We start from the raw sequence: 115343 nt of genomic DNA, 5'->3' as shown, positions 1-115343 counted from the left end.
CATCAACCTAATCGGTCAAGAGGGCGGCTATCCCATCGTTACTCTATCGGGCCTTTACGATGCCGGGAACGACGCTTCAGCGCTAGAAGATGCAGGGTAACGAAGATGTATGAACTTGAGATTGAGGAAACATTTGAAATAGAAGCTGTTGATGAAGCACTGATCCATTACGCTATTGAAACAGCGCAACGGATGTTACAGAGAGATGGTCTAACCTCCTCGCAAGAACAGGGATTGAAAACGGCAATAGCGGCACTAGAACGCCTGCCCTACGTCACCCGAGATGTAAATGTGGCATTCGGCGCCGTGATCGATCTTGAACTGAATAACGAAGTAAAGGGCGGTTTTCGATACCTGCTCTTCTATGTTACGAGTGAGGCCTTTGGAATTACCAGAGGTGGAATGGCTGATTACGGTTTTGGCATGGACACCTTTATCTCCGATGGCTATGACGTCTACCTTTGCAGAGCACCTGGTCGGTTTTATCCGGCACACGGAGCGCGTGACAACATCCTAAATCGCTTGGAAGACATAGGCAGGGTTGAGGTCGATGATCAGTCGATATACAGCGAGTAGGCATGGTAAATGTTTCGCTTTACCATGGTAACTACATCGGAAATCAGACTTTCGCCGGTGAAATGCGTTTTTCGGTAATGTAAAGGCACGAACGTGCAGAATTTGAGAGATTCCAATGCCGGAAAACGCATCAAGCCTTCAATTTTTCGCTTACTTTGCCGAAAAACGCATTACTCATTCAGTTTTTCTCTCGCTTTGCCGAATAACGCAGGCACAATCGTCTGACGAATGCCGGAAACCGCATTTCCGCTCCAATTTTGACTACGGATTGCCGAAAAACGCACACTAGCGTTGATGACAGAGGGCTAGATTCCCGAAAAACGCAGTTGTTGACCCCTCTATATGCTTTATCTGGCCGAAAGCTGCGATTTTCTAGCATTTAGTGAGAATGGCAAGCTTCAACCGTATTTGAAATGCGAGGCACACGTAGGGAATTATTCTAGCTTCAGGAGAGGTTTGCTCAGGAGGAGTATATTTTGGCGAGAGACAGTCTCTCCACGAAAGTTGTAGATGATCTAGCATCCCCTTGATGCTATAGCCGGCGCATACACTGCTGGCGAAGAAGGTAGTGTTCACTCCATTAGCGGGTCAATTTTCAGTGCAAATCAACATCCCTAAGAAGACCGGTGTGATGTTCGGCTCGCTGGACACCACCACCGGTGGTAACGCGCTCAAGTTCTACCAGGTTCCTGAAAGACAACCCCGCGGTGGCGAACGAGAGCGCCCTTGCCATTGAAGAGGAGGCACCCGGCTGGTTCGCCCTCGCCGAGGCCACCTACCAGCGCAAGTTCGGCGCACTCCCCCCCCCGAAGATATCAGGGCAAAAGCCAAACGCAGCTGCTTTATGCAGTACCGTGGATTTGGGCTGGACCACTACCAGCTATTGTTGGAGTGAGTGTGGTATTGCCGTTGCCGGGTTACGTGCTCCTTCGGTATGTCCATCTTCAAGGTCGCATAAAGGCGGTGCGGGGAATATGAACTTACTGTGTAGTTCTTGTATGCATGTCATTGAAGGACAGCGAAGTTGTATGGCAATAGACTTCGCCAGGATGAATTTCGGCCGAAGGAAAGTTCGATTGATTCGGCGCATCACTGTATCCCTGGGCCTCGAGACAAATCGCTCCGTACCTTGCAAACGGCTCTCCAAGCGTACCTGAAGAATAGACATGTAAGGTCGGCTGAGTTGTGTGAAGCAGCATGCGCAAGTCGCCAGAGGGAGACTCGAGCACGGCGGCGAGTTGCCTTCTCGGGTCGCTCCTGTGCGCCAGCACAAAGGAGTGATCGAGGCCGCCAGTGACTCCTGAGCTGGAGAGAGCCTGTATTGAGTCACTTATTCTTTTCCGCTGCGTAAAGTCGAATGGTGTGCCCGTGACTGACGCGAAATCACCTGTGGGCGCCAGGCTTGCCTTGATCGGAAGGTATTGATCGCCGTACACCTGAAGAAAGTGGTCCCCTATGGGTTGTGAAGCGGTTCCTAAATTGAAATAGGCGTGATTCGTCATATTGACCACTGTAGCGGCGCGAGTTGTCGCCCGGAAAGTGATATCTATCTGGTTTGGCGATGGAATGGAATACTCAACAGTTGCCGAGACCTCCCCGGGAAAGCCCTGCTCGCCATCGGCCGACAGATAAGCAAAACGAACGTGTTTTTCCCCCACGGAACTCACCTGCCAGTTTTTGGCTGACCACCCGCTGCTACCACCGTGGAGTGAATGGCCGTTGCTGACCTCGTTTATCTTGACCTGATGCCGCTCGCCCCCGATGGTCAAAACTCCGTTGCTGATGCGCCCGGCGAACCGGCCGATGCTTGCTCCCATATAGTAGGGGTCCGACAGGTAATCATCGGGATTCTCGTAGCCTAGTACGACATTCCGCCGGCTCGAGCCGACCGGTACTTCCAGGGAAACTAACGTCGCCCCGAGAGGTAAAACTGTAGCGCTAACACCGCCAGGGCAGGCAATGCGAATTGTTGGCAATGGGGAGGAGGGCATAGGGTGGTTGCCGGTTCAAGACAGTGTTAAGGCTGCCAACTCGCTGGCGGGGACATAGTCAAAGATGAAGTGAATCCGGTCATCATCCCCTTTGTTCATGACGCTGTGCTGAAGCTGGTTGTTTATCTCGTAGGCCCGGCCCACCTCAAACTTATACGGACGGCCATCGATGGTGAACCGGACCCGCGAATTAGTGCGGATCGGCACATGAATGCGATGACCGACGTGGAATGACGGGTGCGCATCGCGATGGGGCGTGATGACCGCGCCGCTTACCAGCCGCGCTGCCATCGCACGAATGACCTTGCCGCCAGGGCTGTAGTGCCCATGCAAAATATCGTCAATGACAGGGAGAGCCGCACGATGCAATAGCGCCCACGCTGACTCCTGTACGACTTTCGCGACAGGCCAGTGCTCGGTCTCGGCAAACAGCATCACCAGCGACTTGGTGTTGTAGTGGACGTCATACTGGGTCTGGCGGTGGCGATTTTCCTCCCAGTCTTCGTCGCTGGCCGAGTCGATGACGTGTTTCAATGGCAGGTGGTCGACCTCACCCAGATCTCGCACGGCCACATCAATGTTCAATTGCTTGAATCTCCGGCAACCTTTGTGCGCGAAACGTTAATGGGGAGGTCAATGTAACTGGCGTATTGGCCGCCAAGCAGCAGGCGGTTGCGGGCCGATATATAGCGAGTCTCATCGTAATTGTTGCCACCGGTGTTCAAATTCCGCTCCAGCCGCGGGTAGTTGGAACTGCTCACTTCTACGCGGATACGGTGTCCGGCCTTGAACGTATTCGCGGTGGTATGCAGGTCTATGTCGGCGACGTAGATGTCACCCGGGGTCATCATTTCAGCCTCCCGGAGGCTGTTGCGATAACGCATTCTGAGTGCCCCTTCCTGGATATTGTAAGCCGTGCCATCGGGATGTACGTCAACGAGCTTGACAGTAAAGTCAGTGTCCCTGGCCGATGAACTCACATACAGCCTCGCGAAAATCCGGCCGACCATTTCAATGTCTGATTCGAGAACCTCTGAAGTATATACCAGCACATCACGGCGCTGCTCAATGCCTCTCTGGTCGTAGCCGCCCGCTTCCGTGTCCGTCCCTGTGCAGCAGGTGTGGCCACCCAGTGATGGCACCGGATTTCCCGGGTCGTAGGTGAAGCTATCCTCCATTGACCTGATGCCTTGCGTCGTCGAAAGGACCCCGTCGCCCCGCAACGAGTTTGCGCCATTGACACTGCTGAAATACCAGCGTTCTGGCTGCACACCGGCGGGGGGCCATTGATTGGTAGACCTCCACTCGTTGTCGCCCATCTGGTAGTAGTGAATGCGGTTGCGCTCCAGTACACCGTTCTTCTCGCCCTTCATCCAATAGTTGTACCAGTCTATCTGGAGTTCGTGATGGGGGTAGCGGGCATCCCCCACCGGCCTTTCACCAACGGTGGTGTTTTCCGAGACTTCGTTGAAACTGCAATGGGTCCCTGGACCGATAACAAGATACTGGTGTTCGCGCGCTGCCTCGGTGCGCCCATTGGCACTGAACTGGGCGAACATCTCAAGTGTCTCGGTCGCGCCGTAGTCGTACCAGGAATCCATGAACAAGGCGGGAATGCTGAATTCGTCATCCGCCTGTACCAGGTCCAGGCCGCGGTAGTAGTCGCCGTCTGGTGCTGATTTGCGCCAGGTTTCAAAATCGGTGGGTGGGACGCCGGCCCGCTGCAGCACGTCGATGGTTGGCAGGCTCTGCAGTTCTTCCAGGTAGCGGGCGAAATCTACCGTAGGAGTCATCTCGATCTTGCCGCCGAACTCACGGAAAAACTCGCCGCGATCAACACCCTCGGGCGGCTGGGTGTAGACCTTGGAGCCACTGCCGGCAAACCAACCGGCGGTCTGGCCCAGTTCAAACACGCCGCCGCTCCATGCCTGCCAGGCGCGTCCCGGGGAGTAGTAGCCCGAGGCAGGCCACATGGGTACGGCAGTGACCAGTGCAGGGTGATTGGTGGCGGCCAGTACAACCTGGGACTCGCCCTGGTAGCTGCAGCCAGCCAGCGCCACCTTGCCGTTGGACCAGTCCTGCCGGGTAATCCAGTCAAGAGTGTCGACACCGTCTTCGCGTCGGCCCACGCCCACGTTGTAATCTCCGCCGGATTCATAGCGCCCCCGGATGTCCTGGATGGCCAATGCATATCCCTGGCTGACCAGTTCGATCCAGGCCGGGTCCCAGCCGAACACCTGGCGCTTGTTGTATACCGTGCGCACCAGAATAAGTGGTAGCTTGCCGTCGTACTCTTTCGGGAAGTAGAAGTCGGTGGACAACTCCACACCGTCGCGCATGGGGATCATCACGCTGCTGTTGTAGACGTAATCGAGCTCTTCCGCCTGCGTGCCAACGGATACGAAGAGCACGGCAAGTGCGAGTTGAGCACTCAGTAACAGCGGTGCCAACTTGAGCATGGGTGAATCTCCTGGGGGTTGTTTGGGGGCCCGAGCCTACTGCGCCAGTGCGGCGCAGGGCAAATGAGCGATTCTTCACTACTGGTGAATAAAGTTGTTGTATAAACCGATCATACACTGGCTTTTGGCAAGCAATCGCCTGTTCTCGGCTTGTCATGGTTGAGTTATTTGCAACCATGGCATAGTTATTCTCAGCTGCGGGGTGGGGCCATTCGGGGGAGCATTGGTTTACGATAGGACTCACGGCCTGGAGGCTGCCCGCCTCCCTGCCCAATTATAATTATCTGAATAAAGGCTTTGCTGCTATGAAGAGATCTCCTGGACGTTTCAGACTGCACCCCCTGACACGCGCCATTGCACTGGCAACCGCTACCGCACCGGTTGTTGCGCCCGCCATCGCCCAGGACCAGGGCGGACCTGTTCTGGAAGAAGTTATCGTCACTGCAACCAAGCGGGAAGTGAACATGCAGGACCTCGCCCAGAGTGTTCAGGCGTTCAACACCGAGCAAATTTCCAAACTGGGCCTGGACAACATGTCTGACCTGCTGCGAGCCATTCCCAGCATGTCCACGGTGACCACCTCGCCCGGTCGCAACGAGGTCGTGTTCCGCGGCATCAGCACCGGTAGCGGTGAGTGGCGGACTGATTCTGGGTCCGCCGTTTACCTCGGTGATGTGCCGATGACCTCTGCCACCCAGGCGGTAGACCCCCGCAATGTCGATATCGAGCGCGTGGAGGCACTGCCCGGCCCACAAGGTACCCTGTTTGGCTCCAGTTCCCAGTCCGGCGCACTGCGCATCATCCCCAATCGGCCAGATTTCTCCGGCACTTACGGTGCCGTCGATGTGGGTGGTACCTACATGGAGGAGGGCGATCCCGGCCACAAACTTGAGGGCTGGGTGAACCTGCCGATCATTGAAGACCGGCTGGCAGTGCGCGCCGCGGCCTTCGATGTGAAAACCGGCGGTTTTATCGACAATATCTATGGCACCAATATTTTCAGCGATGACGACAACGCTGATGTGGTCGAAGACGATTTTAATGAATGGACCCAGAGTGGTGTGCGGATTTCTGCGTTGTGGTCGGTTACAGAAGGCTGGGATGCTGAGCTAATGCTGATGCAGCAGAGCCAGAAATCCGAGGGTGACTGGAAGTCTGACCCCAATGCCGAAGGCGTGGGCGAGCTGGAAATCGTGCGCTTCCATAAAGATGAGCGGGAAGACGATTGGTGGATCACTTCGTTGACGGTTACAGGTGATGTTGGCTTTGCTGAATTCAAATCCATCACCAGCTACCTGGATCGCGAAATTACCTACGAGTTTGACGGTAATATCGACGGCCAGATTCGCGCTCAATCTGTACGCACCCCTGGTGAGTATATTTACTACAACGTTTGGTACGACACGGGTTTTCACCCCGAGACTGCAGTGAACGACCAGACGGCCGAGCGCTTCACCCAGGAGTTCCGCCTGGCCTCATACGGCGATTCTCGACTGCAATGGATGCTGGGTGCATTCTACGAGAAGACCGACGACGCCTGGGAGTACGCGTTTGCCCGAGTGGAAAACCTCAGGGACACGCCGTTTGGCCAGTACTGGGATTTGGGTAACTACATTCCCGACACCGACGACTGGTACGCTGAGGACTACAAGGCGACAACCGAGCAAATCGCGGTGTTCGGTGAAATGAATTACCAGTTCACCGATAACCTGTCTGCCACGGTGGGTGCACGCTGGTTTGAGTATGATCGCGATAGGGAAGAGTTCAAGAGCTGGCCCGAGGGAAATCCCTATGACACCGATATCTACGAAGGCACAGATGACGACACCCTGTTCAAGTTCGCGGTGAATTATGATCTGTCCGACGACAAGATGGTTTATTTACTCTACAGCGAAGGCTTCAGGCTGGGTGGCCATAACTCCATCAAGAATCCCTCGTCGCGCCTGCCGGATACCTATGATCCCGACAAGCTCACCAACTACGAGGCGGGCCTGAAGAGCGAGTGGCTGGACAACAGCCTGCAGTGGAATATTTCCGGCTACCTCATGGAGTGGTCCGATATCCAGCGCGGTATCACCGACCCGGATGACTGGACGGCCAACGGCACGGTCAATATGGGCGATGCCGATATCATGGGCATTGAAACCACCTTGGCGTACCAGATCACAAACAACCTGCGGGTGGATGCCTCCTACGCCTGGAGCGATTCTGAGTTGCAGGATGACTACTGGGCCAGCGACACCTTCGATCTCTCTGACCCCGGGCAGGACTGGCAACTGGGTGCAGACGGCCAGGAGCTCGCGATTGCACCGCCCTCCAAATGGTGGATAGGCCTAGAATACAACATGCCCGCGCTGATCGGGGGCATGGATGGCTGGGTCCGCTATGACCACAGCTGGCGCGACGAGATGTACCACGACTGGTGGAACGCCATGAATGCCGAGACCGGCTATGGTGGGCGCAAGCTGCTGGACGAAGCAGATGAGGGCAGCCTGCAACTCGGCCTGGTGGCCGAGGGCAATTGGGCGGTGACCCTGAGCGTCTGGAACATCTGGGATGACCGCAACGCCCAGTGGATCGACTCCGGCTACGATGGACGCTTCGGCCCCAACGGCACCTGGTCCGACGTGGGGCGCTATGTGAATATGCCCGGTTACAACCGGCCGCGGGAGTTCGAGCTGACCTTCCGCAAGGACTTCTCGTTCTAGTTTCTCTCCTTTACCCCGGGGCCGTAGCGCGGCCCCGGGGCGCCATTCCGGCAATCATTTCCGAGGTATGACGTGACTACATCCGGGCGTATTTTCCGCTGTGTCGGTTGCCTGTCGCTGCTATTTTCAGTGCTGGCATCGCGCGCGGGCGAAGCAACACTGCACATCAATATCCAGCAAACGCATCAACATATCGAGGCGTTCGGCGCTTCCGACGCCTGGGCCATCGACCCGGCGGTGAAGCAGTGGCTGGCCAATGGCGAGGGCGAGTCGGTGGTCGCGCTGGCCGACCTGCTGTTCTCGATTGAACGCGGCATCGGCCTGTCTGCCTGGCGTTTCAATATTGGCGCTGGCAGCGCTGAACAGGGCGAGGCGAGCCGTATCCCAGATCCCTATCGCCGGGCCGAGCTGCTTGTTGCAGCGCCCGGCAAACCCGTGGACGGCCGCAAGCAGGCGGGCCAGGTGCGTATGCTTAAGGAAGCGCGCGACCGTGGTGTTGGGACTTTCGTGGCGTTCAACAACAGCCCGCCCCACTGGGCAACCAAGAATGGCCTGACCCATCCGGCAGAGGGTGAGGGTATTGGGTCGACCAATCTCGACCCCGCTCGCGTCGATGACTTCAGTCGCTTCCTGGTGCAGGTGTTGCAGTACCTGCGGGGCCCCGAGGTCGGTGTGCCGGTGAATTACGTCAGCCCGGCGAACGAACCCACCTGGCACTGGCAGGACCAGACCCAGGAGGGCAATCGCTACAACAACGATGACCTGGCGGCGCTGTACCGCTCACTGCACCGTGCGCTTGAGGCAGCGGGCCTGGGGCACGCCGTGGAGATTGACGGGGTCGAGGCCCCCGAATACCGGGTGGCCCTGGCCGATGATTTACACAAGGACCTGTTTGGTGAGCGCTATTCCGGCGGTATGAGCAAAACGCCCCACGGGGATTTCAAAAACTACTTTGATGTCTTCCTGGGCGACCCGGAAATGCAGACAGTGCTGGGCAACAAGATTTCCCTACACGGTTATTTTTCCGAGAACAGTGCGCAGCGCCTTGGGCCCCTGCGCGACGCCATGGCCAAAAACCTGGCGCGAATTTCCCCCGCACCCAGCGTCTGGATGAGCGAGTACTGTGTGCTCGGCGGTCCCGGGGACGTGCGCGATTTCGATGGCCATGGCTTCGACGTCAACGACTACCACTACGCCGAACATGTGGCCCGGATTATCCACCGCGACCTCACTCGCCTCGATGTCAGCGCCTGGTTCTGGTGGTTGGCACTGACGCCTTACGACTATAAAGACGGGCTGATCAAGATCGATGCCGATCTCGCCCCCGAATCCATGCAGGCCTCCAAGGTTTTCTGGGTGTTGGGCCAATACAGTCGCTTTATCCGGCCGGGCTACCAGCGCATCGGCCTGCCCGGGTTTGATGATCTCCACGGGTTGATGGCTTCGGCCTATCGCAGCCCGGCGCAGGACCGCCTGGTGGTTGTCGTGGTCAATGCCGGTGAAGAAGCCGCCACACTCAGCCTTGGCTACCACGGCCTGCCCAATTCCCAGGTGGCGATGCGGCCGCAGCCTTATAAAACCGACGCCAAAACAGATCTGGGCTTTTCGCCGGGCCTGGTCGACGACGCGGGTAAGGTGACCTTTCCCGGGCACAGTGTGGTCAGCCTGGTGATTGATCTTGATACGGAAGCACGTTGATGAAAAAAGCAGTAGAAGCCTTGCGCTCGGCGCCCGCCGTAGACTGGCAGAACCCCGGTTGCGTCGGGATCAACCGGCTGCCGGCGCACTGTGGCCTGGCCTCCTGGCCCAGTGAAGCAGCGGCCAGGACAGGGCAGTCCAGCGACCGGGTGCGGTCGCTAGATGGCGAGTGGCGGTTCAGCTACTTCCCGCGCCCCGAGGCGGTGCCTGAAAGCTGGCTGCGGGAAGACCTGGCGGGCGCAGATACCATTTCCGTGCCGGGAAACTGGCAGATGCAAGGCTATGACAAACCCATTTACACCAACGTGAAATATCCCTTTCCGGTGGAGCCACCCGTGGTGCCTGCCGATAACCCTACCGGCTGTTACTCGCTGGCCTTCGATATGGCGGACGACTGGCTGCAGTCTGGCCAGACCCGCGTGGTGTTTGAGGGGGTCAACAGCGCCTTCTATGTAATCTGTAACGGCGTTTTTGTTGGTTACTCCCAGGACAGCCGTTTGCCGGCAGAATTTGACCTGTCCGCGTTCTTGGTCAGTGGTGAAAATCGCATCGCGGTGATGGTGCTGCGCTGGTCCGACGGCAGTTACCTTGAAGACCAGGATATGTGGTGGTTAAGCGGTATCTTCCGCTCGGTGCAACTTTTGCACAAGCCGGTGAGTCATATCGCTGATTTCCGGGTAACCCCGCACCACTGCCTGAAACCGCAGGCACAGCTCGATATTCGCGCGCAGGTGACGGCACCGGAGGGTCTTTCCCTGGCGGCCAGGTTGTACTTTGGCGGCGAACTGGTGGCCCAACAGAGCCAGCCGCTGGCAGCCGGCGCAGCTGGCCGGTTGCAACACATAGCGCTGACGGTGGACAGTCCGAAACTCTGGAGTGCGGAATGCCCGCAACTCTACCGCCTGACACTCGCGCTGATCGATGCGCAGGGCCAGGTGATCGAGGCAGAGGCCTGCAGTGTTGGCATGCGTGAAGTGGCCTTTGTAGATGGCCTGGTCTGCCTCAATGGTGAACCACTGCTGATTCGTGGCGTGAACAAACACGAGCACGATCCGGCCACGGGGCACGCGGAATCACTGGAGCAGGTTGAGCGCCACCTGAAGTTGATGAAACAAAACAACTTCAACGCGGTGCGCTGCTCCCACTACCCGCACCAGCGCGGTTTCTACGACCTCTGCGATCGTCTGGGCCTGTATGTGGTCGATGAGGCGAACATCGAGACCCATGGCATGGAGCCGATGAACGCCCTGGCCATGGATCCGGCCTGGAGCCACGCTTTCATGGAGCGCATGCAGCGCATGGTGGCCCGCGACTTCAATCACCCCAGTGTCATCATCTGGTCGCTGGGGAACGAATCGGGTTACGGTTCGGCGCACGACAAAATGTACCAGTGGACGCGCACAGCCGACCCCTCTCGGCCCGTTCAGTACGAGGGCGGCGGCGCAAACACACCGGTGACGGATATCATTTGCCCCATGTACGCGCGGGTGGACGAAGACTTTTGTTACACGCCGGATTCCGAGCCTGTACCGTCGCTGCTGACCTGGATATCGCGCGAGGGTGAAGATCGCCCGGTGATTCTATGCGAGTACTCCCATGCCATGGGCAATTCACTGGGTAACTTTGGCGACTACTGGGATGCGTTTCGCCGCGAGCCGCGACTGCAGGGCGGCTTTATCTGGGACTGGGTGGACCAGGGCCTGGATAAGTACACCGACGACGGACGCCACTATTGGGCCTATGGCGGTGACTTTGGCGATGCCATCAACGATCGCCAGTTTTGTATTAATGGCCTGGTGTTTCCCGACCTGACCCCACACCCGGCGCTGGAAGAGGCGCGCTACCTGCAGCAACCACTGCAGTTTGCATTGGTGTCTGACCAGCCCTTGACGGTGAGCGTCAGTAGCGAGCACCTGTTCCGCAGCACTGACAATGAACGGCTGTTCTGGCAGGTGGTGGCTGATGGTGCTTTGGTGGCGCAGGGTGAAACAGAACTGCGGCTTGCCCCTGGCGCTACCGAGCTGTTTGTACTGGCCGACGAACTACCCGATGCGGAGGAACAGTTGCTGCTGAACCTGCGTGTGGAGCAACCCGAGGCGACTGCCTGGTCTGAGGCGAATCATCTCGTCGCGCGCCAGCAAGTTGTACTGCGCGAGGCGCAAGCGGTGACCGCGAAGCCGCTGTTTGCCCAGGCATTCTGGGAGCATGACGAACACTGGGAAATCGTCGCCGGGGCCAGCCACTGGCAGGTCAGCAAACACACCGGTTCTGTAACCAGTTGGACCATCCGCGGCGAAGAACAACTCGCGGCACCCCTGGCAGACAACTTTGTCAGGGCGCCCCTGGATAACGACATCGGTGTGAGTGAGATTGATCGCCCCGACCCCAACGCCTGGCAGGTCCGCTGGGATAAGGCCGGCCTGTGGGACCTAGAGCACCTGTGCACCGATGTGCGGGTTGAGCCCGAACAGGGATTGGTGACCAGTGAGCATCAATACTGTTATGAAGGCAATCTTGCCGTGAGCACGATTTGGCGCATGCAATTTACCGAGGCGGGCGAACTGCAGTTGGACCAGGAAACGATTATCGAGGATTCGATGCCGCCCATGCCTAGGGTCGGCATCGTGCTGAACCTGGCGGCGGACCCCAGCAGCGCGCTCAAGACGGTCGCCTGGAAAGGCCTGGGCCCACATGAAAACTACCCCGACCGCCTGCGTGCGGCCGAACTGGGGCACTGGGAGTTGCCTGTTGCCCAGATGCACACGGACTATATCTTCCCCAGTGACAATGGCCTTCGCAGTGGCACCCAGGAACTGGACCTGGGAGGGCTCATCGCGCACGGAGATTTCTATTTCAGTGTCTCGCCCTACGGCCAGCGCCAGTTGCGCGCGGCCACCCATACCAGCGACCTTGTTCCCGGCGATTCGTTTTTCATCTACCTGGATGGTTATCATATGGGAGTAGGCGGCGACGACTCCTGGACACCCAGTGTCAAGCCGGCGTACCGCCTGAACGAGAAGCACTACCGCTGGAACATCACACTAACAGGCATAACAAAGTGACCCAGACCGCAATAGACAGTCCTATCCGCGACGACAAGGTGGAATTGAGCACCAAGATTTCCTACGGACTCGGTGCGCTGGGCAAGGACTTTGCCTGTTCAATCATCTACATTTTCCTGATGTATTACTACACCGACGTGGCCGGGTTGTCGGCGGCCTTTGTCGGCACGCTGTTCCTGGTGGCCCGCCTGGTGGATGCGGTGACCGACCCGATGATGGGGCTGGTGGTGGATAACACCCGCAGCCGGTTCGGCAAGTTTCGGCCGTGGATACTGATCGGCACCCTGGTGAACTCCTTCGCCCTGATTGCGGTGTTCAGCACGCATATGCTGACGGGCCCTTGGCTCTACGTGTACGCGGCGGTCACCTACATTCTCTGGGGGGTGACATACACCATCATGGATATTCCCTACTGGTCAATGGTGCCCGCACTATCCAGTCGCCGCCCCGAGCGCGAGCGTCTGGTAGTGTGGCCGCGAATTTTTGCCAGCATCGCCTGGATGTTGATGGGGGGCTACGGCCTCTGGGCAGTCGGTATTCTCGGGGATGGCAATGAAGGCGAGGGCTTTTTTTACCTCTCCCTGGCCATCGTGGTGTCGTTCTTTGCCAGCGCCTTGATCACGTTTTTCATGGTGAAGGAAAAGTTCAGCACGTCCCAGCAGGCGGCCAAGTTCACCTTCTCCGACGTGAAGAACATTATTCTCAGCAATGATCAACTGAAGGTGTTGATCGGTGTTGTGCTGACGTTCAATATCGCTATCCAACTGATCGGCGGATTCGCCATCTACTACTACACCTATGCAGTGGGTCGTGAAGATTTGTTCCCCACGTTTGCGCTGGCTTCCGGGGCAGCGGAAATTGCCGGGGTCTTTGTGTTTCCCTGGTTGTGCCGCGTCCTGCCGCGCCGCAAGATGTGGCTGATCGCCTGTGCCTTTCCAATGCTGTGTTCTGTGGTGTTGTTTTTCACCGGCGTGTTCTCACCTGAAAGCGCGCTGCTGGCAGCCATCGCCGGCGGGGTCCTCAAGTTTGGCGGTGGCCTGTCCAACGGCCTCTCCACGGTTATGCTCGCAGATGTCGTTGACTACGGGGAGTACCGCACCGGCCAGCGTTCAGAGAGCATTATCTTCTCTGTCCAGACCATGCTGGTGAAATTTGCGGGCGCCCTGTCAGGTTTCTTCATCGGTATCGGTCTCTCGGTGGTTGGCTATACTCCCAATATCGAGCAATCGGAAGAGACCAAACTCGGCCTGCGCTTTATGATGATTGGTACACCGTTTATTTTGGTGATCCTGAGTGCTCTGATCTACCGCAGCTGGTATAAGCTGCACGATCAGTTCCAGGATCGGGTGATCGAGCACATCACCACCCAGAAGGGCCAGCCCGCCCAGGGCTGAATCATCTTCAGTAGCAAGAGACAGCAATGACAACACTAATCGCCAGTTCCGTCGTACGTGGCACCCAGCAGGGCGACAGTCACGGTGGGGTTTACCTCGTCGATTTGAAGGCGCAGGAAGTTGAGCAGGTGCTCGACTGGAACACCATGGATATCAACTGGCATGGGCGGGGTGCCGATCGCGGTTTGCGCGGCATCGCGTTCGCGGGCGACACGGTGTTCATTGCCGCCAGTGATGAGTTGATGGCTTTTGATCGCCACTTCAAGCTGCTTGGCGCGTGGCGTAACCCGTTCCTGAAACACTGTCACGAGATCAGCGTGCACCAGAGGCAGGTGTTCCTCACATCTACCGGGTATGACTGCATTCTCGCATTCGACATCGAGCAGCAGCAATTCCACTGGGCCCTGCATGTCGAAGACACGGGCTATCGCTACGAAGGTAAGATCTTCGACCCCCGCGGTGATGAGGGCCCGTTGCAGTTGAACAAGTTGCACATTAACAGCGTGGTCGCCAACGACGATGGGATGTACATTGCCGGTGTGAAGAGTGGCGGCCTCATCCATTTCAATGGCAAGAAGGTCAATCTCAGTGCCAGCCTGCCGGCAGGCACCCACAACGCCCAGCCCTATGGCAAGGGCGTTTTGTTTAACGACACCCAAGCTGATTGTGTGCGATTTGCCAGTCGCGATCCGCAGGAGGACCGCGCCTTTAAAGTGCCGGTGCCGGCCGCGGAAAACATGACCGGGAAGGGGCTGGATGACAGCCGGGTTGCCCGGCCCGGTTTTGGTCGCGGTCTGTGCGTGCTCGGCAATGGATTGCTGGCAGCCGGTTCCTCACCCTCGACCATTTCTGTACACGACCTCAAGTCGGGAAAGACCATATTGAGCGTCATGCTCTCCACGGATGTGCGCAATGCGATCCATGGCCTGGAAGTCTGGCCCTTTTAGGTTTAGCCGGCTGCTGCTCTCACTGAGGGCGGCAAGTCATCAATGACATCGCCGAGTACTTCCTGCCATTCTCCCAGGTGTTTTTCATACTTTTGCCAGAGGCCCAGCGCGCTGGTGTAAATGGGCTGGCGCACCTGCTCTGAGCTTGCCGTTTTGACTGCGCGCTCCGTCTCGTAGTAGCGCAGGCAGTTGTCCTCAAAGGGCAGTTCGCAGTAGTCGAGAATTTTCCGGACCTGTTGTTCCAGGTCTGTCACAGTGTCTTCGTAGTGCACATCCAGCACGCGCCCCGGCAGTACCTCGTGCCAGTGATCCATGATGTCCACGTAAGTGTGATAGAACTCGGCAAGTTCGAACGTGTCGTAGGTGAAATGCTGACCTTTGGCAAACAACTGCTTGTAAACGCCCAGGCAGCTGTCCAGAGGGTGCCGTCGGGTATTGATGATTTTTGCGTTGGGCAAGGTCATTGCGATCCAGCCCACGTGAATAAAGTTGTTCGGCATCTTGTCGATAAAGAACGGCGCGCCCTCAACCCGGTGGCGCTGAACCTGCTGCAGGTATTCCTTGCCGTAGGCTGCAAAGTCACGGGGCGTGAAACTGTTTACCGTACTGGGATAGACCAGGCCATCGTGGCGGTATTTTCCGGTGCCGGTCGCGATGGCTGCGAGGTTTGGCAGCTCTGCGGTGCCCTCCACCTGGCTGTGGGATGCGAGAATCTGCTCAATCAGGGTTGAGCCGGAGCGGGGCATACCGACAATGAAAATGGGTGCTGCATCAGGGTGGCCCCAGTCGCGAGATTCCGCCATCCGTTCTGCGGTGAATACGTCGCGCAGTTTCTGCAGGTGCATCTCGTTCTCCACCGGGTCGTAGTCCACCCGGGTGCGCTGCAACTGGTTGCCTTTGTGGTAGTGATGCCAGGCCTTGTCATAGTTGCGCTCGTCCTCGTAAGCCTTGCCCAGCGCGAAATGGAAATTTACCTGTCCCTGTTCAGACACTTCGCCACCGGCCAGTTGCGTTTCCATGGCGTCCACTTCTTCCGGTTCAAAGTGGAAGATCTTGAGATTGGCCATACTCCAGTAGCTCTCGCCCAGGCTGGGTTTGATGCGCACAGATTCCCGGTATGCCGCCAGTGCTTCCTCCTGCTTGCCAATTGTCTTGAGCATGTGAGCCAGTGCCATATGGACAGAAGCAACGTCCGGATTTAGACGTATGGATTCGCGATAGGCTGTCGCGGCGGCTTCCACCTCGCCGAGGTGAGCACGTGCACGGCCAAGCCCGGACCAGGCCTCGTCGTTGTCCGGCTTGAGTTCTACCCAGCGCTCGTAGATTTCCGCGGCTTCTTCGCTTTTGCCGTTCTCGATAAGAATGCGGCCGAGGTTGCCCAGCGCCTGGTGAAAGTCGGGTGCGATGGCAATGGCCCGGCGCAACAGGGCTTCGGCATCGTCGATGTATTTGCCTTCGGCGTGGTACACCATAGCCAGAAAGCGCATGGCGTCGACATTGTCAGGGTTGCTGCGCAGTGCTTTTTTCAACACGGTTTGCGCTTCGGCCATTCTGCCGGCGCGCCAGTGTTCCGCGCCTGTGGCCACCATTGCGGCCTCGGAATCGTGATCCAGGTAGCCTTCCATCGCCTCATCGATTTCATCGTGGCGCCCGGTGGCCTGCAGCGCCTGGGCGAGTTTCTTGTGCGCGCTGCTCAGCTGTGGGTCAAGTTGGACCGCCCGCTTGAGCGCTTCAATAGCGCCATTGTGGTCGCCGCTCATCCCGCGGATATTGCCCAGGTCTTCGTAAAGCGGTGCGAAATCCGGCGCCAGTTTAATCGCCATTTGCAGCGGCTCCAGAGCAGCGCCGATTGATCCGCTGTGCACCAGGGTGCGCGCGAGCAACTGCAGGTGTGGCACTGAGCCCGGGTGGTCTCTCAGGTAGTTGCGACAGAGCAATTCTGCCGCCTGCAGGTCGCCCTGGCGAAGCGCCCCGACGACGGTGGCGATGGATTGTTGCTGCTTTTGTGTGGCGGTTTGCATGGTGGGCGCATCTCTAGTTTTTTGTGCAATCGCAGTGACGTGACATCGCTGATTCGTTGTTGTTGCGATCGAGAAATAAAGTGTCATGGAACAGCGCAAAAATTGCAATTTTTACCGTGTTTTTTGCTGCGGAGTCGCGACAGGCGCCTCGCGGAGACGTAGAATATCGCCTCGGTTCTGGAGTAGCAATCTGAGAGGAGTCTATGGCCAGTTTCAACCGCGAAGATAACCCCCATCGCAGGCGAAATCCTCTCACGGGAGACTGGGTATTGGTGTCGCCCCACCGGGCCAAGCGCCCCTGGCAGGGTCAGCTTGAAGACGCCGACGAAAGCGCGCTGCCCGCGCACGATCCATCCTGTTATCTCTGCGCGGGAAATACCCGTGTAAACGGTGAAGTGAACCCCGATTATCGTGGCCCGTGGGTGTTCGACAACGACTTTGCCGCGCTCAAGGACGAAGGTCACAAGCACCGCGAAGACGACCCCCTGATAGCGATGGAAGCGGTGTCCGGGACCAGTCGCGTGATCTGTTTTTCCGAGCGGCACGACCTGACGTTGCCTGAACTGCCGGTGGCTTCGGTGAGAGCGATCGTGGACACCTGGTGTGAGCAATGGCAATCGCTGTCGGAGCGCTTCAAGTGGGTGCAAGTCTTTGAAAACAAGGGAGCAATCAATGGTTGCTCCAATCCGCATCCCCACGGCCAGATCTGGGCCAGTGACTTTTTGCCTACCCTGGCAGCCAGGGAAGACGAGCAGCAGGCAGGGTACTTCCGCGACCACGGCGCAGCGATGTTGCTGGATTATGCCCTGCGTGAACGGTCCGAAGGCGAGCGTGTGGTCAGTGCCAATGACCAGTGGTTGGCTGTGGTGCCCTGGTGGGCGAGTTGGCCGTTTGAGACGCTGTTATTGCCGCTCAAGCCGCTGCGCCACTTCGGTGAGCTCGACGCCGGTGGGCGCGACGCGCTCGCAGAAATTCTGCGCGACCTGACTACCCGGTACGACAATCTGTTCAATTGCTCCTTCCCCTACAGTATGGGATGGCACGGGGCACCGGCGGGCAGTGAGGCCGATCACTGGCAGCTGCACGCTCATTTCTACCCGCCTTTGCTGCGCTCAGCCACGGTAAAGAAATTCATGGTGGGCTACGAAATGCTCGCTGAGGTGCAGCGCGACCTGACCCCGGAGCAAGCGGCCCGGCGCCTGCGCGAATTGCCCTCAATACACTACAAGAGCAAATAATCATGCGTAAAGAACTACAGCTGGCCTTTGAGCATGCCTATGGCGCCGCGCCCGCGGCGGTCGTTCGGGCACCCGGCCGGGTCAATATCATCGGCGAGCACACAGATTACAACCAGGGCTTTGTCCTGCCCTGTGCCATCGCTTATGAAACCCTGGTCGCTGTGCGGCCCCGTGAAGATCGCGTCATCAATGTGGTGGCCCTGGACTGGGACGCCCAGACAGACCGATTTGACCTCGACAGCAAGGTGGCTTCGCACCCGACCCAGCAGTGGAGCAATTATGTGCGCGGTGTTGCCGTGGAATTGCTCAAGCGCGGCTACGACCTGCGTGGCTGCGACCTCGCTATCACTGGCAATGTGCCTCAGGGTGCCGGCCTGAGCTCATCAGCCGCGCTCGAAGTGGGGCTGGCAAAAGCGCTGTTGCTGGCCAGTGGGCTGGACGCGTCCCCGCTGGCGCTGGCCAAGGTCGGGCAGGCGGCGGAGAACGACTTTGTCGGCTGCGCCTGCGGGATTATGGACCAGTTAATCAGTGCTGCCGGTATTGCGGGGCAGGCACTGGCGATCGATTGCCAGGACCTGTCCATGATCCCTGTCAGCCTGCCGGGCACGCTCAGCCTGTTGATGATTAATTCCAACGTCAAACGCGGCCTGGTCGACAGCGAGTACAACACCCGGCGCCAACAGTGTGAGGCAGTGGCAGCGCACTTCGGGGCCAGCAGCCTGCGGCATGTTTCGCTGGAACAGCTGGCCGCAGCGGCAGGTGAGCTCGACCCGGTTGCGGCCAATCGCGCGCAGCATGTGCTGGAGGAAAACCAGCGGGTGCTCGATTCGGTCACCGCACTGGAGCAGGGCAACCTGCCGCGCCTTGGCGAACTGATGGCGGCGAGTCACGCCTCCATGCGCGACCTGTTTGCAATCACAACTCCAGAGATCGACCTGTTGGTGGAGATTCTGGCGGGCGTCGCGGGCGAGCAGGGCGGCGCGCGCATGACGGGCGGCGGCTTCGGTGGCTGTGTCGTAGCGCTGCTGCCGGAGCACCTGGTGGCGCCGGCTATTGCTGCGGTAGCTGGGCGCTACCAGGCGGAGACCGGCTTGCAAGAGACTGTCTACACCAGCCAGCCCTGCCAGGGAGTCTCGGTCCTGCTATAGGGCTGATATCCGCCCTGCCGTTCCCGGTCGCTCGGCCGGGAAGGTTATGCCATACCTGCGCTTGGGCTCGGCCGGTTCGAATGATCAGTGTTCAAGCGGCCTTTTTCGAATATACATAAGATAATCTCATGTGTCGTGCAAAATTCCTCGTTTGCCGCCATGGCCTGCCCACGCGTACTCTCCTGACAGGTGGTAACACACCTTTGCATAACTATAAACATCGGAGAAAAACATGGCGCGCAAGACCAACCCTTGCCCTAGCACATCCGCTCCATTCAAACGCCGCTATCTATCGCAGAGTGTTGGTCAGATTGCGCGAGCGGGCCTTATAGCTGCAGTTGCGGGAGTACCTGTAGCCCAGGCACAGGATTCAATGCAACTGGAAGAGGTTGTTGTGACCGCTACCAAGCGGGCAGCAAGTCTCCAGGACGTTCCCATCAGCATTCAGGCCCTGGGCCAGGACCAGTTGGACGACCTGAATATCACCAATTTCCAGGACTACGTGATGCAGTTGCCCTCTGTGTCGTTTACCCAGCGTCGGCCAGGCCAGGCCAACCTGTTCATGCGTGGAATATCTGACGGCGGCAATAGTAACCAATCGTTGCAGGGGCCGTCCGTAGCGGTATACCTGAATGAGCAGCCGGTGACAGCCATTGGTTTCAACCTGGACGTTCACGTCTACGACGTCGAGCGCATCGAAGTACTCATGGGGCCCCAGGGTACCCTCTACGGGGCTGCCTCACAGGCAGGAAACTTGCGAATCATAACCAACAAGCCCAGCACTGATGGATTCGAAGCGGGCTTTGACCTGTCGGCGGAAACCATATCTGACGGCGACAACGGCTACATGGCCGAAGGTTTTGTGAACATGCCCCTTGGCGATTCAGCGGCCTTGCGCCTGACCGCCTGGTGGGATGACGATGGAGGCTATATCGACGCTGTACCCGATACCATCACTTATCCACTGAGCGGCATCACCCGCAATAATGACGGTTATGTGAAAGACGATTTCAATACGTCTGAGAAGCGGGGGCTGCGCGCAGCTTTGATGGTCGACCTGAACGACAGCTGGACCGCCACTGCCAGCGCAATGTACCAGGAGCTGGAGTCGGAAGGCGTGTGGGACCACGATCCCACCGAGTTCGACGACTTTGAAGTTGACCGCTTTTTCGAAGACAGCCAGGAAGACGAATGGGCGCAATTCGCCCTGACCGTTGAAGGTGATCTGGGCTTCGCGGACCTAACCTACGCCGGTTCATACCTCGACCGGGACTTCGACACCTACAACGATTACTCACACTATTCCATAGACGGCTTTGTTGAGCCTTACTACACCTGTTATGTGTCTTACTTTGGGCCCTGTGTCGATCCAAGTATTCAGTACTCCAACCATTCGGAAATGACCTTCCAGACCCACGAACTGCGGCTGGCCTCCCAGGGTGAGCGAGTCGAATGGATAGTGGGCACCTTCTACTCCGAGCAGGAGACCGCCTTCGACAGTCGTTGGTCTGTGCCAACTATTAACCCCGGTGCGGCGGTGGAGGACGATCTTTATTTTCAGACTGACCAGATACGCGAGGACAGCGAAGTCTCTGTTTTCGGTGAGTTGACCTACCGTTTTACTGATGCGCTGGCCGGCACAGTGGGCTATCGCTACTTTGACGGCGAAACCACCCTGGAAGGCTTTGTTGGTACGGTTTTCTGGCCAAATTGCTGCTTCGGCTTCTCACCCACCCGTCCGCCCGATAATGTTGACAGTAAGGCAAGCTATGACGATGGCACCATGAAGGTGAACCTGACCTATGATATCTCTGACGATGTCATGGTGTACGGCACCTACGCAGAGGGCTATCGCCCGGGTGGCGCAAACCGCTCTCCCGGTGTTGGCGAAACCTATGACCCGGATTTCCTCGATAGCTATGAACTGGGCTTCAAGAGCACCCTGATGGACGGGCGCCTGCGCCTCAACGGTGCGGTCTACTTCATGGACTGGGATGATATCCAGCTCGGTTTCTTCAACCCGGACATCTCCCTGCTGGGCCTCGTCGACAATGTCGGTACCGCTGAGAGTAAGGGCTTTGAGTTCGACACGACCTTCCTGGCGACTGAGAATATCGAGCTGTCCCTGGCCTACGCCTACAACCAGGCAGAGCTGACCGAGGACTACTACGCGAATGACAGTTCAGCTGTACCGGATGCAGAAGACGGCCAGGACCTGCCGTTCACGCCCGACAACAAGTACACGGCAACTGCTCGTTACACCTTCGACATGTTCCAGATGCCGTCCGCCCTGCAGGTGAACTACGCCTACACGGACGAGATGTACAACGACCTGTTCCTCTCCAATCGCGAGAAGATGGATGACTACGGCCTGCTGAGCGCAAGCCTGCGCGTCGAAGGTGATGGTTGGCATGCGACGCTGTACGGTGAGAACCTCACCGACGAGGTGGCCGAGCTGTACATCAATAGTGTCGATATCCAGCGCCTGGTGACGGTAAACAAGCCGCGCACCTTTGGCGTGAGTTTTGGTATGCGCTTCGATTAAGTGTGTTTGCGGTGTAGTACCTCCTGCCGCCGCCCGTAAGGTCGGCGGCTTTTTTTTTGATCCCTCTGGCCCTAGACTGGATTAACCTGATTGATAGTGAGTCACCTGTGAATTCCCCAAGCACCAGTACCCAGCTGCCGACGCCTCTGCTACATGCGGCCAGGCATATCGCTGCGGGCGAGTTTGCCAAGGCCGAGGCTCTACTTCGGCCGTTTGTGCACGATAACCCCGCCGATGTGAACGGTATCCGCATGCTTGGCGAGGTGGGCATGGCGTTGGGCGCATTGCGCGACGCTGACCGATTGCTGGCCCGGGCGGTCGAGCTGGCACCAGATTACGATGCAGCCCGATATGCCTGGGCGAATGCGCTGTACAAGCGGCATCGCTACGCCGATGCGCTGGCACAGTTGGACTTGTTACTGGCCAAAGAGCCGGACAATGCGGCCTGGTTGACGCTGAAAGCAGCCAACCTGGTGGAGATTAATGAGCACGCGGATGCGTTGCCGATTTTTGAGCGTATTCTCCAGATGCATCCGGATCATCGCCAGGCCCATTTGAGCTACGGTCACGCCCTGCGCGCCGTCGGCAGGGTAGAGGGCTGCGTCACCGCCTACGAAAAATGTATTGCTCTGGACAGCGGTGCCGGCGAGGCCTACTGGAGCCTGGCTAACCTCAAAACCTACCGTTTCAGCGACGAGCAGATCGCCCATATCGAAGGCCTGTTGCAGAACAAGAAGTGTCCCTTCCGCGACTACTATCACTTGCTGTTTTCCCTGGGCAAGGCGCGGGAGGACCGCAAGGAGTACCGCGAGGCTATGGCCGCCTACGTCAAGGGCAACCAGGTTCGGGGCCGCAACGTGCCCTGGGACGGCCGCGCCTTTCACGAGGAGTGCCAGCGCCTGCGCAGCTTCTTTAGTGAACAACTGTTTGCCCAGCGCGAGGGGCAGGGCTGCCAGGCGCGCGACCCGATTTTCGTCGTGGGTCTGCCGCGGGCCGGCTCCACCCTGATCGAACAGATTCTGGCGAGCCACTCCCAGGTTGAGGGGACCGCGGAATTGGCCGATATGATGGCGCTGGCGCGCAAAATCGCGGGCAAGCAGCGTCGTGACGACAAATCCCAGTACCCCGAGGCGCTGGGTGCCATGGATGCCGAGCAGCTGGCATCAATGGGGCAGGGGTATCTGGACAGCACGGCGGTGCAGCGAGTCACCGACGCGCCGTATTTCATCGACAAGATGCCCAACAATTTCGTTCACGTGGGCCTGATTCACCTGATCCTGCCCAATGCACGAATCATCGATGCCCGTCGCCACCCCATGGACTGTTGTTTCAGTGGGTTCAAGCAGCTGTTTGCCTCGGGCCAGGGATTTACCTATGGCCAACAGCGCATCGGCCAATATTACCGCGAGTACGTCGAGTTGATGGACCTCTGGGACGCGGTGCTGCCCGGGCGCGTGCATCGCGTGCAGTACGAAGAGATGGTGGCGGATACGGAAGGCCAGGTGCGGCGCCTGCTGGATTACTGCGGCCTGCCGTTTGAGGAAGCCTGCCTGAATTTCCACGACAATACACGCACCGTGCGTACAGCCAGCTCAGAGCAGGTGCGCCAGCCGATCAATCGCAGCGGCATGGACAGGTGGCGTCCCTTCGAGCAGTGGTTGGATCCCCTCAAGGAGTCACTGGGGCCGGTGTTAGAGCGCTATCCCCTCGACAGCTGAGGCAGGTTGGGGTCGTTCTGCACCTCAGTTATCAGCCAGGTGCTGAGCGCTTCCAATTTCGCCGTGTGGCGCTTTTCACTGCGGTAGGCCAGGTACCAGCGATTGGTATTGGGCAGGCGTTGGTCGGGGAAAAGTTCTATCAGGTCGCCGGATTCCAGCTCGCCTTCCAGATAGGGTTGCTGGCCCAGGGCAATGCCTATGCCCTGTACCGCACTGGACAGGGCGACGTCATAGCTCTCCAGTTGTAGCCCAGAATCCGGCGACACACCGCTGACCTCATTGCCTTCCAGCCATACGTACCAGTCGCCGCCCGAGGGGTAGACCTGCAGTAATGGGTGGTTGGCCAAATCTTCCGGTTGCTCGATGGGGCCATTCTTTTCCAGGTAGCCCGGACTGCATACGGGAAACAACTCGCAGTCGAACAGGAATTCATAGTGCAGGTTGCTGTCAGTGGGTTGGCCCACCATGATCGCCGCATCGATATCCTCCTGGGCGAAATTGACGTCCGCCTGGGAAGTGTGCAGCCGCACCTGGATATTCGGGTGTGCCTCCTGGAAGCGCGGCAATCGCGGTAGCAGCCAGCGCATAGTGAAGGTCGAATACACGTGCAGGGTGAGCACGGACATCGACGTTTCCTCCAGCAGCATCTGGGTGCCCTCCCAAATGCTGTCGAAGGCATTGCGCAAAATGGGGTAGAGCATGTTGCCCTTGCGGGTTAGCTCCACCGCCCGGGTCTTGCGGGTGAACAGGCTGGTGGAGAGATAGTCCTCCAGGGCCTTGACCTGGTGGCTCACCGCCGATTGGGAGACCGCCAGCTCTTCTGCAGCATCCTTGAAGCTCTGGTGCCGGGCCGCGGCCTCAAAGGCGCGTAAGGCGTTCAGCGGGGGAAGTTTGCGTCGTTGCTGGAATCCTGTCACAACACTCTCGAGTTAGAATTTTTCTGGTGTACATGTGTCGGGTTAGCTTACATGATAGCTACTAGATAGAAAATGGTGAGTATTTTTCATGTGTGCATGGATTAAAATCATTTGCGCCCTGACCGGGTGACTGCCAGCATTGGCGTCAATAAAGATGGGCCGTCAGGCCGCTGGCCGAGGAAAATAATGAGTGAACATCGAGTTGCCCTGGTAACTGCCGGGGCATCGGGTATTGGCCGAGCGATTGCCGAGCGCTTGTTGGCAGATGGTATCAGCGTGCATATCTGTGACATCAACGAGACAGCACTGCATGCCTGCACTAACGAGTTGGTCGGCATCACTGGCAGTTGCTGCGACGTTTCCGACGCCACCCAGGTAGAGGGTCTGTTTGCTGAGATGGCGACGCATTACGACCGACTGGATATCCTGATTAACAACGCCGGTATCGCCGGGCCCACCGCTTCTGTGGAAGATATTGCGCCCGAGGATTGGGATCGCACCATTGCAGTAGACCTGAACAGTGCATTTTACGTCACGCGTCTGGCGGCGCCGCTCTTAAAGAAGAGCGGGGGCAGTATCGTCAACATGGCGTCCAACGCCGCACTGTTTGGCTTCCCCCTGCGCTCTCCCTACACGGCTGCAAAGTGGGCGATCATTGGTCTGACCAAGACCTGGGCGATGGAACTCGGTCCTGACGGGGTCAACGTGAATGCGTTGTGCCCGGGCAGTGTTAACGGGCCGCGGATAGAAAACGTGATTAATAAGGACGCCAAGGAGCGAGGTGTCAGTCCGAATGAAATACGCGACGTCTACCAGCGCCAAAGTTCCATGCGCCTGTTTGTAGATGCAGAGGATATCGCGGAGACCGTGCGCTTCCTCTGTTCCCCCGCCGGTCACAGTATTTCCGGCCAGGCACTGGGCATCGACGGCCATACAGAAGGCCTGTCCAACTGGCTGGGTTAAAGCGATTCAAGGAGTTATGACAATGAAAGCAGCCTGGTTCGAAACCTTTGGCTCTGCGCAGGACGCTCTTGTCCTGGGCGAACAACCCACACCCGTCGCGGGTCCGGGCGAAGTCCTGGTGCGCCTGCACGCCACGGGCGTGAATCCCTCGGATGTAAAAAAGCGCGCCGGTGCCTTTCCCAACCTGCTCGATGATGGCCTGGTGATTCCCCACAGTGATGGCGCCGGTGTGATTGAGGCCGTGGGCGAGGGGGTGGCCCCGGGGCGCGTTGGTGAGCGAGTTTTCGTTTACCAGGCACAGTATGGCCGCCGACTGGGCACGGCTGCCGAGTATGTGGCACTGGACGAGGCGCTCGCGCCCCGCTTGCCCGACGAAGCGTCCTTCGACGTTGGCGCCTGTGTCGGCATCCCCATGATGACAGCGCATCGCTGTGTGTTCGCCGATGGTGATGTCGCCGGCCAGACTGTCCTGGTGACTGGAGGTGCAGGCCGTGTCGGTTACTACGCTATTCAGTGGGCAGCCCAGGCCGGTGCGAAAGTAATCGCGACCGCCAGTAATGCCGCGGACGAGGCCCTCTGTCGTGACATGGGTGCCAGCGAAGTCGTCAACCACCGCAGTGAGAGCTGGGGCGATCAGGTGGTGGCTGCGAACGGCGGTGACAAGATTGATCGGGTGGTCGAGGTTGAGTTTGGCGTCAACCTGCCGGAGGTCCTCAAGTGTGTGCGTATTGGTGCCACTATTGCCACCTATTCTTCTACCGTGGTGCCGGAGCCCAGCCTGCCGTTTCGCGACATGATGTTTATGGATCTCACTGTCCGCATGGTCATCGTCTATGCCATGCCCGAACAGGCGAAGCAGGACGCGATTCGCGATACCTGCCACGCCCTGGAAAATGGCCGACTGCAGCATCGCATTGCCTACAGCCTGCCGTTCAATGAAATGGCGCGTTCCCACGAGCTGATTGAGCAGGGCGGTTTCGGTGGCTGCGTTGTCGTGCGGATCGACGACTGACATGACACGCGCCCTGCTGGCACTGGCGCTTCTTATTGGACTTGTGCTGCCAGGGTTCGCCGCGGAAAAACCGACCCTGGTGTTGGGTGATACGAGGTTCAAGGGCCTCGCTGTCATGAAGGGTGAAGTCGAGGCGTTTCTCGGCATCCCCTTCGCCCGACCGCCGGTGGGTGCCCTGCGCTGGGAGCCGCCCCAGGCACCCGATTACAGCGCCGGTGTTCACCAGGCGACAAGCTTCGCGCCTGCCTGCTACCAGGGCGATCACATTACGTCTTGGTACCGGGACGTCGTCGCGGGCTTCGGTGGCGACCCCCAGATCGTGGTCGCCCCGCGGGTCAGTGAGGACTGCCTGTACCTCAATATCTGGCGACCAGCGGACGCTGAGAGCGGCAAACTTCCGGTGATCGTCTACGTTCACGGCGGTAGTAATCAGGGCGGCTGGTCCTATGAGCCAAACTATCACGGCCACCAACTGGCAAGCCGTGGCGCCGTTGTCGTCTCTGTCGCTTATCGCCTTGGCCCCTTTGGTTTCTTCGCGCACCCGGAACTGGGCAGCTCTAACTTTGCGATGCAGGATATCGCCGCGGCGCTGGCCTGGGTTCAGCAATGGATCGCAGCTGCGGGCGGCGACCCAGGCAGGGTGACGGTTGTGGGTGAGTCGGCGGGGGCTTCCAATATCTCCTTGCTGCTCGCCATGCCCGGTGCCGATGGTCTGTATCACCGGCTCGTCCACCAGAGCGCCGGCTGGGTGATTCGCGAGATGCCGACGCTGGCGATGGCCCAGGCGCAGGGGCTTGCGCTAGAGGAAGCGGTCGGTGCCCAGAACCTGCAAGAGCTGCGTGAACTGCCTGCAGCGCAACTCGACCAGGCTGCGAAAGCCGTCTATGCCGACTCCGGTTTTGACCCCGTGGCGGGCGATGACGTGTTGCCGGTGGCTCTGTCCGGGCGTATTGCCCTGGGGCAACTGCCGGCTGTAGACCTGCTGATTGGCAGCAATGCGGATGAATGGAAAATCTATCTCACCCCGGATGATACTCTGGATGGTTGGCTGGAAGAGAACCTGCCCGCAGACCTGCATGCACAAGCCGCGACGGTGCTCGCTGCGCTAGGCGATGAACGGCGCGCCCTCGATGCGGCCATCACCGGGCAAATGTATGTCTGCCCGTCTATGGATCTCGCTGCTGCGATTGATGCTGCCGGCGGCCGCAGCTGGATGTATTATTTTTCCCGGGTCAGGCCGGGCGACAAGGCGGCCGGCATGGGCGCGTATCACGGTGCGGAGCTGCCTTACGTGTTCGATACGCACGACAGCTGGCTGCCCACCGATGTCGGCGACCGTACGCTGACTGCGGCTATGATCGAGTACTGGTTGAGCTTCGCCCACAGCGGCGATCCGGCCAGCAAGGGGCTGCCCGTGTGGCCGGCCTTTACGCCGGAGCAGAATTTGGTGATGCAACTGGATACGCACTTGCAGTTGCTTGAACACCCCAGCGCACCGCTCTGCGCGCTGCTAGAACAACAATAACGTCGCCCGGGGGGCGCATGAACAACACCGCAAACAATAATCTCGACCGCCCGGCGTTTGTCGCGACGGTTCTCACTATCGCTGTCCTGGTGGTGCCCATGTGGTTGGCGCCGGAGCAGGCGGGCCAAGTGGTGCGCCATGCCTACGACACCATTACCGCCAACCTCGGCTTTCTCTACCAGTGGTATGGCATCGCTGTACTGGGTTTTCTCCTGTACCTCGCGTTCAGCCGCTATGGCCATGTGCGTCTCGGTCCCGAGGAAAGCCGCCCTGAATTCAGCACGCTCAGTTGGGTGGCAATGTTGTTTTCGGCGGGTATTGGGGCGGGGCTGCTCTACTGGGCCGTCATCGAGTGGGGCTACTACATTGACTCCCCGCCCTTTGGCCTGGAACCACGCAGCCCTGAAGCGGTGGAGTGGGCCGCCAGCTATGGCTTGTTTCACTGGGGTGTGAATGCCTGGGCTTTTTACTGCCTACCGGCTCTGGCCATTGCCTACCCCTTCTATGTGCGCAAGGTGCCTTACCTGCGCCTGAGCACTGGCTGCATGCATTACCTGCCCGGTGGCGTGACCAGCAGGCGTGGGCGGGTAATCGACTTTCTTTATATGGTGAACCTCATCGGAGGCACCGGCACCTCATTGGGTTTGTCTTCGCCGATGATTGCGGCAAGTTTCGCAGAGCTTGCCGGCGTAACCCACGATTTCGCACTGGAGGTCATGATTGTAATCTTCTGCATTGGCATATTCGGTACCAGCGCCTACCTCGGTCTGGAAAAAGGATTCAAGAAGCTCGCGGACCTGAATCTCTGGCTGGCCCTTACCCTTTTGTTCTTTGTCCTCGCCGTTGGCCCGAGCCTGTTTATTCTCAAGATGGGCACCAATGGCGTGGGCCTGGTGTTTGATAATCTGTTCCGCCTGCTCACCTGGACTGATCCAGTCAGTAACACCCGCTTTGTGGAAGACTGGACGATTTTTTACTGGGCCTGGTGGGTTGCCTATGGGCCGTTTGTCGGCATTTTCGTGACCCGCATATCCTATGGGCGCACCATACGTGAAGTGATCGGTGGTATGTTGCTGTTCGGTAGTCTTGGGGCCTGGCTGTTCTTTATTGTGTTTGGGAACTACGCCATGCATCTGGAACTGAGCGAACTATTGCCCGTAACCACTATCGTCAGTGAACAGAGCGCCGCAACTGCAATCACGGCAGTATTCAGTAGCCTGCCCCTGGGTACACTGGCGGTGGCTGCATTTTTTGTCGTGGCGGTGGTGTTCCTCGCGACGACCTATGACTCGGCGTCTTTTACCCTGGCATCGGTATCTACCAAAGAGCTTCACGCTGGCGAGAACCCCGCGCGCTGGTTGCGCGTATTCTGGGCCTGCAGCCTGGGGATTCTGCCGATTACCCTGATGTTCGTCGACGGAGGCATCAAGGTGGTGCTATCCACGACGATTGTGGTGTCGGTGCCCCTGTTGTTCGTGGGCTACATGATGGCCAGGTCGCTGATCGTTCAGCTCAAGGAAGACCACCCAGGCTGAATTTCCGTGAGTAAACCCTGGCCGACGTTTGCGTAAGCTATACCGGTCAGCACCTGTAGGTCGGCCGGGTCCAGTAGCTGAGCAACCGGAATGGCGGGATGCTCAATCATTTGCGCTGCAAGGACTGCGGCGATTGCTGTCGGGTCGCAGGTGGCAAGCACGATGGCCGCGGGGCCGCTGTGTTCACACAGACATTCCAGCAGTGCCCCCGGGGCTGCGGTACTGCCGCGTGGGCTCGGCAACACCAATACCTTACCTGTCACTTTGGCGCCGTGCTGCGGGTGCTGCCGGTCGATGATTTCACCGCTTGCCGGGTCCAGCCCACCCCAGAAGCTCAGCCCCTCGGATAACAACAGCAATTCACCGCTCGCTGCTCTGTCGACCAGCATGCGCACTGGCACGGTTACAGCCATGGGAATGATCCAGCTCGCGTCAGCCTGCCGCTGGCAGCGGTTGCGAGACAGTCCTCAAGTTCACCCAGCAGCGTGGTAACACCCAAATTGCCGGCGCCGTAGTATGCCCATTTGGCGGAGTCGGTGAGGACTGGACCGTCCGGGAGTGGTACGGCGCGGCCGTAGTAGCTGCAAGTGTCCACCAACAGCTGCACACCGCGCGCCGCCAGTTCTCCATCAAGCAGTTCGTTGCGCAGTGCGTCCCGGTTGTAGCGAGAAGTCGTGACATAGATGGGAATGCGGGGCCGAATATTTGTGCCGATCATGTGCTCTGCCAGGTTTCGCAGTTGGGTAAGCGAATAGTGAGGTGTGCCCAGGCAGATGGCGGATACCGCCTGCCCGGGAATGCCACGGTAGGGAGCGGCTGTCTCCGTTAAGGCGCCAATAGTCAGCTGAGTTCCAGGCAGGTTTTGGATGCGGTACTGGTGTGCTTCGGGGGTTACGCCCTCGAAGTGGAAGAGTGAAACTGCGCCGGAGCTCGCCGCTGCAGCTCCCAGCCCTCTAAGCAGGTCTTCTCCGGGTGTTCGGTCGCAGCCGCTAAGAATTGGGACCTCGGTGCCGCAGTGATAGCCCAGCCAAAGTCCGATCAGTTCTCCTGTGAGGGGGAAGTCCCAGCTGCCACTGGGGAGCAAGCTACAGTCCACGTGGCAGGTAGGTTCGCGCTGACTGTCCAGGTACAACCCGCTCTCGGGAATGCGCCCCGTCAAAGCTGCACAGAGATCAAGATACTGCACGGTTTTGTTGCTGCGCGCCCCGAGCACAGAATTTGCAAACACGACGGCATTGGATTCAGCCCAGGCTACAACACTTCCCAGGCTGGGCCGGTGGGGCAGGTGATAGGGAGCGCATGTCAGCTGCGGTTCGCAGCCCATTGCCGTGTATAACTCGACCACGCCCCTCGCAGCTGCGCGGTCAGCTTCCGGGCTCGGGGATTTCCTTTCCAGGCAGGCGGAACTGGCATTCAGAGTCGTGGGAACCCTGACTCTGGCATTGGCTTTCACCAGCTGTTGCAGGAACTTCACATCTGCTACGCCACTGTAGTACGAACCGACTAAGTGGCAGTGCTCGACGTCGATCAATCTGTGTGCCCCGAGGGCCTGGCCGATGCCAACCAGAAAACGCATGGCCTTTGCGATGGCGGAACCCTCTGCGCCATTGAGACAGGCGCGATCGAATGCGGATAGTGAAAGTTGTTCAGCGTTGTACTCGGCAGGCATGGGATTGTTTTTCACAACATTGATGCGCTCCAGTGTAGCAACGCAGCTATGTCCTCATAGCATGGCCACTCCAGATGTTGGCTGATCTTTATTCAGCTACACTTCAGTCTTTGTCATCTGTATCAGCGTGAGTGCCTGCGTCTGCTTCAGGAGCTTATCCGGGAGGTCCCGTTCATCGAAGACTGCGGCTAACTACATGGCCTCCATTGTGAGCGCTCCGGGTTAGGTGTCCGCCCGGACATCCGCTTCGTCGGCATGGCGAAAGATTTCCGACAATCTTGTCGGTAGAGAGGATCCCAATTTCTACGAGTAAGTGCCTCAGTGACGTGGTGGCAGGCTGTAGACCAACTTGAATGCGTGTGGGTATCGCGCGTTGGACGATAAGAGACTAGCCGGTGCTGAAGCCAGTGGCATAACTCGTGGGTGATTGTTGCTTTCTCATCCATTTCCAGGGTTTTATGGCGCTGATTGAGAATAATCAGGTTGCCCACCGGGTCATAATGTCCGGGATACCTGGCATAGCCTGTAATTAAAGATCCAAGGAAGACAACCTGGGGAATCTCGGGTGTGCCGTTTATAAGATCCAGGTTGCTGCTTAGCGCAGATTGCCAGATAAGTGACGCTAGCTTGTTCGTCCAGTCCTGTAGTGGGTGGCGGTATTGGGTTTCTGGCAACATTCTGATTGGTGTTGACGGTATGTTATATTCAACATACCACAAAAGGTGATACCCATCGCAAGCCTATTTGTACGATTCGATTAGATTTTTGATTTTCTAAGGAGTCCGACTTCGCTCGAACGCTGGTTGTTCGTAGTGACTGTAATCTATGTTCTCGGGTACCCAGGAAGTTGCTTGCTCCGATTGTCGTTCCTTGATGGTCTTTCCAAAGATATCGTAGTGCACCTTTTCCATTAGAGATTGAAGCTGATCCTTTGAGGCAAGACCGAGAAACGAACCAGCCTGGATGAATCCTTCAAGACGATGACGTTCTGCCGGAGAAGCCTTGTGGCCGTCCCTAGAAGCACGGAACATCCTTGCGAGGCGAGTTTCCACTTCTTTAAGATAATCTTCGCTACTTCTCATCTTACTTCCTCTTCTGTATTGGGGGACATCCATCGTTCTGCCCGGTAGTCAGGTCGGGAAAGCAAGAGCTACCATTGCTCAATATTTCGCCACCTGTGCCAAAGGCGATGAAAGAGCGCAGCCCCTCCCTGGATTACGGTCTCCGGAGGACGGCCAAGGGTAATCCTGCCATGAATCACGCCCAGTGCGGCATTTCGTTTACCTACTGTTAGATAGCGTAGTTCCGGAATAGCGACCAACCATTCCTGTCCTGGGCGTATACAGGAACTATTTGCACTCAGTAGTACACTGGCGGCGATCCGAGCTTCATGGTCGCAGTTGTCTAGAGCGAGGTCGAGAAGGGCCTTTATAGATTTCTGATAGCGCACTTCAAGGGCGCTTTCTTGATCAAGGGGCTTCATTATCATTTGTTGTTCCCGCTTCCGGCAGGTACGGGAAAAGCGGTGCAAGCACCGCTAAAAGTGATCAATTTCTGAGTCTTCATCGATCCCGCCCTCCACGTTTTCGCCCCGGGCAATTTCAATGCCCAGAAATGCGCCCAATGAAATCAAGGCACACCGGAACGAGTCTTTGAGGATGGCCGGGCTGAGCCAGAAGCGCAGCCAGGTCTCAGTGAGCGTGGTGCCCCTCGCCCTGGGGGTGAGTGACCGGTGGATCCGCAGGATGCCGCGCACGTAGTAGGCTAGCCAGCACAAGCCGAAGCCTGCGGGAATGAGTTCCAGTTCTTCCATTATTCGTCTCCCCAGAAGTGAGGTGGGATTTTGGTGTGCAATTCAGTTCGGAACGCATCGGTACAAGCAGCCAGGTCCAGGCTTTCGAGACAGAGCTCATTCTCCTGCAGGTACGCCTTGAGCCAGCGCATTGTTGCCTTGAGATTGTCCCCACAGCATTCTCCGTGTAGATAGGGGCCGATCTGATGCTGATCGGGGGCTACACGCCCCGCCGAGCAGAGGTGCCGGGCATTGTGGCGACACAGTCTTTCGTGCCGTTTCCTGGCTTCCTCGACCAATTCGTCGAGGGTGAGGGGGCGGTCATAGATCGTCTTCATGAGTCTTCTCCTTGTTGGTCATCTTGACGTTGGTTGCCCGTTTTCTGGGCGAGTAGAGCCTCGAATGCCGACCCATCCCGTCGGGTCAGATCTGGGGCGTACTTTGCATATTTCTGGAGGGTCACGTGCGGGTCTGCGTGTCCCATCATTTCGGACACCCAGAGCACATTCTCACCGGCCGCCAGCCACAAGGTCGCGGCGGTATGGCGTGTCTGGTAGAGCCTGCGGTAGGGGAGGTCTAGCAGCCGTAATAAAGGCTTCCAGACTCGATTCGATACGTTGTTGATCTGGAGTTGCTTGCCCTCGCCATTGCAGAACACCCACTCCCTGTCTCCGGTGCGCTTGTGTTGCTCTTTCAGGGCATCGAATACCGGTTGGGACATGGGGATATCCCTGGTGGAGCTGTCGGTCTTGGTGTCGGTCATCTCACCGGCTACTAGACTTTCACGAACCATGATCTCCCGACGATCGAAATCCACGTACTTCCACTTCAATCCGTGGCACTCTCCAGTACGCATTGCCGTGTAGAAACGGGTGGTCAGGTAGGGCCTGAAATCGTCGCGAACATGAGTGAGAATTCTCAGGACTTCATCCAAGGTGAACGGGTCGACTTTGGTCTTCGGCACCTTAAGCGACTTGATGTTCTTGTAGGGAGACTCGAACTCGAAGCGATCCGCAGCCTCGCTGAGCGCAAGGCGCAGCGGTACGAGAATCGTATTGATTCGTGCAGGAGAGAGGCCTGTACTGCCGTCGTTGCGCGGTATCTTGGCCAAGTTGGCTCTGAATGCCAGGATGTCAGCACGGGTGATGTGGCTGACTGGCTGTGCCCCGAAGGCCGGCAGGACGTGCTTGTCCAGCGAGCTGCGCAAAGTTATCCGGTAGGAGTGCTTCCAGCCGATCTCGTTCTCGGAGAACCAGAGCTCGGAGAAGTCGGAGAAGGTGGGGGTGTCTGACTGGAACTGTACCCGCCGTTCATCGTGGTCTCTAAACTGTGCGACACGGTCTGAATTGGCAAAGTAGGCGGCATAGTCAAATGTTCCGAGTAGAATCTCGGCCTCCACCCGTTCCAAAATTGCTTGCAGTCGCTTCCGGTTCGCAGGCTTGTCGCTGAGTTTGGTGTACTCGCGACAGCGCACCCCTCTATAGCGGAAATCCATGAAGAGGAGGCCTCGGCGTTCACGTATTGATCCCATGACCGCCCCCTTACTGAATGCCAGCCATCAAGGCGGTCGTGGTAGTGGGGCGCGCCATATCCTTCTCTATGCGCTCCCATACATAGAGAATCTTGCGACCACCGAATGGGCGGATGTAGTGGATGCCTTCGAGGAGTACAGAGTCCTTCAGGCGATTACGGATGGTCCTGGCGTCATACTTGATACGGTCGGAAAGCTCATCAGTGGTGAGATAGGTAAAAGTGTCCATAATTCGCTCCTAGCGATCGGGTGATCGGTAGAGCCCCATGCCCTGTTGATCACCTTATGGACCTAACATGTCATGGATTTTGAAAACCGTTTTGCCGGAGGGAAACGAGGAATTTTAGGAATTGGGGGCGGGGAGGGTTGACCAGCTAGCGCCTATTCCCATCCCACCCAATACCCGAAAAATTCAGGCCATAGGCCTGGATTTTTCGCGCGCGAGTTGGGGACTTTTGCTTATCAGAAAAGGCGGAGCTGTGCTTCGGGAGGAGAAAGAGGGTTGTGGACTGAAGGGGTCAAGAATTGTACAGCGGAGTGGGTGGGCTCAGAGTGGGCCCAATATGGGCCCCATTTGGGCCCCAGCGGAATTTGAGCAAAAAACGACCAATCTTGCGCAATCGAAAAAACGCGCGGCTCTTCATCATTAACGGGGGACACCGGCATTCATTAAACTGATTTTGCGAAGATCGTTTAATGGAGAGAACACCGATGTCCCACGCAGGAATGATTATAGGCATACCTGGCCTGGAAGTAATGCGGGTCAAGAGCAAACGGCGTATTGATGTCTGGGCCAGGCCGTTCCGGCGACAGGCCAGCTGCCAGCATTGTGGTGGCGCAAAGTTGCGGATCAAGGCCACCCACAAGCGCACCGTGAAGCATACTCGGCGGGGTAATCAGGTGATGATCCTGCATCTGAAGGTGCCCAAGTATCATTGCCAGAGTTGTGGGCGCTATTTTCGTCACGCCTTCGCCGGTCTCAGGCCGCGTTACCGATCCTCGGATACCTACCAGATGGAGGTGTACGAGGCTCACGATGGCGGCGTGACCCAGCGCAAGCTCTCACGCACCCACCAGATCAGCGGCGCCACAGTGGAGCGTTGGTATCGGTCTCACCTGAGCATCAAACGGTCCGAGATGGACCGGCGACGATGTCCGCGGGTACTGGGCATCGATGAGCACTTCTTCACCCGCCGCAAGGGCTATGCGACCACCTTTGTGGATTTGAAGAACCACACGGTGTTCGACGTGAAGCTGGGGCGCTCAGAATCGAGTTTACGCCCGTATTTAAAAGGTTTACGGGGCCGAGACAATGTCCAGGTGGTGGTGATGGATCTGTCGGAAACTTACCGCAGTATCGCCCGGCAATACTTCCCCAACGCCACGATTGTGGCTGACCGGTTCCACGTCGTCCGGCTGATCAACCAACACTTCTTGAAGGTGTGGCAGCAGCACGATCCCGAGGGGCGCAAGAACAGGGGATTGATCAGCCTGATGCGCCGTCATCAATGGAATCTCAAAGATGAGCAGCATGCCAATCTGATGCACTACCTGGCCGACTACCCGGTGTTACAGCAGCTCTATGTGGCCAAGCAGAGGCTGGTGCGCCTGATGCTGCTAAAGACGCTCACAGCCAAAAGAGCGAGGGCCAAACTACCCCAGTTGTTCGAATTGCTTGATCACCTGCGAGACAGCCCTTTGCGGGCCTTGGCAAAGACGCTGACAAGATGGCTGGAACCCATCGTTGCGATGTGGCGATTCAGTAAAAGTAACGGTATCACGGAGGGCTTCCACAACAAGATGGAAATGATCTCCAGGAGAGCCTATGGTTTCAGGAACTTTGAGAACTATCGGTTGAGAGTGCTGACCCACTGCGGGTGGGACGGTATTATCAATCGGGTACGGATGAATGCCCATCCCCCGTTAATTGGGTAGAGCCAAACGCGCTAAGCTTATGAATAATAAAGAAAAACTGCTTGGAATAAGTGGTAGCTACGGGTGGACTTGAACCACCGACCCCAGCATTATGAATGCTGTGCTCTAACCAGCTGAGCTACGTAGCCACATTCAGCAGCGGGCACACATGTCCCGAAGAGGCGCGCATTTTCCTGATTTCCCGGCTGCTAGTCAAGCCACCCCGCCGCGAAATATGCTGTTCTCGCCAGCCACTTGCATGGCCACCGGGCCTCGCTCAAGATGACCCGGGTTGCCACGGGGAGAGCGAGATGGATTGGGACGACATCAAGGTGCTGCTGGCGCTGGCGCGCAAGGGGTCTGCCCGCGGCGCGGCGCAGGTTCTGGGGGTCAGCAATTCCACCGTGACCCGGCGCCTGGATGAGCTCGAGCACTCCCTGCAGGCCCACCTGTTTGACCGCACGCCGGACGGCTATCGTATGACGGCAGCTGCCGAGCAACTGCTGCCCACTGCCGAGCACGTAGAGGAGTTGATACTGGCCGCGGAGCGACGCATTCACGGGGATGACCAGCATTTGCAGGGCCCCATACGCCTGACGCTGCCGAGCAGTGACGGCATGGGCAGCCTGATCGCGCGGCTGGGGCGCTTTGCCGGGCAGTATCCGGGCATCGACCTCGAGATATCCGCCAGCCCGGAGGCCCTGGACCTCAGTCGTCGCGAGGCGGATATCGCGGTGCGCGTCATGCCCGCCGGGGGCAAGCCGCCGGACTACCTGATTGGTCGCCGCATGTCGGCGCTGTCGGCCAGCGCCTATGTGCATCGCGATCTGCTTAAACCCGAAGCGCCGGAAGATGTCTCCCACCTGGTCTGGATCGGTAAGGAGCCCGCAGGCCAGAAAGCGGATTGGCTGGACATGACCGACTTTCCCGATCATCCTCGACGTCATGCCATTGCCGATCTATCTTTAGTGGTGGCCGCAGTGCGGGCGAAAATGGGTATGGCCTTCATGCCCTGCCTGTTCGCCAACGAGCATGAGGAACTGGTCCGTGTTCCCGGTGCCTCCGTGGTGCATCACTCCGATCTGTGGGTGCTGACCCACAAGGACCTGCGCCTCAGCGCCCGCTTGCGGGTATTGCGTGAGGTGATTGCCGAGGAGTTTGACCGATTGCGGCCACAGTTGGACAGTCGGGCGACATAGGGTGTCCAAATATGCAACGGGAGAGATTAATTTCGGGCATTTTAATCAAAATCGGGCACGTCTAGTATTAAGGCTCGACAACGAACGAGAGGTTCGAGCGATGAAAAAGGTATTGGCAGGCGTTGTGATGGGAGTGGCTCTTACCGGCGCCATGGGGGCCCAGGCGGAGAGTGCACACGGTGAGCAGTTGGCTGAGTGCAAACAGGAGTTGGCGGCGATCTACGGTAAAGATGCCCGTGTGCGCATCAACGGTGTGGTGCCCGGCAGCGACACACTGACCTTGCGTGTTTACCCAAAGGGTGAACGCTTGCAGCGTGTGGAGTGCGTGCAAAGCGCGGAAGGCGAGGTGCGCCTTCTCGGCCAGACCGGCCTGGCAAAGCGGGCGTCTGAGCAGACCACGGAAGCACTGACTGCGCTCTGAGGACCGTCATGGCGAGTGTTGCGACGGCCATTGCCGGGGCTGCAGGGCCCGCCACCAAATCTTGCCGGCGGAACCCGTCACCTGAACACGACCGCCGGGCGTCCGGCACCAGGCGGCGGTCAAACCAAGACCCGGTCTCCAGCCGCAGGCACGTGTGCGCTATACCGCGTCTGCGGCGACCGATTCAATATCCTGCATCCGCTCCCTGATGTCCCGGTCAAACTGTTCCGCGACCCTCTGGTCGTTGGCGGAGAGTTCTTCGACGTTGGCATCACAGTAACCAAGTATGCCCATCTGCTCGTAGCCCTTGCGTATTTTGGGGCCCCACAAGCCAATGTCCTTCATCATCGGCACAATGCGCGTGAACAGGTCACTGCGGTAGTTCTGCATAAAGCCGGATTCGCTCATATGCCTGGCACATTCGTCTACCGGCAGGCCCAGTCGTTCCCACACTTCCTCGGCCTGGAAGCGGTCGCGCATGGCGTAGCAGGCCTCCACCGCGAACTCTTCGCGCTCGTCGCGCTCGGCCTGGGTCAGTTGCGGGTAGTAGTCGCGCAGTGACAGGCGGCCGAAAGCCACGTGCCGGGCCTCGTCCTGCATCACGTAGGCGTTGACCGATGCCGCCAGGGGGTTCTGGGCGTTGTCCCTGATGGAAGAGAAGGCGGCCAGGGCCAACCCTTCGATCAATACCTGCATGCCGAGGTAGGTCATGTCCCAGCGGGAGTCATTGAGCACATCTTCCAGCAGTGACTTCAGGGTAGGGGTGATCGGGTAGGCGAGTTCAAATTTTTCATGCAACAGCCGGGAGTAGGCCTCCACGTGCCGGGCCTCGTCGATCACCTGGGTGGCGCCGTAGAACTTGGCATCGATGCTGGGCACCTGTTGCACGATCTTGGCCGTGCAGATGAGCGCGCCCTGCTCGCCGTGCAGGAACTGTGACAATTGCCAGGCCTGGAAGTGCGTGCGCGCCTCGATCTTCTCCTTCTTGGTCATGCGCTCGTAGGGCGCTGAGCCGAAAATCGGCATGGACTCGTCCGGCATCTGTTCCGGGTTTTCCGGGTCCAGTTCCTGCGACCAGTCAATGCGTTCTGAGGCGTTCCATTGCTTGATCTTGCCCTTCTCATACAGGTTGAGCAGTGACTCGCGGCCGTCCTGGTACTCCCACTGGAAGTTGGTGGTGTAGTCCTGCTTCAGGTTCCACTCCAGGTCGGAGGGGGGAATGGTGTAATACTCCGTGGTGCTCATAAGCGTCTCCGGACGTCAGCGCGTGACGTCGATCGCATCATGCAGTTGCAGGGGTGGGACGTGGCCACCCCTGTTATGACAGGGATGGCCACCGGCCAGCTTATTGCGCGCCCAGGCGCACCAGTTTGACATCCCATACGGAAGCAGAGCCAACGCCACAGGCGGCTGTATCTTTCATGGCCTCCATGCCCTTCTGCCATCCACCACCGGTGACATACAGTTCATAGGCGGCAAAGTAGTCCGACCAGCCATTGAAAGTGGAGACCCCCCAGTAGTCGAAGCCGCGGTCCTGCATGCCGCCGATCATGGGGAAGAACAACCAGTTGGAGTTTTTGGCCCCGAGTGCTCTCATGCTGGATGCGTATTTCTTGTGTGCGTCAATTGCCTTGCGCCAGTCGCTACCCTCAGCGATTTTGCACTGCGTGAACATGACCACCCCGTCCTTCGGCGGGCCGTCGGGTGCGTTGATTTCAACTGAAGACGCTACCGTGTGTGCACCGCAGCGCAGCACGTCGTTGAAGCCGTCCTGTATATCGCCTCCGGACGCGATCCACTTTTCCAGGCCCTTGCCCATGGCGTTGCCATCTCTGTTCGAGCCCAACCAGACCACGCCGGGCATTTCCGCGAACTGGCCGAAACGCGGGGTGAGGATCCATGCAGAATAGTCGGGGTCGTTTTTATCCGCCCACTTCTTGAAGCGATCCGTGACCGCCATCAAGTCCTTCATGTCCTTGCCATCAGCCATGTTGCAGAAGAAGGCTTCCACGGGGGAGGGCCCGGCCGGGGCCTGCGCAAGGGCTTGTTGCATTAACATTGTTACCGCCACCAAAAACGTCGTTACCGCTGTCACAAGTCTTTTCATTTTTATATCTTCCTGATTGAGTGATTCCTGAGCAGTGTGTGCGAGTGGCGAAAGCATCTATACCCACGCCGCGCGCATGCGCAGGTGGGAACAGCGAAAGACGGTTTTACTTCCCGCAGGAAGAAGAGTAGTCGCTATGAAACACGACGGTTAGACTCAATGGAGCTGAGCGGTCGCCCGGTAGCAATGGAATGGAATAACGCAAAGGGGTGTCACCGCTGCCGTAAACAGACGCAGGCATGCAGGGCAGGGGCAAGCAGCATCGAACGCAATCGCGGTGGCTACTGTAGCTATCGCGCCAGCAAGGCAGCCCTCAATATGATGAACAGTTCCCTGGCGCTGGAGTTGGGCGAACAGGGGTTTACCTGCGTGGTCATGCATCCGGGCTGGGTGCCGACCGACATGGGCGGTGAGGGCGCATATGCCGGTTGATGTCAGCGTGAAAGGGCTGCTGAATGTGTTCGCAGGGCAGGGCCCGGAGGACAATGGCAAGTTCTACGACGACCAGGGGCAGGCAATACCCTGGTAGCGGGTCGTATCAGCGGCAGCCGCCAAAGCAGAAGCGCGGTTCGGTAAAATAGATGACACCGAGTTCCGCGCCCGCGCCGGCGGAACCATCAAAGGCCTCCGAGAAGGTCACGGCGACAACCCACTTGGGGCTTTCCCAGCGCACACCCAGGCGGTAAGCGGGCTCCGCATAGGCCTCTCCGGCTGTGCCGAACACTTCGGCGACGATGGCTGACTGGGGAATGATGTCGTAGATGGCCAGCCGCGACATGTAGGTGAAGCCCCAGGCTGCATCGCTTTCCTGCTCCCGGTTCGTGTTCAGGGTCACACCGGGGAGCACGTCCAGCAACACGGAATTGTCTGCAAAAGCATAGGTTCCCGTGCCCATGATCCACCAGGACTCAAGCGCATCGTTAACCTCGCCCTGCTCCTTGTGCTCTGGGGTCAGGCCGGTGCCGAACAACACGCTGTAACCCGTGGCCTCATCCTCGCTCTGGCTGATCCGGTGCTTGGCAAACAGGCTGGTCGCGGTATATTCGCCGGTATTATCACGGGGGTCGTCGTAGTAGTGCGTCAACTGCAGGTTGAATTCCCACTCGGGTACCAGTGCGGCGATGGCATAAAACTGCGAGTACTCTTCACCCACTGTGCCGACAATGGTTGCCACACCATGTGGAGCCACCCACTGGTTGTCCCCGGAGAACTGCTGGGCGCTGACCTTGTGCGCGAGTAGCAAACATAACAGCCCGACTGTTGCGAAGAGCGATGCCTGTGGGAAATTTCGCCTGCATGGGAACGGGTGCCCGGGCCGGGTTTCGGTGCGAGCCTGGAAATACTGGTGCATCAATCGATTTACTCCGGGAATAGCTTCAGCAGGCGCACACGGTAGCGCAAAACCATGGCACACGGAAGCGATTTGGCCGCCTCGACAGGGCTGGCCTGGTGCCCGCGTCAAAGCACCGGTGCTGCCAGTCTCGACACTCGCACCGCCAGCTGCCACCACAGCGGCTGCTCATCCAGGGCGTCTGCATCGATAGCGCTGGCATGCGCAAAATCACGCTGGAACATCGCCTCCACATCGCTGGCAAAGCCCGTGTCCACGACAACCGAGGTGACCTCAAAGTTGAGCCGGAAAGAGCGATTGTCGAAGTTGTGCGTGCCGACACTGGCGACGTTGTTGTCGATGAGCATTGCCTTCTGGTGCAGGAAGCCGGGCTCATAGGCGTAAAAGCCGATACCCAGCCCTTTGAGCATGTCGATGTAATGAAAGGCCGCGAGGTAGACCGGCAGGCTGTCGGGCTTGCCCGTGGTCAGTATGCGTACGTCAACACCGCGCAGTGCCGCCAGTTGCAATGCCTTCAGCACGGCTTCGTCCGGGACGAAGTAGGGTGCAGATATCCAGATTCGCTCCCTCGCTGCGCTGAGCGCGGCGACGAAGAACAGGCTGGCGGTCTCCAGTTGGCGCGTGGGTGAGGTGGGGAGTATCAGTACCTGCTGGTCCGTGGCGGTTGCCGGTGTGGGGGTCCAGTCCAGCCGCGGCACCTCGCGGGTGGCCCAGTACCAGTCCGCCAGCAGGGTCAGTTGTACCTGCAGAGCCGCCGGACCTGCAATGCGCACATGGGTATCTCGCCAGGGGCTGAACTCCGGGTCCAGCCCCAGGTACTCGTCGCCCACGTTGTGGCCGCCCAGCCAGGCTTCCCTGCCGTCTACCACCACCATCTTGCGGTGATTGCGGAAGTTAAGCTGAAAGTGATTGCGCCAGCCCCGGGTTGGCCGGAAAGAGCTGACGCCAATGCCTGCTTCGCGCAACTCGTTGATGTAGGACGCGGGTAGGCCGGAACTGCCTATTTCGTCGTATAACACCGTGACCTGTATGCCGGCGCGAGCACGTTCTATAAGTGCCGCTTTCACGCGCCGACCAAGGCCGTCGTCATGAATCATGTAGAACTGGAACAGGATGTAGCGCTCGGCCCGGGCGATGCCTTCGAGGATGCTGTTGAAAGTGGCCTCGCCATCGACCAGCAGTTCCACCTCATTACCGTTAACCAACTGCAAGTCCGAGAGATTGCTGACAGCACGGTACCAGGAAGGCGCCTGGCCCAGATCAACCTCAAAGGGCGCCAGCGAGCTTTGAAAGCCAACCAGAATGTCATCGAGTTCCTGGCGGCGCTCCTCGTATGCCGCGTTCACTCCCTCGAATCGATTGCGGCCGAACACGGCATAGGCGGGTACCGCGACGAAAGGCATGGACACCAGCGATACGGTCCAGGCGACTGCACCGGTCGGGGTGCGCGTGTACATCGCCGCATGCAGCGCCAGGATGATGCCAGCGGCATAGAAGCCGGGAATCAGCACACCGAGCATTTTTTTCATCTGCAGTTTCATTCTGTACACTGTCCGTCGTCGGCTGGCTGGCGACTACCACACACTCCTGCGGCGCCCTGTGCGCGCTAGCAAGAGAGTGTGCAGCAAGCCACAGCTTGTTATGAAAGCACATTCAGGGCGCGTTACACTAGCGCAGGCCCGGGTGGGGAGTGCGGCCTGAGGCAACTCAGCTGTTATGGGGCAAACCTTGCTCGATGGAACCGGGCCCAGGGGCGCTACCAACCCCGGAATCAGGATTGGAATCTTTGGGAAGCGACTATGTCTGCAAAAGCTGACACACCGTCGGCACACGCCGTGCGCGATGCGCTGTTGACACTGGCATCGCTGGTGGTGGTGCTGGCCGGGGCCCGCTATGCGTCCAACCTGGTGGTGCCGTTCCTGCTGGCAATGTTTATCGCCATATTGTTGAGCTCACCCATCGCCATGCTCGGCCGTCGCGGCCTGCCACGCTGGCTGTCGGTTGCCCTGGTGTCATTGCTCGCTCTCGGTGTGCTGGGTACGGTGTTTGTGTTGCTGGGGGCCAGTGTGAAAGCCTTCATCAATGCATTGCCCGCCTACCAGGAGCAGCTCACCTTGCTGGTAGATGCGTGGGTGCAGCAACTGGTTGATCTTGGCGCTTCGATTGATCGTGATGATATCGCCAGCGCCTTTGATCCGGCCGGTGCGCTGGGGTTCCTGGGCAGTTTTCTTTCCGGGCTGGGTGACACGCTGAGTCATTTTTTCCTGATACTTTTCCTGGTGATTTTTATCCTGGGTGACGCGGAGTCCTTCCAGCGCAAGATGTCCGGTAGTGACGCAGCCGGCAGCGGCCGCTATTACGCCGGCCTGCAGGACCTGGCGGCCGCCATGAACAACTACATTACGACCAAGACCCTGATCGGCGCCCTGACCGGTGTGTTGATCACTATCGGCATGGCGCTGCTGGATGTGCGCTTCGCTTTGCTGTGGGGTTTCATAGCCTTTTTGCTGAACTTCGTCCCGAACATTGGCTCGGTCATCGCAGCGGTACCGCCGGTGTTGCTCTCGCTGCTCGACCAGGACCCGCTGACCACCGGGCTGATGATCGCGCTTTACCTGCTGGTGAACACGCTGGTGGGGAATATCCTGGAACCCCGTATCATGGGCCGGCGCATGGGCCTTTCCGCCCTGGCGGTGTTTTTGTCACTGCTGTTCTGGGGCTGGATGTTCGGGCCGGTGGGCATGCTGCTATCGGTGCCACTGACCATGCTGATCAAGTTTCTTGCCGAGCAACAGCCCGGTAGTGCATGGCTTGGCACCTTGTTGTCGGGTGACCCGCAGGGTGCAAGCGAGGCACCAGCACCGGATACGGTGCAGGATCAGCTGTGACCGGACGGTAGCGCCAGCTCAGCCACCAGCGGCAGGTGGTCGGAGGCTATTGCCGATAGCCTGCTGCGGTGCGCCGCAAGTTGCGTCACCGACGTGGCCGGTCGTGCCCAGATGCGGTCCAGGGCCAGCGCCGGGTGTTTCGCAGGAAAGGTTGCCGCTGTTGCCGCCGTGCCAAGTGCGGCATTGAGCCGGCGCCGCAGCCTGGAGTAGCGGAACCAGTCATTGAAATCACCCAGCAGCACGTCCAGGTCGCCTCCCGGCCGTTCCAGCAGGGCCAGCAGTTGTGCCAGCTGCTGTTGCCTTTCTCGCTGGCGCAGTCCCAGGTGCGTCGCCATAATCCTCACCACATCTTGCCCCGTATAGAGCCTGGCTTCGATTACACCGCGCGGTTCCCGGCCTGGTACGCTGATATCGTGACGCTGCACCGCCTGCACCTGCAGCCGGGTGAGCAGGGCGTTGCCGTAGTCACCGGCCTCGTCGCTCAAGGTAATCCCGGGTATGGTGGCGGCGCCGATAGCGTCGCCGAGATAGCGCGCCACATCGTCTCGCGGTTGCGCTCTGTAGCCGACTTCCTGCAAGGCGATGATGTCGGCGTCCAGCTCGCGCAGGACGGCGGCGATACGATCGAGGTCCTCAATGTCATCGCCGCCCACGCCGCGGTGGATGTTGTAGGTGGCGACGCGCAGTCGCCGGGGTGGCGTTGCCGGGTTCAGTCTTTGAATAGCAGGCTCCCCAGCCAGTGCCGCAGCGCCCAGAGCACCCCGGCCACCAGCAGTACGGTGCCGCCCAGTACCAGCACATCCTGCAGGCTCGGGTCCTTCAGCCATGCCAGCAGTCGATCTGCCACCAGGGCGATAGCGGCAATGCCGGGCATCATGCCGAAAAACGTGCCGATGGCGAAGTCACGCAGGCTGATGGAAGACGCACCGGCGATCACGTTGATTACCGTGAAAGGTGCCACCGGCACGATCCGAAAAGTGATGATGGTCAGCAGGCCGGGATTCTTTACTTTACGGGCAATGGTATTGAACTGACTGCCTGCCAGGTTGCTTACCGTGTTCTTGCCCAATGCCTGGCCCAGCCAGAATGTCACGATGGCGGCGAGTTGCGCTCCGGCAAGGGAGTAGGCCATGCCGGCCCACGGCCCGAGCACGGTAACCGTGGCGATGATGATGAGGGTAAGCGGGATCGCCAGCACGCTGCCGAGTATAAAGGCGAGCAGTATCAGCGCGGGGGTGAACTCGCTGTCGCGCATCCAGCGAACGGCGTTCTCGGCGCTTTCCATATTCAGGAATTCGGACATCGGCGTCCAGCGCCAGGCCGCTGCGAGGCCCAGCAGCAATATCAATGCGGCTGCCACTTTCAACAGTGGGCCAGTAGCGAGCTTCGATTTACTGCTGCCAAGAATGTAGTCGAGCATGCGCTCCGGTTCCAGCGGCTTCTCGGGGTCGATCAGGGCAGAGTCCGGTACGGCCATATCCAGGGTGTCATCAATCTCGTGAGACAGCGCTTCCAGTGTGTGCTCGCCTTCCTGCAGGGTCTCGATCGCTGCGATCACTGAGCCGGCGTCCTGCTCTGCCTCGGCCAGCGTTTGCGGGTCCACTGCAAGGTGTTCGGCCAGCAGTTCACGGCGAAACGCGGTAATCACCTCCTTGCAGCGTTCATCCTCGGTATCTGTGATTGCCAGATCACACTCTGAATCCAGGCCCATGGAGCGATTACTGAGGTTGGATGAGCCGATGCGCACAAAGCGGTCGTCGATGATCATGGTCTTGGAATGGATCATCACGTAGACGGCTTCGTCCCGCGACACACGCACGCTGAAGGCCCGCAGGCGGCCGTGGGTGTCGGCGTCGCGCAGTTTGCCCAGGAGCCGGCAGCGCAGCACGTCCATGGTGTGTTGTTCCAGCCAGCCCCCGGTCTCATGGGGCATGATGATCACGATCTCGGGACCTTGTTCGCGCTGCAGTGATGCCACCAGCGCCTCGCCAATGCGATGGGAACTGAGGTACTGGTTCTCGATGTAAATCAGCTTTTCTGCGCGTTCAATACTGTCGACGTAGAGTTGCTCGATCTGGTGCAGGGCTGAATGTTCCCCCCATTCGGGGCGGGTCAGGGCAATAGCAACCTCCACCTGCTGCAGCCGCGGTGGCAGCGACTCTGGCCAGCACTCCGCATTGGGGTTGTCCGCCGCTGGCGCAGGTTCACATCCGTCGACGGCAGCCCAGCGTTCCCGGGCGAGTTGGCCAAGGGCCCGGGCGGCGTCTCCCGAGACGGTCATATTGACGTCGTGAAACGGTGGGTAGGTGTTGCCGTCTGGGTCGACGCGGCGTGGATCATTCGCCCTGTGCTCACGGGTGTCCCAGCGCCACTTGCTGATGTCCAGACCTCCGGCAAAGGCGACGCTGTCGTCAATAACGGCAAACTTCTGGTGTTGTGAGCCGCCGGCAGGGTGCGCTCCGTCGAGGCAAAAGTGAATGCGGTCATGGGATTTCCACTGCAGCTTGTAGCGCGGGAAGAACTCGCGCTCCAGCGTATAGATCATGGCGAAATCCCAGCACAGGATGTAGATCTGCAGTTCGGGGTTTTCATGGACGCACTGTTCCAGCAGCGCGGCCAGGGTTGTCGGGTAGCCGTCCCCGGTTTTTTCGCGCACCAGTCGCAACTGGCTGTGAATGTCCCAGCCCACCAGGAAGACGCTGTGACGGGCGCCGATGATGGACTCCCGCAGGGCGCGATAGTAGTTCTCGCCATCTACCGCAAAGCCGACCTGGTCGGCTTTTTCGATCCAGCGGCAATTCCTGGGTTTGTCGAACAGTGACGTCATAAGCTGTCGCTTTCCTGGTGTCTGGTCGGGCATATTGTCCTGGTCAATGTACCGGGACAGTTCCCTGTTGGTTAAAAGCATGAGCGAATCCGGTGGCCCGCGAGGGCCTGGATGTCTGCCACCGCGTTCCCTGCACAATGCATGCCATACCGGTGATGTTGCCGTGCGCTGTGGCTGCGCGGGCTCCCGTGAAGATTAATCTACACTATGCGACTGCTTGCGGAGAGAGGTGTCGCGGTGAGAACCGGCGGCCAGTGATGTCAGCCCTGCGCTTCCTGTTCGTAGCGGTTCAGCCTGTTGTACAGGGTTTTCAGACTGATGCCCAGGGCTTCGGCGGCGTCCGGCTTGCTGCCATCCACCGCTTCCAGCGTGGCAAAAATCAGGCGCCTTTCCGTTTCGTCCAGCGATGAGCCTACAGAGACGCGCAGGTAATCCCCGGCATCCACGTCCAGTTCCATTGCCGTGAAATCGGGCAGTTCCTCCGGTGTGATGACCTGGTCCGCGATCAGGTAGGCCTGTTCTACCGCGCTCTTGAGTTCCCGCACGTTGCCGGGCCAGGCATGTTGGCGCAGGCAGGTCTCAGCGTCCGCTGACATGCTGAAGTCGGTGCCGTTCGCCTCGTTCAGTTCAGCGAGAAATACTTTTGCCAGCCCTACAATGTCGTCGCCGCGTTCGCGCAGGGCCGGCAGCCGCAAAACAAAGCGGGCGACACGGAAGTACAGGTCCTCGCGCAGCACGCCGCTGGAGACAGCCTGTTCGGGTGAGCGATTGGTCGCAGCGACGATGCGCACATTGCTGGCCAGGTCTCTTTCGCCACCGACACGCCGGTATCTACCGGTCTCAAGCACACGCAGCAGTTTGACCTGGATATCCAGCGGCATTTCGGTGATCTCGTCGAGAAACAGCGTGCCACCGCTGGCGCGTTCAAAGAATCCCTTGTGGCTGCTGACGGCGCCGCTGAAGCTGCCTTTTTCATGCCCGAAGAGTTCACTTTCGACGAGCTCCGAGGGGATGGCCCCGCAGTTCACCGCCAGGAAGGGACCATCAGAGCGCGACGAGGTGGCGTGTACGCTCTCTGCCACCAGTTCCTTGCCGGTTCCGCTCTCCCCGCAGACCAGCACCGAGGTATCCATCGGGGCAACCTTGCGCAGCAAGCGATAGACCTTGCGCATGGCGCTGGAACTGCCCCGCAACAGTCCGAACTGGTCCAGTACGGCATCCAGTTGGTTGCGGTCTGCCGGCGTGGAACTCGAGCGGTCAATGTCACTGCGGATATCGAGCAACAGCTGGCGCACATAACCCAGGTCGAGGGGGCGAGCGAGGAAGAACGCACGACCTTGCGCAAGCCAGTCCTGCAGGGCGATCTGTTGCTGCTCCGAGTCACCAATGAGGAGTACTTCGGTCACCTCATCCAGGTGGTCCTCATCCAGCAACCGATGAACAAACGCCATCTGGTCCTCACAGGAAACCGCCACTACCGCAGGTGCCAGCTCGGCAACGGCGCCCGGACCTTCTGCGCCGTCTATCACTCTGGTGCGAAAGTCCAGTTCTTCCATTACCGTTTGCAGCTGCCCGGAGAGCTGTGGGTCTGTCACGACCAGAACCGCGGTTCTCGATAAATCGTCTTGCATAGTAAGGTCTCGTGCTGGCGTGCAAGCGCCTGATGCAGGCGTTGTCGCGAATCGCTGGTGACGTCGGGAGTCGTGTGGCCGTCGGGCTGTAGATTTTGCAGGGAAATTGGAATTAGTACAAATGAATGCGCAGGGAAACGCGCCTGAAGCGCGCAGCTCTGGATCTCCAGACCGGGTCGGGCGTGGCACAGTAAATGCATTGAAGATCGCAGGTGGGGGCGCCATTTGTGCGCCGCCAGGAGATACGGACACCAGGGCTATGAATGCGAAACAGGTTTCAAACCTTATTGATATGAAGCTGGTGACTCGCGAGGGTGGTTTGCTCGGGCGCGTCGATGAACTGCTTATCGAACAGGAAAGTGGTCGCATAGCGTACATCGTGGCGGAATATCACGACGGTAAGCGTCGCACTATCCCCTGGAACAGGGTCGAGTGCGAGGCGGGTGTGTTTCGGCTGCGTGAGTTCGCAGGGCCACAGGCTGAATGAGCCTGGTCGGGTGATGGCTCGTGTGTCCGGCGGTCTCAGGGCGGTGCTTGCATTCGCCGCGAATAGAGAAAGCCGAGGCCACTACCGGTTTTTTCAATAAGCTGCGCCGGCCATGACCTATCGGCCGGGGGCACCAGGCTGGTGAAGCGCGGGTCGCCATCGAAGCGCACGCGGGCGCGGCCGGGGCTGTAGTCAACGGGCGGGGAGGCGACTTCGAAGTAGGTGAGACGGTTGATGCGCGGACCTTTTTCCCGCGGCACCTGCAAAAACCAGGGTTTCTCCTCCGCCGGGCTCTTGATGCTGTGGCTGCTGTCGTCGGCGCTGCCGGCCGCCTGCGGAAGGTAGTCAATGTGCAGGTGCAGGCGCCCTTTGTGCTGCACCTCACCTGTCCAGTGTTGCCGCTCGCGAGTGAGGGTCATCTGCTGGGCCATAAATTTGGGATAACCGTAGAGCCTGCCGAAAACGCAGGGAAAATACGAGTCAATCGCCCAGTAGAGTCCATGCCAGCCCTCCTGGTCACCGTGGCGACAGGCAATGGAGAGAATGCCCTCGTGCCAGGTGGGCGACACCTCCGACAGCTCGAACATCAACATGGGTGTTTCCGGCATCGACAATGGTGACGGCAGGCAGGCGCGGTAAAGATCGATGTCTGCCGGTTCAACATGGACCTTGATTGCGCGGTAGTCGCTGGTGCGAACAGGAAGATGCAGGCTCGTGGTCACCCCGATCTGTAGCTTTTCGCGAATGCTCATGGTGATTGTCGGGGTCTCGCCCGGATCCGGCTGTGGTTGCAAGTGAACGTTACTTTAGAGGCAATTGTCGCCGAATGCACCCCCGTGAGTGCGCATTACTGAAGTGCCGCCACCGCGCCGTGAGCTGGCAGTGATTTGCCGTGGCCGCTGCAGTGCCAGGTCAGGCGGGTGGCGCCGGCAATGGCATCCAGTGGGTGATCATGGGAGCAAGGCTCCTGGGAGAAAAACCCCGGCTGCTAGCGTCGTACTCCATAAGGCGGTGCTTGTGCCCGCGTAAGAGCACAAGGTAGTGGCCGGAGTCAGTCGGCTTCCGGGCTGCCAATGCTGTCCACTCCGTGGCCGGTTTCAGCGGGCGGGCGCGGCTGCGAATTGAGAACCGCTCCGGGCCCGGTAGCGGCGACGACCACTTCCCTGCGACTTCCGGTAGTGCGTCTGCGCGTTCGAAATATGCCATTTCTTGCCCCCTTCACCCGCGCCTGTGACGTGACGCGGTGTCTTTTGGTAAGCGTGCTCATGACACTGTTGCAGAAGAGGTGTGCAGGCTGCAAACAACACAGTGTCCAATATGGGTCAGGTACCAGTGTGCTATTTGCGGTTGATAAGTCTTCTACCAGGATTATCCGGTGCGAACTGGCAGTCCGCATAGCCTGGGCTTTATGTGGCTAATCCTTGTAGTCCGGCCGGCGGCCTTCCTTGCGCGCCTTGATCGCCTCCTCGAAATTCTGCGTGGTCATGCGCACGAAGAGCTGTGCATGACCTTCATGGTTCATGTGCGTGTGCAGGCTGCCGGCGTCCACACCGGCCCAGAGCATCTGTTTTGAGAGTTCTACGCCAAGTTGACTGAAGCCGCAGATGCGTTCCGCAATGGCGTAGCATTCCTCCAGCAGGTTTTCCGGGTGCACAGCGCGAGAGATAATGCCGAGTTCCGCCGCTTCCAGGGCATCCACGTCGCGCCCGGTCAGCATGATCTCAAAAGCGCGGCTGGTGCCGATGGCGCGCGGCAACAGGTAGCTGAGGCCCAGCTCCGCAGAGGTGAGTCCGTTGTTGATACCCGCGGGGCGGAAATAGGCGCGCTCTGACGCCAGGCGTATATCGGTGGCCATGGCCAGGCAGAACCCGCCGCCGATGGCGGCACCATTGATGGCGCCGATCACCGGCTGGTGCATGTCGTGGATAGTCTTGATGACGTCGTCGAGAATCTTCATCGCCCTGCGGGCAATACCGGGCACCGTCAGGCCGTTGAAGATGTCGAGCCAGCCGGGATCTTCAAGGTCTGCTCCCGAGCAAAAGCCTTCCCCGGCGCCAGTCACGATGACCACACGGATGTCATTATTGAAGCTTACCGAATCCAGTGCTTCCTTGAACGGGACCATCACGTCGAAGGCCATGGCATTCATGCGCTCCGGGCGATTCAAGGTGATCAGGCAAACTTGCTCGCGGGGATATTCGACCTTCACATAGGACATTAACTTAACCTCTGCTGGATGTGATGGAAATTCTAGTGCAAGCCGGGTGAAAGGGATATGTCGATGTCTGCCAGATTTGCTGACAGGGCGCGAACACCGCGCTGCAGTGCGTTTGTTGATGCTGTGCAGCTGTGGTCAAAAGCCCTAAAATGGCGCCGCCAAATTTGTGTCTTGACTATATGCGCAGTGCACAGCGTGCAGCGCAACCAGGGAAGTAGAGCCTATGTCCACCCAAACGCAAGCCTTGCAGGCACGATTCGAGCGCCTGCGCAGTAACAAGCTGTTCGAAACCCTGGTGATCGCCATTATCCTGGTGTCGGCATTGATGATCGGGGTGAAAACCTACCCGTTGCCGCCGCTGGCGACGCAGGTGATTATCATCCTCGACTGGGGCATTACCCTGTTCTTTCTTGCGGAGATCACCGTGCGTTTTCTCGGCGAACCCGACAGGAAGCGCTTCTTTCACAGCGGCTGGAACGTCTTTGACACCCTGATCGTGGTGGTCAGCCTGATTCCCATCGAGGACTCAGAGCTGGCCCTGATAGGGCGCCTGGTACGTATTTTCAGGGTGCTGCGCATGGTGTCCATCATTCCGGAATTGCGCACCCTGCTGAATTCGCTGCTGGCCGCGATGCCGCAGCTCGGCTACGTGATGTTGATGATGTTCATTATTTTCTATATCTACGCGGCTATCGGCAGCACCTTCTTTGCCGGCATCAATCCCGAGTTGTGGGGAGATATTGCCATCTCCATGCTTACCCTGTTCCGGGTCATGACCTTCGAGGACTGGACGGACGTGATGTACGAGACCATGGCCGTTTATCCGTTCAGCTGGGCGTTCTACCTCAGTTTCATTTTCCTGTCTGCGTTCGCGTTTCTGAACATGATTATCGGAATCGTGGTCAACGTGCTCGAGGAGGAACACCAGCGTCAGGCCCGGCAGGATGCCCTGGACGCGGGCGAGCCCACGCTGCTGGAACTGCGCGACGAGATCCGCAGTTTGCGGGGGCTGATAGAGGCCAGCAGGAAATAGTCGTGATTGCACCTGCTGGTGCGCCGGAACATAATTGCCTTATGCAGATTCTACTGATCCCGCTGCTGTTTCTGCTGTCCATGGCAGGCGCAGTGGCGCAGGAGCTGACACCGCGAGCGTACTGGCCGGCACCGGAGGGCACCCAGGTGCTTACCCTGGGGGCAATCTACACCCGCGGCGATATCGTGCCGGACCCGTCGCTGCCCGTGGTGGGGGTGGACTCGCGCATTTACACCGGCGTAATCGGCTACCTGCGTACCCTGGATCTTTTCGGTCGCACGGCGAACCTTATTATCGAGCAGTCCTACTCCAGCGGTGATATGGAAGGCCGCATCGAGGGCCCCGGATCGCTGAAGCGCGACTACCAGGGTTGGGGTGATTTCGCTGCGACCTTGTCGGTCAATCTCAGCGGCGCCCCGACCATGAACAAGGCGGAATTTGCCGAGTTGCGGCGCAACCCGCGACCTATCCTGGGCGCCAGCCTCAAAGTTGTGGCTCCCACCGGGCAGTATGACAACGACAGAATCGTCAACGTGGGCGCCAATCGCTGGGCTGCCAAGGCGGAGCTGGGTTATATCACGGTGATCAGCCCCAGGTGGTTGCTGGAGCTTGAAGCGGGCGTGTGGGTGTTTGACGACAACGATGACTTTCTGGGCGTCACCCGGGAGCAGGGGTCAATCCAGTCCCTGGAGATGCACCTGGTGCGACGCTTTGCCCCGGGGTTCTGGGCGTCCCTGGACCTCAATGGATACCGCGGCGGGCGCAGCACGGTGGCTGGCAGGCGCCTGGATGACCTGCAGCGCGATTCCAAAATCGGGGCGACGCTGGTGTTCCCCTTCGCGCGCAAGCATGCGCTCAAGTTTGCCTATTCCACCGGCTCTGTAAATGACTCTGACGAGTCTTTCAACCTGTACCAGGTCAGTTACCAGCGTTTGTTCTGATTCCGGTGCCCGTTACTAGACGTTGAAACGGAAGTGGATGACGTCACCGTCCTGCACCACGTAGTCCTTGCCCTCGAGCCGCCAGCGCCCCGCGTCCTTGGCGCCCTGTTCGCCGTTGTATTCGATGAAGTCGTCATAGGCTATGACTTCTGCGCGAATGAAGCCCTTCTGGAAGTCGGTATGAATAACCCCGGCTGCCTCCGGGGCGGTGGCCCCCACGGGTACGGTCCAGGCGCGAACTTCTTTCTCGCCGGCGGTGAAGTAGGTATGCAGGTTGAGCAGTTCATAGCCCGCGCGGATCACCCGGTTGAGGCCGGGTTCTTCCATGCCCAGGTCAGCCAGGAATTCAGCGCGCTCGTCGTCGTCCAGCTCGATGATCTCTGACTCCAGCTTGTTGCAGATGACCACCACCACCGCTTTTTCCTCCGCAGCGATGCGGCGTACCACCTCCAGGTGCGGATTGTCTTCGAAGCCGTCCTCATCCACGTTGGCAATGTACATGGTCGGTTTCACCGTGAGCAGGAACAGCTGCCTGAGCAACGCTTGCTCGTTGCCATCAAGGTCCAGGGCGCGTACCGGGCGCGCCTCGTTGAGCTGGGGCAGCAACTTGTTCTCCAGCAGCGCTTTCATGGCCACGGCTTCCTTGTCGCCGCTCTTGGCCACACGGATCACCTTCTGCAACTGCTTCTCACAGCTGTCGAGGTCTGCCAGCGCCAGTTCGGTGTTGATCACCTCGATATCGGAAGCCGGGTCAATCTGGTTGGCGACGTGAATGACATTGTCGTCTTCAAAGCAACGCACCACGTGTGCGATCGCGTCGGTCTCGCGAATGTTGGCGAGGAACTGGTTGCCCAGGCCTTCCCCCTTGGACGCACCTGCCACCAGTCCGGCAATATCGACGAACTCCATGGTGGTGGCGATTTCACGCTCGGGTTTGACGATGGCGGCAATTTTGTCCTGGCGCGGGTCGGGGATGGGCACGACGCCGGCGTTTGGCTCGATGGTGCAGAAAGGAAAGTTTTCAGCGTCGATACCGGCCCTGGTCAGGGCATTGAACAGGGTGGATTTGCCCACGTTAGGCAGGCCGACGATTCCGCATTTAAAACCCATGAGATTGTCCTTGGAGTGGGCAGTCAGGCTGCCTTGAAACTGTGTAAACGTGTCATCGCCTTGGTGACATCCCCATCCAGTAGCAGGGGCAGGGCGGCGATGGCTTCTTCGATACTCGCGTCAATACGCTCTCTGTCCGCCGGCGATGGTCGGCTCAGTACATAGCCTGACACTTTCGAGGCATGCCCCGGGTGATCAATGCCGATACGCAAGCGGAAGAAGTTCTTGCAGTTGCCCAGGGCCGGCACAATGTCGCGCAGGCCGTTGTGGCCGCCGTGTCCTCCACCCTGCTTGAAGCGGGCAGTACCTGCAGGTATGTCCAGTTCATCGTGGGCGATGAGGATTTCTTCAGGCGCGATCTTGAAAAACTGTGCCATCGCGGCGACGGATTTACCGGATCGATTCATAAAGGTGGTAGGGATGAGCAGGCGCAGATCATGGCCGGCGAAGGTAACGCGGCCAGCGAGTCCATAATATTTTGATTCGGGTTGGAGAGTGGTGGCGCACTGGCGTGCCAGTGCGTCCACGAAATCGGCGCCCGCGTTGTGGCGGGTGCCCCGGTAGTCGTTACCGGGGTTACCCAGGCCGGCGATCAGCTTGATGGCTGTCAACGCGGGTGCCGTAAGACGAGGAATTAATCCTCGCCGTCGTCTTCTTCTGCAGCGTCTTCTTCGCCTGCATCAGTAGCTTCGACTTCCTCGTCATCTACTGAGCCGCCCTTCGGTGCGATCACGGAAGCGATGGCCAGGTCGTGGTCTTCGCCCAGTGCCAGGGCTGTAGACGTTACGCCCTCCGGCAGGGTGACATCGGACAGGTGCACGATATCGCCGGTCTTGACGTCGATCATGTCCACTTCGATGTACTCGGGAATGTCACCCGGCAGACAGGATACTTCGATGTCAGTGGCCTGGTGCTGGATAATGCCGCCTTCCATCTTCACCCCGAGGCAAGCTTCTTCGTTGAGGAAGTGGATGGGCACATTCACTTTCAGGGCCACCTTGGCCGATACGCGCATGAAGTCAGCGTGCATCACGAAGTTCTTGGCGGGATGACGCTGCAGGTCCTTGAGAATCGCCTGCTGCGGGTCGCCGTTCACGTTCACGGTGAGAACGTGTGAGTAGAACGCTTCATTTTCCAGCGACTTTTCCAGGTCCTTGCGGATGATAGTCAAGGGTTGTGGGTCCTTGCCGCCTCCATAGATGATGGCGGGGACTTTATCGGCGTGACGACGCAGGCGGCGGCTCGCACCTTTCCCCATGTCCTCGCGCAGCTCGGCTTGTACTTCAAATTGGTCAGACATAGTCAGACTCCTTTGATTATCGTTACGGCACTTGCGACCGGTGCGGTAACGGGTTGCTGTTTGCGTTGTTCCCTACTGGAACAGCGCGCTGATAGATTCCTCATTGGCCACCCGACGCATGGACTCGGCCAGCAGGTCGGCGGTCGTGAGTTGGCGGATTTTCGGTATCGCTCTCGCCTCGTCACTCAGGGGAATCGTATCGGTGACTACCAGCTGGTCCAGCTGGGAGTTCCGAATATTGTCCAGTGCCTTGCCCGAAAGTACCGCGTGGGTACAGTAGGCATAGACAGCCACGGCACCGCGCTCTTTCAGGGCATTTGCGGCCTGGCACAGGGTGCCGGCAGTATCGACCATGTCATCGACCAGTATGCAGCTGCGACCTTCCACATCACCGATCAGGTTCATTACCTGGGCCTCGTTGGCCTTCGGGCGACGCTTGTCGATGATTGCCAGGTCGGCCTCATCCAGCTGCTTGGCAATGGCCCTGGCCCGCACAACACCGCCAATGTCCGGTGATACCACGATCAGGTTCTCGTAGTTCTGGGCCACGATGTCGTCATTCAATATCGGCGAGCCGTAGACGTTGTCCACCGGGCAGGAGAAAAAGCCCTGTATCTGTTCTGCGTGCAGATCCATGGTTAGCACGCGATCGACGCCCACGGCATCCATCATGTCGGCCACGACCTTGGCGGTAATCGGCACGCGTGAGGAGCGTACCCGACGGTCCTGCCTGGCGTAGCCGAAGTAGGGCACAACCGCGGTAATGCGGTGGGCCGAGGCGCGGCGCAGCGCGTCGATCATCACCAGCAGTTCCATCAGGTTGTCGTTGGTCGGAGCGCAGGTGGACTGCACAACGAACACGTCCTTGCCGCGCACGTTCTCATTGAGCTCAACGGCCACCTCGCCGTCGCTGAACTTGCCGACGTCAGCCTTGCCCAGTGACAGATACAGGCGGCTGGCGACTTTATGGGCGAGTTCCGGGTTGGCGTTACCGGAGAAAACCATCATCTTCGAGGACACAGCTACCTGCCTTGATTTTGCGGGGTTGAACTTGTCTGGGCGCATCAAACGAGAAAAGTGCTACACGCCCACGGCGTGCAGCACTCTCTTCTTGTATGGCTGGGGTGGCAGGATTCGAACCTGCGAATGCCGGGATCAAAACCCGGTGCCTTGCCGCTTGGCGACACCCCAATTAATCTCTGGGTCTGGCCAGTGCTGCAAACACTGGCGACTCGTTCAGGCCCTGCGCCACAAACCCTGCCCATTGCAGTGGCAGCTGGCCCAGTGCTGACCTGGCGGATGCTTCATCCGGGAAGCTGCAAAACACACAGCTCCCGGTTCCGGTCAACCGGGCGTCTCCGAACTTTTCCAGCCAATTCAGTGCCTTATCCACTTCGTCGTGAATACTTCGCACCAGGGGTTGGCAATCGTTCCGGGAGTGGCCCTCAAAAAAGGCCGCCATTTTGATGGCAGAGGTGTCCCGTGTCAATTGCTCATGGGAAAAAATTTCTGCGGTGGAGACATGGCAAGGGGGCGCAATAACGAGGTACCACCGCGGCGGCATCTCTACCGGGGTGAGCACATCACCGACACCCTCGGCCCACGCCGTGTGGCCGGCAACGAAGACCGGGACATCGGCTCCCAGTTGCAGGCCGATCCGCTGCAACTCAGCGCTGCTCAGGTCCAGTTGCCAGAGCGCGTTGAGGGCCAGCAGCGTGGTCGCGGCATTGGAACTGCCGCCGCCGAGGCCGCCGCCGGCCGGTATGCGCTTGTGCAGTGAGATGCTGACGCCCTGTGACGGCTGTTTCCGGGGCAGGCTGCGCGCCGCGCGCACGATCAGGTTTTCCTCTGCGGGGATGCCCAGGCAATCCCCCTGCAGGCTGATAGTGCCGGAATCGTCAGCAGTGAAGGTCAGCTCGTCGCCCCAGTCGAGGAGTTGGAACAGGGTCTGCAGCCGATGGTAGCCATCCGCGTTGCGCCCGACGATGTGCAGGAACAGGTTGAGTTTGGCGGGTGAAAGCAGTGTCAGGCTCTTGCTCACGGTGAGGTGAATCCTCGCCACTGTCTCAGGATGATACGCGCACTGGTATCCTCGCGGTAAACGCGCAGGCGTGTGGGCAGTGTGTGACCCTCGAATTCGCCGAAGCTCTCGTAGTCCACCGTCCAGTCCAGCTGCTGTATGCTCAGCGGCAGGCGGCCGTTGGCATCAAGGGTGACCTCCTGTAGCGGCAGTGCGGGCGCGGGTATGCCCCTGATCCAGTAAGGCAGCGCCTGCAGGGGTAATTGCCAGTGCCGGCCCGATTGCGGCAACAGGGCATCGTCCAGGCGCCAGCGACTGTATTCATCTCCCTGGCGGATTTCCAGGTACTCGCCATCGCTGTCCAGCGTCGTGGCACCAATGCCAACAGGCCCGGACAGGCGGATTGAGGTGGCCCCGCCCCGTTGTTGCCACACCATGCCGGCCGATTCGGCCTGCTCCGGTGAGCGCAGGGCGACCTTGCCGCTGGCTGTCCAATGCTCCAGCTGTTGCAATGCTTCGCGGTGCTGTTGCCAGCTCAGGTCATCAGGTGCGGGTTTTTGCAGCCCCGCGCAGCCAGAGAGCCACAGGCAGGCGCAGCAGACTATCGCGACGAAACGGCTGTTCATATCGTGCTTTCAGCGGCCGGTGCCGTGGGGGCTGTGAGCAGGTTGTCGATGCCCAGCCGCTGCAGCGTGTCGAGCAGGATGCGGTGGCTGGGGTCCTGTCGCAGGGCCCCCTGCCAGACACGCAGGGCACGCTCTCGCTCACCCTTCTGCCACAGGGCCTCGCCGAGGTGGGCCGCGACCTCCGGATCGGGCATCGCAGCGTAGGCGCGGGTCAGGTATTCGATTGCCTTGTCCAGCTCGCCCTTGCGGTATAGCACCCAGCCCATGCTGTCCAGTATCGCCGGTTCATCGGGGTCCAGTTCCAGCGCACGACTGATCAACTGGTAGGCCTCTTCGTAGCGCTCAGTCTGGTCCGCAAGGGTGTAACCCAGTGCATTGAGCGCAGTGGCATTGTTTGGATCCCGGGCGAGAATGGCGCGCAGATCTGCTTCCATCAGGGCCAGGTCATCCTGCTGTTGCCCGAGCATTGACCTGGCATACCGCAGTGAGGCGGAGTCGGGATAGCTGTTGATGCCCTCGTTGAGCACCGCGAGCGATGCCTCCAGCGCCCCCGCATTGCTGAGGATGTCAGCCTCGATGCCGAACAGCTGTTCCCTGCGGCCGCGCACCTGCAAGCGCTGCTTGGCGAACCAGGCACGGCTGGCCTGCAGTTCGCCGGCGCCCACGAGAATTTGCCCGATGCGCTGGTTCGCGCTGAGATACTGGCGACTGTCGCCCACTTTCATATACTGGCTCAGCGCTTCGGCGGTTTCGTTGCGATCTTCAGCAATGAGGCCGAGATAGTAGTGCGCCTCATCCTTGCGCTTACCGGTGTCGAGAACCTGTTGCAGGTAGGCTCTGGCGACGAGGTCGTCACCGGTTTCACGGTTGATCAGGGCCAGTGACAGCAGCAGGTCCGCATCCCCGGGCGATTGCGCGGAGAGTATTTCAAACTGCTTTCGCGCTGCGTCCATGTCGGTATTGGTGAGCAGCCTGGCATACTCAAGGCGCAGGCGACTGTCCTGCGGGTTGGACTGCAACACATCCTCGATGTGCGCGAAGGGTCGCCGGGCACCGGTGCGAATCAGGATGCGTGCTTCCAGCAGCAAGGCCTGGTGCTGTTCGGGTTCCACAGCAAACAGGGCCTGCAAACGTGTTAGCGCCGCATCGTATTGCTCGTACTCTGTGTTGATCAGCGCCAGGGTCAGCAGCAGGGCGGGATCTTCAGGGAATTCATTGGCCAGTTCCGTCAATCCGGATACCAGGCCTGCCTGCTGCTGTTCGCTGAGTCCGCCAAAGCCCTGCAATAGAAGCGGGTAGTTTGCCTGCTTGCCGCTGCGCGAAACGTGCGCCATGTGCGGCAGGGCGTCCAGCGCCTGACCGTTGCGCGCCATTAATGTGGCCGCAGTGTTGTTGGCCTCCAGGTTGTCCGGATCCTGCTGCAGCCAGAGTTGAACCGCCTCGATGGCGCGCGCATCGTCGCTGACAAACTGTGCCAGGCGTGTGGTATGTCTCGCGACCCCGGCATCAGCGAGTACCCGGCTTTGCTCCATATACTGGTCCAGGGCGGTCTGGTAGTCGTGCTGGCGCAGCGCGAACTCCGCCAGTAACAGGGGGTAGATACTCTCCGCCGGGAAACTGCGCTCGGGAGTCTCTGGGGTTTCCGCGGCAACCTCATCGGTGTCACTCCCGGCGGACTCCTGCACAGTTGCCTCCGCGTGCTCCGGGGGGGTGGACGCGCAAGCGGCTAGCAAGATGAGGCCAAGGGCGATGCCGATGGCATGAATAGACAAACGGGGCATGCAGGTTACAGCGGCTGATATGGGAACAAGGCCGTTATGATGACACAACCGCAGGCTGAAACCCAATTGTCCGGCCCAGTGACGCTGGCGGGCTATTTGCTGTCCATCTTGTTAGAATATGCCCGGATTTCGGTGACTTATGTTATGGTGCCGCCGCTTTTTCGCGGCGCATCTCCCTTGCCGCCGACACCACCATTGATCACACAGTGAACAGGAGACTGTGCGCACACCATGAATCTCATCGCCCTGGGTATTAACCACAACTCCGCGGCCGTCGAGGTTCGCGAGCGCGTGGCATTCGCGCCGGAGCAGGTTAGCGAGGCGATGGCGGACTGCTGCAACGCGGCCGGGCTGGAAGAAGTGGTGATTTTGTCGACCTGCAACCGCACCGAGATTTACGCGATCGCCCCCCCAAGGAGTGTGCCCGCTGACAAGGCCATGCAGTTGATCGACTGGATGGCCAACTACCATCATCTGTCTGCCGAGGAATTGCGCGCCTCCGCCTACCACTACGAAGCAGAAAAAGCGCTCACCCACATCGCCCAGGTAGCCGCCGGACTCGATTCCATGGTGCTGGGTGAGCCGCAGATATTCGGTCAGCTGAAGTCGGCATTTGCTGTGGCCAGGGAATCGGGGACGGTGGGTGGTGAGCTCAACCGGCTGTTCCAGCGCGTATTCGCTATTGCCAAACGGGTGCGGACCGACACCGCGATTGGCGAGAACCCGGTATCGGTCGCCTATGCGGCGGTCGACCTGGCGGGGCATATTTTTTCCGATCTGTCGAAGTGCAATGCCCTGCTGGTTGGTGCCGGGGAGACCATCGAACTGGTTGCGCGACACCTCATAGAAGCCGGTGTCGCCAATATTGTGATCGCCAATCGGACCCTGGGCCGGGCGCGCGAACTGGGCCAGAAGTTCGGGGCCGAAGCGGTTCTGCTGGCGGAGATACCTGAGCAGCTGCCACGCGCCGATATCGTGATTACATCCACTGCCAGCCAGTTGCCGATACTGGGGAAAGGGGCCGTTGAGCAGGCCATCAAAGTGCGCAAGCATCGCCCGGTGTTGATGGTGGATATCGCCGTGCCCCGGGATATCGAAGCCCAGGTGGGCGAACTGCGCGATGTGTATCTTTACAGCGTCGATGACCTGCGTGAAATAGTCGATGAGAATTTGCGCAGCCGCCAGAGCGAAGCCCGCAAGGCCGATACTATTATTGCCGAGGGTGTCGCCGCGCACACCCGTGAGGTCAAGCAGGCAAATGCCGTCGATGCCGTCAAGGATTATCGCAGCATGGCAGAGCAGCTGCGCCAGCAGGAACTGGACAAGGCCCTGCGCAGCATAAGCCGTGGTGATGACCCCGCCCAGGTTTTAACCCAGTTCTCACGCGGCCTGACCAATAAACTTATCCACGCCCCCACTGCGGGCCTGAAGCAGGCCAGCGCCGAGGGCCGTCATGGCGACCTGGACAGCGCCCGGCGCCTGCTCGGTATTGCGTCAACAACTCCCGAGGCCGCCCCTGCTCCCGAGAACGCGGAGCGCAGCGATGCGGATGCCCTGGAAATTTCCAAAGACGATACCGACCACTCGAGACACACCCTGCAATGAAAGCATCTCTCCTGACCAAGCTGGAAACGTTAACTGACCGGCACGAGGAGGTATCGGCGCTCCTCGGCGACAGTGAAATTATTTCCAACCAGGACCAGTTTCGTGATCTGTCCCGTGAATACTCGGAACTGGAGGCGGTGGTAACGTGCTACGCAAAGTACAGCCAGGTCAAGGCTGATCTCGAGGAAGCGCGCGCCATGCTTGAGGACCCTGACGCCGACCTGCGGGAAATGGCGCAGGAGGAGATTGACTCTGCATCGGGGGAGCTGGCGCAGCTGGAGCAAGAATTGCAGACCCTGCTGCTACCGCGGGATCCGAATGACTCGCACAACGTGTTCCTGGAGATTCGTGCCGGTACCGGTGGTGACGAGGCAGCCATATTCTCTGGCGACCTGTTTCGCATGTATTCACGCTATGCCGAGAACCAGGGCTGGAAAATAGAAGTACTGTCAGAGCGGCCGGGCGAGCACGGCGGCTACAAGGAAATCATCACCCGGGTGGAAGGGCGCGATGTCTATGCCCACCTCAAGTTCGAGTCAGGTGCGCATCGCGTGCAGCGCGTTCCCGAGACGGAATCGCAGGGCCGCATCCACACTTCAGCCTGCACCGTGGCGATCATGCCCGAGGCCGAAGAGGTCGATGCGGTGGAGATTAACAAGGCCGACCTGCGCATCGACACCTACAGGGCGTCGGGTGCCGGCGGGCAGCACGTAAATAAAACCGATTCAGCGGTGCGCATCACGCATCTGCCCAGTGGCATCGTGGTGGAGTGCCAGGATGAGCGCTCGCAGCACAAGAACCGGGCTCGTGCCATGTCGCTGTTGCAGGCCAAACTGTTGACCAGTGCCCAGGACAAGGCAGCAGAAGAGCAGGCAGAACAGCGTCGCAACCTGGTGGGCACAGGTGACCGTTCTGACCGTATCCGCACTTACAACTACCCCCAGGGCCGGCTAACGGACCACCGTATCAACCTGACACTCTACAAGCTGGCCGAAGTGATGGAGGGTGACCTGGGTGCCGTTATCGGGCCGTTGCGCCAGGAATACCAGGCGGACCAGCTGGCGGCCCTGGGCGAGGACTGATGGACACTGTGCAGGATGTCCTGCGCAGTGCCTCGGGGTTGCCCGGGGATAGCCCGGTCCGGGACGCCGAAATACTGCTGGCCCATTGCCTCGGCAAGCCGCGCAGTTGGCTCTATACCTGGCCGGAAGCGCAGGTGAGCGCAGACACCCTGTCACAATTCAACACACTGTTACAACGACGCCGTGAGGGCGAGCCGGTAGCCTACCTGACCGGGCGGCGTGAGTTCTGGTCCCTGGACCTGCGCGTCGCTCCCAGCACCCTGATACCCCGGCCAGAGACGGAAACACTGGTTGAATGGGCACTGCAGTTGCCGCTGCCGGGCGACGCCCGCGTGCTTGATCTGGGTACCGGCTCCGGCGCAATCGCCCTGGCGCTGGCCAGCGAGCGCCCCGCCTGGCGCGTCAGCGGCGTGGACAAGCATGCGGCGGCGGTAGATCTGGCACGGGAAAATGCACAGCGCTGTGAGCTCTCGCAGGTGCGTTTTCAACAGTCGGACTGGTTTTCCCACGTTGAGGAACGCGATTTTCACCTGCTGGTGAGCAACCCGCCTTACATCAGTGAGGGTGACGTGCACCTGTCGCAGGGGGACCTGCGTTTTGAACCGGAGTCGGCATTGGTATCTGCACAGGAAGGGCTCAGGGATCTGGCAAGCCTTGCTGAACAGGCGCCGGCGTACCTCTGCGACGGTGGCTGGCTGCTGCTGGAGCACGGTTTTGATCAGGGTGCGGCGGTGCGTGACCTGCTCACCCGCTACGGTTTCGAAGACGTGGCCACCCGCCATGACCTCGCCGGCCTGGAGCGAATCAGCGGGGGGCGCCGCGGTGCTGAGTGACGAACAATTGTTGCGTTACAACCGACAGATACTGCTGCCGGACTTCGATGTCGCCGGGCAGGAGAAACTGGCCGCGGCGCACGCACTGGTGGTGGGCCTGGGCGGCCTGGGTTGCCCGGCCGCACTCTATCTCGGCGCAGCCGGGGTCGGGCAGCTGACCCTGGCCGACGGGGATGAGGTCGAACTCAGCAATCTGCAGCGACAGATAGCCCACGGTGATGCCGATATTGGGCGCAGCAAGGCCGCCTCTGCGGCAGAGTCGATCCATGCCATCAACCCCGAGGTCCGGGTAAGCGTCGTGGCACAGCGCCTGGATGCCGAGTCCATGAACGATTGCTGTGCGCGGGTGGATGTGGTGCTGGACGCGTCTGACAACTACGCCACCCGTTTCTCACTCAATCGCGCCTGCATCCGCGCAGGCGTGCCGCTGGTAAGCGCGGCCGCGATCCGGGGCGAGGGCCAGCTGGCGGTTTTTGCGCCGGCCAGCGGCGGGCCTTGCTATCGCTGCCTGTATCCCGAGGACAATGCCGGACCCCTTGAGGCCTGCAGTGATAGCGGTGTGCTGGCGCCGGTAGTGGGGGTGCTGGGGGCACTGCAGGCAATGGAAGCGATCAAGCTGCTGTCCGGGTACGGCGAGCCGCTTGTTGGTGCCCTGCTGGTGGCGGACCTGGCCACTATGCAATGGCAGCGACTGTCGGTGGCCGCGCGCGATGACTGTCCGGACTGCGCCCACATGCGCTGACTGTTGCCGGGCGGCTAGGCGGCCCCGCTGTCCGGTGTTGCCGGAAAGAGTTTGCGCAGGGTGTGCAACAGCCGCCAGGTGATCAGCACCGTGGCGACACAGATACCGGCGATCAACGCCTTCCAGATATCTGCCGTGCCGTCTTCCGGTGTGACTGCCAGTTCCAGCCCGAACCACCAGGACAGGGGCAGGGCGATCAGCCAGTAGGACAGGCACATCACCAGGAACGGGTAGCGTGTGTCCTTGAACGCACGCAGGCAATAGGCGGCTGCGACCTGCACCGAGTCGATGACGATGAACAGCGCGGCCAGTTGGATCAGCCTGGCCGCCAGGCCCTGGATCTGTGGGTCGTCGGTGTAAACCGCGATCAGTAAGCCGGGAATACTGAGCAGCAGGGCGGTGGATGCCAGTCCCACCAGCACGGTCATCGCCGTCCCCGTTTTCACCGCAATTTTCACCCGCTCGTGCTCGCCGCTGCCAATGGCATGGCCGACGCGGGTCGCCATCGCCGAGCCGATGCTGATCAACGGCATGTACACCACATCCCACACGTTGTAGGCAATCTGGTGAGCAGCCATGGCATGGTTGCCGAGGGTGGCGATCATTAGCCCGACTACCGAGAACACGCCGATCTCAAGAAAGAAGGTCATCCCGATGGGGAAGCCGAGGCGCACTATCTCTGCCATTGACCGCAGGTCCGCAGCAACCAGGCGCAGCGGTGGCAAGTAGGTACGCAGGCTCCTGGACGCGAGCATATACAGCCCGATTAATATCGGGCTCAGCCACATGGAGATGGCTGTGGCCCAGCCACAGCCGGTGGCGCCGAGTTCGGGAGCGCCCCATTGGCCGTATATCAACGCATAGTTCAGCGGGATATTGGCGAGAAACCCCACCACGCTGGCCACGGCAAAAGGTCGCATGATACCGATGCCCTGGATATGGCAGCGCAGCGCCTGGAACAGCACGGTGGCCGGTAACCCCCATGCGACGGCCTGCAGGTATCCGAGACTCTTGTCCCGCGTGTCCGGCTCCAGGTCGAGCAATTCCAGCAGGGGACCGGCGTGATAGCAGGCGGGCCCGACAATGGCGCCAAGGAGCAGGGCCAGCCACAGTGCCTGCGGCAGGATATCGCGGACCTGCTGCACTTTCTTCGCGCCGAAGTCCTGGGCCACGATCACTGAGACTGCCAGCATGATGCCCAGGGTGAACAGGAACAGGGGCAGCCAGATGTTATAGCCGATGGCGATGGCGGCGAGGTCAACGGAATTGTAGCGCCCGGCCATGATGGTATCGACCACGCCGGTGCCCATCTGCGCAAGCTGCGCGATGACGATGGGCCAGGCAATGGCGAACAGGGCGGAGACCTCCCTGCGATAGGCGGGCCAGTCAATCATGAAGGGCAGCGGTGTTGGGCGTGGCGCAGGAAAAGTGGCCGCCGGGGAAACCTTTTACGCGGATGTGCTGTCACAGATGAAACTGACCTTCAGGAAAATCGTGCATGAACGCTATCGCCGGGTGGTATTACAGCATACATAACGCAATCTTTCCTCGTCTGCAGCAGGCAGATGGCCTGGCGCCACTGGCGTTGCGACTCTACCTGGTACCGGTTTTCTGGATGGCCGGCACCAACAAGATCGCCAACATTGACAGCACCATCGAGTGGTTTGGTAACCCGGACTGGGGGCTTGGCCTCCCGGCACCAGAGCTGATGGCTTACCTTGCAGCGTATACCGAGGCGATCGGGGCACTGTTGCTCTTGATCGGACTGGCCACGCGTTGGGTCGCCATCCCGTTGATGATCACCATGCTGGTGGCCATATTCGCCGTGCACTGGCCCAATGGTTGGGCCGCGATTGCCGACTCCGGCGCCCAGGACATTGCCGTGCGCCTCGGCGCGGCCAAGGATATTTTGCGCGAACACGGGAACTACAACTGGCTGACGGCAAAGGGCAATTTCGTGATCCTGAATAACGGCATCGAGTTTGCCGTGACTTATCTGATTATGCTGCTGGTGCTGCTATTCACCGGTGGCGGCCGTTATGTCAGCGTGGACTACTACCTGTCCAGGCTGGCACCCGCCGGGCGCTGAAGCGGTGAATTACGGGGTGCAGCTTCGGCCGGAACTCGGTGGCGGTAAATTATCCCGACGATTAGTAGCTGGAAGTGCTAGAATGGCGCGCGTTTTTTGATCAGTTACAGGAATCAGGCAGTTGATAAAGAGTTTAGTTGGGCGTCTGTCCGGCAACAAAGAGCCGGTGCGCGATACGTCCGAATCGTCCTCCAAGCCTTCGCAGTCCGCGCGCAAAGAGCCCGCGCCCAAGCCGAAGTCGGAAAAAGGGCACTCTGGCGAGAACAGGCAGCAGCAGGGCAAGGGCGGGAAGCGCCGCAGGCAGCGTAAGCCGAAAGAGGCGGCGCAGCCCTGGAGCATCGAAGATTTTGCGGTTGAGCCGAAAGAGGGAGAGACACGCTTCCACGACCTGGGCCTGCGCGATGAACTGATGCACGGCATTGCTGATCTTGGCTTCCATTACTGCTCGCCGATCCAGGCGCAGGTCCTCCCGCACACACTGCAGGGCCACGATGCGATTGGCAAGGCGCAGACGGGCACGGGCAAGACTGCAGCCTTTCTAATTACCATATTCAATGACCTGCTCAGTAATCCTGTCGAGAGTGAGCGATTTATCGGCGAGCCCCGCGCGCTGGTTATCGCCCCCACCCGCGAACTGGTCATGCAGATTGCCGCCGATGCCGCGGATCTCAGCAAGCACACCGGGCTCAACGTGGTGACGCTGATTGGCGGCATGGATTACCAGAAACAGCTCAATCGCCTGCAGCGCGAAATTGTTGATCTGGTGGTCGCCACGCCGGGGCGGCTGCTCGATTTCATGGGGCGCCGGGACCTGTACCTTGACCACGTCGAAGTGCTGGTGCTGGATGAGGCAGACCGCATGCTGGACATGGGCTTTATTCCGCAGGTGAAGCGCATCGTGCGGGCGACCCCCAAAAAAGAACATCGCCAGACGCTGCTGTTTTCGGCGACATTCACCCAGGACATTATCAATTTGTCCCAGCAGTGGACCTATGAGCCGGTGACAGTGGAAATTGAGCCGGAAAGTGTGGCCACCGACAGTGTTGACCAGAAAATCTACCTGGTCAGCTCGGAACAGCGCTATCGCATTCTCAATAACCTGATTCGCAGTGATGACTGCAGCAGCCTGATTGTCTTTGCCAACCGTCGCGACCAGGTCCGCCGCCTGTATGAGCGCCTGCGCAAATCCGGCGTAAAGTGCGGCGTGCTGTCAGGTGAAATCCCTCAGGGCAAGCGCACACGCACGCTGGAGCAGTTCAAGAGCGGAGAGATCAAGGTGTTGGTGGCCACCGATGTGGCCGGTCGCGGTATTCACGTAGACGGCATCAGCCACGTGGTGAACTACAACCTGCCTGAGGACCCCGAGGACTACGTCCACCGCATAGGCCGCACGGGCCGGGCCGGCGCCACCGGTACCTCAATCAGTTTCGCCAGTGAAGATGACGCGTTCCTGCTGCCTGACCTGGAGGCGCTGCTGGGCACGCCGCTGGAGTGCACACACCCGCCGGAAGACCTGCTGCGCTGATATTTCCCGGCGGCCGCCAGGGCCGCCCCGTAGGTCGCCTTCAGTAGCGTTGCGTGTCGAGTTCCTTGCTCCACAGCAGGGTGGCGCCTACTACTGCGGCTGGTACCACGAAAAAGTTCACCAGCGGTATCCCCGTACACAGGGCGACGGCCCCGCCAAAGCCCATGCTCGAGAGCCGGCGACTGCGCACCGCCTCCTTCACATCGGCAAAACTGAGCTGGTGGTTGTCCATAGGGTAGTCGACGAATTGTATCGACATCATCCAGGCGCCAAGCAGGAACCACAGCAACGGTGCCACGGTGTTCAGCACCGGTATGAATGTCACCAGCAGTACGAACGCCGCCATCGGCAGGTAATACAGCAATTTCGCGAGTTCACGAAAGATGCCGCGCGGCACCATCAGCAGGGCCGCGCCCAGACCCTCCAGCGCGGGGACTTCCCGGCCGGTCACCAGTTCCTCGGCCTTTTCGGCGAGCAGGCCGTTAAAGGGAGAGGCAATGATCAGCGCCACGGCGGTAAACAGGTAGCCCGTCATCAGGCTGAGGGTGAGACCGATGAGAGGCCACAGGATCCATTCGATAAACCCCAGCCAATCGGGTATGGAACCCAGCCAGTTATCCATCAGATCGCTCAGGTAGCTCAGGCCCAGGGTAATGAGTGAGCCAAAAATGATGATATTGACTGTGAGCGGGATGAGTACAAAGAGACGCAGTGATGGATGCGTCAGCAGCTTTGCGCCCTCTACCAGGTAACCGATTCCACCGACAACATTACCTTTCACTGTCCTGACTCCCTTGTGTTGCGCACGTCTCGCAGATACAGCGCACTCCCCGCTCTTCCGGGGGTAATGACTCCAGTGCAGCAGCCGAGATGACCACGCCCTGGCACCAGCAGGTCTCTGCAGCCCTGCCCGCAGCGATGGCGCAGGCGTTGTCGCCGCCACAGAGCGGGCACTTGTCTGCTTTTACGTGGTCCATAGCGGTAGTATCTGACGTAATTCAGGTGGGTATAATAGCCCACTGGCCCGGGAGTGTAATTATGACAGACGACGAAGCGGACCTGTTCCTCGATGAAATGTCAGACGTGGTGCCCCTGAAAAGGGCGGCGCGCGTGCGCGTGGCCCGCAAGCCATCTGAGCGCGACTCCTCCCTGGCCGCCAGACGTGAGGCAGCCGTGGTGGATGGGCGCGATGACGGCAATATCCTCACCGAAGACGGCCTGGCCATCGAGCCGTTGGACCCCTGGTATGTACTGGACTTCAAGCGACCGGGGGTGCAGAACGGCGTGTTTCGCAAGCTCAAACAGGGTCGCTATGAGGCCGAGGCGCGCCTGGATTTGCACCGGATGACCACGCGTGTGGCCCGCCGCGAGCTGTATGATTTCATCCAGGAATCGGTGCGCCTGGGCATACGCAGCGCGCTGGTGATCCACGGTAAAGGTGAGAGCAAGGCCGAGCGCGAGCGCGCCTCCATTCTCAAGGGTTGCACCGATTTCTGGCTGCGCGAGCTCGACATGGTGCAGGCGTTTCACAGCGCGCAACCGCGTCACGGCGGTACCGGCGCTGTATATGTGTTGTTGCGTAAAAGCGAGGAGAAGAAGCGCGAGAATCGCGAGGTGTTCATGAAGGGCAGGGTGCCTTACGACGGCTGATTCCCGTCCCGGGGGCAGGGCAGGCGCGGCCTGTTCAGACGGCCGGACTCAGGCCTTCAGCGTCTTCTTCGGGTGTTTGCGATTCGGGTAGCAGGTACGGCAAATCTCGCAGACGCGCCCGTCGCACCCGCGCGCGGTACAAAACTCGCGGCCATAGAAAATGATCTGCAGGTGCAGGCGGTTCCACGATTCTTGCGGGAACAGGCGTTTCAGGTCCCGCTCGGTTTGCGCCACGTTTTTACCCGAGGTCAGCCCCCAGCGTTGTGCCAGCCTGTGAATGTGAGTGTCTACCGGGAACGCGGGAACGCCGAAAGCCTGAGCCATGACCACGCTTGCCGTCTTGTGGCCCACGCCTGGCAGCATTTCCAGCGCCGCCATATCCGCAGGCACCTCGCCGTCGTAGTCCTGCACCAGAATCTCGCTGAGTTTCTTGATGGCTTTTGACTTTTGTGGGGACAGGCCACAGGGCCGGATGATCTGGCGGATCGTGTCCACCTCCTGCTTTGCCATATCCCCGGCGTTGTCCGCCAGCGCGAACAGAGCGGGTGTCACCTGGTTGACGCGCTCATCAGTGCACTGGGCGCTGAGCAGGACGGCGATCAACAGCGTGTAGGGGTCCTTGTGATCCAGCGGTACCGGGGTTTCCGGGTACAGCGCCTGCAGGCGCTGCAGGATGAAGTTCACGCGTTCTGCTTTCAGCACCGGGATTGACCTACAGTTTGTCGGTGAAGTGCGCAATGCGCTGGGCTGCTTCCACGCATTGACCGAGTTCTGCCACCAGCGCCATGCGCACACGACTGGCGCCCGGATTGATACCGCCGGATTCCCTGGCGAGAAAGCTGCCTGGCAGCACGGTGACGTTCTCCTCGGCATGTAGCCGACGGGCAAACTCGGTGTCCGCAAGCGGCGTCTTCGGCCAGAGATAGAACCCCGCCGGAGGGCGCGATACATCGATGTGTCCGGCGAACACGTCCAGCACAGCGGTAAACTTTTCCCGATAGCGTGATCGATTTTCGACCACATGTGCCTCGTCACTCCAGGCCGCAATACTGGCCACCTGGTGATGTGGCGGCATGGCGCAACCGTGATAGGTCCGGTAAAGAAGGAATTGACGCAGGATGTCGGCGTCTCCCGCCACAAAGCCCGAGCGCATTCCCGGCAGGTTGGAGCGCTTTGACAGCGAATGGAATACCACACAGTTCCGATAGTCGTGCTCGCCCATTGCCGCACATGCCTGCAGCAGGCCCGGTGGCGGGGCAGACTCGTCGTCATAGATCTCGGAATAGCACTCGTCGGATGCAATAACGAAGTCATATTCCCGGGCCAGTCTCACCAGGTGTTGCATTTGCTCGATCGATAACACTGCACCGGTGGGATTTCCAGGGCTGCAAAGATAGAGCAGTTGACACTGCTGCCATTGCTGCGCGGTCACGGCCTCAAAATCGGGCAGGAAACCAGTGCCTGCCGTGCAATTGATGAATTCAGGCCTGGCGCCCGCCAGCAGGGCGGCGCCTTCGTAAATCTGATAGAAGGGGTTCGGGCTCAATACCAGGGCGTCGTCACCGGGTGTTACCACGGCCTGGGCAAACGCGAACAGCGCTTCGCGGGTGCCGCTTACCGGCAACACCTGGTGCTCGGCATCCACGCCCTGTAATTGGAAGCGACGGCTCAGCCAGGTGGCGATGGCGCTGCGCAATTCGGGCATGCCCCTGGTTAGGGGATAATTTCCCAGCCTGTGCAGGTTTTCTGCCAGCGCCGCTACCACGAAATCCGGGGCTGCATGCTGGGGTTCGCCTATGGACAGCGCGATGGGTGATTTGTCTGCGGCCGGTGTTACACCATTAAACAGCTGGCGCAGTTTCTCAAACGGGTAAGGCTGCAGGGTTTCGAGTAGTGGATTCATGCTCTGGACTGCCTCAAGCTGCCGCCTGTTCGTCCAGTTCCTCGCGGATCGCTTGCTGTATGGCCGCGCAGGTCTCGGGATCTGTAATGGGCTGCTGTCGGGAATCGGTAATAAAGAATACGTCTTCCACCCGCTCGCCAAGCGTCTGGATCTTGGCCGCCTGCAACTCGATGTCGAAGTCGACAAAGATGCGCCCGATTCGGGCCAGCAGGCCAGGCCGGTCCGGCGCGGCAATCTCCAGCACGGAAAAATTCTTGATTTCGTCCACGCTCATGGAGGTCTCGGTGGGTACCGAGAAGGATTTCATGACTCGCGGTGTGCGGCGCTGCACGGGGTCGCTGGCAGAGGAATAGTCAGACAGTGCCTCGGTCAGGTGTTCGCGGATGTAATTCAGTCGGGCGCCGTCCTCGGCAATCGAGCTGCCGTCGGAGTCGAGCACGGAAAAGGTGTCAAGGGTCATGCCGTCATTGGCATTGTAGATGCGCGCGTCGTGTACCGACAGGTTGAGCTGTTCCAGCTGTGCACAGATGCAGGGGAACAGTTGCGCGCTGGAACGTGCGTGAATAAAGATCTGCGTGGTATTGGCGACGCTGGAATCGATGCTGGAGCGCACCACCACCAGCGGTTTGGTTTTGTCGTGATGGCCGGCTACCGCCTCCGTATGCCAGGCGATATCTTCGGCCTTCTCGCGCAGGAAGTAATCTTCGCCACGCTGCTGCCAGATGTCTTCCAGTTCCTCGAGAGTGAAGCCGCGGTACTCCAGCAGATCGATGGCCGCGTCCCGTGTTTCGTCTATCCAGACCTGCTTGTCGACCGGATTTTCCAGGCCGCGACGCAATGCACGCTTGGTTTCGGTATACAGCTGCCGCAGCAGGCTGCCGCGCCACGCATTCCACAGGGTAGGGTTGGTGCCGTTGATGTCGGCGACCGTCAGTGCGAACAGGTAGTCGAGCCGATCCTGGTCGCCGACGTGCTGGGCAAACTGCAAAATGACCTCGGGGTCTGAAATATCGCGACGCTGCGAGACCGCCGACATGGTCAGGTGATTTTTAACCAGCCAGGCCACCAGGTTGGTTTCGCGTTTCGACAGGCCGTGCTGCTGGCAGAATATTCTTGCGTCGACCGCGCCCAGTTCCGAGTGGTCACCGCCGCGACCCTTGCCAATGTCATGAAACAGGCCGGCGAGGTACAGCAGTTCGATTTTCGGCAGCCTGCAGGTCACACGGCTGGTTACCGGGAACTGTTCGGCGAATTCCGGGATCTGGAAGCGGCGCATGTTCTCGATCACTTCCAGGGTGTGGGCATCCACGGTGTAGACATGAAACAGGTCATGTTGCATCTGGCCGATGATCTGCCCGAACGCGGGGATGTAGCGACCCATGACTCCGTAGCGCACCATGCGCTTGAGCTGACGCGTCAGCTTATAGGGCGAGCGCAGCAGGTCGATAAACATGCGCTTGTTGATCTCACTGGCGCGAAAGTTGTCATCGATCAGGTGCAGGCTGTTGCGCAGCAGGCGAATGGTCGGCGCGGCGATGCCGTTGATGGCGTCGTTACGCGCGCTTAACAGGAATACTTCCAGAATGGCCGACGGGTCTATCTTGAACACGTTGTCGTTGCGCGCTTCGATATAGCCGTTGCGCATCTGGAAGCGGCCATTCAGTTCCAGGACGTCGTGGTCACCGGCTGCGGTGAGAAAGGCCTGGTCGAAGTTCTGGATCAGCACCTCGTTGAGCATGCCCAGCGCCTGCGCCCATCGATAGTAGACCTGCATGAACTTTTCGACGGCCAGTTTTTCGTCGTCTTCAAAGCCCCAGATACGGGCCAGTTCGCGCTGGTGGTCAAACAGCAGGCGGTCCTCTTCGCGGCCGGTGACCATGTGCAGCGCAAAGCGCACTTTCCACATGAATTCGCGCCCGTCACGGAGTACCTGCATTTCATCTGCGTTGAGAAAAGCCTCGGTGGTGAGGCGTTCCAGCGACTCGACCCCGAAGTGACGTTCGGCGATCCAGCCAATGATCTGCAGGTCGCGCAAGCCGCCCGGCGAACTTTTTACGTTGGGCTCCAGATTGTATTCAGTGTCGGCGAACTTGTGATGTCGATCCCGTTGCTCGGCCAGCTTGGCGCGGAAAAATTCGGCGCTGGGCCACATATTTTTCGGCCCGGTGAGTTCGCGCACCTCCTGCATCAGCGATTCGGGGCCGCGCAGTACTCTCGCCTCCATGAGGTTGGTGAGAATGGTGATGTCTTCGCGCGCATTGTCCACGCACTGCTCTACCGTGCGTACGCTGTGCCCGATATCCAGGCCGATATCCCAGAGCCGGGTGAGGAAGGCTTCGATCTGGCCAGTCGCCTCGTCACAGTCATCACTGAGCAGCAGCAGAATGTCTATATCGGAGTGGGGGTGCAGTTCGCCGCGGCCATAGCCGCCCACTGCCACCAGCGCGAGATCGTCAGACGTCCACTCCTGTATATCCCAAAGTCCGCCTAGCAACTGGTCCATGAACACGGCGCGCTGGCGGATGAGCAAGCCGGCGTCCGCTCCGGCCCGATACTGCCGGTAAAGGTATTGCGTGCACTGCTCGATAGCGTTTTTGCAGGTTGCCAGCAGGTCGCCTTCACCGAGGTTGGCGATAAATGCCTTCTGGTCGAAGGCTTCTCTGGGTAGTCTGGGGAATGGCGTAGGCACAGTGATAATTAAAAAGTCTCGTTGGAGCGGCGGGTGAATACTTCGCAACCGTCTGCTGTCACGCCGAGGGTGTGCTCCCACTGGGCCGACAGCCTGCCGTCGCGAGTGGTCACCGTCCACCCGTCCTTGGCATTGAGTCGCGTCTGGCGCTTCCCTGCGTTGATCATCGGTTCGATGGTGAAGGTCATGCCTTGTTCCAGCACCAGGCCCGCTCCCTTTTTACCGTAGTGCAGTACCTGTGGGTCTTCGTGAAAAACCTTGCCGATGCCGTGGCCGCAATACTCACGCACCACCGAGTAGTAGTTCTTTTCAGCATGCTGCTGGATAGTGGCGCCAATATCGCCCAGGGTCGCACCCGGTCGCACTATTTCCAGAGCCCTGTACAGGCATTCCTGGGTGATCTGGATAAGGCGCTGGGCATGGGTAGCTACCTTGCCGACTTCCACCATAATGCTGGAATCGCCGTGGTAGCCATCCTTGATCACCGTGACGTCGATATTGATGATGTCCCCATTTTTCAGTTTCTTGGTGTCTGAGGGGATGCCGTGACAGACCACGTCATTGACCGAGGTGCAGATGGAGCGCGGGAAGCCGTGATAATTGAGCGGGGCGGGTATGGCGCCCTTGCTGATGATGTAATCGTGACAGATGCGATCAAGTTCGCCGGTGGTGATTCCCACGTCGACATGGGGCTCTATCATTTCCAGTACTTCTGCGGCGAGACTGCCTGCGGCACGCATCTTCTCTATTTCAGCTGCGCTCTTGATTGTTACACCCATGTCCAACTCATTGATATTAATGGATAAAAACAGAATCAGGCGGCAATCCTGGGCCGCCAAGGTCGGACATTCTACCTCATCCATCCGGTCCGCGGGTATCACGCGGAAAAACTGAGGTGATTTAGCGCTTTAACGAAGCAGGTCACTGTGGTATAAAACGCGGCTCGTTTTCCGGGGTAAGGCCATGAGGCCGGGTCGCTGGTTAACGTGAATTAAACGACGCACACATATCGACACCTGTTCCAGGGTGCCCTCCAGTCTCTGGCTTGGGGTTTGGAATCGGGGATATGTGGAGGATTAACCCAAATCAAGGTATTTGAACTATGTCGCAAGTAAGCATGCGCGACCTGCTGCAGGCAGGCGCACACTTCGGACACCAGACCCGCTACTGGAACCCTAAAATGGACCAGTACATCTTCGGTGCCCGTAACAAGATTCACATCATCAACCTCGAGCACACCGTGCCGGCCTTTAACGAAGCGCTGGATATGGTCAAGCGCCTCGCCGCCAACAAGAACAAGATTCTGTTCGTCGGCACCAAGCGTGCCGCTGGCAAGATTGTCAAGGAACAGGCCGAGCGCGCTGGACAGCCCTACGTCAGCCATCGCTGGCTTGGTGGCATGCTCACCAACTACAAGACTATCCGTGCCTCCATCAAGCGCCTGCGCGATCTGGAAGCGCAGCAAGCCGACGGCACTTTCGACAAGCTGACCAAGAAAGAAGCGCTGATGCGTACGCGCGACATGGAGAAGCTGGAACGTTCCATCGGTGGTATCAAGGACATGGGCGGCCTGCCTGATGCGCTGTTTGTAGTGGACGTGGACCACGAGCGCATCGCCATCACCGAAGCCAACAAGCTGGGTATCCCTGTGATCGGTATCGTCGATACCAACAGCAACCCGGACGGCGTCGACTACGTCATTCCCGGTAACGACGATGCGATCCGCGCTATCAAGCTGTATGTGACAGCCGTTGCCGATGCCTGCCTGGAAGGGCGTGCTGAAAGCGGTGAGGCCATTGCCAGCAAGAAAGATGAGTTCGTTGAGGAATCCAACGCTGCTGAGGCTGCCACCGAGGCCGCCGAGTAGATGCACCTCCCCGTCGTTACCGCAACAGTAGCGACGGGAACCTGACTCTTCCCCGGCGCCATGGCGGCCGGGGTTTTTATTTTCAAGATCCGATTTCCCGGGATTGCACAGGAGAGCAAGCAATGTCAGCAAAACTGGTTAAAGAATTACGTGAGCGCACCGGCCTGGGTCTGCTCGAGTGTAAAAAAGCCCTGGCGGCCGCCGATGGCGACGTCGATAAGGCAATCGAAGAACTGCGCAAGTCCAGCGGCATGAAAGCGGCCAAGAAAGCCGGTCGCACCGCGGCGGATGGCGTGGTCACTATCCGCGTGGCGGATGACGGCAGCTATGGCGTGCTGGTTGAAGTGAACTCCGAAACCGACTTTGTCGCCCGTGACGATAACTTCCTCGCCTTTGTCAATCGCGTTACTGACGCGGCGTTCAACGACAAGCAAACCGATGTTGCTGCCCTGATGGAAGGCGAACTGGAGGCGGCTCGTGAGGCGCTGGTACAGAAAATTGGCGAAAACATCAGTGTGCGCCGCGTTGAGGTGGTGAACGCTGACGCTGGTGTTGTAGGTGCTTATGTGCACGGTAACAACCGTATCGCTGTCCTGGTTGAGCTCAAGGGTGGTGACCAGGACCTGGCCAAGGACGTTGCCATGCACGTGGCTGCCGTCAATCCCCAGGTAGTGGCCCCCGCTAACATGCCTGAGGAAGTGATTGCCAAGGAAAAGGAAATCTACACTGCCCAGGCCCAGGAATCTGGCAAGCCGCCGGAAATTATTGAAAAGATGATTGGCGGACGGGTGAAAAAGTTCCTGGCCGAGAACTCGCTGGTGGAACAGGCTTTCGTCAAGGACCCGGATGTCACCGTGGGCAAGCTGGTCTCCGCCGCTGGCGCTGAAGTCGCCTCATTTGTACGCTTCGAAGTGGGTGAAGGTATCGAGGTGGAAAAGGTCGATTTTGCCGATGAAGTGGCTGCACAGCTGAACGGCTAACCAGCGCATCAGCTTGAAGCAGTAAAACGGGGCCTCGGCCCCGTTTTTTTATTCTTGTCCGCAGGCCGCCACGATGCATGCACTTTTCACGCTTCCCGCCGGGAATTCCTTGGGCTGCCAGGCGTCCCATGTATAATCTCCCCAATTATCGAGACAGCACTAACGCCCATGTCCAAAGACGATATTGACCACATTCCTTCTATAGTGCCCTCCCGTGACCGCGAGTTTACGCCCGGTGCCGGGCCCGCCCGCAAGCCAAAGGCGGGCGCAAAGAGCAAGCGTCCCGCGTCGGGCCGGAACGGGGGTGCGGCACGTCCGCCCGCCGAAAAATCAGCTGGAACCGGCATGTTGGCCAGGCTGTTTATTCTGGCGGGGCTGGTGGCGGGCGCTGTTGCCTGCGCCTGGGCCTGGCAATTGCAGGGCCAGTTGCAGCAGGCGAACAGTGCGCTCGACGGATACGCGGCGAGGATCGCTGACCTGGAGGCGCGCCTCTCTGATACTGATGAAGGCATGAGCCAGAATGCTGCCGTTCAGGCGGCGAAGATCAAGGAACTGGACTCTGAGGTACGTAAGCTCTGGGACAATGTCTGGAAGCAGGCGAAGGATCGTTTGGGCAAGCTGGAGGCGGCAAGCAAGAGCCACAGTGGCAAGATTGCGGCTAACGAAAAGTCTGTCAAGGCACTGCAGGACAAGGCTGACGGCGCCGCGGCGGACCTCGCCAAACTGAAGAGCGTTTCCGGGGACCTCTCGCGCCTGATGACTAGCGCCAAGAGCAACCAGGCAGAAGTTGAGCGTGTTGCCGACACGCTGAATCGTATCAACCTTGATATGGCCAAGCTGAATCGCCAGGTGAAAAGTAACGAGGAGGCCGTGAAGGCCACCGATGCGTTCCGGCGCCAGGTGAATGGCAGCATCAATAACCTGGAGGCGGCCGTTCGCGCACTGCAAGCGGCACCGTGATCTGTACCGGGCAAGACCGGTGTTTCGGTCGCTCACCACGCTGTTTGTGGCATTCGCGCCTGTGTGCTCGTGTTCTGGCGGTCTTCAGGGGCCACTGCTACCTGGCGATTACTTTGTAGCGCGGTTTCCCTGCTGGCGCAGATCCGCATCGCCCCGTTGTGACTGCGGCATAACGCCAACCCCGGGACTTTGGTAGGGCTTTCCCGTCTCGCCCGGCGGTGTACAATATGGCCCGCATTTAAATCCCCCCGCCAACAGCAAGGAACCCCGCCATGACCGTGATTCGTCAGGACGATTTCATCGATAGCGTCGCCGATGCCCTGCAGTTCATCTCCTATTACCACCCCAAAGACTTCGTTGATGCCGTGCACCAGGCGTGGCAGCGTGAGCTAAACCCCGCTGCCAAGGACGCCATGGCGCAAATCCTGATCAATTCCCGCATGTGCGCAGAGGGGCACCGGCCTATCTGCCAGGACACCGGCATCGTGACGGTATTCCTGAAAATCGGTATGGATGTGCAGTGGGATGCTGAAATGTCCGTGGCGGACATGGTCAACGAGGGTGTGCGCCGGGCTTACACCCACCCCGACAACGTGCTGCGCGCCTCTATCTTGGAAGATCCTGCCGGTGCGCGCAGGAACACCAGGGACAATACGCCCGCCGTGATCCATATGGAGGTTGTCGCCGGCGACACCGTGGATGTACAGCTGGCGGCAAAGGGCGGCGGATCTGAAAACAAGTCAAAGATGGTGATGCTCAATCCCTCCGACAGCATCGTCGACTGGGTGGTCAAGACCGTGCCGACCATGGGCGCGGGCTGGTGCCCACCGGGCATGCTCGGTATCGGTATTGGCGGGACAGCCGAAAAGGCGGCTGTCATGGCCAAGGAAGCGCTGATGGAGCCTATCGATATTCACGAATTGCGCGAACGGGGGCCTGCCAGCAGAGCCGAGGAACTGCGGCTTGAGTTGATGGAGGCGGTAAACAAGCTGGGTATTGGTGCCCAGGGACTCGGTGGCCTGACCACCGTGATGGATGTGAAAATCAAGGAGTATCCAACGCACGCTGCCTCGCTGCCTGTTTGCATGATTCCGAACTGTGCGGCAACACGCCACGCGCATTTTGTGCTCGATGGTTCCGGCCCGGCGCTGCAGACCCCCCCAAGCCTTGATGACTGGCCTGATATTACCTGGGAAGTGGGCGAGGGCGTGCGCCGGGTGAATCTGGATACGGTAACCCCCGAAGAAGCAGCGCAATGGAAACCCGGCGATACCCTGCTTTTATCAGGCAAGATGTTGACCGGCCGCGATGCTGCGCACAAGAAGATGAAAGAACTGATCGAGTCGGGGCAGGGTTTGCCCGATGAGGTGGACCTCAAGGGGCGCTTTATCTACTACGTGGGGCCGGTGGATCCGGTTCGCGATGAGGTGGTTGGTCCCGCTGGCCCGACCACGTCAACGCGTATGGACAAGTTCACAGATTTTATCCTCGAGCAGACGGGTCTGCTCGGCATGATCGGTAAAGCGGAACGCGGGCCGGCGGGTGTCGAGGCGATCAAGAAGCATCGCGCGGTTTACCTGATGGCGGTGGGCGGCGCAGCCTACCTGGTATCCAAGGCCATTACCTCGGCGAAGGTGGTGGCCTTCCCTGAGCTGGGTATGGAGGCGATCTACGAGTTCGAAGTGAAGGATATGCCGGTGAGCGTGGCCGTCGATGCCGAGGGTACCTCGGTACATGAAGTGGGTCCTAAAATCTGGCAGGCCAGGATCGAAGAACAGGCGCTGGAAGTCAGCTGAGCCTGTGCCGGAAACCTTTTACTGGCACGACTACGAGACCTTCGGCGCCGATCCCTCTCGCGATCGCCCGGTGCAATTTGCCGGGCTGCGTACCGATGCCGAGCTGAACCCGATCGGTGAGCCGCTGGTGATCTTTTCCCGCCCGGCAAACGATTTTTTGCCCCATCCCCAGGCATGCCTCATCACCGGAATTTCGCCGCAACAGGCGCTCGCCGAAGGCGTCCCTGAGGCGGAATTTATCGCCCGCATCCACCGGGAACTGGCGCAGCCGGGCACTTGCGGCGTGGGCTATAACTCGTTGCGCTTCGATGACGAAGTCACGCGGTACACGCTGTATCGTAATTTTTACGATCCCTATGCCAGGGAATGGCAAAATGGCAACTCGCGCTGGGATATCATCGATATGGTGCGCGCCTGCCACGCCCTTCGACCGGATGGTATCAACTGGCCTTTGCGTGAGGACGGCTTGCCCAGTTTTCGCCTTGAGGAGCTCACTGCCGCCAATGGCATCGCCCACGATGCCGCCCACGATGCCCTTTCAGATGTGCACGCCACCATCGCCCTGGCGCGCCTGGTTCGCGAACGGCAGCCACGTCTCTTTGACTACGTGCTGCGACACCGCGATAAAAAGTCGGCCGCCGCCATGCTGGATGTCAATTCAATGAAGCCGGTCCTGCATGTATCCGGGATGTTCGGCGCGCAGCATGACAACATCGCTCTGATTGCGCCGCTGGCCATGCATCCCACCAACAAGAACGAAGTCATCTGCTTCGACCTGATGGCAGATCCTGCGGTCCTGGTGGAAGAATCTGCGGCAACGATTTGCGAGCGCCTGTACACGCGCAATAAAGACTTGCCGGAAGGCATCGCCCGGCCCGGGCTGAAAACCGTTCACCTCAATCGCTGTCCGCTGCTGGTGACCGCAAAGATGGCGGACCCGGAGACGGCCTCAAGGCTCGGTATTTCCGGTGATCGCTGTCGCAAGCACCTGGCTGTGTTGCGGGAATTCCGTGCCGCCGATGCCGGGGCATTTGAACACAAGCTGCAGTCAGTCTATTCCCGGCGCGAGTACCAGGAAATAACCGACCCTGACCGTATGTTGTACAGCGGTGGTTTTTTCTCCGCTGCTGACAAACGCCTGATGGACCAGGTGCGCGACAGCGCCCCCGAGGAACTCGCCAACAGCAGCTATCCGTTCGAAGACAGTCGCTTGCCGGAGATGTTGTTCCGATATCGCGCACGCAACTTTCCCGACAGTCTCTCAGGCGAGGAAAGGGCGCAATGGGAAGAGTACCGCTTTCAGCGCCTGACTGAACCCGGAGAGGGGGCGAGCCTGTGTATGGAGGATTACCAGCACATGATCGAAGCGCTGGTGGCATCAGGGGAACTGTCTTCGGAGCAGTGCCAACTGATGGAACAACTGCTGGAGTACGGCGACAGCCTGCTGGTCTAGCTGGCTGCCCGGGGTTGCGGCCCGCTGCTCGGGCGTGACTACCAGTGTCAGAGCAAGCTGCGGTGTCTGCCCGGCCCCCGGCTCTGGGCGTTAATGCCGGTATTAAGCACATGGCGGGGTGTTTCTCCCGGTCGTATAATTCCGCAGGTCGAACCGTCCGTATCAGGGAATGCAGCATCAATGGATTTTGCCGGTAGCCACATCCTCTCCATCGCACAATTTGAGCGCGGCCATGTGGAACGTATTTTTTCCGTAGCAGATGCCATGGGCCCTTATGCCCAGCGCAAGCGCGTGACCAAGGTTCTCGACGGGGCCATCCTGGGCAATATGTTTTTTGAGCCCAGCACACGTACCCGGGTGAGCTTTGGCAGTGCCTTCAACCTGCTCGGTGGCGAGGTAAGGGAGACCACAGGGTTCGAGTCCACAGCGATCGCCAAGGGCGAGTCGCTATATGATACGGCCCGTGTACTGAGTGGTTATTCCGACGTCATTGTCATGCGCCACCCGGCAGAGGGCTCGGTGGCGGAATTTGCCGCCGCCAGTCGCGTGCCGGTGCTCAATGGGGGTGACGGCAGCAATGAGCACCCCAGTCAGGCATTGCTTGACCTGTACACCATCAAGAACGAGGTGGCAGCCCATGGCGGCACCCTGGATACCTTGCGCATCGCCATGCTCGGCGACTTGCGGTACGGGCGCACGGTGCACTCCCTGTGCAAGCTGCTGTGTTTGTTCAGCCGTGTCGAAGTACAACTGGTAAGTCCACTTGAGCTGCGCATGCCAGCAGAGATTGTCGAGCAAATGCGCACTGCCGGCCTCAAGGTCGTGGAGTCAGACCAGTTGGAGGAGAGTATCGCCCGGGTTGATATCGTTTACTCCACGCGCATACAGGAGGAACGCTTCAGTTCGCGGGAGGAAGCTGACCTCTATCGCGGCCGCTTCCGTCTCAACCAGAGTGTCTACACGGCTCACTGCCAGCCCAATACCGTCATCATGCACCCCCTGCCGCGCGATTCACGTGACAATGCGCGCGAGCTTGACGATGACCTCAATGACAATCCCAATCTCGCCATTTTCCGCCAGACTGACAATGGCGTGCTGGTACGTATGGCGTTGTTTGGGCTGGTGCTGGATGTGGCCGACCAGGTCGAGAAGCATTCACGCGAGGTCAACTGGTATACCGCCGGTCGTTTCTGATGCCCCTCGATCTCACCTTTAATGCCGACGATGTCAGGGTGCTGGAAGATGAAACCGTATTTCAGGGTTACTTCAGTATCCGTCGCGTCAAGGTCCAGTACCGCGCTTTCGGAGGTGGCTGGGTCGAGCCCCAGGTGCGCGAGATTTTCGAGCGTGGTGATGCAGTCGGGGTGTTGCCCTACGACGCTGAAACCGATTCACTGGTGCTCATAGAGCAGTTCCGCCCCGGGGCCATGCGCGATGGACAGAGCCCGTGGATGCTGGAGTTGATCGCGGGCATTGTTGAGCCGGGTGAGTCCTCGGAGGACGTCGTCCACCGGGAAACGATGGAGGAGGCGGGTTGCAGGGTGGACGAGCTGCTGCCAATAGCGACCGTCCTGCCCAGTGCCGGGGCCTGCACTGAGAAGGTCTCCCTGTTCTGCGGTCGGGTGGCAGGGGATGTTGCCGGTGGCGTACACGGACTCGCCGAAGAAGGGGAGAATATCCTGGTGCACCAGGTCCCGGTTGCAGACGCCCTGGCGCTGCTGGAGCAGGATCGCATCCCCAACGGTCACACGCTGATCTCCTTGCTCTGGCTGCAAAACAATCTTGACCGGGTAAGGGAGCGCTGGGCCTAGGCCCCGGCACTGCCGCCTATGGCTGACCTGCCAGAGAAAGCGCAACCCGGTTTGCTACGCTCGAGCGCGCTGGTCGGCAGCATGACCATGATATCGCGCGTTCTCGGGCTGCTGCGCGATATTGTTATCGCCGCTTTCGTGGGTGCCAGCGCCAATGCGGACGCTTTTTTTGTAGCCTTCAAGATCCCCAATTTCCTGCGCCGCCTGTTCGCAGAGGGCGCTTTCGCGCAGGCTTTCGTGCCGGTCCTCGCCGATTACAAGCAGGGCAATGCACTGCTCGCGGTGCAGGGCCTGGTCAATCGTGTGGCAGGCGTGCTGGGTGGTACCCTGCTTTTGCTGACCCTGCTCACGGTGCTCGCCTCGCCACTGGTAGCGATGATCTTCGCCCCCGGGTTTGTCAGCCAGCCGGAAAAGTTCCAGCTCACGGCGGACATGATCCGAATCACCTTCCCCTACCTGTTGTTGATTTCGATGACGGGATTCTGTGGCGCCATACTCAACAGCTATGGGCGTTTCGCCGTGCCGGCCTTCACTCCGGTGTTCCTGAACCTGTCGCTGATATTTGCAGCGACCGTGGCCGCACCCTGGTTCCATGAACCGGTATTTGCGCTTGCCTGGGGAGTGTTCTTTGCCGGCGTTATCCAGCTGTTGTTTCAACTGCCGTCCCTGTATCGCCTGGACCTGGTGCCGAGACCGGTATTCGACCTGCGCCATGAGGGTGTGCGTCGGATACTGAAACTGATGGTGCCGGCTTTGTTTGGTGTCTCAGTGAGCCAGATTAATCTGTTGCTGGATACGGTGCTGGCGTCATTCCTGCCCACTGGCAGCGTGTCCTGGCTCTACTACTCGGATCGTCTCGCCGAGCTGCCGCTGGGCGTATTCGGTATCGCCATTGCCACTGTGATTCTGCCCAACCTGTCTGCACACCGTGCCGCAGCGCGAGAGCAGCAATTCGCCGTCACCCTGGACTGGGCGATGCGATCCGTGCTGCTGATCGGTGTTCCCGCGGCGTTGGCCCTGGTGCTTTTGGCCAAACCGATCCTGGTAACCCTGTTCCAGTATGGCGCGCTGACGCCCCGCGATGTGGATATGGCGGCCCTGAGCCTGCGCGCGTACAGCCTCGGTCTGGTGGCGTTTATGCTGGTCAAGGTCCTGGCACCGGGTTTTTACGCGCGCAAGGATACTGCCACCCCGGTGAAGATCGGCATTATCGCGATGGTTGCCAATATGGTCCTGAACCTGGCCTTTGTGCTGCCGCTGCTCTGGTACTTCAACCTCGGGCATGTGGGGCTGGCGCTGGCTACCAGCGCCTCAGCCTGGCTGAATGCGGGCCTGCTGTTGCGTGGTTTGCTCAGGCAGGGCGTCTTCAGCTGGCAGCCGGGCTGGCAGGTCTATTCCCTGCGCCTGGCTGCGGCCACCCTGGTGATGGCCGCCGTGTTGCTGCTGCTGCACGAGGATATTTCCCTGTGGCAGGAGTGGGGCTGGCAGCGCCGCTCGCTGGAAATATCCGTGCTTTGTATCGCGGGTGCGCTGGCTTACCTGGGGACGCATCTACTCACGGGCACGCGACTGCGTCATTTGCGTGCCCCGGGGGCCGTCTAGTCGACGCTACGGCGTCGATACCATCCGCCCTGATCAGCAAATTGTCCGTTCCCGCTGCTCTGCGCATTCGCTATAATCCTCCGTTTGGTTTGACTGGGCATTCCCTTATCTCATGGAGCTGATTCGCGGCCTGCACAATTTGCGGCCCAGACACCGTGGTTGTGTGGCCACTATCGGTGCCTTTGACGGGGTACACCTCGGACACCAGGCCGTGATTGCACACCTTCGCGAAAAGGCTGCGCAGCTGGGAATGCCCAGTGCGGTTATCGTATTTGAGCCGTTGCCCCGCGAGTTTTTTGCGCCCGTGCAGGCGCCACCCAGGATTATGAGCTTTCGCGAGAAGTTCGTGGCCATGCGAGAACTGGGCGTGGATCGTATGTTGCGAATTCGTTTTAACGATGCGCTGCGGGTGATGTCAGCCCGGCAGTTCGTGGAAGACGTATTTGTGACCGGGCTAGGGGTGCGCTACATCGTGTTGGGAGACGATTTTCGCTTTGGCAACGACCGCCAGGGTGATGTGCGTTTTATTCAGCGGGAGGGCGCGCGGCACGGCTATGATGCCGGCCCGACACCGACGCAGACCTGGCAGGGACAGCGGGTCAGTAGCACGCGTATTCGCGAAGCACTGGAAGCAGCGGATTTTGCGCGCGCAGAGCAGATGCTCGGCAGACGCTACAGTATCTCCGGCAAGGTCGTTTATGGCCGGCAATTGGGCCAGACGATCGGCACGCCGACGGCAAACCTGGAGTTGCGTCGCTTGCGAGCACCGCTCTCCGGGGTCTACGCGGTAGAAGTGAGTGGGGCTGGCCTCAATGGCGCATACGGTGTGGCAAACGTGGGTGTACGCCCAACGGTTGATGACAGCATCAAGGCTAATCTTGAGGTGCACCTGATTGACCGTGAGATTGAGTTGTATGGACAGCACATCGAAGTGACCTTCCGTCACAAGTTGAGGGAAGAGATCAAGTTTGGATCGGTGGACGAGTTGAAGCAGAACATCGCCAACGACATTGAATCAACGCGCGCCTGGTTCGAGCAGGCACGGAAATAGCAGCGATATGAGTGACTACAAAGAAACCCTGAACCTGCCGAAGACGGCATTTCCCATGAAAGCCAGCCTGGCGCAGCGCGAGCCCCAGCGGCTCAAGCAGTGGCAGGAAATGGACCTCTACGGCAAGATTCGTGAAACCTTTGCGGGGCGGCCAAAGTTCATCCTGCATGACGGGCCTCCCTATGCCAACGGTGAGCTGCACCTCGGGCACGCGGTCAACAAGGTGCTCAAGGATATTATCGTTAAATCACGTGCCCTGGACGGGTTTGATGCCCCCTATGTGCCGGGCTGGGACTGTCACGGGCTGCCCATTGAGTTGAACGTCGAAAAGAAGGTCGGCAAGCCGGGAGTGAAGGTCAGCGCGGCGGAGTTTCGCCAGAAGTGTCGCGAGTATGCCGCGCGGCAGGTGGATGGCCAGCGCAAGGAATTCATCCGCATGGGCGTCTTCGGTGACTGGTTCAATCCCTACCTGACCATGGATTTCAAGTTCGAGGCTGACATCGTACGCGCGCTTTCGCGTATCGTTGCCAATGGGCATTTGCACAAAGGCTTCAAGCCCGTGCACTGGTGCATGGACTGTGGTTCTGCGTTGGCGGAAGCTGAGGTTGAATACAAGGACAAGCATTCTCCTGCTATCGATGTCGCCTATGTCGCCACCGATGCGGCCGCAATCAACGCTGCCTGCGGTGCGCAATATAGCGGCGAGATAGCCATTCCAATCTGGACCACCACACCCTGGACGCTGCCGGCGAGCATGGCAGTGAGCCTGCATCCCGACCTGGAATACGTATTGATTGAAGGCCAGGGCAGGGCGCTGCTGGTGGCCGCTGAGCTGGCCGAAACCTGCGCCCTCCGTTTTGGCCTGGACGGCGTGCGCTTAATTGGGCGCTGCCGCGGGGCCGCGCTGGAAAACCTGCGTGTTAAGCATCCGTTCCTCAATCGCGACGTGCCCGTTATTCTTGGCGAGCACGTTACCACGGAGGCCGGTACCGGCGCTGTGCATACAGCACCGGCTCACGGCCAGGACGACTTCATAGTGGGCCAGCAGTATGGCCTTGAGGTATACAATCCGGTCGGTGGCAACGGTGTCTACGTAGCGGATACTGAGTACTTCGGTGGCCAGCACGTGATGAAGGCGAACGCGGCGATCTGCGAGCTGCTGCAGCAGCGCGGCGTACTGCTGCACCATGAAGACTACGAGCACTCCTACCCGCATTGCTGGCGGCATAAAACACCGATTATTTTTCGCGCCACGCCGCAATGGTTTATCAGCATGAAGCAGGGCGGCCTGCTGGAGCAGGCGCTGGCCGAGGTCCGCGAGGTGCAGTGGCTGCCCGAATGGGGCCAGGCGCGAATCGAGAGTATGCTCGCCGACAGGCCCGACTGGTGTATTTCCCGGCAGCGAACCTGGGGTTCACCCATCGCCTTGTTTGTGCACAAGTCCACAGGCGAATTGCACCCCGACACAGTGGCGCTGATGGAGCAGGTGGCACAGCGCATGGAAGAAAAAGGTATTGATGCCTGGTTCGATCTGGATGCTGCCGAGCTGCTCGGGGACGACGCGGCGCAGTATGAGAAAGTTACGGACACCCTGGATGTGTGGTTCGATTCCGGGGTAACGCACGCCTGTGTGCTGGAGCGTCGCCCGGAGCTGCAAAAACCTGCTGACATATATCTGGAGGGCTCTGACCAGCACCGCGGATGGTTTCAATCATCCCTGCTGACCGGCGTGGCCATGGACAAGGCTGCCCCCTATCGCAGTGTGTTGACCCACGGTTTCACGGTAGACAGTGACGGGCGCAAGATGTCCAAGTCCATCGGCAATATCATAGCGCCGAAGACCGTGATGAATGACCTTGGTGCTGACATCCTCCGCCTCTGGGTGGCCGCTACCGATTACCGGGGTGAGTTGACCTGTTCGGACGAAATCTTCAAGCGCACCGCCGATTCCTATCGCAGAATACGTAATACCGCGCGCTTCCTGCTTTCCAACCTCAACGGTTTTGACCCCTCCATGGACGCATTGCCGACGGACGATATGTTGTCCCTGGACCGCTGGGCGATGGACCGCGCCGCGAGCCTGCAGCAGGAGCTCGCCGCAGACTATGCGGCTTACCAGTTCCACCTGATCTACCAGAAGCTGCACAATTTCTGCGCCGGCGACCTGGGTGGGTTTTACCTGGACGTTATCAAGGATCGCCAGTACACCACACAGGCAGATTCCGTGCCCCGGCGCAGCGCGCAGACCGCGATGTACCACATTGCAGAGGCCCTGGTGCGCTGGATAGCGCCGATACTGAGCTTTACCGCCGAGGAAATCTGGGAGAATCTGCCGGGCGAACGCGGCGCATCCGTATTCCTCGAACAGTGGTATGACAGCCTGGAGCCAATTGCCGAAGACGATCCCATGGGGCGCGACTTCTGGCAACAGATGATGGCGGTGCGCACGGCTGTAAACAAGGAGATGGAGGCGCGCCGTGCAGCCGGTGAGCTCCGCGGTTCCCTGGATGCAGTGGTCACTCTCTACGCGGAACCGGCTCTCCTTGCCCGGCTCGACGCGTTGGGTGACGAACTGCGATTTGTCCTGATCACTTCCGGGGCCAGCATCGTGCCGCTGGCACAGGCCGATAGCGATGCCGCGGAAACAGATATTGCCGGATTGCGCCTGCGAGTAGAGGTTGCCAGCGCCGAGAAGTGTGAGCGTTGCTGGCACCGTCGCGAAGAGGTGGGCAGGATCGAGGCGCACCCCACGATCTGTGCGCGTTGCGAAGAAAACGTTTATGGCCAGGGCGAGCAGCGTCACTTTGCGTAACGGTCTGCAAGCCTGGCCCTGGTACCTGCTGGCCCTCATTGTGGTGCTGCTGGACCAGTACACCAAGTGGCTGGCCACGGCATACCTGGATTATGGTCGGCCGCTGGAGGTGTTCAGCTGGTTTAATCTGACCCTGCAGCATAATACCGGTGCCGCCTTCAGCTTTCTCAGCAACGCCGGTGGTTGGCAGCGATGGTTCTTCACTGCCGTGGCCGTGATTATCAGCACCGGGCTGATAGTATGGCTGTACATGGCAAGGCGCGGCCACTGGTTGCTGGCGCTGGCGCTGGGGTTGATACTTGGCGGGGCCATCGGCAATTTATGGGACCGGGTGGCGCTCGGCTACGTGGTGGATTTCATATCCGTCCACTACGGTGGCTGGTACTTTCCCGCCTTCAACATCGCGGATTCCGCGATTACGGTCGGTGCCGGTTGTATGCTGTTAGACGGGTTCATCCATCGGGAAGAGAGTGATGACTGATTTCAAAGTGCCGGTATCAGAAGGTACCCGCGTGTTCCTGAATTTCTCTGTGAGTCTCGAGGATGGTTCCGAAGTGGACTCGAACTTCGGCGGCGATCCGGTAGAATTCAGCGTGGGTGACGGCTCACTGCTGCCTGGCTTTGAGCGCAGGATGTTCGGCATGGGCGCTGGCGATCGCAAGGTGTTCCAGGTGCCGCCGGAGGATGCATTCGGGCAACCCAATGAGAACAACGTGCAGCGGCTGCCGCGCGATCAGTTTGATGACGATGTGGAACTCGAGATCGGCCTCGTTTTTTCCTTCGCGGACGCCGCGGGCGGTGAGTTGCCGGGGATGGTCATTGCTTTTGATGACGAGGAGGTGACAGTGGACTTTAACCACCCGCTGGCCGGGCGCACCATCCTGTTTGATGTGCAGGTTCACCGGGTAGAGCCCGCGGAGTTGCATTGATGGAGATCCAGTTAGCCAATCCGCGCGGATTCTGTGCCGGTGTGGACAGGGCCATTGATATCGTGAACCGGGCGCTGGAGGTATTCGGTGCGCCGATATATGTGCGCCATGAGGTGGTACACAATAAATTTGTGGTCGATGACCTGCGCTCCCGCGGGGCGATTTTTGTCGACCAACTCGAAGAAGTACCCGACGATTGCATCGTCATATTCAGTGCTCACGGGGTGTCGCAGGCGGTGCGCAGCGAGGCGGCTCGACGTCAGCTGAAGGTGTTCGACGCAACCTGTCCCCTGGTTACCAAAGTGCATATGGAAGTGGCCAGTTTCAGTAGCGAAGGCCGCGAGTGTGTGCTCATAGGTCATGCCGGCCACCCCGAGGTAGAGGGCACCATGGGGCAGTATGATCATTCTGCCGGCGGCGAGATTTACCTGGTGGAAGATGAGCAGCAGGCCTCGGCGCTTCAGGTGCAGGACCCCGACCGGCTTTCCTATGTTACGCAGACCACACTGTCGATGGACGATACCGCCAGGGTGATTGAAGCATTGCGCGATCGCTTCCCTGCTATCCAGGGGCCGCGCAAGGACGATATCTGCTACGCCACGCAGAACCGTCAGGATGCGGTGAAACAGCTGGCGGCGCGCTGTGACCTGATGCTGGTGGTCGGATCACCGAATTCATCCAATTCCAACCGCCTGCGTGAACTAGCTGAACGCATGGGAGCCGAGGCGCACCTGCTGGATGGCGCACAGGATATTGATCCAGCGTGGTTGCAGGGCAAGCAGCGCATCGGCGTGACAGCCGGCGCGTCGGCGCCGGAAGTACTGGTGCAGGAGGTGATTGACGGTTTGCGCTCGCATGGTGCAGAGGCTCCTGTGGAGGTGGCTGGCCGCCCTGAGAATGTCACCTTTTCCCTGCCAAAAGAGCTGCGGATCGAAGTAAAGAACCTCTAGCCACGCTCTTCGCTCATCACTCCCGGCTAGAGTTCACCGTATTCAACCAGCCGCTGGCCTCACCGCGCAGCCCCACTATGCTGTGTGCACGGAGAGGTGCACATGTCTGATAAGAGAACAGGTCGCCAGGCAGCGGGCTTCAGTCTCCTGGAGCTGATCGTGGTGGTGTCTATCGTCGTTGTCACGGCAACTTTTGCGGTGCCGGGCTTCAGTTACCTGCTGGAGTCTACGCGTATTCGCACGGCGGCCGTTCGCCTGATGCATGACATCGTGCTGGCACGCAGCGAGGCCATCAAGCGAAATCGACAGGTAGTCTTGTGCCCCACGGACCACGCCCAGGGCGCGGCGCCCGTTTGCGGCGGAGTGCTGGCAGCTGGCTGGCTGGTTTTTGAGGACAGCGATTTTGACGGCACGCTCGATGATGGTGAGGCGGTTCTGCACGCTGGCAGCGGATTGCCAGATCAGCTCAGCCTGACCAATCGCAGTGCCAGGAAAGTGGTAGTCCAGCCGCTGCGGTTTCGCCCGGATGGTAGCTCGCCAGGCAACAAAACCCTCATGGTGTGTTCCCGGGTTGAACCGCGGGCGACGTCCTGGAGCGTGGTCATGAACCTGGTCGGGCGCCCACGCCTGGCGCGTGACTGGGGAGTGTGCCCGGCCGGGGCAGGCTGATAATCAGTCCTCGAGCTGCAGTTTTTTCAGGCGATAGCGCAGGCTGCGAAAGCTGATGCCCAGCAACTTGGCGGTGGCGGTTTTGTTCCAGCGCGACTCCTCAAGGGCCCGGCTGAGGATCTGGCGCTCTATGTCTTCCAGATACCCCTCCAGATCGCCGTAAGCTTCCTCCACTGACCAGGTCTGCATACCCTCGCGATCAGATTTTCGGGTGCGCGCCGCCGGGTTACGCGGTGTCATCCGCGAGAACTGCAGGTCGTCGGCGCTGATGGTGCCGCTATCGGCAAGGGCCAGGGAGCGTTCGAGAATATTCTCCAGTTCCCTGACGTTGCCCGGGAAACTGTAGTCCCCCAATGCTTCCAGCGCAGAGTCATCCAGATCCGCCTGCTCGTTGCCGTTGTCGCGAGCAATCCGCTTCAGCAGTGCCCGCGCCAGCAGCGGCAGGTCTTCGGCGCGTTCACGCAGGCTCGGGACGTGCAGGTCTATCACATTGATGCGGTAGAACAGGTCGTCACGAAAACGGCCGGCCTCGACCTCGGCACCCAGGTCCTTGTGGGTGGCGCTCAGCAGTCGCACGTCGGTGGGGATTTCTTCGCTTCCACCCACCGGGCGCACAGCTTTTTCCTGGATGGCGCGCAGCAGTTTCACCTGCATCGGCAGGGGCAGGTCCGCGACTTCATCGAGGAACAGAGTGCCGCCCGCGGCCGCCTGGAACAGCCCCGGCTTGTCCGCGTTGGCGCCAGTGAAGCTGCCTTTCAGGTGGCCGAACAGCTCACTCTCCATCAGGTCGGGGGGGATGGCGCCACAGTTGACGGCGATGAAGTTGCCGGTTGCGCGGGGGCCATTGTTGTGGATCAGTCGGGCCACCACCTCCTTGCCACTGCCGGATTCACCGCGGATATGCACCGGCGCCTGGCTGCGCGCAAGCTTGGCGATCTGTTTGCGCAGCGTGCGGATGGCCGGCGCATCGCCGAGCAGGTCCTGTACCACGGCATTGTCCAGTCGGCTGGTGTCGCCTTCAAGTTGCAGCGCACTGCTAACCAGCTTGCGCAGCGTATCCAGTTCGATGGGTTTGCTGATGAAATCAAAGGCACCGGCCTTCAGTGCGGAGATGGCCGTTTCCACGCTGCCGTGGGCGGTAATCATGGCGACCGGGATTTGCGGGTGCTCCTGCTGGATGTATTCCACCAGGTGAATGCCGTTGCCGTCAGGCAGCCGCATGTCAGTCAGGCATAGGTCGGGGATCACCTCACTGACGGCACTCTGGGCCTCACTGAGGGTGGCGGCGCTGTGCGTCTCCAACCCCATACGGCTGAGAGTGATATCCAGTAATTCACGGATGTCGGGTTCATCGTCGACGATGAGAACACGCTGTGCTGCCATTTAAGTTGCTCGCTGGCTGAGGGAAATCCGAAAACAGCTCTCGCCCTTTTCCGTTGGGCGGTAGCTGAGGCCGGCGTTGTTGATTTCACACAATTCCTTGCACAGGTACAAGCCCATGCCGCTGCCCTCGGCCACTGTGGTGAAAAAGGGTTCGAACAGCTTGCCCTGGTCAGCAACGGGCACACCCGGGCCGTTGTCGATAATGTTGATCAGGGTCTGGTGGCCGATAAAATCCATCTCGACCTTGATGCGCGCACTTTCCCGCGCGGTTTCTTTCTTGCTGTGGCGCAGTGCATTATCCAGCAGGTTGGTCATAACGCGCTGCAGGTTTTCAGGATCGAACTCTACCAGCAGGTCGCTGTATTCACAGTCCAGGGTTATATCTGCCGGCCGGCTCAGTTCCTCCAGGTAGTGTTGCACATAATCGGTAAGCCACTGCTGAAGCTTGATGTACTCAGGTTTCGGTGGCTCGCGTCTTGATATCTGCATCACGCTTTCGACGATCTGGTTCACCCGTTCGGAATGGCTTTGGATGATTTCTGCCATGCGTTTATCCCCCGGCGACAGATCTTCAGATTCCTGCAGCAACTGCGCGGCGTGGCTGATTGCGCCCAGGGGATTGCGGATTTCGTGGGCGATGCTCGCTGTCAAGCGACCCAGGGAGGTCAGCTTGAGGGCCTGGGCATACTGGGTGACCGGCGAATAATCTTCCACGAATACCAGGCTGTCACGCTGGCTGCTGGGCTGTAACTCGCGGAAGTGCGCGATGACCGGCGGGGAGTCGTCACTCACAGCAAACGGCCTCGCCTTGTGTAGCCCGGTATCTTTCCAGTGCTGGAATTGCAGCGCCAACTCAGGGCAGTATTCCGCCAGTTGCCGGCCTTGCTCCATGATCACAGGGCGTTCTGGCACCAGCAGGGTCGAGGCGGACTTGTTCATAACCCTGACCACGCTGTCCGAGTCTACCAGCAGTATACCGGTGTCCATGTGCTGCACGATCTGTTCGTTGAGCCGCTGCAGGTCGTACAGATCACTGGCGCGATTCCTGGCCAGCTCTTCGGCCCTGCCGAGGCGCTGTGCCACCGCCTGCACCATGATCGAAACGATGAAGATAAGCGCACCCAGCAGGCCGGCAGGGAACAGGGCAGAGACGTCCTGTATACCGCGGAATATCAGCCATACTGTGTCACCGAGCAGGGCCAGTGCACTCAGGGCAGCGATCAGCGTCGCCAGGGTGCGGTTCACTATCAGCACTGCGCTGGCGGAAACGGTAATAATCAGCAATACCGGCAGGCCACTGACGACCCCACCGCTGGCATGCGACATGATTGTTATGCTGACAATGTCGAAAACGAACACAGCCAGCATCATGCGTTGATCGAGTCGGAGCGAGAGAAAACCGACCAGCGGAATACTGGTAGCCAGGTGCAGAAGTGCCACAGAGACGTAAAGGGTCGGGTCGAGCACGCCCACCAGTTGGCGTGTGTTCGGGCTGACCAGCATGATGAGCAGCACCACCGATAGCAGGGAACGATAGGCTACATAAATACGGAACAGTGCCTGGTTCTGCTGGCCGCCGGCGGCAGCCGGCCTGGTTAGGATCGCTGGGCGGTTCATGCTGGCTATCAGCCTGTTATCTGATTTCTTTTTTATACACGCCCCGTTGTCATTGCTGCACCCGGGCTCGGTTCATTGTAACAGGCATCGCCCAATTGGGGCTGGCTTATAGCTGTACTTTTGCGGAAAATAGCGCCCTCCCAGCAACTCCGGAACCCCCAGGCGGCAGTATGGCAAGTCTGAATATCCTGATGGCCCAGATAAACACCTTGGTAGGTGACTTCGAGGGCAATACCGACAAGGTTGTCGCCTGTGTGCAGCGGGCAGTGCAGTCCCATCCCTCGCCGGTGGTGGTGTTCCCGGAATTGACCCTGAGCGGCTATCCACCGGAAGACCTGCTGTTGCGGCCCAGCATCGAGTTGCGGGTAGCGCAGTCGCTGGCGAGGCTTTGCGCCGAATTGCCCGCTGAGGCGTGGGCGATCGTCGGCTATCCAAGAACACGCGATGACGGCCTCTACAATGTGGCTGGGGTCATTCACGGTGGTGAAATCGTTGCCGAATACAGCAAGCAGTCACTGCCAAACTACCAGGTGTTCGACGAAAAGCGTTACTTCAAGCCCGGATCCCTGCCCTGTGTCATCGATATCGAGGGCGTCCAGGTCGGTTTGAGTGTGTGCGAGGATATCTGGGAGCCCGGGCCGACCCTCGCCACTGCCCGTGCCGGGGCGCAGCTGCTTATCAACCTGAATTCCTCCCCCTATCACCGCGGCAAGCGCGGCGAGCGCTGGCAACTGGTCGCGGCCAGAGCGACAGAGGCGGGTATCCCGATTGTGTATGTCAACCAGGTGGGCGGGCAGGATGAGCTGGTATTTGACGGCGGTTCATTTGCGGTCACGGCCGGAGGCGATATTGCCGCTGCCGCGCCCAACTTCGAAGAGGGGGATTTCTGGCTGCAATATGATAGCGACCATGCGCAGGCCCCGTTCAGCGGCCTGCAGGTGTACCCGCCGCTGGAGGAAATAGAAGCAGTCTGGCGCGCACTGGTGCTCGGGGTAAGGGATTACGTCAACAAGAACCGCTTCCAGGGCGTGGTCCTCGGCCTGTCCGGCGGCGTTGACTCGGCGCTCACTCTGGCAGTGGCAGTCGATGCCCTGGGCCCGGAACGGGTCGAGGCGGTGATGATGCCGTTCAGGTATACCTCGCAGATGAGCGTGGAAGATGCCGCTGAGCAGTCGGATATCCTCGGCGTCAGCCACAAGGTGATCTCGATTGAGCCGATCTACGAGGCCTTCATGGCAAGCCTGGAAGAGGAATTCGCAGGCACTGAGGTGGATACCACCGAGGAGAATCTGCAGGCACGCTGTCGTGGCGTGCTGCTGATGTCGATCTCCAACAAGAAGGGCTACCTGGTGCTGACCACCGGCAACAAGAGCGAGATGGCAGTAGGCTATTCCACCCTTTATGGCGACATGGCGGGCGGGTTTGATGTGCTCAAGGACGTGCCCAAGACACTGGTTTTCGATCTCTGTCGCTACCGCAACACGCTGGGGCCCTGTATCCCGCAGCGCGTGATCGACCGGCCGCCCTCGGCAGAACTTGCCCCGGACCAGAAAGACGAGGACAGCCTGCCTCCATACGAGGTGCTTGACCAGATTCTGGAAATGTATATCGAGCGGGATATGAGTGCCGAGGCCATTATTGCTACCGGAATGGACCGGCAACAGGTGCAGAAGGTGCTGCGGCTGGTCGATATCAACGAGTACAAGCGTCGCCAGGCGCCAATCGGTGTGCGTATTACCAAGCGCGGTTTCGGACGCGATCGCCGTTATCCCATCACCTCGGGCTGGCGGATTGGCGATTAGGGGGTAGAGCCAGGGCGATGGGTACACATTGCGGAACCCAGCCAACGCTGGCGGCTATTGAGCCCATGCTGCCAGGCTGACGGCTACTACCCTGGCAGAATCCGGGCGCGAAAGCCCCTACAGCTTGGGCCGGGTATCAAACTGCGGTGGTGTGGGCGGGAAGAACAGCCCGAAAGTGAGTTTGTTGATCCAGTTGCGCTGTAGTCCGTCAAGCGTATAGACGCTCTTGAACTCGCCGTTTTTATCAATGTTGGGGTGTTCAGGGTAGTTCAGCGCCAGGGTGTCGATGGCGTCCTGGGCCAGGTCATCGAGCCCGAGCAGGATATAACCCTGCGCCATGACCGCCAGCCCATCCGCAACCGCTGGCGTGCGCTGGAAGTTTTCCACCACGTAACGGCCGCGATTGGCGGCAGCCAGGTAGGCGCCGCGTCGGAAATAGTAGTTGGCAACCAGGATTTCGTGTCGCGCCAGGATATTACGCAAGTGCAGCATTCTCGAGCGCGCATCGGGGGCGTAAGGGCTGTCCGGATAGCGTGTCACCAGCTGGTTGAATTCCGCGAAAGCCTCCTTGGCCTGGCTGGTATCGCGTTCAGCTTCATCCGTGGGCAGGAAGCGAGAGAACAGGTCCTCGTTGGCGGTATAGGCGGCCAGACCTTTCATGTAATAGGCGTAGTCAACGTTCGGATGGGCGGGATGCAGGCGGATGAAGCGGTCTGCCGCTTCCACCGCAGCCTCGCGTTCGTAGCCGTTGTAGTGCGCATAAATCAGCTCCAACTGGGCCTGCTCGGCATAGCGACCGAAGGGGTAGCGTGATTCAAGCAGCTGCAGGCTGCGCACTGCCAGGTCCCAGTTATTGGAGCGCAGGTAGCGTTGCGCCTGCTCATACAGCTGTTGTTCGCCGGTATCGGCGACATCGGGTAATTCATCGTTGCTGGAACAGCCGATCAGGACCAGGCTGAGCAATAAAACGAGCGTGTACTTCAAAATTATCTCACCAATGCCTTGGTGCCGGCGTGCTAACATGCATTCCGGCTGAAAGGCGGCTATTTAACCACAGCCGTGCAGGCGCATAAATAGGAAAAGTGATGAGCGAGCGGATCAAAATGGAGGCGGAAGTGCCTGCTGAACTGGATCATGAGCGGCTGGATCAGGTCGCGGCCAGGCTGTTTCCCGATTTCTCACGTTCACGCCTGCAGGTATGGATCAAGAAAGGCGAGTTACTGGTTGATGGCAAGCAGCTGCGGCCGCGGGACAAGGTTGCCGCCGGTGCCCTCCTGGCGATCCAGGCCGAGCCCGAGCAGGCCGTATCCTGGCAGCCGGAAGATATAGACCTGGATATCCTCTACGAGGACGAGCACATACTGGTGCTCAACAAACCCGCGGGTCTGGTGGTGCACCCGGCGGCGGGGCACGCTGACGGCACGCTGGTCAATGCCCTGTTGGCACACGCGCCACAGATGGCGCAGCTGCCACGTGGGGGCATCGTACACAGGCTGGATATGGAGACATCCGGAATCATGGTCGCGGCCAAGAGCCTGCTGGCGCACCATGACCTGGTGGCGCAGTTACAGGCGCGGACCGTGAAGCGCCAGTACACGGCCGTGTGCATAGGCGTGATGACCGGCGGCGGTACTGTGGATGAACCCATAGGCCGACATCCCCGTCAACGCAAGAAGATGGCGGTGCTCGCGGCCGGCGGCAAGCCGGCGATTACGCATTACCGGGTCATCCGCCGCTTTGGGCACCACACCTGTATCTCGGTAAGCCTCGAGACCGGCCGTACCCACCAGATTCGCGTGCACATGGCCCACCGGCACTACCCTCTGGTGGGAGACCCGGTCTATGGCGGACGGCCGCGCATTCCCAAGGGCGCTTCGGATGAGCTGGTGACGGCGCTGAGGCAATTTCCGCGGCAGGCCCTGCACGCGCAGGCGCTGGGTTTGTTTCACCCGGAGAGCGGTGAAGCAATGGAATTCGAGTGCCCGCTGCCGGCCGACATGCAGCAGTTGCTGGCCACGCTGGAACGTGAAGATCCGGCAAACGAACACGATGCCGCGCTCTACTGACCCCGGTTGCCTCGAGCCCGCATGGTCGATACCGGGCGTTACCGCTTTCACTTCCACGCGCAGTGGCGGTCACAGCGCGCCGCCCTGGGACAGCTTCAACCTCGGTACCCATGTGGGTGACACCCCTGAAAATGTGGCGGCCAATCGCGCGCTGTTGCAGCAACGGCTGCCCGGAGGCGCGCGTGTCCAGTGGCTGGAGCAGGTGCACGGTAACGTCGTGGTCAGGGCGACGGGTGAAGGCGTGCCCAAGGCGGACGCCTGCTGGAGCGAGGCACCCGGTATCGCCTGTACAGTCATGACTGCCGACTGCCTGCCGGTGCTGTTCGCCCGGCGCGACGGGCGGGCCGTGGCGGCAGCGCACGCCGGCTGGCGCGGCTTGTTGTCAGGGGTCCTTGAGAACACCATAGTCGCGATGGCGACACCGCCCGAGCAACTCTGCGCCTGGATGGGGCCGGCAATTGGCCCGCTTGCCTTCGAGGTTGGTGAGGAGGTCCGGCAGGCATTTCTCGCGCGGGGCGGGGATGCGACGGCCTTCACGCCCGGCACTGCAAGCGGGCGCCACATGGCGAATCTCTATGCGCTGGCCCGGCAGCGCCTGCTTGCCTGCGGTGTCAAGCAAATCGCGGGCGGTGAGTATTGCACCTATCGGCAATCCGAGTTGTTTTTCTCCTATCGACGCAACGGCCAGACGGGCCGCATGGCCAGCTTGATCCTCATCAATCCCTGAATCGATTCGCCTTGAATCCTGGGTAAATGGCCTCATATAACCCCTCAGAGAGTATTTACCTGCCCGCCACTGATGCCGGGAGGAAGAGGAGATAGCCCCCATGAGAATGGACAAATTGACCAATCAATTGCAATCAGCACTGGCGGATGCACAGTCCCTGGCGTTGGGCAAAGACCACAACTTTATAGAGCCGGTGCACTTGCTGGGAGCACTGCTGGAGCAGCAGGGCGGCTCGGCGCGGCCCTTGTTGCAGAAGGCGGGTGCCGATGTGAACACACTGCGCGCGGAAGTGCAGGGTGCCATCGACGCCTTGCCGACGGTGAGCGGCACAGAAGGCGATGTGCACGTTTCGCAGGACCTGGCGCGCATTCTCAACGTGACCGACAAACTGGCCCAGCAGGGCGGTGATGCCTACATCTCCAGTGAACTGGTGCTGCTGGCTATGCTGGAAAGCAAGAACAGGGCGGGCGCGCTGCTGAAAGAGTGTGGCGTCACTGCCGCAGCGCTCAAGACCGCAATTGACGAGGTGCGCGGAGGAGAAGCCGTGAACAACCCCGAGGCGGAGGAATCGCGCCAGGCGCTGCAGAAATTCACCATCGACCTGACCGAGCGCGCCGAGCAGGGCAAGCTCGACCCGGTCATCGGCCGTGACGATGAGATTCGGCGCACCATCCAGGTATTGCAGCGGCGTACCAAAAACAACCCGGTGCTGATCGGCGAACCGGGCGTGGGCAAGACAGCGATTATTGAGGGTCTGGCCCAGCGCGTGGTCAACGGCGAGGTCCCGGAAGGCCTTAAAGACAAGCGCATCCTGTCGCTGGACCTGGGCTCGCTGCTGGCAGGCGCCAAGTTCCGTGGCGAATTTGAGGAGCGACTGAAAGCGGTGTTGAACGAACTCTCCAAGGAGGAGGGCCGCATCATCCTGTTCGTCGACGAACTGCACACCATGGTGGGTGCCGGTAAGGCGGAAGGCTCGATGGATGCAGGCAATATGTTGAAGCCGGCGCTGGCCCGGGGCGAGTTGCACTGCGTGGGTGCGACAACCCTTGATGAATACCGTCAATACGTGGAGAAAGACGCGGCCCTTGAGCGCCGGTTCCAGAAGGTCTTGGTAGATGAGCCCAGCGAAGAAGATACCATTGCCATCCTGCGCGGGCTAAAAGAGCGCTATGAGGTGCACCATGGCGTGGACATTACCGACAGCGCCATTATCTCCGCGGCAAAGCTGTCGCAGCGGTACATCACTGATCGGCAACTGCCGGACAAGGCCATTGACCTGATTGACGAGGCAGCGAGCCGTATTCGCATGGAAATCGACTCCAAACCGGAGGCGATGGACAAGCTTGAGCGCCGCCTGATACAGCTGAAAATCGAGCGCGAAGCCATCAAGAAGGATGAGTCGGCCAAGGCGCAGGTGGAACTGCTGGACGAGCAGATTGAAACGGTCGAGCGCGAGTTCTCAGACCTCGAGGAAATCTGGAAAGCGGAGAAGGCATCATTGCAGGGCAGTGCGCAGATCAAGTCGGACCTCGAGCAGGTCAGGATTGAGCTGGAAGCAGCCCGCCGTGCCGGAGACCTGACCAGGATGTCGGAGCTCCAGTATGGGCAGATCCCGGAACTGGAAAAGCAGTTGCAACAGGCCCAGGAAGCGGAGACTGCCGAGCGCACACTGCTGCGTAACAAGGTCACCGAAGAAGAGGTCGCCGAGGTGGTGTCGCGCTGGACAGGCATACCGGTGTCGAAGATGCTGGAGGGTGATCGCGAAAAGTTACTGCGCATGGAAGAGTCGCTGCACTCGCGTGTGGTTGGCCAGGACGAGGCGGTCACTGCTGTTTCCAATGCCGTGCGCCGCTCGCGGGCTGGCTTGTCGGACCCGAACCGACCGAATGGTTCTTTCCTGTTCCTCGGTCCAACCGGTGTCGGCAAAACAGAACTGTGCAAGGCGCTCGCCGAGTTCCTGTTCGACTCCGAGCAGGCCATGGTGCGCATTGATATGTCAGAGTTCATGGAAAAACACTCTGTAGCCCGTTTGATCGGGGCGCCTCCCGGCTATGTAGGCTACGAGGAGGGTGGTTACCTTACCGAGGCTGTGCGCCGCAGGCCCTATTCTTTGCTGTTGCTGGACGAGGTCGAGAAAGCGCACCCGGATGTGTTCAACATCCTGTTGCAGGTGCTTGAGGACGGTCGCCTCACCGATGGCCAGGGCCGCACCGTCGACTTCCGCAATACGGTAGTGGTGATGACGTCTAACCTGGGTTCAGACCGTATCCAGGAAATGGCGGGGGACGAAAACTACGCCGCCATCAAGGCCGCTGTTATGGAGCAGGTAGGCTTGCACTTCCGGCCGGAGTTTATCAACCGGGTAGATGAATCGGTGGTGTTCCACCCGCTGCAGCAAAGCCAGATACGCGGTATTGCGGAGATACAATTGCGTGGCCTGCAGGCGCGGCTGGCAGAGAAAGAGCTCAACCTCGATATCTCCGAGGCGTTTATGGACCACCTGGTCGCAGCTGGTTTCGATCCGGTTTACGGTGCCCGTCCGCTGAAGCGTGCCATTCAGCAGGAACTGGAAAACCCCTTGGCCCAGCGCATCCTTTCGGGCGAGTTCAAACCGGGACAAACCATTTCCGTAGAGCTCGATGGCGAAACGGTGCAGTTCAGCGCGAAGTAACAAGCAGGGCCCCCCGGGGCCCTTTTTTTGTTCCGTGAGCTGGCAGGCTGCAGTTTGTTGCCTGGCGCTCCGATAGCTGGGCAGGGTGGGGGTTCTAACCCGCCGCGCCCCCGCTTCTCGCGTGTGCCGCAGATACCAAGACTTCATACCCTGGCCAAAGTTGGGCAAAAGCCGCCAGTTGCGGGCCGTTCCCCATATCCTGTCACATACTGCTGCTGAAACAACAAGCAGCGGGGAATGGATGCCATGCTGACCCGAATTCAGATCGGCAGGGGCCTGCACGGATTTACCCTAATCGAAATGATGGTCGTGGTCGCGATCATGGCCATTCTGCTGATGGTCGCCTTGCCGGCCTACGAGCACCAGGCCATGCGCGGGAAGCGCGCCGCGGCCCAGGCCGAGATGCTGGAAATAGCCGGCATCCAGCAGCAATACCTCCTCTCTGACCGCCGTTACGCCGATATGGATACCCTGGCTGCGGCGGGTTTCCTGCCCGAGCCCGTGGTGGCGCGCCACTACCGCTATCACCTGCAGCTTGGTGAAGGCGCTGTGCCCAGCTTCGAGTTGCGGCTGGTTCCTGTTGGCAGGCAGCGTGCGGACGGGTGGTTGCAGCTCGACAGCCAGGGTCACTACAGCTCTGAGTTTCCTGGCCGCTGGTGGCAATGATGTCGCGTAACGCAGTCAGGATCAGCGGGCAATCGGGAGCACTGATGATCGAGGTGGTGGTCACCCTGGCGGTTGTCGTGGTGGGCCTGTGGGCCATGCTGGACCTGCACATTCGTTTGCAGGTGTTGGAGACCGAGAGTTCCCAGCGTACCAGGGCGCAACTGCTGCTTGAGGATATGGCTGCCCGCTTGAGGGCCAATCCTGCTGCGGCAAGCGAATACCTGACGGATCCGGTAGCAGGGCTCGGGGCGGAGCCGTGTGCCGATCCGGGCCTGACGGCACCATTGGCAGCGCGCGATATGGCCCAGTGGTGCCGCCGCCTGAAGGGCGAATCGGCACTCGATGCAGACGGTGAGCCCGTTGCCGGCTTGTTTGCGGGCCGCGGCTGCATTGAAGTCCTGGAGGGCGGTGCAGCTCCGCAGTACGCATTGACCATCGTTTGGCAAGGTTTGACGGCGCTCTCACCACCGCCTGTTGCAGTTCGCTGTGGCAAGGGTGGCTATGACCTGCCCACGCGTTCTGCCTGCGTCGGCTTTGCAGGGGCGTGCCGGCGATTCATTACCACTGTCGTGAGCTTCCCGAGCCTGGAGAGCCTTTGACATGGGGTGCTCGACTTTACAGCAGCGACGCCCCGCGGGGTTCAGCCTGGTAGAAATGATGATCGCAACCCTGCTGGGTATGTTGCTGGTGGCCTGGTTGACACAGTTGCTGCTGGATACGACCCGCCTCAACCGAGAGATGAGTAATACCAGCGCGTTGGCGGAACGCGGCCGCCTGGCATTGCAGCTCTTGCGCCAGGATCTTCGCCACGCCGGGTATTGGCATACCTACCAGCCGCAGTACGATGACCCTGGTTGGACCCAGGTGCCGGGTGATGTGCCCGCACTTGTACCTGATCCCTGCCTGGGAATAGAAAACTGGCCCGAGGATCGGACCTCCGGGTATATCCAGGCGCTGCTGGGTATCGCCGTGCAGTCCAGCGATGCAGCGCCCGGTGAACATTGCCAAGCCCTGCTGTCCGCGGAACGCGGCGAACCTGGTACCGACGTGCTGGTGGTGCGCCACGCTGCAACGTGCCTCGTGGGGTTGGGGATTTGCGCCCCTGCAGAGGCAGGCGAGGTCGCCTTCCAGGCGTCAAACTGCGCCAGTGAGCTTGCGGCGGGAGCGCGTTACTCGCTGGCGCCCGGTGTGAGCCCGCTTACCGAGCGGGACTGCATAACGCCCGCCTTCAGGCATCAGCTTGTCCAGAATATCTACTTCATTCGCAACACGGAAAGGGGTGAGCCTGCGCTCTATCGCTCCCGATTAGGGGTGTCAGCAGGAGCACCGGGGCAGCTCCGAGCCCAGGAAATAGTCCCCGGTGTGGAGCGTTTTCGCGTCATGCTCGGTATCGACTCCGTCGGCGCCTCGGGCTCCGTGGTCGACTACGGTTCGCCACTGGTCTGGCAAGACCCTACTGTGCAGCGGGTGCCAGTCAATCGCGGAGATGGTGTGCCCGATGGCGCATTTATCCACTGCAGCGAGGTGACCCCTTGCGCACGCAGCCAACTGGTCAATGTGACCGCCGTGCGCCTGTATCTGCTGGTGCGTGCCAGAGAGGAAAGTGCGGGCTATCGCAATGACCAGAGCTATGACCTGGGTGGGCTTGTGGTAGGACCGTTCGATGACAGTTACAAGCGCGACGTATTCACCGCGACAGTTTTGCTGCGCAACATCGCTGTCAGGAGGGAGAGGGGATGACTGTGCCACACAGGCAGCACCAGTGCCGCGGCGTCATCACGCTGTTTATTGCGGGCATCATGTTATTGCTGACCAGTCTGATGGTCGTTAGCGGCGTCAGGATCAGTGCGACCAGTCTGGCGGCGGTAGGCAATGTGCAGGTACGCGCCGGCGCCGTTGACGCCGCGGATAAAGTCCTGGCCGGGCTAATAACCGGGGATTACCCGCTGGCCGGAGTCACTGCCGCCCACGTGGAGCAGGTCGACCTGAACCGGGACGGCGTCAGCGATTATGAAGTCGTTGTTGAGCCTCCCACATGCCTGCGGGCAACACCTGTTAGTCGATGGTTGGCCAATAGTGTCACCCTCACAGGGTTCGCTGCTGACAGCGAGTGGCAGACGGTTTGGGAACTGACCGCGACGGCAACGGATGTGGTCACCGGCGCCAGTATCAGCCTGTCACAGGGTGTGAGCTATGTGCTATCGACAGCTCAGCGCAGTGCTCTCTGCGCTGAACACCTGACTACGCCTTGAGGAGAAGCGTCATGAAACTGCTGTGTGTTGTTACCTTTCAGGTGCTGCTCGGCTGCTGCAGTTTGCAGGCACATGGCGAAGATATCGAAATCTATCTACCAGCGGCATCGAATTCGCATGTTTCGATGAATGTGCTGTTTATTCTCGACAATACGGATAACTGGGCGCAGGCCGATGGTGACGGCAAGGCGCTCTGGGGCAGCACGCGAAAAGCGCTTGGCAGCCTGCTGCGGGATTTTGATCGAGAGAATGTGAGAGTTGGTTTCCTGCTGTACCGCGATGGAGAGCCCCCTGATCAGAGCGGAGGCTATGTACGCTCAGCCATGCGCACCATGACAGCCGCTAACGCAGCGTTATATGCAGCGCAGATAGAAGCCATGAGCGTTGCTGCCGATACCGGGACGCATGCAGGTCTGGCAACACTTCTGGCAGAGGCGTACTACTATTTTAGTGGTTCCAGGCCGGTGTTCGGGGCGGGCGCGTCGCTGGCCGACTATGTTCGCACTGGCCCGGAGATGGCAGCCGGCACCAGCGCGGATCGCGCCGTCTGGTCATTGCCGGGTAGCGCTCTTGCCGAGGTCGGCAGTTCCAGTTACCTGAGTCCGGTTGCACCAGGCGAGTGTGCACGCAACCGCATTATTATTATCAGTCACGGCCCCGATCCAGCCCCTGGCAGCGCGACGCATCGAGCACACGACCTGCTGGAGTTGCTTACGGCCGGTACCTCACAGTCGCTTGACAGGGAGGAGGATCCTGCTGTGGCGTGGTCACGCTTTCTTGCGGGTACGGATCTGGGTATCAAGGTCTCGGCGCTGGCGGTGGGGGGCGGAAACAGTACCGCGGCAAGTGCGTGGCGCGACTTGCTGGCCGACGTCAGCGCGGCCGCCTCGGGTGAATACATCGCCGTTGCAAGTACTCCTGACGACATTGAGCTGGGTCTTAGAATGGCTTTGAGCGACGTGGAGGCTGAAGATGGCGCATTCGTAGCGCCGGGCCTGCCCGCGGACAGATACGCCCAGGGCGTGTTTCTCAACCATGTCTACAGCGGGCAGTTTCGTCCTGATGAATTCGCCAGGCCACGTTGGCCAGGTAACCTTAAGCAGTATCGGCTCGGCAAGCTTGACGGGGCGCAGCCGTTTGGAATCGGCCTGGTAGATGCGGGCGGGAACCCTGTGCTTGCCGAGGCCAACGGCCGGATTGATCCCTGTGCCGTGAGCTACTGGACACCCCCGGCGCCGGACAACTACTGGGCATTTCTATCCTCGGCGAACGCGCCTGTTGCATGTAAACAACTAACCGTGACACAGCAGTCAAACTTTCCTGATGGTGGAGTTGTCGAGAAGGGCGGTCAGGCCTATATAGGTCGAGGTGGCGAACGCTACGCAGAGTCGACTGCGGCGGCCAGGGTGGTGAAAACGGCGGCTAACGTATTTTGCGGCGGCAGCACTGGCGCGACCTGTGGTTTGCTGGACTTTGATGTGAATGATCCATTGGTGTCTGCCTCAATGCCAGGCGCAGAGGGGGACTCCCTGCGCTGGGCGCGCGGTGCGGACACTGAGGACGAAGACCGTGACGGGGACAGGCTTGAGTTCCGGCCTTCCCTGCACAGCGATGTACTGCACTCCAGGCCACTGGCGATCGATATCAGTGCGGATGCAGCAGAATCCGGATTGGTGGTCTTCTACGGCGCCAACGATGGCCTGATACGAGCCATCAATGGCAACCGTTACTCCTCCATGGCAGTCGGTGACACGGCGGGCGTGAGCATACCGGCGGGAGCCGAGTTCTGGGCATTCATGCCAGCGGAGTTCTTCTCCAGTATTGGGAAAAGCCTGCTCAATGCACCCTCGTCAATGACCGCCACAACTGGGGGTAGCGGGGCGCTTTCAATGCAGGGCAAGGTTTACGGTCCCGATGGCAGTCTGGTGACCTGGCTCGATGATAACGGGCGGCGCTTCCTGGCCGCCAGTTTACGCCGGGGAGGGCGCTCCGTGTACGTCTTCGATATCAGCGACATGGGTGCACCGCGCCTGCTCTGGCGCCTGGGTTGCGCCGCGGGCAATGCGATACCGGAAGATTGTGCGCCGGGTTGGGACGGGCTGGGGCAGACATGGTCTACCCCGGTTGCGGCCCGGGTGACTGGTGAGGAAGGGCCTTATCTGCTGATGGGTGGCGGCTACGATACTTGCGAAGACAATGAGGACGCAGACACCTTCTCGAACCATGACTGTGGCGCCGCACAGCAGGGCAATATGATTCTGGTGCTGGACGCAGCCACCGGCCGCATCATCCGACGCTTTGATACCTTGCGCTCGGTTCCGGGTCGGTTGACCCAGGTACCAATCAGCGAACAGGACAGAAGCCTGCGTTACGCGTATGCCGCTGACACCGGTGGTAACGTCTACCGTTTGTCTGGGCCTGGAGGACAGGCCTTGTCTGCCACCAGTCCCCCGGACTGGGAGTTGACCAGGATTGCCGCCCTGGGCTGCGGCGAGACTGCCGACGCGGATTGCAGTGCCAATCGCAAATTCCTGTTCGGGCCCGACGTGGTGGCGGTCCCCAACTCAAGTCGCTACGCCGTGCTGCTCGGTTCCGGCGATCGCGAGAAGCCAACAGCGCGATATGCGGTGACCCGGGCAACGGAGAATTACTTCTACGTGATCTTTGACCAGCCCCAGTCACCGGACTGGCTGGAAACGGAGTCGCAAGTGTGTAACCAGGCCGTGATCTGTGGTGCTTCCCTGGCCGAGGCAGCCCTGGATGGTTCGGCCAGCCTGCACACGGTGTCCTCACCAAAAGGCTGGAAGCTGAAACTGAAGAGCCGGGAGCAGGTGGTATCGGATGCACTGACGATTGCTGACAGCGTCTATTTCCAGACGCATCGTGCACAAGACCCGGCGAACGGCAACTGTCAACAGCCACTGGGGTCAGCCAGTCGCTACCGGTTGGATTTCAGGACAGGGGCAGGCGACTATGCAGATGCGCCGGAAGGGGGCTTGTTGCCCGGGCCGGTAGCCGGCAAGGTCAAACTCGACACTGGCGAAGTAGTGCCATTTTGCCTGGGTTGCGCCGCAATAACCTCGTCCGCACCGGGCCTGGAGCCACAGGGTATCCCCGCGCCGCCACGGTTCAAGCGGCGGCTGTACTGGAGAATCAATAGACAGGGGAACTGAAGCGGGTGCTGGATGGCACGCGGCGAGCCAACGGGCCCGCCAGCGGGAACTGGTCTGGGATCAGGGGCAGTAGAATTCCACCAGGGCTTCTGCTTTTCGGGTTTCCGATGCGATTTCCTCTGCTGTGAGCACGCGATCATCTCCCTGATCGTCTTTCATGATGACCGTAGACTTGGTGGTCAGCGCCTCCAGATTGGAGCGTGCGCGTTGGCAGAGTTCGGGATTTTTCCGGCTGCGACTGGCTTCATCTTCATCGACAGGCTCAAACTCGTTACCGACGCTGGGGTTAACCTCGGGCGGCACCGCGCCTTCCTCAGCAGGGACCACGCGCTTCAGCCCCGAGCCTGTCGTGATTACCTCGTAATCGATACCCTCGGGTGGCGGCCGGTCGCTGTGCACCGGGTACCCGCGTTCGTTGATCCAGCGGTAATGCGTGGTGCCGGCTTCAGCCGCAGCTGCCCCTAGCGTGGCCAGGGCCAGCAGGCAGGCTCCCAGTACACTCATGCACGCTCTTTTGTGGATCATTGGCATTACTCCGGAACTGTCGTCATTCGCAGTGCGCTTCAATAACCTCAAGGTTGTTCTGTCGCTGGGTAGCGCGCTCCTCATCAGTCAGGTAACGCAACTCACCGTCACCGGTATCCATCCGGATTCTCGGGGCCCGATCTATCACTTCAAGGTTTTTCCTGGCGGCCGCGCAGTATTCCGGGTTTTTCTCATACAGGCCGGACTTGGTCTTGCCAGACTTTGCGGCTGTCTGTTCGGGCTCCGGTGGCTTGCCGGCTGGTGCGGAGGGCGATTCGGCCGGCGGTGCGTCAGCGTCATTCACGCTGTGAACCAGGTTGGAACTGGTTGATATCGTCTCATACTCCACGCCGGTTGGCGGTGGACGGTCGCTCATTACAGGGTTGCCCTCGCTGTCTTTCCAGCGATACAGGTTTCCTGCCTCGGCATAGGCGCCCAGCACCAGCGCGCTGAACAGGATGGTGATCATCCCCACTCTTTTCATTTCCACCGCAAATCCCCTCTTTTCGGTAGGGTATCAGTATAAAAGTAAAACGACATCGTCAATATTGAAATAGTCCAAAATGTGGTGAATGTCACACGCAGCAGCCGCATGGTTGACATTCCTACCGGTTCTGCCACCATTGTCGCCGTCTTGCATATGGCAACGGCGTATGTCGAGTACCCTCGACCCCTGGCCTACTGGTGTGATCCGATTATTCATGTCAGCTGTTTGTGAGTCCCGTATTCAACCCGGGCTGTATTGGTCGGGTTGAGGGCCAGACACTGCGCTACCCCGCAGGGCGACCGATACACGGGTTCGTGATCGATAATCCCTGAAGGTGAGTCCCTCAGGGGATCGCGTTGTGTATCGAGCTCAACAAGGGGGTGGCGTGGCCAACCGGGTACCGGTCCGAGGTGCCTGTCGTAGCAACGTCCACACGTACTTTTGAAGTGTAACGGCGAGGGTATCGCGCCGTGCATGCTCTTTGGAGAATTGCTGTGGAACTATTATCCGGCGGTGAAATGGTTGCTCGCGCTCTGGAAGACGAGGGCGTGGAATACGTCTTCGGTTATCCGGGCGGTGCTGTCTTACATATTTACGATGCGCTGTTCAAGGACTGTAAAGTCCCGCACATACTGGTGCGTCATGAACAGGCGGCCACCCACGCCGCTGACGCCTACGCTCGCGCTACCGGCAAACCCGGTGTGGTTCTGGTCACCTCAGGTCCTGGCGCCACCAATGCTATTACCGGTATCGCTACCGCCTACATGGATTCCATACCCATGGTGGTGTTCTCTGGCCAGGTGCAGAGCCACCTCATCGGTGAGGATGCCTTCCAGGAAACCGACATGGTGGGTATCTCGCGGCCTATCGTGAAGCACAGCTTTATGGTCAAGCATGCCGAGGAGATTCCCGGGACCATCAAGCGAGCTTTCCATATTGCTGCCACCGGCCGACCTGGTCCCGTGGTTATCGACATCCCCAAGGACGTCACCAGGCCCGACGAGAAATTTGAGTACCATTATCCGGATTCCGTGAAGCTGCGTTCGTACTCGCCGGCACAGCGTGGTCATACCGGGCAAATCAAGAAAGCTGCCCGCCTGCTGCTCGGTGCCAAGAGGCCAGTGATTTATTCCGGGGGCGGAGTCATCCTGGGCGAGGGCAGCGAGTTGCTCACCCGCCTCGCCAGGGAGCTTAACTATCCGGTGACGAATACCCTGATGGGCCTGGGAGCTTTTCCCGGTACTGATCGGCAATTCCTTGGCATGCTGGGGATGCACGGGTTTTACGAGGCCAACATGGCGATGCACCATGCCGACGTAATCCTGGCAGTGGGTGCGAGATTCGATGACCGCGTCACCAATACCGTGTCCAAGTTTTGCCCCGGTGCGAAAATCATTCACATCGACGTGGATCCAACTTCCATATCCAAGACCGTACAGGCGGATGTCCCCATCGTGGGTCCGGTGCAGTCGGTGTTGACGGAAATGATGGCGCAGATAGATGCCATAAAAGAGAAAGACGCCGACCTTCCCGAGGCTGCTTCCCTTGAGCGCTGGTGGCAGCAGATAGACGAGTGGCGGGGCAAGCATGGTTTGCTGACCGGCCGGCGCTATCGCGAGAGTGACATGATCATGCCCCAGCAGGTGATCGAGAGCCTGTATCGGGCCACGGACGGGGATGCCTATGTGACGTCTGACGTCGGCCAGCACCAGATGTTTGCGGCCCAGTATTATCGTTTCGACAAGCCCCGGCGCTGGATCAACTCCGGCGGCCTGGGCACCATGGGTTTTGGCCTGCCTGCGGCAATCGGGGTAAAACTGGCGTTTCCGGACGCCGACGTGGCCTGCGTCACCGGTGAAGGCAGTATCCAGATGAACATTCAGGAGCTGGCGACTGCAACGCATTACAGTACACCGGTGAAGATCATCTGCCTGCGCAACAATTACCTGGGGATGGTGAAGCAGTGGCAGGATATGCAGTATGAAGGCCGCTACTCCGAGGTGACCTATGCCGACTCGCTGCCTGATTTCGTTAAACTCATGGAGTCATATGGTCACGTGGGCATCAAGGTCAGCAAGCTCGAAGATCTCGACGCGGCAATGGATGAAACCTTTGCCCTCAAGGATCGCACGGTGTTCCTCGATGTGCTGATTGATGACATGGAACATGTCTACCCCATGCATGTGGCGCCTAACGGCTCCATGAAAGATATGTGGCTTTCCAAGAACGAGAGGACCTGATCATGCGACGCATCTTATCTATGCTCATGGAAAACGAGCCAGGTGCCTTGTCCAGGGTGGTTGGCTTGTTCTCACAGCGCGGGTACAACATTGAAACCCTGAACGTGGCAGCCACGGATGATCCCACGCTGTCGCGACTCACACTTACCACCATCGGCGACGACCTGCACATAGAGCAGGTGACGAAGCAGCTCAACAAGTTGGTGGACGTGGTCAAAGTGGTAGACCTGACTGAGGGAGCCCACGTCGAGAGAGACCTCATGTTGATAAAGGTACGCGCCACCGGTGCGGCCCGGGACGAGGTCAAGCGCACCACCGACATTTTTCGCGGGCAGATCGTCGATGTCGGACCCAACGTGTTCACAATTCAGTTGGTAGGTACGTCGGACAAGCTGGATGCCTTTGTGGCGTCCATGGTCGACGTCGATATCCTGGAGGTGGTCCGATCCGGCGTTGCCGGTATTTCCCGCGGTGAGAAGGTGCTGAGTCTCTGAGCACACTGGACCAAAAAAAGGGGGCCATCTGGCCCCCTTCTTCATTGTGGTGCGCCCTACACGATTCGCTTCATGGCTGTCATATAGCCGCGCAGTTCCGCGCCGATGACCTCAACCGGGTGGTTGCGGATGTCGCTGTTGATGGCGATCAACTCGCGGTTGTCCACACCATTGTCGCCACCGATGCCTTTGCCGATGACGTCAGTGTCGATCTTGCTCATGAAATCCGCGAGCAAGGGGCGACAGGCGTGATCGAACAGGTAGCAGCCGTACTCAGCGGTGTCGGAAATTACCACGTTCATCTCGTACAGTTTCTTGCGCGCGATGGTGTTGGCGATAAGCGGTGTCTCATGCAGTGACTCGTAGTAGGCCGATTCGGCCTTGATGCCGGCGGCTACCATCGTCTCATAGGCCAGCTCTACACCCGCTTTGACCATGGCTACCAGCAAGATGCCGTGGTCATAGTACTCCTGCTCGGGGATGTCGGAATCGGTGCTGGAGGTCTTCTCAAAGGCCGTATCCTGGGTGGCGGCGCGCCACTGCAACAGGTTGGCATCATCGTTGGCCCAGTCTTCCATCATGGTCCGGGAAAACTCGCCAGACATGATGTCGTCCTGATGCTTTTCGTACAGCGGGCGCATGATGTCCTTGAGTTCTTCCGCGAGGTGGTAAGCACGGATTTTGGCGGGGTTGGAGAGGCGGTCCATCATGTTGGTGATACCACCGTGCTTCAGGCCTTCAGTCACGGTTTCCCATCCGTACTGGATGAGTTTTGAGGCGTACCCGGGATCGATACCTTTTTCTACCATCTTGTCGAATGACAGTATGGCACCGGTCTGCAGCATGCCGCAGAGAATGGTTTGTTCGCCCATCAGGTCGGACTTCACTTCAGCGATGGGTGAAGACTCCAGAACACCTGCGCGGTCGCCACCAGTGCCCGAGGCCAGCGCCTTGGCGATATCCATGCCTTCGCCCCGGGGGTCATTTTCCCGGTGTACGGCAATCAATGTCGGTACACCAAACCCGCGCTTGTACTCTTCGCGTACTTCCGTGCCGGGGCACTTGGGGCACATCATCACCACGGTGAGGTCCTTGCGGATTTGCATGCCTTCTTCCACCAGGTTGAAGCCGTGTGCGTAGTCCAGGCAGGCACCTTCCTTCATCAGCGGCATCACCGCCTCGACCACGCTGGTGTGCTGCTTGTCCGGCGTCAGGTTCATTACCACATCGGCGGTGGGCACAAGCTCTTCATAGGTGCCCACGTTGAAGCCGTTTTCGGTGGCGTTTTTCCAGGATTGACGCTGCTCAATAATCGCGCTCTCGCGCAGGGCATAGGAGACGTCCAGCCCGGAGTCGCGCAGGTTCAGACCCTGGTTCAGGCCCTGCGCTCCGCAACCAACGATGACGATCTTCTTGCCTTTCAGGTAGTCGCATCCGTTGGCGAATTCCGAGCGATCCATAAAGCGGCATTTGCCGAGTTCTTCTAGCTGCAACCGGAGTGGCAGGGTGTTGAAGTAATTCTGTCCCATGTTCGGGTCTCCTTGGTGGCTTGGTTAGCATGCTGTCGCGCCAGGTGCCGGTTTGCTTGATCGGCAACAGGTTGTGCACTGCGGTTTTAAGAGGCGGCAGGATAAGGGATTGAATGGCTTGCGTAAAACGCTAAATAAGTAATACTGTGTTGTCTTTATTGCAATAGGGGGCTGGTGATGGAAACCCGGGCGTTGTCACTATTTCTCGCCGTGGCCGATTCACTGAGTTTCAGTCGCGCAGGGGAAAACCTGCATATGAGTGTTTCGGCGGTCAGTCGAACCATAGCGCGGCTCGAGGACGAAGTCGGGCAACCCTTGTTCCATCGCGATCGACGTAACGTGGCGCTGACGCACGCCGGCGTGGAGTTCAGGGATTTTGCCCTGCGCACATTGTCTGATTGGCAGCAACTGCAGCGCTCGCTCGACAGCGAGGGTGAACTGGTGGGTGAGGTCAGCCTTTACTGTTCCGTGACTGCCAGCCATACCCTGCTTGCGCCTATTCTCGCGGCATTTCGTGCGGCCTACTCCTCCGTGGAGATCATGATGCATACCGGTGACCAGGCAGACGGTGTTAACCGCGTGTTATCCGGGCAGGATGACCTGGCCGTTACCATCAGGCCGCTGCAGCTCCCGAGGCGCCTGGACTTCCTGCCGCTGAGGGAGTCGCCATTGCAGTTCTGCATGCCGAGAATGGACTGCCAGGTGCGAGATAAGGTGCTTGCGGGCGCGGCGGACACAGGTAGCCTGGACTGGGAGTCACTGCCGTTGATCGTGCCGGAGCGGGGTACCACCAAGGAACTGCTCGACGACTGGTTGCGCGAGAGAGGTATACGGCCACGTATTTATGCACAGGTGGCGGGGCATGAAGCCATTGTGGCCATGGTTAGCCTGGGCCTTGGTGTAGGCATTGCTCCGCAGTTGGTTATTGACGCCAGCGGCCAGGGAGCGCAGGTAGAAAGTGTCCCCCTGCGGCACGATCTGCCCTCCCTTTCTATCGGTCTGGCGGCATTGCGACAGCGCCTGTCCAGCCCGCTAGTTCGCGCGTTGTGGGATGTGGCCGGGCAGACCTGCGAGGTCTCTATTTGATACAATCGCGCAAGAATTCAAGGCAGGTAGCAGTATGACGGAGCAGGGCGACAAACCAGAGCAGGATAACAGGGCAGATGACGGGCATGAATCACCGCCGGTTACCGCGCCGCTCGACCTGCTGGTGGACGAGCACGAAGAGGAAGTGTCCGAGAACGGCAAGCCGGTGCGCCGACAGGGCATCTACCTGTTACCGAACCTGTTCACGACCGGCGCGCTGTTCGCCGGTTTTTATGCGGTCATCGCCGCGTTGCGTGGCGACTTCCAAAGCGCGCCGATCGCCATATTTGCGGCCCTGGTGCTCGACGGGTTGGACGGGCGTATAGCGCGGTTGACCAATACGCAGAGCAAGTTCGGCGCGGAGTACGACAGCCTGTCGGACATGGTCTCCTTTGGTGTGGCTCCGGCGTTGGTCATGTTCAGCTTCGCCCTCGGAGAACTTGGCAAGTTTGGCTGGAGCGCTGCCTTCGTTTACGTCGCCTGCGCAGCGCTGCGGCTGGCGCGTTTCAATACGCAGATCGACACCGCAGACAAAAACTTCTTCACCGGCCTGGCCAGCCCCGCGGCGGCTTGTATTATCGTCAGTGCGGTTTGGGTGTGCAGTGACCTGGGCTGGTCGGGTGCCGATCTTCCCGGCGAGATTGCGATACTCCTCGCCCTGCTTACCGGCGTGACTGGCCTGTTAATGATTGCCAACTTCCCCTACTACAGTTTCAAGGGTATCGATTTTCACGGTCGGGTGCCGTTCGTGGTTATGATACTGGTGGTGCTGGCGTTTGGTCTGGTCACACTTGATCCACCGCTAATACTGCTGATCGCGTTCCTGTCTTACGCAGCCTCCGGACCGGTGATGTCGGTAATTAAGCGGCGTGAGCGTGGTTCTGCCTGACAAGCTGACCACGCCCTGATTCTTCCAGGAGCAGGGCGCCGGGCCGCGGGATAAGCGCGTGGTGCCTGTGTCACCCGCATTCTTCGGGCCAGATTGGCCACGTTCGCCCGGTCGAGCAGCGGCCTGGAACAGCGACTGATACGCCCGCATTTCTGGTCAATATTTCACCCCTTTGAAAAAGGCAGAATTTTTTTCGCAAAGCCCCTTGCAGGGGGGTAAACGATCCGTATAATGCGCACCTCTGTTCGGGGGACACCCCTCGAAAAGAACCCACGCCCTGGCGGTCTGGGAGTTACTTAACAAGAAGACGAAGACAGATGTGTGGGCACTTGTTGGGATAGTTGTCACGACTATTCAGATACAACAAGTGACCATTGATTCATAGTTTTATGGAACATTGATTTCGAATTGTATCTGAGCCTCTGATTTGGTTGT

100 protein-coding genes and 2 tRNA genes (1 of these 102 running past the window's edge) are annotated in these 115343 nt (G+C 59.5%); 59 read left to right on the top strand and 43 right to left on the bottom strand.

The features are described 5' to 3' along the window. From F0M18_RS18145 to F0M18_RS20215, 3 genes are all read left to right on the top strand, one after another. Window positions 1–100, top strand: partial view of a hypothetical protein gene (locus F0M18_RS18145; protein ID WP_149612883.1) — the 3' portion only. The gene continues 860 nt to the left of window position 1, outside the view; the window shows 100 of its 960 coding nt (coding positions 861–960); its start codon lies off the left edge, out of view; its stop codon occupies window positions 98–100. Window positions 101–105: 5 nt separating this feature from the next. Then, window positions 106–576 carry a hypothetical protein gene (locus F0M18_RS18140; RefSeq protein ID WP_149612882.1) on the top strand — a complete coding sequence of 157 codons (471 nt, stop codon included), beginning with the start codon at window positions 106–108 and terminating at the stop codon, window positions 574–576. A 598-nt stretch (window positions 577–1174) separates the two neighbouring features. Beyond that, window positions 1175–1312 carry a hypothetical protein gene (locus tag F0M18_RS20215; RefSeq protein WP_394349415.1) on the top strand — a complete coding sequence of 46 codons (138 nt, stop codon included), beginning with the start codon at window positions 1175–1177 and terminating at the stop codon, window positions 1310–1312. Window positions 1313–1556: 244 nt separating this feature from the next. On the opposite strand, the gene F0M18_RS18130 is transcribed toward F0M18_RS20215, so the two are convergent. From F0M18_RS18130 to F0M18_RS18120, 3 genes are read right to left on the bottom strand one after another with little or no spacing between them, the layout of a single operon-like run. After that, window positions 1557–2567, bottom strand: coding sequence for an aldose epimerase family protein (locus tag F0M18_RS18130; RefSeq protein WP_149612880.1), 1011 nt, complete (start codon window positions 2565–2567; stop codon window positions 1557–1559). Between the two features lie 15 nt (window positions 2568–2582). Beyond that, window positions 2583–3152 carry an aspartyl/asparaginyl beta-hydroxylase domain-containing protein gene (locus F0M18_RS18125; protein WP_149612879.1) on the bottom strand — a complete coding sequence of 190 codons (570 nt, stop codon included), beginning with the start codon at window positions 3150–3152 and terminating at the stop codon, window positions 2583–2585. Further along, window positions 3149–5026 carry a CocE/NonD family hydrolase gene (locus tag F0M18_RS18120; protein ID WP_149612878.1) on the bottom strand — a complete coding sequence of 626 codons (1878 nt, stop codon included), beginning with the start codon at window positions 5024–5026 and terminating at the stop codon, window positions 3149–3151. Before F0M18_RS18120 ends, F0M18_RS18125 begins: the two co-directional genes overlap by 4 nt. Before the next feature lie 305 nt (window positions 5027–5331). On the opposite strand from F0M18_RS18120, the gene F0M18_RS18115 reads away from it, so the two are divergent. From F0M18_RS18115 to F0M18_RS18095, 5 genes are all read left to right on the top strand, one after another. After that, the gene (locus F0M18_RS18115; RefSeq protein ID WP_149612877.1) at window positions 5332–7734 is read left to right on the top strand and encodes a TonB-dependent receptor; all 2403 of its coding nucleotides are present in this window, start codon (window positions 5332–5334) and stop codon (window positions 7732–7734) included. Window positions 7735–7806: 72 nt separating this feature from the next. After that, entirely contained in the window at window positions 7807–9432 is a 1626-nt protein-coding gene (locus F0M18_RS18110) for a glycoside hydrolase (RefSeq protein ID WP_149612876.1), read from the top strand. Continuing rightward, on the top strand, window positions 9432–12494 hold the full coding sequence (locus F0M18_RS18105) for a beta-galactosidase (protein ID WP_149612875.1): 3063 nt from the start codon (window positions 9432–9434) through the stop codon (window positions 12492–12494). Before F0M18_RS18110 ends, F0M18_RS18105 begins: the two co-directional genes overlap by 1 nt. Next, window positions 12491–13888 (top strand): melibiose:sodium transporter MelB, encoded by a 1398-nt coding sequence (gene melB / locus F0M18_RS18100; protein ID WP_223178009.1) that lies wholly within the window; start codon window positions 12491–12493, stop codon window positions 13886–13888. The genes F0M18_RS18105 and melB overlap by 4 nt, the downstream gene beginning before the upstream one ends. 26 nt (window positions 13889–13914) lie before the next feature. Continuing rightward, window positions 13915–14835, top strand: a complete 921-nt coding sequence (locus F0M18_RS18095) for a hypothetical protein (RefSeq protein ID WP_149612874.1) — start codon at window positions 13915–13917, stop codon at window positions 14833–14835. Between the two features lie 2 nt (window positions 14836–14837). Here the strand turns inward: F0M18_RS18095 and F0M18_RS18090 are convergent, their stop codons facing one another. Beyond that, window positions 14838–16856 carry a tetratricopeptide repeat-containing sulfotransferase family protein gene (locus tag F0M18_RS18090; protein WP_188109797.1) on the bottom strand — a complete coding sequence of 673 codons (2019 nt, stop codon included), beginning with the start codon at window positions 16854–16856 and terminating at the stop codon, window positions 14838–14840. 203 nt (window positions 16857–17059) lie between these two features. On the opposite strand from F0M18_RS18090, the gene F0M18_RS18085 reads away from it, so the two are divergent. From F0M18_RS18085 to F0M18_RS18070, 4 genes are all read left to right on the top strand, one after another. Further along, a complete protein-coding gene (locus F0M18_RS18085) occupies window positions 17060–18094 on the top strand; it encodes a UDP-glucose--hexose-1-phosphate uridylyltransferase (protein ID WP_149612872.1) in 1035 nt (344 codons plus the stop codon). 2 nt (window positions 18095–18096) lie between these two features. Further along, on the top strand, window positions 18097–19242 hold the full coding sequence (galK, locus tag F0M18_RS18080; RefSeq protein ID WP_149612871.1) for a galactokinase: 1146 nt from the start codon (window positions 18097–18099) through the stop codon (window positions 19240–19242). A gap of 373 nt (window positions 19243–19615) precedes the next feature. Next, on the top strand, window positions 19616–21787 hold the full coding sequence (locus F0M18_RS18075) for a TonB-dependent receptor (RefSeq protein ID WP_262500991.1): 2172 nt from the start codon (window positions 19616–19618) through the stop codon (window positions 21785–21787). Between the two features lie 107 nt (window positions 21788–21894). Then, window positions 21895–23505, top strand: a complete 1611-nt coding sequence (locus tag F0M18_RS18070; protein WP_262500990.1) for a tetratricopeptide repeat-containing sulfotransferase family protein — start codon at window positions 21895–21897, stop codon at window positions 23503–23505. On the opposite strand, the gene gcvA is transcribed toward F0M18_RS18070, so the two are convergent. Beyond that, window positions 23487–24422 carry a transcriptional regulator GcvA gene (gcvA, locus tag F0M18_RS18065; protein WP_149612869.1) on the bottom strand — a complete coding sequence of 312 codons (936 nt, stop codon included), beginning with the start codon at window positions 24420–24422 and terminating at the stop codon, window positions 23487–23489. The two genes, F0M18_RS18070 and gcvA, sit on opposite strands and share 19 nt — an antisense overlap. Window positions 24423–24608: 186 nt before the next feature. Between gcvA and F0M18_RS18060 the strand changes: the two genes are divergently transcribed. From F0M18_RS18060 to F0M18_RS18045, 4 genes are read left to right on the top strand one after another with little or no spacing between them, the layout of a single operon-like run. Next, window positions 24609–25385 carry an SDR family oxidoreductase gene (locus F0M18_RS18060; RefSeq protein WP_149612868.1) on the top strand — a complete coding sequence of 259 codons (777 nt, stop codon included), beginning with the start codon at window positions 24609–24611 and terminating at the stop codon, window positions 25383–25385. A gap of 22 nt (window positions 25386–25407) precedes the next feature. After that, window positions 25408–26397: an NADPH:quinone reductase gene (locus F0M18_RS18055; protein WP_149612867.1), complete on the top strand. Its 990-nt coding sequence runs from the start codon at window positions 25408–25410 to the stop codon at window positions 26395–26397. A 1-nt stretch (window position 26398) separates the two neighbouring features. Next, entirely contained in the window at window positions 26399–27922 is a 1524-nt protein-coding gene (locus F0M18_RS18050; RefSeq protein WP_149612866.1) for a carboxylesterase/lipase family protein, read from the top strand. Between the two features lie 17 nt (window positions 27923–27939). Then, complete coding sequence (locus F0M18_RS18045) at window positions 27940–29457, top strand: BCCT family transporter (protein ID WP_149612865.1); 1518 nt, start codon at window positions 27940–27942, stop codon at window positions 29455–29457. Here the strand turns inward: F0M18_RS18045 and F0M18_RS18040 are convergent. From F0M18_RS18040 to F0M18_RS18010, 7 genes are all read right to left on the bottom strand, one after another. Then, a complete protein-coding gene (locus tag F0M18_RS18040) occupies window positions 29430–29870 on the bottom strand; it encodes an aconitase X swivel domain-containing protein (protein WP_149612864.1) in 441 nt (146 codons plus the stop codon). The two genes, F0M18_RS18045 and F0M18_RS18040, sit on opposite strands and share 28 nt — an antisense overlap. Continuing rightward, entirely contained in the window at window positions 29861–31141 is a 1281-nt protein-coding gene (locus F0M18_RS18035; protein WP_149612863.1) for an aconitase X, read from the bottom strand. The genes F0M18_RS18040 and F0M18_RS18035 overlap by 10 nt, the downstream gene beginning before the upstream one ends. 758 nt (window positions 31142–31899) lie before the next feature. Continuing rightward, complete coding sequence (locus F0M18_RS18030) at window positions 31900–32208, bottom strand: hypothetical protein (RefSeq protein WP_149612862.1); 309 nt, start codon at window positions 32206–32208, stop codon at window positions 31900–31902. A gap of 455 nt (window positions 32209–32663) precedes the next feature. Continuing rightward, window positions 32664–32939 (bottom strand): hypothetical protein, encoded by a 276-nt coding sequence (locus F0M18_RS18025; protein WP_149612861.1) that lies wholly within the window; start codon window positions 32937–32939, stop codon window positions 32664–32666. Next, window positions 32939–33256 (bottom strand): hypothetical protein, encoded by a 318-nt coding sequence (locus F0M18_RS18020; protein WP_149612860.1) that lies wholly within the window; start codon window positions 33254–33256, stop codon window positions 32939–32941. The genes F0M18_RS18025 and F0M18_RS18020 overlap by 1 nt, the downstream gene beginning before the upstream one ends. Next, window positions 33253–34449, bottom strand: a complete 1197-nt coding sequence (locus F0M18_RS18015) for a tyrosine-type recombinase/integrase (protein WP_149612859.1) — start codon at window positions 34447–34449, stop codon at window positions 33253–33255. The genes F0M18_RS18020 and F0M18_RS18015 overlap by 4 nt, the downstream gene beginning before the upstream one ends. 10 nt (window positions 34450–34459) lie before the next feature. Next, entirely contained in the window at window positions 34460–34678 is a 219-nt protein-coding gene (locus F0M18_RS18010; RefSeq protein ID WP_149612858.1) for a hypothetical protein, read from the bottom strand. A 482-nt stretch (window positions 34679–35160) separates the two neighbouring features. Between F0M18_RS18010 and F0M18_RS18005 the strand changes: the two genes are divergently transcribed. Beyond that, the gene (locus tag F0M18_RS18005; RefSeq protein WP_149612857.1) at window positions 35161–36384 is read left to right on the top strand and encodes an ISL3 family transposase; all 1224 of its coding nucleotides are present in this window, start codon (window positions 35161–35163) and stop codon (window positions 36382–36384) included. Between the two features lie 51 nt (window positions 36385–36435). On the opposite strand, the gene F0M18_RS18000 is transcribed toward F0M18_RS18005, so the two are convergent. Beyond that, window positions 36436–36512: transfer RNA gene (locus tag F0M18_RS18000), tRNA-Met, on the bottom strand. Between the two features lie 162 nt (window positions 36513–36674). On the opposite strand from F0M18_RS18000, the gene F0M18_RS17995 reads away from it, so the two are divergent. Together F0M18_RS17995 and F0M18_RS17990 are read left to right on the top strand one after the other, a co-directional pair. Next, window positions 36675–37562, top strand: coding sequence for a LysR family transcriptional regulator (locus F0M18_RS17995; RefSeq protein ID WP_149612856.1), 888 nt, complete (start codon window positions 36675–36677; stop codon window positions 37560–37562). A 100-nt stretch (window positions 37563–37662) separates the two neighbouring features. Beyond that, window positions 37663–37983: a hypothetical protein gene (locus F0M18_RS17990; protein WP_149612855.1), complete on the top strand. Its 321-nt coding sequence runs from the start codon at window positions 37663–37665 to the stop codon at window positions 37981–37983. A gap of 159 nt (window positions 37984–38142) precedes the next feature. Here the strand turns inward: F0M18_RS17990 and F0M18_RS17985 are convergent, their stop codons facing one another. Next, window positions 38143–39228: a ferritin-like domain-containing protein gene (locus F0M18_RS17985; protein ID WP_149612854.1), complete on the bottom strand. Its 1086-nt coding sequence runs from the start codon at window positions 39226–39228 to the stop codon at window positions 38143–38145. A 100-nt stretch (window positions 39229–39328) separates the two neighbouring features. Continuing rightward, entirely contained in the window at window positions 39329–40036 is a 708-nt protein-coding gene (locus F0M18_RS17980) for a hypothetical protein (protein ID WP_149612853.1), read from the bottom strand. A gap of 213 nt (window positions 40037–40249) precedes the next feature. Between F0M18_RS17980 and F0M18_RS17975 the strand changes: the two genes are divergently transcribed. After that, window positions 40250–40522, top strand: coding sequence for an SDR family NAD(P)-dependent oxidoreductase (locus F0M18_RS17975; protein ID WP_149612852.1), 273 nt, complete (start codon window positions 40250–40252; stop codon window positions 40520–40522). A gap of 106 nt (window positions 40523–40628) precedes the next feature. Here F0M18_RS17975 and F0M18_RS17970 read toward each other — a convergent pair whose 3' ends face one another. Next, window positions 40629–41333, bottom strand: coding sequence for a hypothetical protein (locus F0M18_RS17970; RefSeq protein WP_149612851.1), 705 nt, complete (start codon window positions 41331–41333; stop codon window positions 40629–40631). A 215-nt stretch (window positions 41334–41548) separates the two neighbouring features. Then, complete coding sequence (cls, locus tag F0M18_RS17965) at window positions 41549–42982, bottom strand: cardiolipin synthase (protein ID WP_149612850.1); 1434 nt, start codon at window positions 42980–42982, stop codon at window positions 41549–41551. Between the two features lie 258 nt (window positions 42983–43240). On the opposite strand from cls, the gene F0M18_RS17960 reads away from it, so the two are divergent. After that, entirely contained in the window at window positions 43241–44329 is a 1089-nt protein-coding gene (locus F0M18_RS17960; protein WP_149612849.1) for an AI-2E family transporter, read from the top strand. Here the strand turns inward: F0M18_RS17960 and F0M18_RS17955 are convergent. The 3 genes from F0M18_RS17955 to F0M18_RS17945 form a co-directional block, all read right to left on the bottom strand. After that, window positions 44320–45156: an endonuclease/exonuclease/phosphatase family protein gene (locus F0M18_RS17955; protein ID WP_149612848.1), complete on the bottom strand. Its 837-nt coding sequence runs from the start codon at window positions 45154–45156 to the stop codon at window positions 44320–44322. The two genes, F0M18_RS17960 and F0M18_RS17955, sit on opposite strands and share 10 nt — an antisense overlap. Beyond that, window positions 45039–47237, bottom strand: coding sequence for a VTT domain-containing protein (locus F0M18_RS17950; protein ID WP_149612847.1), 2199 nt, complete (start codon window positions 47235–47237; stop codon window positions 45039–45041). The genes F0M18_RS17955 and F0M18_RS17950 overlap by 118 nt, the downstream gene beginning before the upstream one ends. A 179-nt stretch (window positions 47238–47416) precedes the next feature. After that, complete coding sequence (locus F0M18_RS17945; RefSeq protein ID WP_188109795.1) at window positions 47417–48787, bottom strand: sigma-54-dependent transcriptional regulator; 1371 nt, start codon at window positions 48785–48787, stop codon at window positions 47417–47419. Between the two features lie 259 nt (window positions 48788–49046). Between F0M18_RS17945 and F0M18_RS20020 the strand changes: the two genes are divergently transcribed. Then, the gene (locus tag F0M18_RS20020; RefSeq protein WP_188109794.1) at window positions 49047–49274 is read left to right on the top strand and encodes a PRC-barrel domain-containing protein; all 228 of its coding nucleotides are present in this window, start codon (window positions 49047–49049) and stop codon (window positions 49272–49274) included. Between the two features lie 35 nt (window positions 49275–49309). On the opposite strand, the gene F0M18_RS17935 is transcribed toward F0M18_RS20020, so the two are convergent. After that, window positions 49310–50068 (bottom strand): acetoacetate decarboxylase family protein, encoded by a 759-nt coding sequence (locus F0M18_RS17935; protein WP_149612845.1) that lies wholly within the window; start codon window positions 50066–50068, stop codon window positions 49310–49312. Between the two features lie 620 nt (window positions 50069–50688). Then, window positions 50689–51492 carry an enoyl-CoA hydratase gene (locus F0M18_RS17930; protein ID WP_149612844.1) on the bottom strand — a complete coding sequence of 268 codons (804 nt, stop codon included), beginning with the start codon at window positions 51490–51492 and terminating at the stop codon, window positions 50689–50691. A 223-nt stretch (window positions 51493–51715) separates the two neighbouring features. On the opposite strand from F0M18_RS17930, the gene F0M18_RS17925 reads away from it, so the two are divergent. Both F0M18_RS17925 and F0M18_RS17920 read left to right on the top strand, forming a co-directional pair. Continuing rightward, window positions 51716–52525, top strand: coding sequence for an ion transporter (locus F0M18_RS17925; protein ID WP_149612843.1), 810 nt, complete (start codon window positions 51716–51718; stop codon window positions 52523–52525). Window positions 52526–52566: 41 nt separating this feature from the next. Then, window positions 52567–53466 carry a transporter gene (locus F0M18_RS17920; protein ID WP_149612842.1) on the top strand — a complete coding sequence of 300 codons (900 nt, stop codon included), beginning with the start codon at window positions 52567–52569 and terminating at the stop codon, window positions 53464–53466. A gap of 15 nt (window positions 53467–53481) precedes the next feature. Here F0M18_RS17920 and ychF read toward each other — a convergent pair whose 3' ends face one another. From ychF to F0M18_RS17880, 8 genes are all read right to left on the bottom strand, one after another. Next, window positions 53482–54576, bottom strand: coding sequence for a redox-regulated ATPase YchF (gene ychF / locus F0M18_RS17915; RefSeq protein ID WP_149612841.1), 1095 nt, complete (start codon window positions 54574–54576; stop codon window positions 53482–53484). Window positions 54577–54599: 23 nt separating this feature from the next. Beyond that, the gene (gene pth / locus F0M18_RS17910) at window positions 54600–55187 is read right to left on the bottom strand and encodes an aminoacyl-tRNA hydrolase (protein WP_149612840.1); all 588 of its coding nucleotides are present in this window, start codon (window positions 55185–55187) and stop codon (window positions 54600–54602) included. Window positions 55188–55210: 23 nt separating this feature from the next. Further along, a complete protein-coding gene (locus F0M18_RS17905; RefSeq protein ID WP_149612839.1) occupies window positions 55211–55876 on the bottom strand; it encodes a 50S ribosomal protein L25/general stress protein Ctc in 666 nt (221 codons plus the stop codon). A gap of 72 nt (window positions 55877–55948) precedes the next feature. Then, a complete protein-coding gene (locus tag F0M18_RS17900; protein WP_188109815.1) occupies window positions 55949–56884 on the bottom strand; it encodes a ribose-phosphate pyrophosphokinase in 936 nt (311 codons plus the stop codon). 108 nt (window positions 56885–56992) lie between these two features. Beyond that, window positions 56993–57067 (bottom strand) — tRNA-Gln (locus F0M18_RS17895). 1 nt (window position 57068) lies between these two features. Beyond that, on the bottom strand, window positions 57069–57917 hold the full coding sequence (ispE, locus tag F0M18_RS17890) for a 4-(cytidine 5'-diphospho)-2-C-methyl-D-erythritol kinase (RefSeq protein WP_149612838.1): 849 nt from the start codon (window positions 57915–57917) through the stop codon (window positions 57069–57071). Beyond that, entirely contained in the window at window positions 57914–58522 is a 609-nt protein-coding gene (gene lolB, locus F0M18_RS17885; protein WP_149612837.1) for a lipoprotein insertase outer membrane protein LolB, read from the bottom strand. Before lolB ends, ispE begins: the two co-directional genes overlap by 4 nt. Then, window positions 58519–60303 (bottom strand): tetratricopeptide repeat protein, encoded by a 1785-nt coding sequence (locus tag F0M18_RS17880; protein ID WP_149612836.1) that lies wholly within the window; start codon window positions 60301–60303, stop codon window positions 58519–58521. Before F0M18_RS17880 ends, lolB begins: the two co-directional genes overlap by 4 nt. A 36-nt stretch (window positions 60304–60339) precedes the next feature. On the opposite strand from F0M18_RS17880, the gene F0M18_RS20015 reads away from it, so the two are divergent. From F0M18_RS20015 to F0M18_RS17860, 5 genes are read left to right on the top strand one after another with little or no spacing between them, the layout of a single operon-like run. Next, entirely contained in the window at window positions 60340–60513 is a 174-nt protein-coding gene (locus tag F0M18_RS20015; RefSeq protein ID WP_188109793.1) for a hypothetical protein, read from the top strand. Window positions 60514–60534: 21 nt separating this feature from the next. After that, window positions 60535–61908: a glutamyl-tRNA reductase gene (hemA, locus tag F0M18_RS17875; RefSeq protein ID WP_149612835.1), complete on the top strand. Its 1374-nt coding sequence runs from the start codon at window positions 60535–60537 to the stop codon at window positions 61906–61908. Then, window positions 61905–62990, top strand: a complete 1086-nt coding sequence (gene prfA, locus F0M18_RS17870; protein ID WP_149612834.1) for a peptide chain release factor 1 — start codon at window positions 61905–61907, stop codon at window positions 62988–62990. Before hemA ends, prfA begins: the two co-directional genes overlap by 4 nt. Next, the gene (gene prmC, locus F0M18_RS17865) at window positions 62990–63823 is read left to right on the top strand and encodes a peptide chain release factor N(5)-glutamine methyltransferase (protein ID WP_149612833.1); all 834 of its coding nucleotides are present in this window, start codon (window positions 62990–62992) and stop codon (window positions 63821–63823) included. Before prfA ends, prmC begins: the two co-directional genes overlap by 1 nt. After that, window positions 63813–64565 carry a HesA/MoeB/ThiF family protein gene (locus F0M18_RS17860; protein ID WP_149613007.1) on the top strand — a complete coding sequence of 251 codons (753 nt, stop codon included), beginning with the start codon at window positions 63813–63815 and terminating at the stop codon, window positions 64563–64565. The genes prmC and F0M18_RS17860 overlap by 11 nt, the downstream gene beginning before the upstream one ends. A 14-nt stretch (window positions 64566–64579) precedes the next feature. Here the strand turns inward: F0M18_RS17860 and F0M18_RS17855 are convergent, their stop codons facing one another. Next, entirely contained in the window at window positions 64580–65959 is a 1380-nt protein-coding gene (locus tag F0M18_RS17855) for an MATE family efflux transporter (RefSeq protein ID WP_149612832.1), read from the bottom strand. 104 nt (window positions 65960–66063) lie between these two features. Here F0M18_RS17855 and F0M18_RS17850 point away from each other — a divergent pair, with 104 nt between their 5' ends. Beyond that, window positions 66064–66654, top strand: coding sequence for an HvfX family Cu-binding RiPP maturation protein (locus F0M18_RS17850; protein WP_149612831.1), 591 nt, complete (start codon window positions 66064–66066; stop codon window positions 66652–66654). Between the two features lie 121 nt (window positions 66655–66775). Then, window positions 66776–68179, top strand: coding sequence for an ATP-dependent RNA helicase RhlB (gene rhlB / locus F0M18_RS17845; protein ID WP_149612830.1), 1404 nt, complete (start codon window positions 66776–66778; stop codon window positions 68177–68179). Between the two features lie 40 nt (window positions 68180–68219). Here the strand turns inward: rhlB and cysZ are convergent, their stop codons facing one another. Together cysZ and F0M18_RS20210 are read right to left on the bottom strand one after the other, a co-directional pair. Then, a complete protein-coding gene (gene cysZ, locus F0M18_RS17840) occupies window positions 68220–68960 on the bottom strand; it encodes a sulfate transporter CysZ (RefSeq protein WP_149612829.1) in 741 nt (246 codons plus the stop codon). After that, entirely contained in the window at window positions 68950–69156 is a 207-nt protein-coding gene (locus tag F0M18_RS20210) for a cysteine-rich CWC family protein (RefSeq protein WP_149612828.1), read from the bottom strand. The genes cysZ and F0M18_RS20210 overlap by 11 nt, the downstream gene beginning before the upstream one ends. Window positions 69157–69217: 61 nt before the next feature. Here F0M18_RS20210 and smrA point away from each other — a divergent pair, with 61 nt between their 5' ends. Beyond that, a complete protein-coding gene (gene smrA, locus F0M18_RS17830) occupies window positions 69218–69829 on the top strand; it encodes a DNA endonuclease SmrA (protein ID WP_149612827.1) in 612 nt (203 codons plus the stop codon). Window positions 69830–69877: 48 nt separating this feature from the next. Here the strand turns inward: smrA and nth are convergent, their stop codons facing one another. From nth to map, 4 genes are read right to left on the bottom strand one after another with little or no spacing between them, the layout of a single operon-like run. Then, the gene (gene nth / locus F0M18_RS17825; protein ID WP_149612826.1) at window positions 69878–70531 is read right to left on the bottom strand and encodes an endonuclease III; all 654 of its coding nucleotides are present in this window, start codon (window positions 70529–70531) and stop codon (window positions 69878–69880) included. A gap of 10 nt (window positions 70532–70541) precedes the next feature. After that, window positions 70542–71732: a succinyldiaminopimelate transaminase gene (gene dapC, locus F0M18_RS17820; protein ID WP_149612825.1), complete on the bottom strand. Its 1191-nt coding sequence runs from the start codon at window positions 71730–71732 to the stop codon at window positions 70542–70544. Between the two features lie 13 nt (window positions 71733–71745). Continuing rightward, on the bottom strand, window positions 71746–74421 hold the full coding sequence (gene glnD / locus F0M18_RS17815; RefSeq protein ID WP_149612824.1) for a [protein-PII] uridylyltransferase: 2676 nt from the start codon (window positions 74419–74421) through the stop codon (window positions 71746–71748). An 8-nt stretch (window positions 74422–74429) separates the two neighbouring features. After that, window positions 74430–75200, bottom strand: coding sequence for a type I methionyl aminopeptidase (gene map, locus F0M18_RS17810; RefSeq protein ID WP_149612823.1), 771 nt, complete (start codon window positions 75198–75200; stop codon window positions 74430–74432). 323 nt (window positions 75201–75523) lie between these two features. On the opposite strand from map, the gene rpsB reads away from it, so the two are divergent. The 14 genes from rpsB (at window position 75524) to F0M18_RS17740 (ending at window position 91301) form a co-directional block, all read left to right on the top strand. After that, window positions 75524–76288 (top strand): 30S ribosomal protein S2, encoded by a 765-nt coding sequence (gene rpsB / locus F0M18_RS17805; RefSeq protein WP_149612822.1) that lies wholly within the window; start codon window positions 75524–75526, stop codon window positions 76286–76288. 122 nt (window positions 76289–76410) lie between these two features. Then, window positions 76411–77268, top strand: coding sequence for a translation elongation factor Ts (gene tsf, locus F0M18_RS17800; RefSeq protein ID WP_149612821.1), 858 nt, complete (start codon window positions 76411–76413; stop codon window positions 77266–77268). Between the two features lie 345 nt (window positions 77269–77613). Then, on the top strand, window positions 77614–78228 hold the full coding sequence (locus F0M18_RS17795) for a septation ring formation regulator EzrA (RefSeq protein ID WP_262500989.1): 615 nt from the start codon (window positions 77614–77616) through the stop codon (window positions 78226–78228). Between the two features lie 272 nt (window positions 78229–78500). Then, window positions 78501–80024: a fumarate hydratase gene (locus tag F0M18_RS17790; RefSeq protein ID WP_149612820.1), complete on the top strand. Its 1524-nt coding sequence runs from the start codon at window positions 78501–78503 to the stop codon at window positions 80022–80024. Window positions 80025–80028: 4 nt separating this feature from the next. Then, window positions 80029–81477, top strand: a complete 1449-nt coding sequence (sbcB, locus tag F0M18_RS17785) for an exodeoxyribonuclease I (RefSeq protein WP_262500988.1) — start codon at window positions 80029–80031, stop codon at window positions 81475–81477. A gap of 180 nt (window positions 81478–81657) precedes the next feature. Continuing rightward, the gene (locus F0M18_RS17780) at window positions 81658–82671 is read left to right on the top strand and encodes an aspartate carbamoyltransferase (RefSeq protein ID WP_149612818.1); all 1014 of its coding nucleotides are present in this window, start codon (window positions 81658–81660) and stop codon (window positions 82669–82671) included. Further along, entirely contained in the window at window positions 82671–83288 is a 618-nt protein-coding gene (locus F0M18_RS17775; RefSeq protein ID WP_149612817.1) for an NUDIX domain-containing protein, read from the top strand. The genes F0M18_RS17780 and F0M18_RS17775 overlap by 1 nt, the downstream gene beginning before the upstream one ends. Before the next feature lie 18 nt (window positions 83289–83306). Next, window positions 83307–84890, top strand: coding sequence for a murein biosynthesis integral membrane protein MurJ (gene murJ, locus F0M18_RS17770; RefSeq protein WP_149612816.1), 1584 nt, complete (start codon window positions 83307–83309; stop codon window positions 84888–84890). Between the two features lie 112 nt (window positions 84891–85002). Next, window positions 85003–85941, top strand: coding sequence for a bifunctional riboflavin kinase/FAD synthetase (gene ribF, locus F0M18_RS17765; RefSeq protein WP_149612815.1), 939 nt, complete (start codon window positions 85003–85005; stop codon window positions 85939–85941). A gap of 7 nt (window positions 85942–85948) precedes the next feature. Further along, window positions 85949–88753 (top strand): isoleucine--tRNA ligase, encoded by a 2805-nt coding sequence (gene ileS / locus F0M18_RS17760; RefSeq protein ID WP_149612814.1) that lies wholly within the window; start codon window positions 85949–85951, stop codon window positions 88751–88753. Continuing rightward, window positions 88722–89234 carry a signal peptidase II gene (gene lspA, locus F0M18_RS17755; RefSeq protein ID WP_149612813.1) on the top strand — a complete coding sequence of 171 codons (513 nt, stop codon included), beginning with the start codon at window positions 88722–88724 and terminating at the stop codon, window positions 89232–89234. The genes ileS and lspA overlap by 32 nt, the downstream gene beginning before the upstream one ends. Then, window positions 89227–89682 carry an FKBP-type peptidyl-prolyl cis-trans isomerase gene (locus F0M18_RS17750; protein WP_149612812.1) on the top strand — a complete coding sequence of 152 codons (456 nt, stop codon included), beginning with the start codon at window positions 89227–89229 and terminating at the stop codon, window positions 89680–89682. Before lspA ends, F0M18_RS17750 begins: the two co-directional genes overlap by 8 nt. Then, the gene (gene ispH / locus F0M18_RS17745; protein WP_149612811.1) at window positions 89682–90632 is read left to right on the top strand and encodes a 4-hydroxy-3-methylbut-2-enyl diphosphate reductase; all 951 of its coding nucleotides are present in this window, start codon (window positions 89682–89684) and stop codon (window positions 90630–90632) included. Before F0M18_RS17750 ends, ispH begins: the two co-directional genes overlap by 1 nt. 102 nt (window positions 90633–90734) lie before the next feature. Then, on the top strand, window positions 90735–91301 hold the full coding sequence (locus F0M18_RS17740) for a GspH/FimT family pseudopilin (RefSeq protein ID WP_149612810.1): 567 nt from the start codon (window positions 90735–90737) through the stop codon (window positions 91299–91301). A gap of 3 nt (window positions 91302–91304) precedes the next feature. On the opposite strand, the gene F0M18_RS17735 is transcribed toward F0M18_RS17740, so the two are convergent. Continuing rightward, window positions 91305–92684: a sigma-54-dependent transcriptional regulator gene (locus tag F0M18_RS17735; protein ID WP_149612809.1), complete on the bottom strand. Its 1380-nt coding sequence runs from the start codon at window positions 92682–92684 to the stop codon at window positions 91305–91307. Continuing rightward, window positions 92685–94301, bottom strand: coding sequence for a sensor histidine kinase (locus F0M18_RS17730; protein WP_149612808.1), 1617 nt, complete (start codon window positions 94299–94301; stop codon window positions 92685–92687). Window positions 94302–94471: 170 nt separating this feature from the next. On the opposite strand from F0M18_RS17730, the gene F0M18_RS17725 reads away from it, so the two are divergent. After that, window positions 94472–96103: an NAD+ synthase gene (locus F0M18_RS17725; protein WP_149612807.1), complete on the top strand. Its 1632-nt coding sequence runs from the start codon at window positions 94472–94474 to the stop codon at window positions 96101–96103. Between the two features lie 117 nt (window positions 96104–96220). Here F0M18_RS17725 and F0M18_RS17720 read toward each other — a convergent pair whose 3' ends face one another. Continuing rightward, complete coding sequence (locus F0M18_RS17720) at window positions 96221–97087, bottom strand: outer membrane protein assembly factor BamD (RefSeq protein ID WP_262500987.1); 867 nt, start codon at window positions 97085–97087, stop codon at window positions 96221–96223. Window positions 97088–97188: 101 nt separating this feature from the next. Here F0M18_RS17720 and rluD point away from each other — a divergent pair, with 101 nt between their 5' ends. The 8 genes from rluD to F0M18_RS17680 all read left to right on the top strand — a co-directional run bounded on the left by rluD (window position 97189) and on the right by F0M18_RS17680 (window position 107658). After that, window positions 97189–98169: a 23S rRNA pseudouridine(1911/1915/1917) synthase RluD gene (rluD, locus tag F0M18_RS17715; RefSeq protein WP_149612805.1), complete on the top strand. Its 981-nt coding sequence runs from the start codon at window positions 97189–97191 to the stop codon at window positions 98167–98169. Continuing rightward, window positions 98153–98896 carry a peptidoglycan editing factor PgeF gene (pgeF, locus tag F0M18_RS17710; protein WP_149612804.1) on the top strand — a complete coding sequence of 248 codons (744 nt, stop codon included), beginning with the start codon at window positions 98153–98155 and terminating at the stop codon, window positions 98894–98896. The genes rluD and pgeF overlap by 17 nt, the downstream gene beginning before the upstream one ends. Before the next feature lie 100 nt (window positions 98897–98996). Continuing rightward, window positions 98997–101567, top strand: a complete 2571-nt coding sequence (clpB, locus tag F0M18_RS17705) for an ATP-dependent chaperone ClpB (RefSeq protein WP_149612803.1) — start codon at window positions 98997–98999, stop codon at window positions 101565–101567. Between the two features lie 246 nt (window positions 101568–101813). After that, window positions 101814–102233, top strand: a complete 420-nt coding sequence (locus F0M18_RS17700; RefSeq protein ID WP_149612802.1) for a type IV pilin protein — start codon at window positions 101814–101816, stop codon at window positions 102231–102233. Beyond that, the gene (locus F0M18_RS17695; RefSeq protein WP_149612801.1) at window positions 102233–102832 is read left to right on the top strand and encodes a PilV family protein; all 600 of its coding nucleotides are present in this window, start codon (window positions 102233–102235) and stop codon (window positions 102830–102832) included. The genes F0M18_RS17700 and F0M18_RS17695 overlap by 1 nt, the downstream gene beginning before the upstream one ends. A gap of 1 nt (window position 102833) precedes the next feature. Continuing rightward, window positions 102834–103973, top strand: a complete 1140-nt coding sequence (locus F0M18_RS17690) for a PilW family protein (protein ID WP_149612800.1) — start codon at window positions 102834–102836, stop codon at window positions 103971–103973. Beyond that, window positions 103970–104485, top strand: a complete 516-nt coding sequence (locus F0M18_RS17685; RefSeq protein WP_149612799.1) for a hypothetical protein — start codon at window positions 103970–103972, stop codon at window positions 104483–104485. Before F0M18_RS17690 ends, F0M18_RS17685 begins: the two co-directional genes overlap by 4 nt. A gap of 11 nt (window positions 104486–104496) precedes the next feature. Next, on the top strand, window positions 104497–107658 hold the full coding sequence (locus F0M18_RS17680; protein ID WP_149612798.1) for a pilus assembly protein: 3162 nt from the start codon (window positions 104497–104499) through the stop codon (window positions 107656–107658). Between the two features lie 60 nt (window positions 107659–107718). Here the strand turns inward: F0M18_RS17680 and F0M18_RS17675 are convergent, their stop codons facing one another. Together F0M18_RS17675 and F0M18_RS17670 are read right to left on the bottom strand one after the other, a co-directional pair. Then, window positions 107719–108162 (bottom strand): DUF4124 domain-containing protein, encoded by a 444-nt coding sequence (locus F0M18_RS17675; RefSeq protein WP_188109792.1) that lies wholly within the window; start codon window positions 108160–108162, stop codon window positions 107719–107721. Window positions 108163–108205: 43 nt separating this feature from the next. Next, window positions 108206–108667, bottom strand: coding sequence for a DUF4124 domain-containing protein (locus F0M18_RS17670; RefSeq protein WP_262500995.1), 462 nt, complete (start codon window positions 108665–108667; stop codon window positions 108206–108208). Between the two features lie 497 nt (window positions 108668–109164). On the opposite strand from F0M18_RS17670, the gene F0M18_RS17665 reads away from it, so the two are divergent. Continuing rightward, entirely contained in the window at window positions 109165–110910 is a 1746-nt protein-coding gene (locus F0M18_RS17665; protein ID WP_149612795.1) for an acetolactate synthase 3 large subunit, read from the top strand. A gap of 2 nt (window positions 110911–110912) precedes the next feature. Then, the gene (gene ilvN / locus F0M18_RS17660; RefSeq protein WP_149612794.1) at window positions 110913–111404 is read left to right on the top strand and encodes an acetolactate synthase small subunit; all 492 of its coding nucleotides are present in this window, start codon (window positions 110913–110915) and stop codon (window positions 111402–111404) included. 56 nt (window positions 111405–111460) lie between these two features. Here the strand turns inward: ilvN and ilvC are convergent, their stop codons facing one another. Beyond that, the gene (gene ilvC, locus F0M18_RS17655; protein WP_149612793.1) at window positions 111461–112933 is read right to left on the bottom strand and encodes a ketol-acid reductoisomerase; all 1473 of its coding nucleotides are present in this window, start codon (window positions 112931–112933) and stop codon (window positions 111461–111463) included. A 177-nt stretch (window positions 112934–113110) separates the two neighbouring features. On the opposite strand from ilvC, the gene ilvY reads away from it, so the two are divergent. Both ilvY and pssA read left to right on the top strand, forming a co-directional pair. Then, entirely contained in the window at window positions 113111–114019 is a 909-nt protein-coding gene (gene ilvY, locus F0M18_RS17650; protein ID WP_149612792.1) for an HTH-type transcriptional activator IlvY, read from the top strand. Between the two features lie 34 nt (window positions 114020–114053). After that, window positions 114054–114908, top strand: a complete 855-nt coding sequence (gene pssA / locus F0M18_RS17645) for a CDP-diacylglycerol--serine O-phosphatidyltransferase (RefSeq protein WP_149612791.1) — start codon at window positions 114054–114056, stop codon at window positions 114906–114908. Window positions 114909–115343: the final 435 nt, after the last annotated feature.

The organism is Pseudohalioglobus sediminis, from assembly GCF_008370495.1.
GTDB lineage: Bacteria > Pseudomonadota > Gammaproteobacteria > Pseudomonadales > Halieaceae > Halioglobus.
The sequence above is the reverse complement of the archived record's forward strand: the minus strand, read 5'-3'. Positions and strand labels throughout refer to the sequence as shown.

Excerpts from the sequence above, each read along its gene's own strand:
- F0M18_RS17790 (WP_149612820.1), top strand. The coding sequence starts at position 78,501 with ATGACCGTGATTCGTCAGGACGATTTCATCGATAGCGTCGCCGATGCC.
- ilvY (WP_149612792.1), top strand. The coding sequence starts at position 113,111 with ATGGAAACCCGGGCGTTGTCACTATTTCTCGCCGTGGCCGATTCACTG.
- rpsB (WP_149612822.1), top strand. The coding sequence starts at position 75,524 with ATGTCGCAAGTAAGCATGCGCGACCTGCTGCAGGCAGGCGCACACTTC.
- F0M18_RS17690 (WP_149612800.1), top strand. The coding sequence starts at position 102,834 with ATGGGGTGCTCGACTTTACAGCAGCGACGCCCCGCGGGGTTCAGCCTG.
- F0M18_RS17975 (WP_149612852.1), top strand. The coding sequence starts at position 40,250 with ATGGAGCTGAGCGGTCGCCCGGTAGCAATGGAATGGAATAACGCAAAG.
- F0M18_RS17730 (WP_149612808.1), bottom strand. The coding sequence starts at position 94,301 with ATGAACCGCCCAGCGATCCTAACCAGGCCGGCTGCCGCCGGCGGCCAG.
- F0M18_RS17740 (WP_149612810.1), top strand. The coding sequence starts at position 90,735 with ATGTCTGATAAGAGAACAGGTCGCCAGGCAGCGGGCTTCAGTCTCCTG.
- F0M18_RS20015 (WP_188109793.1), top strand. The coding sequence starts at position 60,340 with ATGATGACACAACCGCAGGCTGAAACCCAATTGTCCGGCCCAGTGACG.
- F0M18_RS18015 (WP_149612859.1), bottom strand. The coding sequence starts at position 34,449 with ATGGGATCAATACGTGAACGCCGAGGCCTCCTCTTCATGGATTTCCGC.
- F0M18_RS18095 (WP_149612874.1), top strand. The coding sequence starts at position 13,915 with ATGACAACACTAATCGCCAGTTCCGTCGTACGTGGCACCCAGCAGGGC.
- F0M18_RS17995 (WP_149612856.1), top strand. The coding sequence starts at position 36,675 with ATGGATTGGGACGACATCAAGGTGCTGCTGGCGCTGGCGCGCAAGGGG.
- F0M18_RS18105 (WP_149612875.1), top strand. The coding sequence starts at position 9,432 with ATGAAAAAAGCAGTAGAAGCCTTGCGCTCGGCGCCCGCCGTAGACTGG.
- F0M18_RS18130 (WP_149612880.1), bottom strand. The coding sequence starts at position 2,567 with ATGCCCTCCTCCCCATTGCCAACAATTCGCATTGCCTGCCCTGGCGGT.
- F0M18_RS18060 (WP_149612868.1), top strand. The coding sequence starts at position 24,609 with ATGAGTGAACATCGAGTTGCCCTGGTAACTGCCGGGGCATCGGGTATT.
- F0M18_RS17925 (WP_149612843.1), top strand. The coding sequence starts at position 51,716 with ATGTCCACCCAAACGCAAGCCTTGCAGGCACGATTCGAGCGCCTGCGC.
- F0M18_RS18085 (WP_149612872.1), top strand. The coding sequence starts at position 17,060 with ATGGCCAGTTTCAACCGCGAAGATAACCCCCATCGCAGGCGAAATCCT.
- F0M18_RS18005 (WP_149612857.1), top strand. The coding sequence starts at position 35,161 with ATGTCCCACGCAGGAATGATTATAGGCATACCTGGCCTGGAAGTAATG.
- F0M18_RS17950 (WP_149612847.1), bottom strand. The coding sequence starts at position 47,237 with ATGCTTTTAACCAACAGGGAACTGTCCCGGTACATTGACCAGGACAAT.
- F0M18_RS17780 (WP_149612818.1), top strand. The coding sequence starts at position 81,658 with ATGGATTTTGCCGGTAGCCACATCCTCTCCATCGCACAATTTGAGCGC.
- F0M18_RS17960 (WP_149612849.1), top strand. The coding sequence starts at position 43,241 with ATGTCTGCAAAAGCTGACACACCGTCGGCACACGCCGTGCGCGATGCG.
- F0M18_RS17930 (WP_149612844.1), bottom strand. The coding sequence starts at position 51,492 with ATGTCCTATGTGAAGGTCGAATATCCCCGCGAGCAAGTTTGCCTGATC.
- F0M18_RS18075 (WP_262500991.1), top strand. The coding sequence starts at position 19,616 with ATGCAACTGGAAGAGGTTGTTGTGACCGCTACCAAGCGGGCAGCAAGT.
- F0M18_RS17675 (WP_188109792.1), bottom strand. The coding sequence starts at position 108,162 with ATGAGTGTACTGGGAGCCTGCCTGCTGGCCCTGGCCACGCTAGGGGCA.
- rluD (WP_149612805.1), top strand. The coding sequence starts at position 97,189 with ATGAGCGAGCGGATCAAAATGGAGGCGGAAGTGCCTGCTGAACTGGAT.
- F0M18_RS18090 (WP_188109797.1), bottom strand. The coding sequence starts at position 16,856 with ATGCAAACCGCCACACAAAAGCAGCAACAATCCATCGCCACCGTCGTC.
- ilvC (WP_149612793.1), bottom strand. The coding sequence starts at position 112,933 with ATGGGACAGAATTACTTCAACACCCTGCCACTCCGGTTGCAGCTAGAA.
- F0M18_RS17680 (WP_149612798.1), top strand. The coding sequence starts at position 104,497 with ATGAAACTGCTGTGTGTTGTTACCTTTCAGGTGCTGCTCGGCTGCTGC.
- murJ (WP_149612816.1), top strand. The coding sequence starts at position 83,307 with ATGGCTGACCTGCCAGAGAAAGCGCAACCCGGTTTGCTACGCTCGAGC.
- F0M18_RS17850 (WP_149612831.1), top strand. The coding sequence starts at position 66,064 with ATGAACGCTATCGCCGGGTGGTATTACAGCATACATAACGCAATCTTT.
- F0M18_RS17880 (WP_149612836.1), bottom strand. The coding sequence starts at position 60,303 with ATGCCCCGTTTGTCTATTCATGCCATCGGCATCGCCCTTGGCCTCATC.
- hemA (WP_149612835.1), top strand. The coding sequence starts at position 60,535 with ATGAATCTCATCGCCCTGGGTATTAACCACAACTCCGCGGCCGTCGAG.
- F0M18_RS17980 (WP_149612853.1), bottom strand. The coding sequence starts at position 40,036 with ATGCAACAAGCCCTTGCGCAGGCCCCGGCCGGGCCCTCCCCCGTGGAA.
- F0M18_RS18120 (WP_149612878.1), bottom strand. The coding sequence starts at position 5,026 with ATGCTCAAGTTGGCACCGCTGTTACTGAGTGCTCAACTCGCACTTGCC.
- ilvN (WP_149612794.1), top strand. The coding sequence starts at position 110,913 with ATGCGACGCATCTTATCTATGCTCATGGAAAACGAGCCAGGTGCCTTG.
- clpB (WP_149612803.1), top strand. The coding sequence starts at position 98,997 with ATGAGAATGGACAAATTGACCAATCAATTGCAATCAGCACTGGCGGAT.
- lspA (WP_149612813.1), top strand. The coding sequence starts at position 88,722 with ATGGCCAGGGCGAGCAGCGTCACTTTGCGTAACGGTCTGCAAGCCTGG.
- ispH (WP_149612811.1), top strand. The coding sequence starts at position 89,682 with ATGGAGATCCAGTTAGCCAATCCGCGCGGATTCTGTGCCGGTGTGGAC.
- F0M18_RS17900 (WP_188109815.1), bottom strand. The coding sequence starts at position 56,884 with ATGATGGTTTTCTCCGGTAACGCCAACCCGGAACTCGCCCATAAAGTC.
- F0M18_RS17670 (WP_262500995.1), bottom strand. The coding sequence starts at position 108,667 with ATGAAAAGAGTGGGGATGATCACCATCCTGTTCAGCGCGCTGGTGCTG.
- F0M18_RS17905 (WP_149612839.1), bottom strand. The coding sequence starts at position 55,876 with ATGTCTGACCAATTTGAAGTACAAGCCGAGCTGCGCGAGGACATGGGG.
- pgeF (WP_149612804.1), top strand. The coding sequence starts at position 98,153 with ATGCCGCGCTCTACTGACCCCGGTTGCCTCGAGCCCGCATGGTCGATA.
- F0M18_RS18045 (WP_149612865.1), top strand. The coding sequence starts at position 27,940 with ATGAACAACACCGCAAACAATAATCTCGACCGCCCGGCGTTTGTCGCG.
- F0M18_RS17955 (WP_149612848.1), bottom strand. The coding sequence starts at position 45,156 with ATGGCTGAAGGACCCGAGCCTGCAGGATGTGCTGGTACTGGGCGGCAC.
- F0M18_RS18010 (WP_149612858.1), bottom strand. The coding sequence starts at position 34,678 with ATGGACACTTTTACCTATCTCACCACTGATGAGCTTTCCGACCGTATC.
- dapC (WP_149612825.1), bottom strand. The coding sequence starts at position 71,732 with ATGAATCCACTACTCGAAACCCTGCAGCCTTACCCGTTTGAGAAACTG.
- F0M18_RS17685 (WP_149612799.1), top strand. The coding sequence starts at position 103,970 with ATGACTGTGCCACACAGGCAGCACCAGTGCCGCGGCGTCATCACGCTG.
- F0M18_RS18115 (WP_149612877.1), top strand. The coding sequence starts at position 5,332 with ATGAAGAGATCTCCTGGACGTTTCAGACTGCACCCCCTGACACGCGCC.
- F0M18_RS20210 (WP_149612828.1), bottom strand. The coding sequence starts at position 69,156 with ATGGACCACGTAAAAGCAGACAAGTGCCCGCTCTGTGGCGGCGACAAC.
- F0M18_RS17990 (WP_149612855.1), top strand. The coding sequence starts at position 37,663 with ATGAAAAAGGTATTGGCAGGCGTTGTGATGGGAGTGGCTCTTACCGGC.
- F0M18_RS20020 (WP_188109794.1), top strand. The coding sequence starts at position 49,047 with ATGAATGCGAAACAGGTTTCAAACCTTATTGATATGAAGCTGGTGACT.
- F0M18_RS17695 (WP_149612801.1), top strand. The coding sequence starts at position 102,233 with ATGTCGCGTAACGCAGTCAGGATCAGCGGGCAATCGGGAGCACTGATG.
- smrA (WP_149612827.1), top strand. The coding sequence starts at position 69,218 with ATGACAGACGACGAAGCGGACCTGTTCCTCGATGAAATGTCAGACGTG.
- map (WP_149612823.1), bottom strand. The coding sequence starts at position 75,200 with ATGGGTGTAACAATCAAGAGCGCAGCTGAAATAGAGAAGATGCGTGCC.
- F0M18_RS17855 (WP_149612832.1), bottom strand. The coding sequence starts at position 65,959 with ATGATTGACTGGCCCGCCTATCGCAGGGAGGTCTCCGCCCTGTTCGCC.
- F0M18_RS17750 (WP_149612812.1), top strand. The coding sequence starts at position 89,227 with ATGACTGATTTCAAAGTGCCGGTATCAGAAGGTACCCGCGTGTTCCTG.
- F0M18_RS18050 (WP_149612866.1), top strand. The coding sequence starts at position 26,399 with ATGACACGCGCCCTGCTGGCACTGGCGCTTCTTATTGGACTTGTGCTG.
- F0M18_RS17775 (WP_149612817.1), top strand. The coding sequence starts at position 82,671 with ATGCCCCTCGATCTCACCTTTAATGCCGACGATGTCAGGGTGCTGGAA.
- F0M18_RS17985 (WP_149612854.1), bottom strand. The coding sequence starts at position 39,228 with ATGAGCACCACGGAGTATTACACCATTCCCCCCTCCGACCTGGAGTGG.
- F0M18_RS18040 (WP_149612864.1), bottom strand. The coding sequence starts at position 29,870 with ATGGCTGTAACCGTGCCAGTGCGCATGCTGGTCGACAGAGCAGCGAGC.
- F0M18_RS17795 (WP_262500989.1), top strand. The coding sequence starts at position 77,614 with ATGTTGGCCAGGCTGTTTATTCTGGCGGGGCTGGTGGCGGGCGCTGTT.
- cls (WP_149612850.1), bottom strand. The coding sequence starts at position 42,982 with ATGAAACTGCAGATGAAAAAAATGCTCGGTGTGCTGATTCCCGGCTTC.
- F0M18_RS17725 (WP_149612807.1), top strand. The coding sequence starts at position 94,472 with ATGGCAAGTCTGAATATCCTGATGGCCCAGATAAACACCTTGGTAGGT.
- F0M18_RS17945 (WP_188109795.1), bottom strand. The coding sequence starts at position 48,787 with ATGCAAGACGATTTATCGAGAACCGCGGTTCTGGTCGTGACAGACCCA.
- prfA (WP_149612834.1), top strand. The coding sequence starts at position 61,905 with ATGAAAGCATCTCTCCTGACCAAGCTGGAAACGTTAACTGACCGGCAC.
- F0M18_RS17735 (WP_149612809.1), bottom strand. The coding sequence starts at position 92,684 with ATGGCAGCACAGCGTGTTCTCATCGTCGACGATGAACCCGACATCCGT.
- ileS (WP_149612814.1), top strand. The coding sequence starts at position 85,949 with ATGAGTGACTACAAAGAAACCCTGAACCTGCCGAAGACGGCATTTCCC.
- ychF (WP_149612841.1), bottom strand. The coding sequence starts at position 54,576 with ATGGGTTTTAAATGCGGAATCGTCGGCCTGCCTAACGTGGGCAAATCC.
- F0M18_RS18025 (WP_149612861.1), bottom strand. The coding sequence starts at position 32,939 with ATGGAAGAACTGGAACTCATTCCCGCAGGCTTCGGCTTGTGCTGGCTA.
- galK (WP_149612871.1), top strand. The coding sequence starts at position 18,097 with ATGCGTAAAGAACTACAGCTGGCCTTTGAGCATGCCTATGGCGCCGCG.
- F0M18_RS18020 (WP_149612860.1), bottom strand. The coding sequence starts at position 33,256 with ATGAAGACGATCTATGACCGCCCCCTCACCCTCGACGAATTGGTCGAG.
- F0M18_RS18140 (WP_149612882.1), top strand. The coding sequence starts at position 106 with ATGTATGAACTTGAGATTGAGGAAACATTTGAAATAGAAGCTGTTGAT.
- prmC (WP_149612833.1), top strand. The coding sequence starts at position 62,990 with ATGGACACTGTGCAGGATGTCCTGCGCAGTGCCTCGGGGTTGCCCGGG.
- pssA (WP_149612791.1), top strand. The coding sequence starts at position 114,054 with ATGACGGAGCAGGGCGACAAACCAGAGCAGGATAACAGGGCAGATGAC.
- F0M18_RS17920 (WP_149612842.1), top strand. The coding sequence starts at position 52,567 with ATGCAGATTCTACTGATCCCGCTGCTGTTTCTGCTGTCCATGGCAGGC.
- F0M18_RS18030 (WP_149612862.1), bottom strand. The coding sequence starts at position 32,208 with ATGAGAAGTAGCGAAGATTATCTTAAAGAAGTGGAAACTCGCCTCGCA.
- F0M18_RS17700 (WP_149612802.1), top strand. The coding sequence starts at position 101,814 with ATGCTGACCCGAATTCAGATCGGCAGGGGCCTGCACGGATTTACCCTA.
- F0M18_RS18055 (WP_149612867.1), top strand. The coding sequence starts at position 25,408 with ATGAAAGCAGCCTGGTTCGAAACCTTTGGCTCTGCGCAGGACGCTCTT.
- ribF (WP_149612815.1), top strand. The coding sequence starts at position 85,003 with ATGGAGCTGATTCGCGGCCTGCACAATTTGCGGCCCAGACACCGTGGT.
- lolB (WP_149612837.1), bottom strand. The coding sequence starts at position 58,522 with ATGAACAGCCGTTTCGTCGCGATAGTCTGCTGCGCCTGCCTGTGGCTC.
- tsf (WP_149612821.1), top strand. The coding sequence starts at position 76,411 with ATGTCAGCAAAACTGGTTAAAGAATTACGTGAGCGCACCGGCCTGGGT.